This window comes from Mesorhizobium sp. P2_C5_2 (genome assembly GCF_056404535.1).
Window position 1 is genome coordinate 1 of the sequence record NZ_JBFUDV010000007.1, and the last position, 109,939, is coordinate 109,939.

Genomic DNA, 109,939 nt, shown 5'->3' on the forward strand with positions numbered 1-109,939 from the left:
ACTCTGCGATTTCCTCGTTATGGCGATCGCGTTTTGCGGAGGTTATCCATGAAATCGGTATCAACAAACATTCTGGTCCTGGGCGCCGCTGCCTTTCTGGTCGCGCCTTTCGTCGGGCTTTTGTGGCGGACGCGGGAATGGTTTGGATGGTGAGTTTCCGATGAGCAGATTTCTGCCCCTGACGATCAAATTCGTGGATTGCAGTTCGATGACGGTGTCGTCGATCGCCGACGCCAGGAAGGCGCTGGGTGGGACATGGAAGAACAAGGAAGCGGAGGCCTACAAGGCGGCCGTCAGGCTGGTGGATGACGCGTTGAACGGCACTTGCCGCCCCAACATCGCCTTTGCCGCTTTCAAGAATGCGGCCGCCCAACAGGGCTTGCTGAAGCCTTCGAAGCCAAGTGCCGCCCTTGCCATGCTCGACGAATTGGCGTCGTTGGACGGACCCGGCGGTCAGACAAAAACCGGCTGACGGATTGCACCCTTACCGGTCCACGATACTTTACCTAGGTTCGCGGTTCATGCTGAGATAGGTCGGATCGAACTCGGCGATCTCCACCAGCCGCTGCCAGTCCAAAATCGTCACCATGTAATTTGCCCAGCCGATCACACCGATCTTGCGCAGCGCGCCGATGACCCGGTTCATGTGAACGACCGAGAGCCCAAGCACATCGGCCAGTTCCACCTGCGACAGGGGAAGCCTGAAACTCATGCCGCTGGTCTGCTTGACGACCTGAAGCCGGACGAACAGCTCGCACACAAGATGCGCCAGATGCGAGGTCTTGGAGCGCCGGCCCATGGCCACGATCCATTCGCGGTGGATGGCGCCGTCGACGAGCGTATCCAGCCACAGCAACCGGGTGAGATGCGGCGCCTGTTCGGTGATGGTCCGCAGCCGGCTGTGGTCGGCGGCGATCACCCGGCATGGCGACAGCGCGATGATGCCATGGTCCATGGTCTTGAGCAGAAAGGCGTGCAGGTCGACAAAATCGCCGGGAACCTGCAGCGAGGTGAACTGCCGGCCGCCATCCTCCAGCACCTTGTAGCGCGCGGCCAGTCCCTCGATGATGAGAGTGCTGTAGCCTGGTCTCGATCCCTCAGAAACGATGTCCTGGCCGGTGGCAAAGTCCAGCTCGACGGTCATGGCGCCGGTGAGCAGCCCCTTCTCATGCTCCGAGAGGGCATCATGCTGGCCAAGGTTCAGATAGAGCGACTCTAGCATCGATGGTTTTCATCCGAATGGGTGGAGACGAAACTGATAGGCCTAGCTCAACGCCGCAGATCGGGTGCGGTTGCATCAGTCATGACCCGCCGGCATCTCGCCCAGAGGATGGCAAGAAATCTGTTTTGGAATCAGGCGGATGGAACCATGAGAGGGAAAAAGGATTTACCGTTCTCATGCAGGGATGCCGCAGATGGAACGGTTCTACTTCGACCTGTACAACACCGAAAACCAGATGGATGAAGAGGGCCAGCTGTTTCCAAACCGAGAGCGTGCGGGAGCCGAGGCGTTGCGAATATTGCACGATGTCGCCCGCGACGAGATGCCGGAGGGAGAGCACCGGCGGATCACCGTCAAGATGCTGAACGAGAACAGGGAGCAGATCTTTGAAGCGTCGTTGACGATGGCGTCGCTGTGGAGTTGAGCGTCCGCGGCTCTGTCGACCACGGCATGGAACCTCTTGCCCTTCGCTAGCGACATCCATGTAGGGCGAGCGGCACTTTCGGCCAGTATACGCCTCTCGGCCGGGCGGGGCAGCCTGCGGAGCTTGCACCGCTTTTCGTCCTGCTTGCCTCGGGCGAAATAACCTACACGGATGGAAGCGTTTTTGGCGCCAATGGCGGCACCGGCGTGATCTGAAAGCCGGAGCGCATATCAGCCACCACTAAACGATGGCGCCGACAGTTAAAATCGGGCAGTGATTGGCGAATGTTCGCGCCTGCCCGAAATTTTGTCCGCCTTACTTTCGCGTCGTTGCTGATTGGCTTCGTCGCCCTGATAGCCATCGTCGCCACCAATTTCTGGCTTGGCCAAAGAGCACAGTCTTATTTTGATGAAGCGATTGAAGCGCGTGATACGCGGGTGGCGGCGGTTGAGTTGCGCAATGCAATGCAAACCGCCGAGGCGAGCGAGCGCGGCTTTGTCATTACCGGCAACGAGATCTATCTCGGGCCCTATCAGACTGCAAAAGCACAGGCGCAACGCCATCTGCAGGCGCTGCAAACCCTGCTGACGTCGTATCCCAACTCGGACGCCACGTTGCAGAGGCTGGCGGCAATCATTGCCACCAAGTTCGAGGAGCTTGACCAGACCATAGAGCTCAAGCGCGACCAGCGCGATGCCGAGATTCAGGCGATATTCCGTACCAACAAAGGCAAGGCCCTGACCGACGAAGCCAATGTGTTCTTCTCGGGCATCATTGGGCAAGCGGATGACCGGCTGACATCAGGTGTTGCCGAGCAACGTGCCAACAGCGGCTGGCTCCGTCTGGTCTCGGCAATAGGCGGCCTTGTCATTGTCGCGGTGGTTGGCGGAGCGGCCTACGGTGCCGCTCGTTACACCAGGGAACTGCGCAAGACGCGCGACGAGGTCAACGACCTCAACAGCGAACTGGAATTGCGCGTCGCCACGCGCACCGAGGATCTGGCAAAGGCCCGCGATCGGGCCGAAGTGCTGTTGTCGGAGGTCAATCACCGGGTCGCCAACAGCCTGGCACTTGTTTCTTCTCTTGTGAACCTCCAGTCAAAGGCTGTCGGCGATCGTGCGTCCAAAGATGCCCTGGCCGAAACGCAGGACCGGATTTTTGCGATTTCACTGGTGCATCGGCGGCTATATGGCTCCTCCGATGTTCGCTCGGTTGCATTGGACGAGTATCTGACCGGGCTGCTCGATCATTTGCGTACATCGCTACGCAGCCAGGTGCACGAGGTTAGCTTGACGTATGACATTGCGCCAATCGATCTTGAGACGGACACCAGCATCAACCTCGGCGTCATTGTGACGGAACTTGTCACCAACGCCTTCAAATATGCATATCCCGATGGGGTTGGAGCAATCCGGGTGCGGCTGAGCAAGCTGCCAGGAGACCAAGCGGAACTGGTGGTCGAGGACGATGGCGTTGGGAAGGCTGACGGTGCGCCCGCTAAAGGGACCGGCGTTGGCAGCCGGATCATACATGCCATGTGCATCAGCCTTGGTGCCAAACTCGCCTACAGCAATCTCCAGCCCGGCACCGCTGCTCATTTGATATTTTCGACGAGGCCGAGACGCGCTATCGCAGCAACGTAGACCGTGCCTCTTCAGGACGGGGCTGCGGCTACGGCAGCATTCCAGCCGGTGACGTGGTATTCGTCATAGCCAAAGGCGGAGGTGGCGGGCACACATGTTTGAACGGAAGCAGTTTGCCTGTCGATGGCCGACCGCATCGGCGATTGTCCTACTCATGCTCGCCGCGACAATCGGCCCAATTGGTGCGAGCGCCCAGGAAGGCGCCGCTGGGATTACCCAGCGAACCGTTTTTCCTCCTTTCGATCGGACTGCTCCCCCATGCAATCCGCCAGCGGGCCTCTACAAGGTCCTGGCGTACATACAGGAGAACGACCGTGATTTCCTCCAGGGAGTCGATCACGGGCTGTCCATGGCGGCAAAAAATCGTGGCTTGGAATATCGAAGGGTCCTGGCGGAAAATGATGTCGGCAAGGCGATAACCGAAGTTCAATCGCTGGTCGCAGCAAAGGTAGGCGCCATGGTTGCTACATCGCCCGACCCGGCCGCTTTCAGCCCAACCCTCCAGCACGCGATCTGGTCGGGCGCGTTTGTCGGTACTATCGTGCCTCCACCGGCAACGCTGCTGCTGAACGCCCCACAATATCGCACGGGCAAGGTGCTGACGGACGCAGCGACCGACTACATCAACACCAAGCTCGGCGGAAAGGCGAAGGTCGTCCTGCTCACGCAGGATACGATGGAGTTTTTGTCGCCCCGCTTCACGGCAATGCGAGACGGACTGAATGCCTTACCCGGAGTGACGATCGTGGCTGACATCGCGCCAAGGCCGGTTACCAAGGAAGGCGGGTTCGCCACAATGCAGACCGTCCTTGTTGCCAACCCTGACGTCGACGTGGTGCTTGGCGGCGACGCAGTCGTGTTGGGGGCGCTGAAAGCACTGCGCGCTGTAGGGAAAGACCGGCCGGACCAGTTCCTCGGCGGAATTGACGGTGAGGCGGAGGCTGTCGCCGAAATCCGGAAAGCCAACAGCCCTTACAAGGCCAGCATATCTCTATCCTCGCCAGTGTTCGGCTATGCGATGGGACAGTTCGCGGCCGACTGGCTCGAAGGCAAGAGCATTCCACAGGCGATGGACATCCTTCCCATAGCCCTGACCAGCGCCAACCTGTCGCAATACGAGGCCGATCTGGTGGATCCCGCATCGGTCTACGCTGATCCCTCGCGCCGTGACGCCTACCTCAAAATGTACGGGAACATCTGCTATGACACCCGCGACCACTATGTGAATTTTCCCTGGTCGTCGGAGCAGAAATAGATCGACTGACTGTCGCATGTGCCGTGAACGTGATTCGGTCGGAAGTTCGCTCTTCAAGGCCGACGTGCTGAACGAAGTTGGATCGTGCGTCGCCGGTAGCCTGAATGCCCGACCATGCCACGGAGCCAAATTCGCGGCAGACCAAGGCTCGTGAAGTTGGGGCTGGCGAACACCCGCCATTCGATCCTCGCGCATATCTCTGCCAGACAACGGCGATGGAACAAAACCGGAGATGCCGCGTTTGATGGCTTGCGGCGCGATGTAACGTCCGACCGTGAGGGGCATTTCTGAGGATAAGATCCGTGGGGGGAGGGGCACTGTGACCGTGCAGGCGTCCAAGAAGCAATTGGACCGTCGAAATATCCTCAATGTTCTAAAAGCTTTCAGGCGCGGTGATTTTTCCGTCCGTATCGACAACGTTTATGAGGGCATCGATTCCGAGATCGCGGATACGTTCAACGAAATTGTCGATCTCAATGACCAGGTGACGCGCGAATTCGAGCGCTTGAGCCGGGTCGTCGGCAAGGAAGGTCGGATCGGTGAGCGTGGCCGGGTTCGCAACGCCACCGGCAGTTGGGAATCCAGCGTGCGGTCGGTCAACGATCTGATCGAAGACATGGTTCAGCCGACGGCTGAGGTTGCGCGCGTCATCGGCGCCGTCGCCAAGGGCGACCTGTCGCAGACCATGATGGTCGAGATCGACGACCGACCCCTGCGTGGCGAATTTCTGCGCATGTATCAGGGAGGGTTCCAGAGGTAGCTACGTCACCCAGGACACGTATCGTGCGGCAAAGCACAAGCCCGACTTTGATGCGTTGCCGTGGGAGGCCGACTATAGGGCAGCGACCAGAAGGCCTAAGTGCGATGGTGGGGCAACCGCCGGCTCTTCGACCTAAAGGCCCTAGTGGTGCAATTCTTGTTCGGTTGAAAGCGCCGCCACACACTCTTCAAGAATGGCAAGGCGAAATCGAAGCCACTTTAATTCTTGGCCTACTTGCGCCAGCTTCAACATACCGGCCGAGCTTGCCACTCTTCGCCTCTGCTCCTCTTCCAAGGACGCGATCTTCACGCGCAACTCCAAGGCTTCCGTAGCCTTCGAGTTCCTAACCAAAATCCGGGCTCGCATATCCAACCCCACACAGCAAAAACGTCGCCATCAATTGCACGGCTGCGTTAAACTCTGGCGTTCAAATCGTTGAGAAATTTAGCGATTACTAAAATAAGGATCGATGCACCGGCAGCAGCAGGACGATCACCGCGCTGATCGCCATAACAGGCAAGCGGCCATGCCCACCATGTCGCGCTGCCTGTAGCGCCAGACCGCGCTGGCGCGCATGCAGCGGTGATGGCGGCGATGTGAAGCGGTACGAGGTTCATCAACCTCGCCGCGTTGTCACTGCCTCGACCCTGCGCGCGACATCGTCAAAGTGCTTGTTAAGCGCGGCTATGTTTTTTTGCCATGCAAGATCGCTCGCGGCATCAATGTCTCGCGAGGGCGTTTGAGAAGCCAGATTGCGCACGGCCATCGCCACGAAGGACAAAGCCGACGCGGAAGCTATAGCTGAAGCGATCGGTAAGAGCGCCGGGATCGAAGAAAATCAAGCCAAAGCCGAAATGGCGCTAGGCGCCGAGGCCGGCCCCCCTAGAAAATTCACTGGCGCCAGGAACTGGTTGCTGTTGGCCGAGTTCAATTCACGATAACAGGAGTGAAACATCGTGAACACGCCAATCACCAATGACCCCATCGAATCCTCAAGCGACCTGGAATGGCTGCACCCTACCAATGCCGAGATAGCCGGCGGCAGCAAGGAAGCACTCGGCAAGTTGAAATCGAGCGCGGCCGAGACTGCAACGCACCTCAAAACCGCCGCCGCGTCGGTTTCGACTGACGCGAAAAATTATGCCGGCTCGGTGGCATCGGATGCTGCTGGGGCGTTCAAGGAAGCGGTAGAGTCAAACAAGACCGCAGGCGCCGACGCGATCGCCAACATTGCCCATTCCGTCAAGGAAGCCGCCGATGGATTTGAGAAGCAATCGCCTCAGGTTGCCGGCATGGTCCGTACAGCCGCCGAGGGCGTGGAACGGATTTCGTCGGATATCAGGGATCGCAACGTGGGCGAATTGCTGGACTCCGTCACAAAATTCGCGCAGCGCCAGCCTGCCGCCTTTTTCGGAGTCGGCATCCTAGCCGGTGTGGTTCTCACCCGCATCATGAGAAGCTCCGATCGGTCCTGAGAGGGAGAGCACTCCAAATGGATGATGGTTCCGATCGCCGACCCTTAGGGAGCGTGTTCAGCGAAGGGTTGCGCCAGTTTGCTTCGCTGATGCGCCTCGATCTTCGTCTTCTCCAGGCAGAGATGAAGGTCAAGACGTCGACGATCGTCTCGTCGGGCGCATGCGGCATCGCCGCATTGGCGCTCTTTGTCCTGGCAGCGTTCGCGATTGTCCAGTTCCTGATCCTCGCGATGATCCACGTCGGCGTAAGTCCGATGGTCGCTTGTCTGGCCGTGGGTGTTTTGCTGGGGGTGGGCGGAGTGCTGTTGCTCTACCTTGCCAAGCGAGCGCTTGTGGGATGGACCATCACACCGGTCGAGACCGTCAACCAGGTGCGCACTGACATCGCAGCATTAAAACAGGGGATGCGTTTTGGCTCAACCCAATGAGGAGATGCGCGAGATTATGCTGCAAAGTCGAACAGAGCGCCAGGCTTTGTTTGAACCTGTCAGCGAAATAAGCCGGCGGCTGCAGCCCCGAAATTTGGTCGATGCGTCGACCCGATACGCGAAGCAGAAGGTTGCGAAGGCTCTTGGCGGTGTGTCCGACGCTGTGAAGGATAACGGCGGCACCGCCGCAGCGGTCGCGTTGGGCGCAGTTGCGGTATTTGACGCGGGAAGGCGAAGTGCTCATGGGTCGGCAGGCGCCGATCATGACGCTATAGATCAGGGTGCCAGCGCCGGGCACTCGGACGCGGCGACAATTCGTTACGAAGCCCATACGCGCAAGGCAATCACCAACTTGACGCGGGCAAAAGTGCTCGCTGGATCTGCGGGAGGCCTGTTGATCGGCCACATTATTGGCAAGGCATTTGAGCCCACAGCAAAAGAGCGCGACCTGTTTGGTAAGGCTGGGGCTGAAGTTCAGGATGCAGCGGACACGTTTATCGCTGAGCATGCGCGCGGCGCGAAATTGGCCGCCGCGCAGGCCTTCGGGTTTGCCAGATACGCCGCTACGTTCCTGGCCGTATTGACCGCAGCCAGCGACTATCTTGGCCGCGCGGACGAGCACGATGAAGAGCGAAATCGCTGGCTGCGGCGAAAGCCTTCGTCACTGAACAATTGAAGGAATTCCATGCGGATTGTTGGAACCAACATTGGGATCTGCGGCGAATGGTTCGTCCGCGTGGTCGAGGAAGACTAGGAACTCACCAAATCTTTCGAGATGGAATCGTTCGCACTGGCTTTTGCGGAAGGCCAGCGGATACGGCTAGGGCTTCCCGACTTCAAGAGGCCCGGTCATACGGCGCATAGTCGCCCTTTGAAGCTGGGCGCTGGTTGCTCCACAACAAGGCCACGTTGCCCCGTGGTCATTTTGGGCCATGGGTGGAGAAGCAGGAGGGTCTATCGCCGTCCATGGCGTTGCAGTGCGTGGCGCTGGCCATAGGCGAGCGTCAGGACGCGCGAGATGCTTCATCGGCGTAGGAACCCCGGCCGCCTTGGCAGGCCTATTGCGCCCTCTGTCGCTTGGCTTGTGCGGCAATAGCGCAGAGGAAAGCTAATGCGGCAGCGTCGCATGCCGTCCGCGACGGTCCTTTGGCGAAAAGCATGGCGTCCGCAACTGGCATCGTGAGGCCGTACTTTTGGGCGAAAGAGGTGATTTCGTACGGCTGATCGTCGGATGGATGGCGGATGTCGAATTCGAAATCCATTGTCTAGTTCCTCCCCAGTTCGCGACCCTTTCACTCCTTGGCTCGATGCAAAAATTAAACTACCGACGCATCGCGCGAGTCCAGCAATTGGAAATTGTGTAAAACGATACACTTTCCAGTCGCGCCAACATTGGACGTTCGCCTACTCCGGATTGCAAGGCTGCGGGCTGTGATCGCCGGCGGGGTGTTTTTCACGGTGGTTCCCGTACCGCGAGCGGGTGCAGAACCGCTGCCTGCAGGGTTGACATATGCTGGTTCGCTCTAGCCTCCAGAGATTGCCCGCTGCCGAAAGGTGGCGGGCCTTTTTTGTTAAATTAGCGGAACAGCATATAGGGCCGTAGGTTGTATATGCGGCAGAGCTCCTGCTGGCCAAGGTCCGACTTGGCCTGGCCCGCGTCCTGCCTTGGTCGCGGGCCGACGCAAAAGCCATCTACCATCTAGTCGACGATGCAGTGATCGAGGGTATGGTCTCCAAGCGCCACGATAGCAAATATCGCAGCGGCCGCTCGACAGCCTGGTTGAAGATCAAGAGTTACGAGCTCAATGAATATGATCTGCTCGCGTAGAGCGCGAACCGGGCAAACCGGCCTTTGCTCCTGAACGCACTTCCATAGGCGATCCCGGATTGCACCCCGTGAGTTGATGGACGCAGACCCGACATATTGGCCAGTCGTGCGGTCTGCCATTAGGGCAAGCCGGGCCGGCGCCGGCAACGCAATGGGTGAGGCCAGGCCTGATCGGCCGTGTGAAGCACCTTCGCGGCGAGGAAGACCCTCGCCACGCATCGCTGCAGGATTTTTGACCCATGACCAGCAGCGTCTGGGTCGTCGGAATCGTGGTTGCAATGGTGGTGCATTGGTCGATGAGGTTGTAGCGGCTCGGACAATCCCGGCTTATAGAAGCCGCAACGGGCATTCGCCACAGTAGCAATTTCGCCGATGACGCCCGCCTCTGGCTGCCGCGACAAGGACCAGCGAATAATGGCCTTCACTGTCATCTGGTATGGAAGACAGGGTATTGTCGACAAAGAAATGTTCGATGCCGAGAAAACGGCAAAGGCTCACGCTATCGCCATGTTTCCCACCCGGAAGGGCGACGACGGAATCGTGTCCGTTGAAATTCGCAAGGACACCGGCACTGTCGTTTTTAGCCATGCGGAGAATTAGAGAGAAATTTTGGCCGCCAACCGCGCGATACGTGTGCGCTCAGGGAATGTAAGTAATGTGACCTTCAAAGGTTGTGCTGACGGCAAGCGCAGTTCCGTCGCTTCGCCTGCCGCAGGTCCCTCCCCAAAGGCTGGATCGACCCGCCGCTGCCGTGAAATGGGCGGCGGGTTTCCTGTCAAGGATTAGCGGAACCTAATTTGCTGCCGCAAATTTATCTCCCATGAACGAACGGCCGAACCGCAAAAAACTCGTCCCCAACCCTCAGCCGCGGCGGGAGGCCAGCAAAGGGGTGTTGATGGCCGCTGCGGTGCTGCTATTCGCCTTCTTGGCCTTGCTCGCTTTTTGGGTGCTTCAATGAGCAAACACGGTATCGACTTCTTCTAAAAATGGATGGCAGAGCATCTGCCGAACGCCTTCACCGATGATCCGGCGGCAATCAGCGACTTGGCAGACGAGGCAATGAAGGCGGCCGCCCAGGAAGGAATTTCCAGCGAGGAGATTGCCGACGAGGTCGGCAGTGTGTTCGAAGTGATCGCCGACGCAATTCAGCACCGCGAAGGCGGCAACGGAATTAGCTAACCATGCCGAAATCGAAACGATTCTGGATTGCAGCAGGAATTCTGGCAACTTTGGTGATCGTGGCTTTGATGATGTTCCTATCCTTTGCCGCGCTCGAACCCCACTGACGAGTCAGGATTTGCGGGCAAGAAGGCGGGCTTCCCGCACCAGCGACGACCAGTCGTAACCCAAGAAAGCGATCAACTCGCGAGCCTGGTCTTCGGTGATATCCATCTCGTTGACCAAGCGCCGAACGAGAGTTTCGCGGTTGGCTTACCGCGAGAACTCCCGGCTGGACAATCTGGTGACCAAAATTCTTTAGAGAACTTCTGCGTGGCTAGCGCCCAAGGGGCTGTCTTGAGAGCGAGACGAGTTCGTCCTCGTCTGTCACACCCGCCATGTAATTGGCTATGACCCGGGACGCGATTGCCTCACGTGCTTCCTCTGTTTGGCCTGCAAGCCGAAGCTGCTCGAACACGCGCTGCAACAAATCCAGTTCTGCTGGCTTAAGAGCGCCGGCCTCTCTCGCCCTCCGTCGGATCGGCATAGCTATTCGCCCTCCTCAAAATCCAGTAACGACGGGTCACGTAGGTCCTTGCTCAACGCGCAAGGGCTTCTTCTTCCAGTGTCCGAAGCTTTTCCCGTATCTCCTCGGGCTCGGCATGCTCCAAGCCGACAACGTCATTTCTGGTTTCCTCCAGCGAGACGATGATTTCATCAAGTTTAGCGTGGATGGCGGCTGTATCGCGGTAGCCTTGGATCAGAACCACGCCGGTGATCACGATGGCCGCGACCGACAAAGCATAGGTGACTACATTCGTCAGGCCGAAGGGCACCAGCGCCGTGCAAAGCAACATGGCTAGGACCAGCACATAAAAACCAGGGGGGCGAGATAAAAAGTCGCCGACTACAAAGAGGAAGCGGTTCATATCCTGGCCAAAGTCAGCAAGGCAACCAGCGCCGTGATGGCGACGGAAATAGGTACTGCCGCGAGCAAGCTCGCTTCCAGCAGTCGAGTCTCCCTATCGCGAAACATCGGATAACCTCCCGGAAAGTTCACATCCACCCGTCGGCACCGGCAGACAGCCGCAAAGAAACACCCGCCGCTCCAACTCGGAGCGGCGGGCTTTTGGCATTACTCGATGATCTGCACCACTTTGCGAGTATCGGGATCAACGAGAACCGCATGATCGCCGACGACAGTGTACTTGTAGCGGACGTCCGGAACGTCGATCGTGTGAAGCTCGACCGTGTCGGGAAGTGCCGTACCGACGTTGAGTTCGACGCCGAGCAGGCTGACTGACGCCAGCTTCTGCTTGTGGATGTATTCGCGAACCACGGTCTGCTGTTCGGGCTTGAGAATAACGACTTCCTCAGCAAACGAGGAGCCGATGCCGGCCGTGAGCACGAGGGCGCCGGCGGCGCTGACGAAGTATTTGTTCATGACAAATTCCTTTTTCATGGAGTTACAGGTCGGTTTCAGAACTTGGAATGCGAGTAGATCAGCCGCCACTGGCAGGGGCTGGGGCAGGTGCCGCAGGCTTCGCGGGTGCGGCGGGAGCTTCCGCCTTTGGAGCCTCCACCTTGGGCGCTTCAACCTTGACGTTGATGTCCTTGCCGCCACCACCGCCGTGGATATTGATAACGCCGGTAAATATTAGCAAGACTACTATTGCGATAAGACCAATAACAACAGCAATTGCTGTGCCGCCTCCACCACCGGAATTAACAACAGTTGGGCCGTCAGCCATGAATTCCTCTCCTATCTAGTTGTCTAGATTTGTACAACGGCCGCCATTGCATAGCGTTCCACCCCATGGGCTAGGGTCTATGCGATATAGGTCCTTTGGTCGGATACGACTTAGGACTGAAGTCACACGGCAGGAACAATCCGCCTCTATTCAAGTTCGATCCCCTGGCGAGCCGGCGTCGCGGTGCCGCCATGTTCACAGCTTTAGGAAGATTGAAGATGATGGATGACGTCGAGACTTCGCCAGCCCTTGATGCCCGCTTGGCTGATCTCAAAGCAAGAATGCTGGACGCGCGCGTAACAGAGACCGAAATGAAGATCTTTCAGAAGGTGGCAGCCATCATGGGTGACGACAGCGGCCACATTGACGGCGATGACCTCATTGCGGCTTCTTTCGTGCTCGACGACCAGCCCGACGATCCTTAGAATCTGCATTCCATACTCATGCAGCGCCAGAGGTTTGTTGATGTTCCATCCAAAACAAAAAGCCCGCCGGCGCGAGCCAGCGGGCAATTTGGTCTGGAGTAGCCGGAGTCCCGGCGCGAGGTCAACGAACGTTGAAGGTGCTGGTTGCAACCTCGCTTTCGTCGCTCCCAGGGGTCCAAAATGGCCGGCCTATTTCGCCCACGCCTCGCCAGCGCCTAGGGAATGATCCAGTCGATAATCTCAGGGTCGATTTCGTCTAGCTCCGTGAATTCGAGCGCCAGCAGCCGAGCATGTTTTCGCCTGTCGCTTTCAGCAAGGCGGTTTTCGACAACCGATCTTCTGAATGCCCCGCGAATGATCTCGCAATCGTGGGCGGACATTCTGTTTGCTGTATGGTCTTCGGCCATTCCAGGCTCCGCATAGGCGGGAGGCACCTGAGTTGGCTTCCAAGCGTCCGTATGCCGTAGAGGCGGACGACGTCAGAACTGTACGCTTCCGACAATCGGTTAGCGAGTCATTCCGCAGGGGAACCGGTAACGAGAAGTTGCGTTATGCCGACTAGGGACAACTTTAATGAGCAACGAGCAGAGCAAGCCACCGAGCGCTGCGGACGAGGTTATCCGCAGGTTGGTCAGTGAGACCGGCATCACTGAAGAGCAAGCTCGCGAGCTTATCCTATTCCTCGGCTACAACTGGTCATCGCTGATGCGGGAAGCTCGCCTTCTAGCCAGCAAGCAGTAGGACCCCGCCAGCGCGCGTTTACTCTTGCCCGCTGTTCAGCACCGTATGCGCCCATGCGTCTCCTGGCGCGTCCTGCAGGCATCGTTTCTCGACACGTTGCCGGTATAGGTCGAGGTCACGCTGTTTCTCTGCCTCGCGGGCTAGGCTGTAGTCCTCGGGCAAGGACTGCCAGTCGGCCGGCTTCTGGCGCATGCACCATTGCGGCCGGCGGTATCCCCAATGTTCGAAGGCCGACCATCTTCGATCCGTCAAACCAGATGGTCACGTTGAGCTTCGCAAAATGAAGCACTCGGGCCGCCCACCAACCTTTTCAATGTCGTGGTCGCCCGAACCCTTCGCCCACCGGGTCCATCCCTTCCCGGGCTGCTCGGTAAGCTCGGCATCGCGCATATATTAGCAACCCCTTGACGAAGTGTTCGGCCGCGCCAGAATCCTATGCATGGCGCGGGATATCAACATCGGCGACAAGGTGGCAATGCAAACGCATCGAGGAGCGCGTTGCACTCCATATCCCCACCGCCAATTTCCCCTATTCGATCATCGACCCCGAGGCCAAGCCAGGGGACAAGATCAGATTCGAGGGTGAAGTTGTGCATGTTGACGACGATCTAGGCCGGCTAACGGTACAGGCGCTCGGCCGCGTCACGGTCGACGCTGAGACGGTCCATTTGGTAAGGAAGTTCCGGCGGCCGAAAGGCCCGACCCCATTGCGTGACAAGGTGGAATGACCACGTTCCGGCTATCGATTTGGGTGATCCTTCGCCATTACCTTGAAAAGCAGAAGGCACGCCGCCAGCGACACACACGCCCCCATCAAATCGTCTCCTGTCAGGCCGGAGAGATAGACGAAATTAAACGCCAGCACGGCCATTGCTCCACCCTATGATATGGATTCGGAAGTTCCACCAAAGAGAGAACCGTTAGAGGACACTAATGTTCCGCTCTTGCGTGCGCCGCTGACAGCCCAGACTTGAGGCATGGAGATGTCAGTTGATGGATCGCCGCAACGCCGGAACCTATTCGGGGAGGCGCTTCGCAGGCTTGGCTGCGATGGCGGGGCGCTTGGTAAGCTCGCTGTCGCGCATTACGTGCCTCGGGATTCGACAATCTGCCTACAGATACCGCATTATCAGAGCCCTTGTGGGGATAAGGGGGGATTACAAAATGTCATTTCCAGACGGACATGACCGGCTTTGCGCGATCGAATGGCTGGTCCAGAGATTGGCTGTCGAGCACTGCTTGCGCACGCCCGATCCGATCGTTGCTGCCGAGCATCTCAAGGCAGCCGGGGAGGACTATGGCACGCTGGTTTTCACCAGCGCCATCAAGGCCGGCACCGCGGAAGGGATGACGGGACTGGATATCAGCACCGCACTTTCGCTTCTGGTCCAAAATATTCCAGACGATGTTCGTGCCGCGCTCGGCACCTAGATGGGCCACCAAGCCAACGCCAGCACGAGGCCGGCAGATAGGGTGAAGGCGAGGAGCGGCATCACGCTTGCCCTTCGGCTTGGCGAGCGCAAACTGCCGCTGGCCCATCTCGTCGATCGAGCCGGCTATCTGGGTCCAGAAAACATCCACCATCTGCCAGGGAAGCGCGAAACGATGGATTGAGCCGTCGGGCCGATGGAACCGGAACGCGAGAAACTTGCCATCGGCCCACGTGCCGAGCCAGTAGCTCGAGAACTCGACCTCCTCAAAGCTTCCGAATTGCTCCTTGAAGGCGAGACGGTTCCGCTCGCATTCTGCTTCCTCGTCTGGCGTTGTCGGCCGCCACCATGCCTCGGGTTTCTCGCTCATCGGCCCTGCGGCCTTCTGTCGATCGACGTCCACGCGCTCCTGATAGCAAAGTTCTGCAGGTTGCTGACGATGTGATCTTCGCCGATCAGATCGAACACATCTTGGGGACCGAGACCGAAGTCGAGCCGCACCGTCAGAATGCCGTGGTGTTGCTGTTCGGTCTGGCTCGGGCAAACCCTTGGATTGCGGCAATCACCCTCATCGGCAGCGCGATCCTGCTTTGGGCGACGCGCCTGCGGCATCGGCGCCGAGAGCCTGGAAGCCCGCGCCGGCCTGGCGTGCCTGGAACTGGGCATTGGTAATCTTGCCGGTCAGCAGGTCAAGAAAATCCGCCGACGGCTTGATCTGATCCTGTAGCTGCTTGGCATTCTCCGCCAGCTTCAGGAAGGCCACGGCCGCATCGTTCAGTTTCGGATTGGCCGCACTGATCGCGGCGACTGCCTTGAGATACACCTGCGGCACTCGCCGTGGCCACCCTTGGCAATCACCTTGATGATGTCTAGCTTGCTCGGGCGTATAGGAGAATTCAGTGACCTCTACCTTCACCGTACATGACGCATCCGGCTACGAGCAGCTCATGGGACGCTGGAGCCAAAGACTAGCGCCGCTGTTTATTGACTTTGCGAGGATTGTCGACGGCGAAAAGGTTCTTGATGTCGGATGTGGCACCGGGAGTTTGACCTTTGCTCTCCTCAAGGCGGCTGATCTGAGTGAGATAGCCGCGATTGACTATTCGCCAATCTTTGTCGAGGAGACTATCCGGCGCAATACGGATTCGAGAGTGAGCGTGCGGGAAGGGGACGCCTGCGCCATACCGTTTGACGACGGCACTTTCGATCGCGCGATGGCGCTCCTCGTCTTGCATTTCGTTCCGGACGCCAGCAAGGCGGTTGCCGAAATGCGGCGCGTCGTGCAGCCCGGCGGCGTCGTGGCAGCGGCCGTATGGGACCATCTGGGCGGTATGCCAGGGATGCGTATGATGGTCGACACCGTCGCCGCGCTCAGTGAAGCCGGCCGGCAGTTTCGCGGCCGCTATTGCTTTCAGCCAATGATGAAGCCGGGCGAAATGAAATCGACTTTTATCGACCAGGGCCTCCTCAACGTTACCGAAACGCAGCTGATGATCCGTATGGACTACAAAAGCTTCGATGATTATTGGGCGCCGATTGCTGCAGGCGAAGGGCCGTTCGGCAAATTTGTATCCTCGCTCGACGCAACGGAGCGGGCGCGGACCGATGCGGCGGTGCGCGACGCTTACCTCGCTGGTCAGTCGGACGGCCCGCGTTCCTTTGCGAATGTCGCCTGGGCCTGTCGAGGAGTGGCGCCCTGATTGAGGTGGCGAATTTTTTCACCCTGCGCTCGGTGCCTGCCAAATCGACGCCAACCTGAGCCTCGGTCACATCCGCCGCTGTAATCGATGGAGAGGCATTCATCCTGCCGTTATATGTCTGCAATGCGCCTCATATAGGTCATTGAACCAATCCGTCATCTCCGCCAAAAGCTGACATGTGGCGGACCCCAGGTGTCGAACAGGGCGGTGGCGTACAACTTGGCAAACTTTATGCAATGGCAGAAGGACGTGGCGGCATTCCTTAGGTCGTTGCGGCCGATCGTTTGAACATAATGGTAACTTTCGTGCCTTCAGCTGAACTTGAGACGACGTCAAACGAGGCCTTGGCGTTCTCAGTTAATGAACGCGCGATTAATGCGCCGAGTTTGCCCGGCTTGGGCCATGTCTCTCCATCGGGTAAACCAACCCCGTCATCCGCGATGATGATCCGACAACCGTCACCGTCGACAACACTGTGAAGTGTTATCGTTCCGCCTTCGCGTCCCTTAAAGCCATGTTTGAGTGCGTTGGTCAGCAGTTCGTTCACAACCAGCCCGGTCGGCATGGCAACGTTGATCGACACTGGATAGGTATCCACCTTCATGTCGAGACGTATGCCCTCAACGGCATGCGAGGCCATGACCGCGGAGGCTATCTGGCTTAAATAGATACCGAGATCGACCTCGTCCTTCTGCTCGTCGGCCGACAGCGTCTGGTAAAGGATTGCGAGCGCGTCGACGCGCCCGGCCAATCTCTCGAAACGCTTTTGATCAGGCTCGGCCGCATTGCGGGTCTCCAGCCGGATGAGTGCAGTGATCATCTGAAGATTGTTTTTCACGCGATGCTGCAGTTCGCGCAGCAGAGTATCCTTTTCGCGGACACGCTCGTCAATTGAGGGCGCCGCTTCGCCATGGATCGTCACGTCCACAAGGGCAACAAGCCGGAAGCAAGCCTTGCCGTTGTCGTCGACGATCACATTTGAGTAGGCATCAACCACTGCCGGTTCGTCGACGCCGCGCTGGAGGCGGAAAGTCCCCACGAAGTCGGCTTCATTTACCACGCTGTCCGCCAGCGCCTTGTCCTGCTGTTCATGGAGGCCAACCCCGGAAAGCGCTGCCCAGTTTTTGCGTGCCAGATTGGCGGCCTTCAGGCCAGAGAGTTTTTCAAATTCCGGATTGACATAAACGACCCGCTCCTTCGCGTTCAGATCAGAAACGGCAATCGCGATCGGCACCTGGTCCAGGAACTTCTTGAATTGATCGCTTTCCAGGGCGGTGGCGAGGTCAGGCGTGTCGAGCAACTGCTCGACTGCCTCGGCCTTCTCTGAATCGGATGTCATGTGTGCGCCTATGGAGTGGACCACATTAGTATCAGCGATGGGCCTCATCCGCCACCGCCGAAGCGGGCAGCGACATTACGTGCGCTGCCGTCAATAGCAGCCAGGCACCAGCCTGGTGTCACGCACGGTCAAATCCCCTCGGAACGCTTCCAATGGCTCCCTGACGGCCAGGCTCGCAAATTAGAATCATCGCGCAATTTGACAACTTCACAAAATTGATATTTGTTGTGAAGTAGTTCACAGGATGATTTCACATGATTGCTTCTCGTTTCGCGACACGGCTCAACTCTTTCGGCTCTGCCCCGCAGCTCTTCTGGCCAGATCTGAAAACCAAGCCGACCATGATGCAGATGGTTGAGCGTGCTTCCACAACCAAGGGTTTGACCGACCTGGACCTGAACTATCCCGATCACGTCAGCGATGATCCGAAAGCATTGTCGCAACGCATCCGCGACCTTGGTCTCAACATCAATGGGCTGGCGATGCGCTACTACACCAATCCCGGATTCAAGCGTGGTGCCTTCACAAATCCAGAGAAATCAGTGAGGCGAGAGGCTATTGAACTTACCAAGCGCGGCATCGATGCGGCGCGCAAGATGGATGTTCGCCTCATGACTGTGTGGCTCGGCCAGGATGGCTTCGATTACAATTTCCAGCTTGACTACAAGCAGGCTTGGGAATGGGAGGTCGAAGGTATTCGCGAAGTCGCTGATCACGACCCCGACTGCCAGATCAGCATCGAATACAAGCCTGACGAACCGCGTGCCCACAGCCTGTTACGCGATGCCGCAACCACCTTGCTTGCCATTGCCGATGCTGGCTCTCCAAACCTTGGCGTCACGATGGATTTTGCGCACTCGCTTTATGCCGGCGAACAGCCCGCATTCGCTTCGCATCTCATCCACCGCCGCAGCAAGCTGCTCGGCGTCCACCTTAACGATGCCTACGCCAAGCGCGACGATGGCCTAATGGTGGGCGCGGTGCATCTACGCGCAACACTCGAACTGCTGCGCCAGATCCGCCATGACGGCTATGACGGCGCGCTATATTTCGACACGTTTCCTGATGTCAGCGGGCTCGATCCCGTTGCGGAATGCGAAGCCAACATCGCCACCGTCAACCGGCTGATAGCAATCGTCGATCGCCTCGACGGAAGCAATGAACTGAACGAGGCCATGGCAAGCCAGGACGCGGTCGCCAGCCAAAGAATCGTCAACACGGCATTGATCGGCAGCGCCTGATCGACGTTCGCTCGCCGGCGGCGAAATGACCGGTTTAAGCAGGAGGAAGTCTGATGTCTTTACGCATGAAGTCCCTTATCGCCGGCTGCGCCTTTGCGCTTCTGGGAAGCTACGCCCACGCCCAGGATCTGGCGCCACTAAATTCCGATACCGAAAAGGATCGCATTGACTGGTCGCAGCTTGAGGCGAAGTTCGGAGCTGTTCCCCCCGCAGCAGCAGGCACCAAGATCGGCGGTGTCTCGAAGACCCTTACCAACGAATACTGGCGCAGCCTGGGCGAAGGCTATGCGGCTTATGCCAAGACAGCAGGCATCGAAGTCGTCTACCAGGCGGCCTCGAGCGAAGGCGATCAGCTGGGTCAGCTGTCGACCGCGGAAACACTGATCTCGCAAGGTTTCAACGCACTCCTGTTCTCGCCACAGACCGACAACAACCTTCAGCCGGCTATGGAAGAGGCAGAGGGCAAGGGGATCCCCGTCATCAATGTCAACGACGCCGTTATTCCGAGCGCCAAGCACTATGTCGGCAATGTCCAGCGTGACAATGGCGTGCGCGTCGCGAAGTGGTTCCTCAAGAACCGGCCCCAGGGTGGCAAGGTTGCGGTGATCGAAGGCCAGGCCGGCGTTTTTGCGGCAGGCCAGCGCACCAAGGGTTTCAGCGAAACCATCGTCGAAGGCGGCAAGTTCACCGTGGTGGCGAGCGTTCCCGGCAATTGGGATCGTCAGCTCGCTTACGACAACGCAGCCACCATTCTCCAGCAGAACCCGGATCTGGTCGGCTTCTACGCCAACAATGACGGCATGGCATTGGGCGTTGTCGAAGCGGTCAAGGCCGCGAAACTGCAAGACAAGGTCGTTGTGTTCGGCACGGACGGCATCTCGGACGCCTACGCCTCGATAAAGGCCGGCGAACTGACCGGAACCGTCGACTCATTCCCGGTCCTTACCGGCGAAGTGGGCGCGGAAGTTGCCCTGCGCCTACTCGGCAAGCAGGCGCTTCCGCGAGTGGTTTCAACGCCGCAGGCGCTGATCACCAAGGACAACGTCGATACCTATGCAGTCAAGGGTGACGAACTGCGCAAGGTGTTGCTCGCTCAGCCGGCTGAGTGAGCCCTCAGGGCCTGGCTCGGGGGGGGCCGGGCCAGCTTCCACCCAACTTGTTTCCGGGAGGAGAATTCAATGGACGATCCAGCCTATCGGCTCAAGCTGACCAACATCGGCAAGAGCTTTGGACCCGTGCGCGCGCTCGATGGCGTGGACATGGAAGTCAAGCGCGGTACGGTTCACGGGTTGCTCGGCGAAAATGGCGCCGGCAAGTCGACCCTCTTGAATATCCTCTCGGGGGTCTTCCAGCCGTCTTCGGGCCACGTCGAGGTCGATGGTGTTCGGGTTGCCGGCCACGGTCCGGTGGCCGCGCGGCGAGCCGGTATCGTCATGATCCACCAGGAACTGCAGCACGTGCCGGAGCTGACGGTCGCGCAGAACATGTTCTTGGGGCGTCCCATCAAGACTGGCGGTCTGTTCGTCGCGCGCCGTATTCAGGAACGAGCAGCCGCGGAAGCGTTGGCGCCTCTTGATCCATCCATAGATCCGTCGGTGCCAATCCGCACCCTCAAGGTGGCGCAACGGCAGATCGTCGAAATCGCCCGCGCCATGATGGAAGACGCCAAGGTGCTGGCGATGGACGAACCGACATCGAGCCTGACGCCAGCAGAGTTCGAGCGCCTGGCGGTTCTGATTGCCGATCTAGCCGCGCGCGGCGTCTCGGTCATCTACGTCTCCCACAAGATGGATGAGGTGTTTCGGGTCTGCGACGCCGCGACCATACTGCGAGACGGTCGCAAGGTAACCGACGTGGTTATGGCAGAAACCAGCGAAAGCGCCGTGATCGCCCGCATGGTTGGCCGAGAGCTTGCAGCGGCGGAACACAAGGGGTTTGCAAAAGACGAAGTCGTGCTCGAAATCGCAGGACTTTCGCGAGGCACCGCTGTTCGCGATGCCAGTTTAAAGCTTCATCGCGGGGAAGTGCTTGGCATATCGGGTCTGGTCGGGGCGGGTCGCACAGAACTCCTGCGACTGATTGCTGGTGTCGATAAGCCCGACGCGGGCGAAATCCGCCTCAAAGGCAAACCGCTGTCACTCGGCAATCCTCGCATAGCCATCGCATCGGGGCTCGGCCTTCTGCCGGAAGAGCGCAAGCGCGAAGGCATCATTGCGCGACGCTCGGTGCGCAGCAACATCGCGCTGCCGTCGATGGGTCGTTACTCGCGGTTCGGTTTCGTGCGCCGTAAGACCGTTGCGAAGGAGAGCCAGCAACTGATGGCGGATCTCAATCTGAGGCCTCTCAATATCGAGCGTCCAATTGGTCAGTTTTCCGGCGGTAACCAGCAGAAGGCGATCATCGGCCGCTGGATCGCGGCAGGCGCTCAAATCCTGCTCTTCGATGAGCCAACCCGTGGCATCGATGTGGGCGCGAAGGCGGAGATCTACGCACTGATCGAAAGGTTGGCGGCTGAAGGTCGCTCAATGATCGTCGTGTCGTCGGAGCTACCAGAGATCCTGCGTGTCGCCGATAGGGTCCTCGTCATGCGTGAAGGGCGTATCGCCGGCGTGCTGGAGCGAGACAGCCTCAGCGAAGAGGCCATCGTCGCACTGGCCGTGCCGCAATCGTCGCCTCAAGCCCCCTCCGTTTCAAGGTCTTAGATCATGTCCGTTTCGAACACCCCCGCCGTGCCCACGATCCAGAAGAAGTTTGCCCTGCCGGTCGGCATTCGCGACGCCGGCACTTTGCTTGGACTGGTCGCGATTGTCGTCGTCTTCTCGATCCTCAGCCCGAATTTTCTGACTGAACCGAATATCCTCAACATCTTGCAGCAATCGTCGATCAATGCCTGCGTGGCATTGGGCATGACCCTGGTCATCATCGCTGGTGGCATCGACCTCTCTGTTGGGCCAACAGCCGCGATCGCAGCGGTGACGGTCGCCGTTCTGATGGCGGCAGGGGTGCCGATGGTCTTGGCGATACCCACCGCTCTGATCTTCGGCATGGCTGCAGGCGCCATCAATGGGGCACTTGTCGCCTTCGGTGGCCTTCAGCCATTTATCGTCACGCTCGGAACCCTGTCTCTCTATCGGGCAATTTCACTCATTTACACCGGCGGCAATCCTATTTTCGGCATACCCCCTGCGTATCGAGCCCTGACCAACTCAACCGTTTTCGGTGTGCCTAATCCAGTGGTGATCGTGGCGGCTCTTGCAGCAACGATCTGGGTGGTGCTCAACAAGACGCCTCTTGGCGAATATTTCCTCGCCGTCGGCGGCAATCAGGAAGCGTCCCGCATTGCCGGTGTGCCTGTATCGCTCACCAAGATCGCCAGCTACGTCATTTCGGGCGGCCTGGCTTCGGTCGCCGGGCTGATCCTGGTCGGCCGCCTTGGTGCAGCTGACCCTACTCTTGGCAATCTGTGGGAGCTCGACGCCATTGCTGCGGCAGCAATTGGCGGCGCCTCGCTTATGGGCGGCAAGGGTTCGATTGTCGGCACGTTGCTCGGAGCCGTTATCCTCGGCAGCCTGCGCAATGGTTTGACCCTGTTGAATGTGCAAGCGTTCTACCAACTTCTCGCCACTGGCATTATCATCCTCGTCGCGATGCTGATTGATCGCGCAACGAGAGGCCGGGAATGAACCTTTCTATCAATGATCCGAGAACGGTGGGGCCGCGCATCAGGATGATGATGCCCCACCTGACCCCTCTAGAAGCCCGCGTGGTCGACATGATCCTCGGGCGCCGCGATTTTGATGGGGCCACGCCGTTGAAAACGATTGCCGACGACGCCGGAGTCTCGGAGGCGATGATCATCAAGATTGTCAAAAAACTAGGCTTTGCCGGGTTTCGAGACTTCCGCAGTGCCCTCGATGATTACAACAGGCTGCCCACCGCAGAAATGCATCAGGAACTCTCGCCAGAAGACACAGGCTTGGAGATCGCGCAAAAGGTCTTTCGAACGTCTATTCACGCACTTGAGGAGACCTTGTCGATTTTCGATCCTGTGGCTTTCGAGCGGGCGGCTGACCTGATCTTCAACGCCAGGCAGCGCGATCTGTATGGCATTGGCGGCTCGGCGCAGATAGCCCGCGATGTCTCCCATAAGCTTCTACGCATAGGCGTGCGCACCAGCGTATTCGACGACGTACACATGATGCTGATGTCGGCCGCCCTGCTGTCGGACGGCGATCTGGCCATCGGATTCTCGCATTCAGGCACGACAACTGCCGTGATCGAGCCGCTGGAACTCGCTCGCAAGCGTGGAGCCCGCATCATCGTCCTCACCAATTACGCAGGCTCCCCGATTGCCTCGATCGCCGACGTAGTCCTATGCTCAACCGCGCAGGGCTCGCCGCTGCTCGGTGAGAACGCGGCAGCCCGCATTGCTCAACTCGTGGTCTTTGACGCTGTATTCGCGGCCGTCGCCCAGCGCGATCTTGAGGCGGCGGAGAGAAATCTTGCCGCTACGATGGGAGCGGTCACAAACAAGCGACGACAGACATGACAAACAAGCCCATCGTCGTCGTTGTTGGCAGCCTTCACTACGACATCATGATCGACGCACCTGACCGTCCGCGCAAAGGTGAGACTGTGACCGGTTATGCCTGGCGGCCAAAGTTTGGCGGCAAAGGTGGGAATCAGGCGGTCGCCGCCGCAAAGGCAGGAGGAGAGGTTCGGTTTGCCGGCGCTGTGGGCGATGATGATTTTGGCCGGTTCCTGCTCGACGCGCTGGGCGGCGGCGGCGTTGACGCGTCAAGAGTTTCTCGCCTTGCCGACACGGCTTCAGGGATGAGCGTCGCCATTTCCGACGCCAGTGGCGATTACGGTGCAGTCATAGTTTCAGGGGCCAACCTCAAGGTCGATGCCAACGCCCTCGCAGCTTCGGAGCTCTGGCGGGATGCTCGGGTGTTGATCCTGCAAAATGAAATGCCCGAGGCCATCAACATCGCAGCCGCTCGCGCGGCGCGCGATGCGGGCACCATCGTCTGTGTCAACGCGGCGCCCTACCGCTCGATGAGCGGGGAGTTCACCGCATTGATCGACGTTCTGGTCGTCAATTCCATTGAAGCGGAAGAATTGTGCGGAGTTCCAGTTGCAAGTCTAAGAGATGCCGCTTTGGCTGCAGAGGCCTTGTCAAAATCGTTCCCATGTGTGGTCGTGACCGCGGGTGGTGATGGCGTGGTCGGCTTGAAGCGCGGCGATGCAGTGGTCAGCGTGCCTGCGCTTCCTGTTGAGTTGATTAGCACCCATGGCGCTGGGGACGTGTTTGTTGGGACGCTTGCAGCAGGATTAGCTTCAGAGTTGCCGTTCGCGAGCGCGATCGGAGCAGCGAACCAAGCCGCAGCACTTCATGTGTCCAAGGAATAGCATAATGACGCAGAGCTTTTAGGGTTTAAGAGAAAGCTCGCAGGACCGCATGTCCTCTCACGTGATCTGGAAAAACAAGCTGCCCCGTCGGCTTCCGACCCTGGTCCGTCGGCCACGCTCCCTGCGCGGCGGTCATCAACACGGCGGAAATTGCTAAGGAAAACTCCTTTGAGGGCCTGGCACCCAACGCATTGGGGGCGACTGGTTGCCGGTTGCCTCTGCATGCGAGTTCCCCTTCGGCGGTCGCAATCAAAAGCATTAGATCGTCGCTGGCGGAACCTTTGTAAGGTTAAGCCCTTCTCCTCTTGAACGGTGGAGGTACCAATGGCGAATCTGGGAAGACTGGCGATCGCGATGCTTGGCGTTCTGGCCTACCAAAATCGCGACAAAATCGGCGAAATGATCCGTGGGGCGGGAGATCGTAATCCAAACGACCCGCAAGGCGGGATTCTAGATCAGCTTTCCAAAGGCGTCTCCGGGACCGCGCTCGGAGATATCCTAGATCGATTCAGAGGTGCGGGGGCAGGATCAAAGGTCGACTCATGGGTAGGTACTGGGCCGAACCAGCCAATCGAGCCAAATGACGTGGAAGCGGCAATAGACGAAGACACGCTGACGTCACTCTCGATGCAGACCGGCCTTTCGCGCGAGGAACTCATCAGCAGGATCACCCGGGATTTGCCGGAGGCAGTCAACAAGATGACGCCAAATGGTGAACTGCCACCCGGGCCCACGCAAAGCTCCGATGAGACAACCCTACTCGACGACGTGCCCCCGAGTAAAACCGGGCAAAACGATGTCTAGAGTGACGACCATACCCCGGGGAGACCTGCTGACTCGTACGGGCTCGGCAGTTGGTGTAACTGGGCAGGGCTATCCGGGCGCCAAAGCAGCAAACGTAGTTGCCGAATTGGATTTGCTGGCTAACTTACTCGATTCCCGTTGGTGCATTCCAGGGACATCAATTCGTTTCGGATTGGATGCCCTGGTGGGTCTGGTGCCCGTTCTCGGAGATGCGGCGACAGGCATCGTTTCGGTTTATATCGTGTTGCGAGCCCGAAGCTGCGGCGCTGGAAAGACCTTGGTGGCCAGAATGTTAGGGAACGTACTGCTTGATACGGTTGTAGGAAGCGTCCCTATTCTGGGCTCAATCTTCGATGTGTATTTCAAGGCCAACAATCGCAATATCAGACTGCTTCGCCGCCACCTCCAACGGTAACGCGGAGTTGGCAGCGGCCCGGCGACGCGACCTACCTGATTGCCGCTCAATATTCACCAGCGGAACTTTATTGGCTTATGGCCCGTTTTCCCGCCGAACCAATTTCGGTTCAAGCAAGGGGGAAAATATGGAAAATCCAGGCGTCGGTTGGATAGCTGCTATCGTCATCGGCGGTATCGCCGGCTGGCTCGCCGAGATGTTCATGAAAAGCAACATGGGCGTGCTCATGAACATCATTTTGGGGATCGTCGGCGCCATCGTCGCCAACGTCCTGCTCGGGTTGCTAGGCATATCGTTGGCCGGCTGGCTTGGCTATCTTGTTGCCGGCTTCATCGGTGCATGTATTTTGATTGCCGTGGCCCGATTGATTAGACGCTAACCCCCAATAGGTGCTTGTTCGGCCCGCGTCTTCGCCAACGGCGCGGGCCAATCCTTTATGGCGGGCTATTTGACCGGCGCTATTGGAACTAAGTGAGCGGCGATCCGGTTTCAGGGGTGGGAGGAAGTCTATATGCCAACCAAAATCAAAGGCCCGCCACCACCCAAACCCGATCCCGAAAAAGGCATCTTTCCGTCGTCCCGAAAAGGAAGCATCACCAGAGCCCAAACATGTCGATCCGCCACCGCGAGATGTGCGAGAGGCACCGGTGCCAAATCCAAACGGCGACAAGAATTCCTAGCCGCCGGCACGCGCGACACACCCTATCCCGCAATGACCGGTGCGAACCCCGAGCTCATCCAAAACCCGCACCAGCCACCACCTACCGGCGGCGAGGACCAAGCGTAAGGATAGTCATAATTGCACCCACGCATGCCATCGCTGTCAGCGCGACGGCACCAGAAGCATTGACCTCTTGCTCTGCGCGAAATGGGACGATTTGTTCTGCAGGCAAAGAGCTGTGAACGAGCGCGTCCAGATCGGACCTGCTACCGTGTCGAACGGAATAGGCGCGGGTGAATTCCGCACCGAGAAGGAAAATTTCCGATGAGTAGTAAACCCAGAGCAGTATGACGAGCAGCCCACCGGCGGCCCCATACGAGGACGCGATCGCGCTGGAGCCGATGTACCAACCGATAAGCGATTTGCCGAGCGTGAACAGCGCTGCGGTCACAACAGCACCAATCCCGACATCACGCCATTCGAGGGTTCGATCAGGCAAAACTTTGTAGATGGCGGCGAACATCACTGAGATCAGGACGAACGAAACAACCGCGTTAATCACGCCGAGTGCGATTGTACCGAAGGCCATCTGCGCATTGATGATGTTGCCCAGTGCCGAGATCGCCGCGCTCGCTACCAGAGATACGAGCAACATGAAACCGAGTGCAGCAACCAAGCCCAGACTTGCTGCACGTGCGCGCACCAGACGTGAAAACGAACTGCCCTGCGGTTCGACCTTCCATATTATGTTCAACGATTGCTGCATTTCGCCAAAGACACCAGACGCAGTCACGAACAAGGTGACGATGCCGAGGACCGCCGCCCAGGTACCGGATGATTTGCCGGATGCACTCTCGAGCGCGGTCTGAAGAAGACTTGCACTTTCTGGACCCATCAGACCTGAGATCTGGGCAGACAAAGCCAATTGAGCAGCTTCATGACCGAAAGCGAGACCCGCGATTGCGACCACAATGAGCAGAATCGGCGCCAACGATGTGGTGGCGTAAAAAGCCATTGCTGCGCCATGACTAAGAGCATTGTCGTTGACAAAGCCAACTACGCTTTCTCGCACCAGTTCCCATACATTTGTGATCGCGCGTCGCATTTTAGGACCGTAAAGCAGTGAGCCGTATTGGCGTTCATTAGCAATGCGCCAGCACTTCTGATGTTCCGTGGGCGAGATTAGCAAGAGTTTCGCAGCCCTTTCAGCTGGACGGCAGGGGGCCGACAGCCCGTTGGGGTATGTTCGACTGGCCATCGGGCCTGACCGGCGTGGGGGAGCATGGCGCCAAATGCGCCTTTTTACTCCGCCGATCCAAATGGTAAGGCTCTCGGGAGGCACTGGATCGATCAACCGGAGGCGGCGGCTCACTTGCGCGCCGCTCGAGCGAAGAGTCCCTAGGCACGTCCTCTGCCTGCCGCGGAAGCAAAGGAACCTCGTCGATGCCTCAAGCGTCTTGGAATGCTGGCCGCCGCGGCGTTGAACTCATCTTCTTCAGCTTCGGGCATTCGCGTGCAATGCGGCCGGTCTCAGCCTTTACGTGCTTGAACAACTGTGGCAGGCGGGCCAGTATTTCGCATGCGATCCCTTGGTCGCGAACTGACGACGGCAGCGGCTAATCGGCAACAGGTAGGGCCTCACGCTTCGCAGCTAAAGCGCCTAGCCGCGAGACGCAGGCAACGAGACTTCTCCGGTTCGCGTAAAAGCTCGGAACCATTCGCTTCGCCCGCTCTTTCTCCCGGAGCCAGTTCGGGCGTAGGAGGATCATCATGAAAACGTTAGCCGATATTTTCGAGCATACCCTTCAGGATATGTATTACGCCGAAAACGCGATTACCAAGGCATTGCCCAAGGTGGCCAAGGCGGCGAAGGATGCCAAGCTCAAGAAAGCTGCCGAAGACCATCTTGAGGAAACCAAGGGGCAGATCAAGAAGCTGGAGCAGGTTTTCAAGTCGATAGGCAAGACGGCCTCGGGCGAGAAGTGCGACGCCATCGAGGGTCTTATTAAGGAAGCCGGCGGGCTGATGGAGGAAGCATCAGGGACGGCTCTCGAAGCAGGCTTGCTGGCAGCGTGCCAAGCAGTCGAGCACTATGAAATTTCCCGGTATGGCTCTCTGCGGGAATGGGCGAAAGACCTCGGGCATGACGAGGCGCACAAGCTGCTCAGCGAAATACTCGATCAAGAGAAGGCGACCAACAACAAGCTGACGAACCTCGCGGTTACGTCGATCAACAAGCCAAATTGACGGCTCCGCTCCGACCCAAGGAGGGTACGACCAATTCAACGTGATTTCGTTTTGGTGTTGTATTCGCGGTTCGCCGCATAATCGATCTTGAATGTTCCTTCGGCAACGCGGACGCCCTGCTTCACGTTTGAGATAGTTATCGTTGTCGTCAGTCCTCTCTCGTCGGTGACGGTCCATTTGCGCAAATCGAGGGATTTCCTGTCAAATGTCATGCCGATATCTGAGCTTCCGAAGGCTAGTCTGATAGTTACCAGGTTGCCGTCTTCCTTAATGCTTTTGAGGCGCCTGCCTGAGAAGTCGACTTTGCTGTCGAGGAGCAACTTGAGTGGCGTCTTCGCGAGCGCATAAAGCCGCGATGTCTTGAGCTTCTTGTTGTAAACGACCAACGATTTGCCATCAGTAATTACGGTGACCCCTGATTGGCCCGCATAGTTGAATCGGACTTTGCCTGGGCGTTGGAAAAAGAAACTGCCGCTGGTCTTTTCCGCCTTCGGGCCTGACTGAACAAAGTCCCCTGACATCGATTTGACCGATGAGAAGTGATCGGCAATCTCCTGCGCGTCTACAGGTGCTGCCGACGGCGCGGTCGTAAACTCCCCATTGATCGCGACCAGGATGAACCAAAAGCCAATCAGTCTTTTCGTCAAGCGCATGGAAATGTCCTGGCCATCGGGAGGGGGGTGAAGGGAGGCCCGAGATCGCTGATCACGCGCCTCCGACGATCAGTAGCCGTCCGGGCACTGAGCGATATAAACGTGGCCATTGCGATCGCGATACCGGCACTGGCCGGCCTCGCTTGCGTGGCCTATCACCGCGCCAGCGAGGGCGCCGACTGCACCGCCAACAACAGCGCCCTTGACCGGGTCGCCGGCCACTGCGGCACCAACCGCCGCGCCACCCAAGCCGCCAACTGCTGCGCCTTGCTCGGTACGGGAGCATGCGCCAAGCGGAAGCAGTAAGACCAAAAGAAGCAGTGTCTTTTTCATTCGTTCTCTCCTGGGCTTTAATTAGCCGGAGATTAAATGCGCCAACGCGTCTTTTGATCCCTCCTATAAGGATGCACACACCGATGAAGCCGGCGACCAGATAGCCGAGCCAGCCGGCCACGAGATGCCGAGCGCGCCGATAAGCACGTTGGCAATAACGGCGCCGACAATCCCCAGAATGATGTTCTTGAGCACGCCCATGTTGCTTTTCATGAACATCTCGGCGAGCCACCCCGCGAGACCGCTGGTGATGATCGCATCGATCCAACCGGCGCCAGGATTTTGCGTGGTTTCCCCTTTCGTCGAACCGTAATTGGTTGGACGAGCAAACGTTCATAAGTCGATCAGGTTCCGCGAAAAACTATCAATCTCAGCGAGTTGCCGACGTCGTAGCAGCATTCCATTCGGCTTGCGAAATCATGGAACCTCGTCTCGCACGGCTCGTTGTGAAATCGCAAACGATACCGCGTTCAGCCACCGGTGGAATGGTCAAGCCGAACGCGACGTGCATCAACACCAACGCACAAGGAAACGTATCATGATCCGCAAACTTTTGGCTACCACAGCTGTAGCGACGCTTCTCACCGCTGGGGTGTGGGCCACAGGTGCCTCGGCCGAAGACGCTGCCAAGCCTGCCAGCGCCTCGCAGACCACGGCGGCGGCGCCGGCGAAAATGGTTGACGGCAGCCTGGCCACCAAGATCATCGGCGCCGACGTTTACGATAGCGCCGCGGACAATGCAGAGAAGATCGGCGATGTGAGAGACATCGTTCTCTCCAATGACGGGAAAGCCAAATACATTGTCATCGGCGTTGGCGGATTTCTGGGTATCGGCGAAAAGAACGTCGCGTATGACTTCAGCAAGGCTGAATGGGTCGAGAGGAAGGGTGAACGCTGGCTGGTGGCAAAGACCACCAAGGAAGACCTCCAGGCGCAGCCCGATTTCGATCTGAAGGTTTACGACACTACGACGGCGTCGAACGATGGCGCCGCTCCAGCGGCCACCAATGAACCGGCTGCGGCCACCACGGCTAACAACGAACCGGCTCCAACTGCAACGGACAAGACGGAAACCGCTGCTATCGACAAGGCCACGCTGACCGAGGTGCCGATTGATAAAATCAGTGCCAAGGACTTCATCGGCACTAGGGTCTATGGTGCCGACGATGCAAGGGTCGGCGAGATCGGCGACGTGGTGCTCAGCGGCGACAAGAAGGTGGATGCCGTGGTCATCGACGTTGGCGGCTTCCTGGGCATGGGCGAAAAGGAAGTGGCCGTCGGCCTGGAGAAGTTGAAGTTCATGTCCGACAAGGATGGAAATCGCTATCTCTATACCAATTTCACCAAAGCCCAGTTGGAAGCACAGACCGCATATGACAAGGGCACCTATGCCCAGAACCGCGACAAACAGCGGATCGTCATCAGCCAGTAGCTGCTGAAATGGCCCGTGCCGAGACCGGCGCGGGCCAAATTCTTCGGCTTGGAGCGTACGGGAGCATGACAGGGTTTGGCAATGATACGGACAAGAAGGGAGTGCCGGACGGGAGCGCGACGTTCCATCTGCGACGGATGGATCGCTTGTCCGTGCCGCAGCACGAGTTGGACTTCATCAGCAAGCTCGGTCGTATCAATCATCAACAGGCTCTCGCACTGCTGCAGAAGCCTCGGGCGCGTCTAGCGCCACCTGAAGCCTTTGTTCGGCCCGCCGCGCCTCAGGGAGCAGCGGGTTTTTTGTCGGAGTCGAAACCGCATTCCCAGAAATACCGATGGCCCGCAAGCTTGATCTAAGAACTGGCCGGCCCGTCTGGTTCGCTTATCGCTCGCCTACGGTGCCGGCAACAAAATTCGCGCGCGACGTGAAGACCGACGTGCTGATTGTCGGCCTGGGCATCAGCGGTGCCATGATGGCGGAGGCATTGACGCGCGACGGCCATTCGGTGATCGTGATCGACCGGCGCGGCCCGCTGAAAGGCTCGACCCCGGCAACGACGGCGCTGGTGCAGTTCGAGATTGACCAGCCGCTGATAAAACTTTCGCGCATGATCGGCCGGGCCTTTGCCGAACAGGCCTGGCGACGCTCGCGGCTTGCCGTGCTGAAACTCCGTGGGCGGATCGCCGAACTGGGCATCGACTGCGGCTCGACCGGCATCCAGTCGCTGTATCTTGCCGGCAACGCGCTCGGACCCTCGGAATTGCACGATGAAGCGGAGGCCCGCAGGCAGGCAGGCATCGGCGCAACCTACCTGAGTCATGAACAATTGGCGGATAACTTCGGCATCGACCGGGCCGCCGCCATTCTCAGCCACGACAACCTCGCGCTCGATCCGCGCAAGCTCACCGCCGGCCTGCTACTCAAGTCGATACGCAAGGCGCGGTTTTATGCACCGGTCGAGGCCACAACCATCGAGGACAGTCGTGACGAGGTTGTTGTCGGCAGCAGCCTCGGCCCGACCATCACGGCCAGGCATGTGGTGCTGGCGACTGGCTTCGAACTGACCGACATCGTGCCGGCGGCCGCGCACCGCATCATCTCGACCTGGGCGATCGCCACTCGTCGGCAGCCGCGCAACATATGGCCTGGCGCCGCCTTCATCTGGGAAGCATCTGAACCCTACCTCTATATGCGCGCGACAGCGGACGGCCGCGTAATTTGCGGCGGCGAGGACGAGGATTTCACCGACGAGACCCGTCGCGATGCACTGACGCCGGACAAGTCCGTGCGCATCGCCGAAAAGCTCGGCCGACTGTTTCCCCATCTGGACACGAGACCCGAATTCGCCTGGGCCGGCTCGTTCGGCACCACGACCACCGGTCTGCCCTATCTCGGCGCGATCCCCCGGCATCCGCGCATTCATGCGGTGATGGGCTATGGCGGCAACGGCATCACCTTCTCGCAGATCGCCTCGGAGATAGTCTCCTCCGCGATTGGCGGCGCCGATGACACCGATGCAGAGCTGTTCGCATTCGGTCGTTAGAAGGCGAGGCGTCAAGGAACATTATCGTGCGCTAAGAGTTCGCATCGGCCGCAGATAGCGACCCTCAGCCCGAAGCGCCGCGACTATCCGCTTTCCAGCCTGAATGACACGCTCGGCTGGTACGTGCGCTGCCGCTACTGGGCGCGACGGTCGGCGGCACCAGTGGTGTCGGGGTTGGTGTCGGTGTCGGCATAGGCGGCTGGCACGCCTGGTACCCCTGGCACACCCGGCGTTCCTGGCACAACTGGACTTCCGGGTGTTGTTGCCGACATGTCAAGTAGCCAGATCGCTCGTATGAAGAAGCGCTGCGCGGATGTGCTTAGCAGTTCTGGCACCTATGATCGCGACCTTCGGGAACTCTGCCTGTTGATCTCGCGACGCTGAGCGGGACGCGCTCTTCTAGCCTTATGGCAAAGCCCGCTGCCGAAAGGTTGCGGGCTTTTTTGTTTGCGCTTGGAACTTTGAGAAGCGACGAAGCCAAGAAGGCTGCTGAGAAGCCGGGCATCACCGCCGGCGCTACTTCTTGGTGATGTTGCCGTTGTTCAGATCAAAGGCTTCGGTGCCGCGCGTCTGTGCGTAAAAATCGTCCTGCAGTGCTCCCCATTCTCCGAGGTAGCCACCGCACTTACTGCAATGGATCGGCGTGTGCTCTTCAGCACCATCCGGGATGTCCATCTGGATCGTTCCGCACGCCTTACAATCCAGTTTGTGGTCGAGCCGCTTGTTGTCCATTGGATGTGTTTATCGATCGCACGCCGGACCGTCTACACGCCTGTTGACGCGGTCCGATCTGCTTTCCTGGCGTTTACCGGAACGAAAACAGTGCTCCGCCGTTCGGACCTAGCATCAGGGGCGGTAACATGCACGACGCGTTTTTCGCAGTTCCAATCATCGTTGAAACCGAAATGGTGGGGGGTGAGTTTCGCACTTTGAGCAGCGTGTCCGAGGCCGCCATATTCATGATGGAGCGCTGGCCGCAATCGCGCGGGCCAAGTTACCAGGCGGCACTTCAGGCTTGCACCGGCCCTCTAAGTACCGCTGAGCACGTTGAGAATGCTCGGCGTGCCTTTCTGACTGCTGCCAAGGAAGCTGGCCTGAATGTGAAAGCTGTGCAGAGCGACGCTCCATTGTCTCGTTCACTGGAGCGGCCCAAGTCGTCCTACATCACCGATGAGAAACGACGCGACCGCGGGGATAAGGAGGAGCAGGAGGACTTTCTCGTCCGCTTCCTTGCGCGGGAAACCGGCATCACCGAGGCGCAGGCTCGTGACCTCGTGAATATGATCGGCACGGACCGCGCGTCGTTGTTGCGGGAGGCGAGAATATTGAAAGGGCGGCAGTAATGCGCACGTGCGCGCCTATTGTCCATCACGACGCCGGTATGGCAGACATCGAGTTCTAAGAGAGAGGAACGCCGTGCCGCCCCGAACATACCGTCTCCAGATCATGCTCAATGCCGAGGAACTCGCTGTCCTGGACGCTTGGCGGTTTGAGAGACGAATGCCTAGCCGATCTGACGCAGTTCGGGAGTTGTTAAGCCGAGGTCTCGCCGCGACCGGAGATGACGCGGAGGCAGGCGCCCGTTCGGTAGACTACGGGGTTCTCGGTCCGCCAGGCGACTAAAGCCGGAGTTGTCCTATTTCGGGAGCGAATTGTCGGCATCAATCTTGCAGCGCAAATTCGCCGGCTGACCCCGGTCCTGATCGCGTATTCTGATCAGGTTTGTAGGGCTCGCCGGGTTTGAGGTCGTGGGGGTCTTCGCCCGGCGAGTGCTAAGGAGCCAATCTCAAAGAGGCCTGCCTGCCAAAGACCGGTTCCCAAGCGGCAGGCAAAGGCAAAAGACACTAGGCAGCTACCCAACCCTAGGTGATGCTCTGAATATGATCCTGACAGGCCGGCAGCGTTGACCCCATATTGAATTCGCCACAGGACGGAATTATTATTGCCAGTCACCATTCTGTTTCCAGCCCTTGGATGGGAGGTTTCACCATGGATAAGCTGGCTGTTTCGGTATCCGCTTTCGACTGCGATGTCCTGCGCAGTGCCTTCAAAAATTCCGTCTTTGAAGATAATATTCCCGAAGATGAGTGGCGCGAATACGCGGCGCGGATGATCCGCGATCTCACCGGGATTGAGACGGTCGATCCTGACTTGGTGGAATGGATCGTGCTACGTAGCCAGAACGCTAGACTGGGCGCATACTCAGCCGATGAAGCCGCCAGTTCCCGCTGACCTCGCCAACGACAACGGCAAGCTAGAAGATCACCTGGCAGCCGCGACAATTGCGCTGCACACGGCGGCCAAAGGTCTAGACGCCCCGGCGAAGTTGATGGTGGACGTGCTGCCCGTTACACGTCATGTAGGCGCTACCCCGCTGTAGGTGGCTGCGGCCGTCGGATCAAAGGCGGGGAGGGCGGTTCTGTGCCTTGTCTCCTAGTCCAGCCCAGTCGACAATCCAGCTTCAAGCATTGTGTGCGTCGCTGGCTGCTCCGGAGTGGCCCTAGACCAACCGCTTTCGTGTGCACTATGTGTGCAATGAGAACTTAGATAGAGCCGGGTGGTCTTCCGTTACGGCGGAATAATCGTAAATTGGGCTACGCTTGGGCGGGTGTGTCAGGCGAAATTGCCCAGTCGTTCCAACCGGGTATTGGACGGACTGAGACATAAAAAAGATAATGAAATGAATATGTTACATCACAAACTTGCCGTCGCGCCCATGATGGACTGGACGGACCGGCATTGCCGGTTCTTCCATCGCCAGCTGACGCGTCGTGCGCTGCTCTATACCGAGATGGTGGTGGCGGACGCCGTCATCCATGGCGCACGCGAACGGCTGCTTGGCTTTGACGAGACCGAGCATCCGGTAGCCCTCCAGCTCGGTGGCTCCGATCCGCAAAAGCTTGCCGAGGCGGTGCGCATCGGCGAGGCCTTCGGCTATGACGAGATCAATCTCAATGTCGGCTGCCCGTCGGACCGCGTCCAGTCGGGCACGTTCGGCGCTTGCCTGATGAAGGTACCTGATGTTGTCGCCGATAGCGTGGCGGCGATGAAGGCGGCGGTGAACATCCCGGTGACGGTCAAATGCCGCATCGGCGTCGACGAGCAGGATCCCGAGCCCGCGCTCGATGCGCTGGCCGACGGTGTGTTCGCGGCCGGCGCCGACGCGCTCTGGGTGCATGCGCGCAAGGCCTGGCTGGAGGGGCTGAGCCCGAAGGAAAATCGAGATATCCCGCCGCTCGACTATGACAGGGTCTATCGTCTGAAAGCTGGAAAATCGAACAAATTCATCGGCATCAATGGCGGCATTCAATCGATCGAGGAGGCTGCTCGCCACCTCGATCATGTCGACGGCGCCATGCTGGGCCGCGCCGCCTACCACACGCCGGGCATTCTCGCCGGCGTCGACGGCGCGTTTTATGGGGCTGAACCCGGCACGTTCGACTTTGCCGCGCTGATCGACACGATGGCGGGCTACGCCGCCCGGCATATCGAGCAGGGCGGTCGGCTCGGCCATATCACCCGCCACATGGTCGGGCTGTTTCACGGCCTGCCCGGCGCGCGCCGCTTCCGGCAGATTCTGTCGACCGACGCGACGAGACCGGGTGCTGGGCCAGACGTGTTGAAGGCTGCTTTCGCGGCTGTCGACTTCGGCCGCTCAGAACAGGCCGCCTAAACGGTCAGTCGCGCAAAATCATCCGGTCGCCACGCACGTCGAAACCCGACAACGAACCGATGAAATTCATGCCGAGCAGGCTCTGGCTGAGTGCGCCCGGGGCTGCGACCATAACTTGCATGTTCTTGCGCACGATCCCGCCGATCGCCAGTTCGTCGGTCCTCACCGACGCCGCGCGCGCCATGCCGTTGGCGGTCGAGACCGGGACGGTGAAGCTCAGCGCTGCCGGGTTGAAGCCGGCCGCTTGCGCGTCTTCGGCCGTCAGCACCGTGCTGGTCGCGCCGGTATCGACCACGGTGCGGATCGGCGCGCCATTGACGGTGATGCGGGCTTCGAAATGGCCGCTGTCGGCCTTGTCCAGGGTCACGGTGGCATGGCCGTCCTCGACGCCCAGCGCCAGCGGGCTGCCGGGAACGAGGCCCGCCGTCACCCGGCTGGCGAAATCCTGCAACTCGTAGCGGTACTGGTAGCCGGCGACGAGCGCCAGCACGACCAGGGCCCAGGTGCCGAGATTGCGGGCCATGGCGCCGAGCGGCCGGCCGGATCGGACAAGGCCGGCGCTGACCAGCACGCCGATCGCTCCCAGCCAGACCAGCCGGCTGAAATCGGAGTTCTCGATGCCGAACGTGCTGCCGGCGTCATTGTTGATCATCAGCAACACCAGGCCGATGCCGATCGCCGCCATCACGATCCAGAACAATCGGTTCATAGGCTTTGCCGTTTCACGAGAGGACGTCGCGCTCGCGCGCCATGCGGCTGCGGCGTGTTTCGCGACGTGGCCGGCGCTCGACCGTTTCCAGCCGGGCCGGCAGTTCGGCCATGACACCGCGGCGAGTTTCCGGCGTCATGCCCATCCAGGCGCCAATTTCGTCGCGCGTGCGGCCGCAACCGAAACAGAAGCCGGTTTTCATGTCGATCGAACAGACCAGGATGCAGGGGGATTCGATGCCAGTCATGATGTTCTCTTGGAGATCCCTTTGCGGAATCCCTTGTCTCGCTTCCACATGGTGCAACGGCAAAGCCAATGCAAGCCCTCCGGATTTCGCCGCCGGCAGCCGCATTTGCGGCACAGCCCTGTGTTGCGGCTTGATGGTTGTGCCGGCCGGGCAAGGCGGCTATGCCGCTTGGCAATTCACGAGATGAGCACCCATGCCATGACCAGCGCACTGCCTTTCGACGATTTCCGCGATCTGCTGGCAAACCTGCCGCCGGCTGACCAGACGGCCGCGGCGCGCGTGCGCACGCTGTTTGCCAAGGCCGACAAGCCGATGGGTTCGCTCGGCCGCATCGAGGACATCGCCGCTTGGCTGGCCGCCTGGAGCGGCCGCGCGCCACCGGCGGTGAACCGGCCGCTGGTGGCGATCTTTGCCGGCAACCATGGTGTCACCCGTCACGGCATCTCGCCGCGCGCCGTGGCAGCGACCGCCAATGCGGTCGAGCTTTGCGCCGCCGGTGGTGCTGCGATCAACCAGGTCTGCATCGCCAACGATCTCGGTCTGAAAGTGTTCGACCTGGCGCTGCACATTGCGACCGCTGATATCACCGAGGACGCCGCGCTCGATGAACGCGGCTGCGCCGCCACCATGGCCTTCGGCATGGAGGCGATTGCCGGCGGCGCCGACCTGATTTGCCTCGGCGATCTCGGCGTCGGCAACTCCACCGTTGCGGCTGCCTTGTGCGCGGCCCTGTTAGGCGGCAGCGGCGCCGATTGGGTAGGCCCCGGCTCGGGAGCCGACGCGGCGATGCAGGCACGCAAGGCTGACGTGGTCGATGCAGCCCTTGCCTTCCACGGCGCTGCTCTCAAGGATCCGCTGGAGGCGCTGCGCCGGGTCGGTGGCCGCGAGTTCGCTGCCATTGCCGGCGCCATTATCGCCGCCCGGATGCAGAAGATCCCGGTGCTGCTCGACGGCTTTGCCGCGACCGCCAGCGCTGCCGTGCTGCACGCTGCCAATCCAGCTGCACTTGACCATTGCTTGCTGGCTGGCCTGTCGCCGGAGCCCGGGCAAAGGCTCGCCGCCGAAAAGCTCGGCCTCAATCCGCTGCTCGATCTCGGCGTCAGCCACGGCGAGGGGGTAGGGGCAGCCCTTGCCGCCGGCTTGGCCAAGGCCGCAGCACTTACCAGTTCGGGCATGGCGGCAGCGGTCAGAGCATAGAACAGGCCGCTAGCGCCGACGCGCCGCTGCCGCCTTGGTCGGCAGCGCCGGCAATTCCTCCATCACCCGGCTCAGCGGGAAGATGGCGATCGCCTCGGTGCCTTCGCGCAACTTGGAAAGAAGTTCGAATTCGCCGCCATGCATGGCGAGCAGGCCCTGCACGATCGGTAGCCCGAGCCCAGTACCCTGTTCGGCGCTCTTGATGGCGATCGAGCCCTGGCCGAAGGCGGACAGCACGATCGGGATTTCGTCTTCCGGTATGCCCGGCCCGTTGTCCTTGACCGAAATGTATTGGCCGCCGCCCGCCGTCCAGCCGACGCGCACACGAACTTCGCCGCCAGTGGCGGCGAACTTGATGGCGTTGGACAGAAGGTTGAGGATGATCTGCCGCACCGCGCGCTCGTCGGCGAACAGGCGCTGCAAGGTGATTTCGAAATCCTGGACGATGCGGATGTCCTTGTTGCGCGCCTTCAACTCCATCATGTGGCAGCAATCTTCAGCGATGTTGAGCAGCATCACCGGCTCCTCGTTGAGCTGGTAGCGGCCGGCCTCGATGCGCGACAGGTCGAGGATTTCGTTGATCAGGTCGAGCAGATGCTGGCCGGAATCGTGCACGTCGCGGGCGTAGTCGCGATAAGTGGGGTTGCTCATTGGCCCCAGCACCTCATTGGCCATCACCTCGGAAAAACCGAGAATGGCGTTGAGCGGCGTTCTCAGCTCATGGCTCATCGAGGCGAGGAAGCGCGACTTCGCCAGATTGGCGTCTTCGGCCCGCCGACGAGCTTCGTCCGACATCGACTTTGCCGTCTCCACCTCGGCGAGCAACGCATCCTTTTCGGAGCGGAACGACAGAAGCATCAGCGACGAGCGGTTGAGATGGCGCGCGATATAGACGAAGAACGGCAATGCGGCGACCAGCAGGCCGACCATCATCGTCTCGACCGGCATCCACAGCTTCGTTTCGGCATAGGCATAGACCGCCACCGGAATGACGAAGGTGGCGAGCAGCGAGCCGCGCAACGACGACGCTGTAATGGCGGTCGCCGCCATCGCCAGCAGCAGCACCATCGCCTTGACCACCTGGAAATGGTCGATCTGGCAGGCGGTGCAGCCGATCCAGGCGAACCACGCCCAACCGAGGCCGCACAGCGAATGGCCGATCAGAAAATCCCGGCGTGTCAGAATTGGGTCGAGTTCGGCCGCTTCGGTGCGTTCGACGCGCCGCGCCATGAAGGCAACGATCGAATAGCAGATCAGCGTGAACAGCGCCCAGATGCTGATCTGCTTGTCCATCCCCACCAGAAGCCCGGTCGCCGCGATCGCCAGCACCAAAAGCGGAATGACGGTCGCACCCCCCACCATGGCGAGGGCATGCAGTTTCAGCAGTTCGCGGTCGAAGTCGAGATTGCCAACCTGCTGCGAAAGACGGTCGCGCGTTCTGCGCACCGCGCGCGCCACATCGCTGTTGCGGTGCGGTTTCCTGCGGTCCACAATGAATTTATCCGCTGTGTTCGAGCGTAGCAGAGGCATGGAAACTTCAATTTATGCGCGCAGCGATCTCAATTCGTTAAGCTACGTTCGAATGATTAAGAGACTGTTTGCCATATGAGCCGTTCGTGGTCGCCAAGGCCGCGCCGGCGATACTATCCGCCGCAGCCGCGAAGCCTTTGGCGCAGATTGCTGGATTATGCGCTGACCGTTCTCGTGCTCGGCCTGCTGATCCTGCTCGCCGCGCAGCTCGACCGCTTCGAGACGCGCAAGGCGGAGGGGGCTGCGATCGTCAACGATGGCGATTCACTCACGCTTGGCGCCGAGCGCATCCGCATGCGCGGCATCGATGCCCCGGAATACCAGCAGATCTGCCGCAAGGACGGCGCCGACTATGCCTGCGGCAGGCTGGCGCGCCAGGCGCTGGTGCGGCTGATATCAGGCAATCCGGTGACCTGCAGCGGCTGGCAACGCGACCGCTACGGCCGCCTCCTCGGCGACTGCAAGGCCGGCGGCAAGGATCTCAACCGGTCACAGGTCGAGGCTGGCTGGGCCATTGCCTATGGCGATTACGAAACCGAGCAGGCCGTTGCCCGCGCCGGCAAGGCCGGTATCTGGGCCGGCACGTTCGACCAGCCGCAGGACTGGCGCGAAAGCCACCATGAGGGACCGGCCGAAAGACGGCACGGCACGCTGGCTTCGCTCGGTGACGCCTTGCGTGAATTTTTTCGGTTCCGGTAAGGAGCGCGCCGTGTCCTATAGTCTGTCCGTAAGATCGGGAGGATTGAGATGAAACTGTTCGACGGTGGCCGCGCTCCCAATCCACGGCGTGTGCGGGTTTTCCTCGCCGAGAAGGGCATCGAGGTGCCGCTGGTGCCGGTCGACATGGGCGCAATGGGGCACAGGCAGGAGCCGGTCAGTTCGCGCAACCCGCTGCTGCGGCTGCCGGTGCTCGAGCTCGACGACGGCACAATCATCACCGAATCCGTCGCCATCTGCCGCTATTTCGAGGAATTGCATCCCGAACCGCAGCTGTTCGGGCAAGGCGCGCTCGGCAAGGCCAAGGTCGAGATGTGGCAAAGGCGCATGGAGTTCAATCTGCTCAGCTGCGTCGCTCAGGCCTTTCGGCATATCCATCCGGCGATGAAAGAGTGGGAAATTCCGCAAGTCCCCGAATGGGGCGAAGCCAATAAGGTGAAAGCGGTCGAATTCCTGAACTTGCTCGACACCGAACTGGCAAACCGCGAATTCGCCGCCGGCGACGCCTATTCGATCGCCGACATCACCGGGATGATCGCCATCGATTTCATGAAACCGGCGCGCATCAAAGTGCCGGAAGAGTGCGCCAACGTGCTGCGCTGGTACAGCGCCGTCTCAAGCCGGCCGAGCGCTTCCGCCTGAGATGGAGGCCGAGCTCGAACGCCTGGCGGCAAAGATCCGCGCCTGCCGCATCTGCGTCGACAATCCGGTCGGCCGGCCGCTGCCGCACGAGCCGCGTCCGGTGCTGCTGCCGTCATCCAGTGCCCGCATCCTGCTCGCCGGCCAGGCGCCGGGAACCAAGGTGCATTTGTCCGGCATGCCGTTCACCGACGCGTCGGGCGACCGGCTGCGCAGCTGGCTGGGCGTCAGCACTGAGGAATTCTACGACACGGAGAAATTCGCCATCGTGCCGATGGGGTTTTGTTTTCCTGGCCAGGACGCCAAGGGCGGCGACCTGCCGCCGCGCCGCGAATGCGCACCGGCCTGGCGCGCGCCGCTGACGGCACTGATGCCGCAGATCGATCTCGTTCTGACGGTCGGCTCCTACGCGCAGTCCTGGCATATGGGTGAGGCGCGGCGGTCATCGCTGACCGAAACCGTGAGGGACTGGCGCGCCATCTGGGACGCGCCGGCCAGCCCGAAAGTGCTGCCGCTGCCGCATCCGTCATGGCGCAATTCGGGGTGGCTGAAACAAAATCCATGGTTTGAAATGGATTTGCTGCCGTTCCTGAGATCGGAAATCCGCTATCGCATTGCTTAAGCTTTAAGCAAGATATCACTCGCTTTTGTGCCATTCGGCAGAATTTCTTTCTTGTGAAAGGCCGAAATAAGAGGGACTATAGCCAATCTATTCCCAAAGCGCGCCGCGCCCGAGGGAACGCGGCCTGCACCAGGGAGCACTTCAATGGATCGCCTCGACAGAAAAATTCTCCGCCTCCTGCAGGAGGACGCGACGCTCGCGGTTGCCGATGTCGCCAAGAAAGTCGGCCTGTCGACGACGCCGTGCTGGCGCCGCATCCAGAAGCTCGAGGAAGAGGGCGTCATCAAGCGGCGCGTTGCCATCCTTGACCACGAGAAGGTCAATGTGCGCGTCACCGTCTTCGTGTCGATCCGCACCAATTCGCACAGCCATGAATGGCTGCGGCGCTTCTCCGAGGTCATCCAGGAATTTCCCGAAGTGGTCGAATTCTACCGCATGAGCGGCGACGTCGATTATCTCCTGCGCGTGGTGGTGCCCGACATCGCCGCCTATGACGCCTTCTACAAGCGGCTGATCGCCAAGATCGAAATCCGCGACGTGTCGTCGTCCTTCGCCATGGAGCAGATCAAGTACACGACCGAAATGCCCCTCGACTACATGGTGCTGGACAAGGAATCGGGCGCCAACGCGGCTTGAGGCTCAACCCGCTAGTTCTTCTTTTTGTTGAGAAAAGTCCACGGCGAATTGACCGGCAAGGTGATCGTGTCCGGCACGTTGTCGACAGCCACCACCTCGGCTTTGCGCACGGTATAGCCGGATTGGATGATGCTGACGCCGTCGAGGATGAAGAGCTGGCTTTTCTCCATGCCGGGCCGCAAGGCGCCGGTTACGGCAACCGCCTCATAGGCTTCCGACATCTTGTAGGGGTGGGCCGGCGTCACCAGCACGATCTGGTTCGGCGGCGGCGTCGGCATGTGACTGCAGGCGCCTGTCCATGGCACCAGCAGGAACTGGTAGACGAGGTCGCCGTCGCGGTCGACCGGCAATGCATAGCCGGCTAATTGTATCGTCTCATCCTGCAAATTAAGCGATAGCGTCTCGCCATGATCGGGCAGTTTTGCCGCGATCATCGGCAGGCCGGCATCCTCGGCAACCGCCTGCGTCGCCGGCCGCAGATCCTTCCAGAAGATGTGCGCGGTTTGGCCCGCGGCGTCGGCGGCAGTGGACGCCAACAACGCGGCTGCAAGCGCCAAGGTCGATTTGAGAGGACTGCTCATCGGCCGCTTCCTTTGTGCTGAAGTAAAGACGCCGTTGCCTACGGCGTCAACGCTCGAGCCGCATCACATGTCTGCGAGAGCCGGCCATGCCGATCTCATGGAACCCGCGGGCGGTGAACATCTCGCGAAACCCCATGAAACGGTAGCTCGGCGATGCCTCCTCGACCGGGTAGGCCTCGATCGTCTTCGCGCCCTTGGCAAAGGCGTGATCGACGGCAGCGTCGAGCAGGGCGACCGCCAGTCCGCCGCCGCGCAGCGCCCTCGGCACATAGAAGCAGACGATCGACCAGATGTCGGTCTCGCCATCGTCCTGTTGCGGCGACAGCTTGCGGTAGGTCTGACGCGGCGCGACCGAGCACCAGCCAACGGTCTTGCCGTCGAGCTCGGCGAGAATACCGACCGGCGTGCCGGCCTCGACAAGCGCCATCATGGCCCGCTTCAACTCGGCGTGCTGAACCTGTTCGCGGCGGCTGGGCAGAGGCCGCCAGGCCATGCACCAGCAATATTTCGGACCGCCCCGCGCTTCGAACAGGCCCTCGAAATCGGTTCGCGTCTTTCTTGTCACCGCGGTGAACCGGAGTTTGCCCAGGTTAGCCTTTTCTGGCGGCGATCCGCTCGATGATCTTGGCATTGGTCAGTTCCCGTACGGCATCCTTGCCGATCCAGCGTGCCGTCTTGTCGGTCGACTGCGCCAGCCGTTCGGCCACAGCAAGGGCAGCGCCGTGCATCTCCATCGAGCGCTTGCCGATCGAACGAAGCGCCCAGTTTACCGCCTTCTTCACGAAATTGCGGCTGTCGGTGGCATGCGCTTCAATGATCGGCAGGAAGCCGAGGAAAGTCGCTACCGGCTCTTGCTTCCGGTGCACGACGGACCAGGCCATCATGGCAAAGGCCGTACGTCGGACGAACTCCCGCTCGTCCGACGCGAACTCCTCGATCAGTTCCTTCCAGGCGTCGGTGTCGACGAAGAGATCGGAGACGCCGTCGACGATATCCCAGGAATCGAAGGACGCCGCCCATTGCCTGGCATCAGCTGCGGAAAAGCGCTTCGGGTCGGCCGTGACGGACGCGATGAACTGCGCCTCCATGATGCCGGTCTGCCAAAGCTCGAACGCACGTTCATGGTTGCGCTTGATTTTTTTGGCAATCTGCCGCTGCATGCCATGCGAAATGCCGAGCGCGCGGTCGATCTTGATACCATAGCGCAGCATGCCGCGGCGATTGTCCTCCGAGCCGATCGACCGCAAATGCGCGACAATCTCGTCGGCGCTCGATTGGGGCGAAAGCTCGGCCATTCCCAGCCTATTTCTCCAGGCGCGCCAGCAAGGAAGACGTATCCCAGCGCTTGCCGCCCATCGCCTGCACATCCTTGTAGAACTGGTCGACGAGGGCGGTCACCGGCAGTTTCGCGCCATTGCGGTCGGCTTCATCAAGGCAGATGCCGAGGTCCTTGCGCATCCAGTCGACAGCGAAGCCGAAATCATATTTGCCGGCGTTCATCGTCTTGTGGCGGTTCTCCATCTGCCAGGAACCAGCCGCGCCCTTGGAGATCACCTCGATCACCTTCTCGATGTCGAGCCCGGCCTTCTTGCCAAAATGAATGCCTTCGGCCAGCCCCTGCACCAGCCCGGCAATGGTGATCTGATTGATCATCTTGGTGAGCTGGCCGGCGCCAGACGGCCCCATCAGCCCGACCATGCGGGCAAAGGCGTCGATCACGGGCCTCGCCTTATCGAAGGCATTCTGGTCGCCGCCGACCATCACCGTCAGCACGCCGTTTTCGGCACCCGCCTGGCCGCCGGAGACCGGCGCGTCGAGGAAGGAAAAGCCGGCCTTTTGCGCGGCTTCGGCCAGTTCGCGCGCAACCTCGGCCGATGCTGTGGTGTTGTCGATGAAGACGGAGCCCTTTTTCATCGCGGCGAAGGCGCCGTTGGCCCCGGTCGTCACCGAGCGCAGATCGTCATCATTGCCGACGCAGGAGAAGACGAAATCCTTGCCCTCGGCGGCCTCGGCCGGTGTCGCGGCGAGCTTGCCGCCATGTTGAGCCACCCATTGCTCGGCTTTCGCCGCCGTGCGGTTGTAGACGGTGACGTCGTGGCCGCCTTTGTTCCTGAGGTGCCCGGCCATGGGATAGCCCATCACGCCAAGACCGAGAAATGCCACAGATGCCATAGGTTTTGCCCTTCAGATGGAAGCGAAATTGTCCGCGCAAGCTCTAGAGCATGATCCCGAAAAGTGGAAACCGGTTTTCGGAAAAGATCATGCTCAAAGCAAAAAGCTAGAGCCTCTCTGTCCCGACATCATCGGGATGGAGAGGCTCTAGGCTCTGCGCGCAATTCGTCAAGACGCGCATGAGCCGATCGACTGGTACAGCCCGGTCGACGCCAGTCAGCGCTTCAGATGGATGGTGATCCGCCGCTCGATCCATTCGACGCCATGGCGCAAGATCTCGACCATCACCAGGTAGACAAGAGCGACCCAGATATAGGACTGGATGTCGAACGAATTGGCAAAGGCAAGCTTGGCCTGGCCCATCAAATCGTAAACGGTGATGATGGCGACGATGGCCGAAGCCTTGACCATCAGGATCAACTCATTGCCATAGGGACGCAAGGCCACGATCAACGCCTGTGGCAGGATGATCTTTCGCAACGTCTGCAACTTGTGCAGCCCAAGCGAGGCGGCGCCTTCCCACTGGCCTCTTGGCACGCTTTCGATGGCGCCGCGCAGGATCTCGGCCTGATAGGCGGCAGTGTTGAGTGCGAAGGCAAACACACCGCAGTTGAAAGCGTCCTTGAAAAAATCCCAGAGGCCAACCGTTTGAAGCTCAGCCCTGAACGATCCCAGTCCGTAGTAGACCAGATAGGTCTGGACCAGCAGCGGCGTGCCGCGGAAGAAGTAGACATAGCAATAGGCGAGGCCGGACAGGATCCGGTTGCTGGACATGCGCCCATAAGCGACCGGCACCGACAGGATCGCTCCGAGCACCATCGATATGCAAACCAGCAACAGCGTGGTTTGAAGGCCCTTCAGATAGGCCGGGGCATATTTGGCGAAGAAGTCGGCATTCCAGGCAAAGATCAGATAAGCGACGATGCCGAGGCCGAACAGGATCCAGAAACCGACCATCGCATAGCCGATGACACGGCTGCGCGGCCAGCCGCGCGCCCGTGGTGGCGGTCGTTCGACCAAGGTGGCGGTGGCGCTCATCGTTGTGCCTCTCGCTTGCCGAGCGAGCGCAGGATCGCGCTGGTGGCAAAGGATGAAACAACAGCCAGACCAAGGAAGACCATGGCCGCGACGCCATAGAACAGAAAGGCGTGCTTGGTTACGCGGGCAGCAGTGTAGGCATTGCGCAGTGTCTCGGCGAGGCCGACGACCGACACGAGCGACGTATCCTTGAGCAGGCTCAGCCAGCAGTTCTCAAGTCCGGGAAACGCAATGCGAAGGAGTTGCGGCAAGATCACCTTGCGCATGGTCAGCCAGTTCGACAGGCCAATGGCATAGCCGCCCTCATACTGACCTTTCGGTATGGCGCGAAAGGCCGAAAGAAACACCTCGCTGGCATAGGATGAAAAGATCAGCGACAGCACAATCATGCCGGCGACGAAGCTGTTGACGTCGATGGTCGCGTCGGGTCGGAAATATCGCACGAGATGCTGCAGCAGGATCGGTACACCGAAGAAAAACAGGAACAGCGTCACCAGCTCCGGCAAGCCGCGGAAGACCGTGGTGTAGATGTTGGCGGCAAGCCGCAGCGAAGGCTCTTCGGATTGTTTGGCCCAGGCGACGAAAAAGCCAATCGTCAGGCCGATGGGCAGGGTCGCCAGCGCAAGCGCGATGGTGACCAGTGCGCCATAGGCAATATCGTCAATCCAGCCATCGGGTCCCCAAGTGAGAAGTATCCATATGTTCTGGCTGGGCATTGACGGGTCTTGTCTCCATTTCTGTCAGGCTAAGGCGGCAGGAGGAATTTCCCCTGCCGCCTTGTTTCAGACGATTAGGACTCGGCGCCGAAGACGTCGAACTTGAAGTATTTGTCGTTGATTTCCTTGTACTTTCCGTTGGCGCGGATGGCGTCGATGGCGCTGTTCAACTTGTTGACCAGATCCGTCTCGCCCTTGCGCACGGCGATGCCGGCGCCCGGTCCAAAGATTTCGACTGGCTGCGGCGAGGGCTGGCCGAGAATCTTGCAGCATGCGCCATCAGGCGAATCCAGGAACTGCTGCAACACGACGATATCGTCCTCGATCGCGTCGAGACGGCCATTGGCGAGATCGGCCTGCTCTTCGGGGCTGCTCGGATAGCCCTTGACCGTGCTGTCCGTATAGGTCTTCGAGGCATAGTTGAAATGCGTCGTCGTGGTTGCGACGCCGATGGTCTTGCCGGCCAGGTCTTCCTTGGTCACGCCCTTGAGGGTTGAATCTTTTGGCACCGCCAGCGCCGAGGGGGTGTTGTAGTATTTATGCGAGAAGTCGACCTTTTCCTGACGCTCCGGCGTGATCGACATCGAGGCGACGATGGCGTCGAACTTGCCGGCCTGCAGCGCCGGGATGATGCCGTCCCAATCCTGGGCGACGAAGGTGCACTTGACCTTCATCTCGTCGCAGAGCGCCTTGGCGATGTCGATGTCGAAGCCGACGAGCTGGCCGTCGGAGGTCAAATTGTTGAATGGGGGGTAGGCGCCTTCGGTGCCGATTCTCAGGGTCGTTTCCTGAGCTTGGGCGACGCCGAGCGTCAGCAGCGCAGCCGATGCGGCGAGCGCGATACGCAGTGCAATACGCATGATAGTCCTCTCTTTATGGCTCCCGGCCGTCGTTCCGAAACGGCTCTATGGGGCGGTGCTTTTGACCGCCCGCTGGCGCGATACTCCCACTGTTTTCGGGAGAAAAGCAACTGTAAAACCGTTGCTTGCGGGATTTGCGGCTCCAGCCGATGCTGACGCCGGGTTAGACAATGAAACCACTGAAGAGAGCGGCTGAACCGGGCTCGGGCAGGGGGCTCAAGGTTTGAGGCCGGTGGCGCGCTCGATGAAGTCGGCTATCCCTCCGGCATCGTCGAGATCGAACACGGGCAGGCTTTCGCCGCTGACCGCGAAGTCGGCGGCAATCGCCACGATATGCCCGTCATTTGCCGAGAGCGGCGACCGGTCCTTGGCCTCCAGCCGCCGGGTCTCGATCTTTTTGTGCGCCTCGCGCTTGTAGCCCTCGACCAGCACGATGTCGCACGGTGCCAGCCGCGACAGAATCGTCTCCAGCGTTGGCTCGTCCTCGCCTCGCAATTCGTGCATCAGCGCCCAGCGTGTGCCCGACACCACAGCGACTTCGGTGGCGCCCGCCTGGCGGTGGCGAAAGGAGTCGGCGCCCGGCTTGTCGATATCGAACTCATGATGGGCATGTTTTACCGTCGACACCGTCCAGCCGCGCCGCACCAATTCGGTGACCAGCTTCTCGGTCAGTGTGGTCTTGCCGGAATTCTTCCAGCCGGTGATGCCGAAGATGGTCATGGCCCGATGCTCTGCAACAGACGCTCGGCCACCGCAAGGTCGTCTGGGGTATTGATGTTGAAGAACGGGTCGACTTGAGCGCCGTCGGCGGCCAGCAACGAAAACTCCACCTCGACAAAATCATGGCGCTCTATGAAGGCCGACACGCGCCTGTTGTCCTCGTCGACCAGGAAATGGCGCAAGGCCTGGCGCAGCCCGAGCGGCCACAGCGCGAAGGTCGGATGCCGCCTGCCGCTGGAACTGGCAACCGCGATCGAGCCCGGCCGACTGGCTGCGGCTGCGGCCAGCCTCGCGACCAGATCGGCCGGCGGGAAGGGCGTGTCGCCGGCGGCCGTCACCAATGCCTTGCAGGCGGTGTTTGCTGCCGCCCATTCGAGGCCGGTGAGGATCCCGGCCAGCGGTCCGGCATGGCCTTCCACCGTATCGGCGAGAACTGGAAGTTCGGTCGCGGCAAAGCGTGCAGGATCGCCATTTGCGCTCAGCACCAGCGATCCGACCTGCGGTGCCAGGCGGGCAACGACATGGTCGAGAAGTGGACGCCCGCCAAGGGCGAGCAAGGTCTTGTCGCCGCCGCCCATGCGCCGTGACAGGCCTCCGGCCAGGATGATCCCTGCAATGTCTCGGCTCATGGCCTTATATGCCGTCCGGCGCCATGTCGGGTCCAGCGCTTTCGGCGGCGGGCTTTTGCCGGCCGACGACCCGTTCACGGTAGAGCGCGTAGAGGCCGGAAGCGATGATGATGGCGGAGCCGACGATCATCGGCAGGTCTGGCACGTCGCTGAAGATTGCGAGGCCAAGCAGCATCGACCACAACAGGGCGGTGTAGCGGAACGGTGCGATGAAAGAGATGTCGCCGGCGCGCATCGCCATGATGATGAATTGGTATCCGATCAGCACCAGCACCGCCGCCAAGGCCAACAATGCCGTGCCTTTGCCCGACATCGGCGTCCAGCCGCCCATCGGCGACAGCAGCACGGCGCCGACAATGGTCATGGCGATCGCGGTTGCTGTCGACACCAGCAAGGTCGGGATCGCCTGCGGTATGCGTTTGGTGGCGAGGTCGCGCACGGCACAACAGGCGACGCTGACGAGTGCGTATAGCGAATAGACGCTGAAGCCCTCAAAACCTGGCCGCACGATGATCAGCACGCCGCCGAAGCCGACGGCGATCGCCAGCCAGCGCCGCCAGCCGACACCTTCGCCAAACACGAGAGCCGCGCCCATCGTCACCGCCAGCGGCAGCGCCTGCAGCACCGCCGAGACGTTGGCGATCGGCAAATGCGCCAGCGCAACGAGGAAGGCGACCGTGGCGCCGGCCTCGCCGACCACGCGCAGCGCCACCAGCGGCTGCAGCATCGAGCCCGGTCGTGCGAGCGCACCTTGCTGCCAGGCGAGCAGGCCGACGAGCACCGACGCAAAGGCGCCGCGCACCAGCATGACCTGCGCCATGTTCATCGATTCCGACGAGTACTTGGTGATGGCGTCGTTGAGGGTGAAGCCGATCATGGCCACCATCATGCACAGCGCGCCGCGAAGGTTTGGGGAAAGAGGCAAGGGCGTTACCGGTTTTGCAAAAGCAATTCCAGGAAAAGTGTGAAACGGTTTTCCGTCCGGAATTGCGTGAAAACAAAGAATAGAGCGGTTCGACGTTTCGGTGAAACGGTGAACCGCTCAAGCCTGTAGCAGCCGCCGGCAAGACAGCAACGTCTAAGAAATAGGCCACGGATTTTCACCCGTGGCCTACAAAATCTGTCAGAGGGCCAATCCGATGACCGGTGGCCTCATTTCGGCGTCAGCACCTCGGTGCCGCTGCCGTTCTTGCCGGCGATCGTCCACAGACCGTGCAGCGAGCCGTCGTCCTCTACCTTGTAGACAACGAGGCCGATCTCCTTGCCCATGACATAGCCAGCAGAGAAGGCGTTGTCGTTGCGCATGCAGATGCCGTCCGAAGACGACCCGCCCGTCTCCCAGTGGATGGTGCAGGTGGTCTCGCTGGTCAGCGTGATGGTGGCCTCGCCGCCATATTTCGAGCCGTCGAAATTGGTGCCGGCAACGGTGTAGGTGCCGCCGATTGACTGTGCGGCCGCCGGCGCGGCGGCAAACCCAAGCATTGCAAGAGAAAGTAAGAGTGTGCGCATGTCGTATTCCCCCAAATCGAGCGACGAGCCGCTATGTCTAGGAATCTAGGCCCGAACGCGCTTGCGGTAAATCCGCCGGCCGTTTGCGCATAAGACTTTTTCTGGGATGTGTCTGAAAATGCTCAGGGGCCTTTGAGGCTGCCGGCAATGGCGCCAACCAGCGGATCATATTTCGCTTTCACGGCCGGCGGATAGTCGATCCAGACGGTGCGGATGACGCCGTCCTTGCCGAACAGGCGCCGCTCGTAAAAGATCTTGCCATCCTTCATGCCCGACAGCACCGCCCAGTTCTTGCCGGTCTTGCTGTAGCTGATTTCGTAACCCGCCTCCTTGCTGGCCTTCTCATCAGTGACAAAGCTTTTCGGGGTGTCGTCACTGACGTTGAAGATGCCGGAGCAGATCAGGCTGGCGCCGTCGGCGCTGAGCCACTGCTGACCATCGCCATTGTCCGGCTCAGGCTGGCGCAGGGTGAAGATATCGTCGGGAAAGGTGCAGACGGTACCGAAGCGCGCGTTGGTGTAGGTGAACGGCGCGGCGACCGCGCTGCCTGCCGCGATCAGCGCAACGGCCGCCAAACCAAGGAAAAGACGCTTCATCCGATGTCTCCAGCCAACAAGGGGAGACACTTCTTGCACCAAATCGCGGAGAAAATCAGCCGCCGGTGACGCTCATGTGTCTGGACACCGAGGGACGGCTGGTGCGGCGGTCGATGATGAAATCGTGCCCCTTCGGCTTGCGGCCGATCGCTTCGTCAATGGCATCAGCGACCAGTTCGTTGCCTTCGGACGCACGCAGCGGCGCGCGCAAGTCGGCGGCATCCTCCTGGCCCAGGCACATATAGAGCGTACCGGTGCAGGTCAGCCGCACGCGGTTGCAGCTTTCGCAGAAATTATGCGTCATCGGCGTGATGAAGCCGAGCCGGCCGCCGGTCTCGGCGACATGGACATAGCGGGCCGGGCCGCCGGTCTTGTAAGGGATGTCGCTCAGCGTGAACTGGCGCTCGAGCGAAGCGCGCAGCAGCGACAGCGGCAGATACTGGTCGGTGCGGTCGGCGTCGATCTCGCCCATCGGCATGGTTTCGATGACGGTGAGGTCCATGCCGCGGCCATGTGCCCAGCGCATCATTTCGGGCAGTTCGGTGTCGTTGAAGTCCTTCAGCGCCACCGCATTGAGCTTCACCTTCAGCCCCGCCGCCTGCGCAGCGTCGATGCCTTGCATGACCTTGCCGAGATGACCCCAGCGGGTGATGGCGTGGAACTTGTCGGCATCCAGCGTATCCAACGAGACATTGATGCGCTCGACGCCGCAATCGGCGAGTTCGGCGGCAAAGCGCGACAGCTGCGAGCCGTTGGTGGTCAGCGTCAGCTCTTCCAGCGCGCCGCTCTTCAGGTGCCGAGACAGCTGGCGCACCAGATGCATGATGTTCTTGCGCACCAGCGGCTCGCCGCCGGTGAGGCGCAATTTGCGCACGCCCTTTTCGATGAAGACGGTGCAGAGCCGGTCGAGTTCCTCGAGCGACAGCAGGTCCTTCTTGGGCAGGAACGCCATGTCCTCGGCCATGCAATAGGTGCAGCGGAAATCGCAGCGGTCGGTGACCGACACGCGCAAGTAGCTGATCGTGCGACCGAAAGGATCGATCATGTCCATGCGTCAAGCGTTTCCAATGGCTGCGAGTGGCGCCGTTATATACAGCTATGTGATACGATCCAACCCGCCATTCAAGATAGCCGCTCTTGATCTTTGGTAACATTCCCTGGCCGACATCCGATGTCGGTAGGGTCCAAATGGCCTTTTCCGGCTGCGCGAAGCAGCGTAGGGAAGGGCGGATTGATGCGGGATTGACGACATGACAGCGCCGAAGGAACTCAGGGTCTCGAAGGACAGAAAACTGCTGTCGGTCACCTTTCCCGATCATCGGCCGTTCGAACTGCCGGCCGAATTGCTGCGCGTCGCCTCGCCGTCGGCCGAAGTGCAGGGCCATTCACCGGACCAGCGGGTGACCGTGCCCGGCAAGCGCAACGTCGCCATCCTCAAGATCGAGCCGGTAGGCAACTACGCCGTGCGCATCACCTTCGACGATTTCCACGACACCGGTATATTCACCTGGAACTATCTGCACACGCTCGGTCACGAAAAGGACGAGCGCTGGAATGCCTATCTCGCGGAACTCAAGGAGAAGGGGCTGAGCCGCGACCGCTAGCGCGCCGGTGTCGTCAAAACGTCATCGATTGGGAGTAGCGCCGGCAAAGGTTCGGAGACGGGAAAAATGTCTGAGATCACATCGGTTGAACAACTCGAAGCGCTGTACGGTCTGCCCGGCGAAGCGTCGACGGTCAAGGAACTCGACCATGTCATTCCCGAATATGCCGCCTTCATCGAAGCTTCGCCCTTTGTCGCGCTGGCAACGAGCGGACCGGAAGGGCTCGACTGTTCGCCGCGCGGCGATCTCGCCGGCTTTGTGCGCATCCATGATCCGAAGACGCTGATGATGCCGGACCGGCGCGGCAACAACCGTGCCGATTCGCTGAAAAACATCATCAGGGATCCGCGCGTCGGGCTGCTGTTCCTGGTGCCGGGCTCGGGCACCACGCTGCGCGTCAACGGTCGCGCGCGCATAACCACTGACGCCACGCTTTGCGCCTCCTTCGCCGTCGAAGGCAAGCCGGCGCGCTCGGTCACCGTGGTCGATGTCGATTCGGTCTATTTCCAGTGCGCTCGCGCCATCGTCCGTTCGGAGCTGTGGAACCCGGCCAAGCATGTCGATCCGAAATCGCTGCCGACGCCGGGAAAGATCCTGGAAGTCACCAGCCGCAAGAACATCGACGGCGAAACCTACGACAAGGAATGGCCGGAGCGGGCGAAGAAGTCGATGTGGTGAGTTGGTCGCTTCTAGAGGCGAAGGCCGAGCTGGGCCGCTATTGTCCCAACTTGACGAACCGTACCCAGTTTGTCACCCACTTGCGCGATGCCAATTGAACCGACCTCGATCAAGGGCAATCAGCGAGTATGAACGGGACCGCCACCCCGGAGAAGGTAGCGGTCCTTGTTCTCATGGCCGCGACAATAGGGGATAGCTTTGGTCAATGGCGCCCTTCCTGCGGGCGACACGGCATAGCTGCTCATACATGATCGTCGCCGCGTTAAGCGCGGTGATCCCGGCCACGTCGTAGGGAGGGGATACCTCGACGACATCGCAGCCGACGATATCAAGGTCGCCGAGGGAGCGCAGGACGCGCAGCAGCTTGAGCGGCGTCAGGCCGCCGCCGACAGGTGTTCCCGTTCCCGGCGCATAGGCGGGATCAAGGCAGTCTATATCCACTGTCAGATAGCAGGGGCCTTCACCCACAACCTGCCGAATGGTCGCCGCAATGCCCTCGGGAGTGGCGTCGTCGCAGGACACGTTGTCGAGGATGGCAATGCCCATTGGATCATCGACCCATGTGCGGATGCCGACCTGGATCGACCTCGCAGGGTCGATGATGCCCGTCTCCACCGCTGTGCGGAACATCGTGCCATGGTCCATGGCCAACTCGCCGGGAGCCACTTTGGGGTCCTGCCAAGTGTCGGGGTGCGCATCAAACTGAATCAAGGCCAGCTTTCCATGACGCGCAGCCGTCGCCTTCAGCAACGGAAAGGAGATGAAATGGTCCCCACCAAGGCCGAACAGGGTTGCCCCGGTGGCAATCACCTCTGCCGCTGCGGCTTCGATGGTTCCGGGGATTGACCGAGAGTCGCCGTAATGGAGATAGACGTCTCCAACATCGACGGCTTTCACATATTGAAGAGGGTCGAAACCACCGGGATAGCTCGGCAGTTCGGCAAGCTGCCCGGAGGCGCTACGTACAGCGCCCGGCCCCAATCTCGCTCCCGGCCGGTTGGACGTGGCCAGATCGAACGGAACGCCAAGAATGGCAACGTCAGCGCCTTCGGCACTTCCTGCATGGGGAATTCGAAGAAATGTTCGCGCCGTCGTGAAAGTCTGCTCAGACGCAATGATCGATGATGATGTGATACCGGACAAAGGACACCTCTCGCGGGTGTCGTCCGGCCGACACCGATGATGAGTGCCAGATTGGCAGCCTCCGTTTCTCGGCGGTGGAGAAATGGTTGAGAACAGGCTGCCTGTCAACTCAGCTTTGCCTGGTCGTCAATTCTGATCGGTCAACTCGGAGGAGGGAAACCCAATGGCCGCGAAGAAGCTGGGCCCAATGTCCCAACGTCTCCTACCCACCTTTGCTTGCCTGCGCAATATCCAGCGTAATCCTATGCGGCCGCAGGGCCGCACAGAGCTACAACGATGCCAGGCACAGCCATGAAAAAATTGCGCAAAGTCGCAATCATGTCGATCGGCCCCAGACGAAACGCAAGAGCATGATCTTGCCGGGATCATGCTCTGGCTCTGCTCAGGTATCCTTCAGCACGTCGTAGATCTTGCGCATTTGTTCGCCGATCATGTCGCACTGTTCCGGTGTCGACTGGCTCATCGCCTTTTCAATCAGCGCCATATGCACCTTCAGCGCCTTCATCAAAAGGTCGGTGCCGGCCTCGGTAAGCGTCAGCCGCAGCACGCGCTTGTCCTTCTCGTCTCCCTCGCGGCGCAGCAGGCCGCGCGTCTCCAGCTGCGGCAACAGCATCGTAATGTTGGAGCGGCCGACCAGCAGTTTACGGGCGAGATCGTGCTGCGACATGCCAGGATGGCGATAGAGGTTCATCAGCACGTCGAGTTGCGCCGGCTTGAGGTCCAGCGGCGCCAGCTTCACCGCCAGCGCGCGCTCCAGCACATGACAGGCGCGCGCCACCGCGACCCAGTTGCGAAAGCGCGGGTTGTCCCAGGGCAGCTCTTGTTTAATGTTCATGTTTGAACTATTATGTTCATGCTTGAACGGAATGGATGGATCGCCACTATGGCATCATTTGGACTGAAGGTCATCCGGGGCGTGTTCGGCGCCGCTGAGCATGTGGCGCCCCGCCTGAGCGGCCGCGCCGCGTTCGAACTGTTCTGCCGCACCCCCAGCGTGAAGGCGCTCAGCGACGGCGAGCGCCGCGCGGTCGACCGTGCCGCCGGCTTCATGGCCGAGGCGCGTCACCACCGGCTGAAGACCAAAACAGGCTGCGTCATGGTGCACGAATTCCGGCCGGAGCCGGGCAGGGCATCCGCCGGCACGGTGCTGGTCATCCATGGCTGGCGTTCGCGCACCGAATATATGCGCGCGCTGATCGAAGGCTTTCGCAATGCCGGCTACCGGGTCGCCTCGCTCGACCTGCCGGGCCACGGCCAGTCGCTGGGCCGTCATCTCAACATGGTCAATGCGGTCGATGCAGCCAGGGTGGCCGCTGATTGGTTTGGACCGTTCAAGGCGATCGTCGGCCATTCCTTCGGCGGCGCTGTTGCCGCCAATGCCATTGCCGGTTCGATCAGAGGGATCCAGCCGGTGGCGGCCGAGCGGCTGGTGCTGGTCGCCGCGCCGAGTTCCCTGCCGGCAATCTTCGCCGACTTCAGTCGCATGCTCAATGTCGGCCCGCGTTCGCAGGTCTCCATGGCTGATCAGGTGAAACGGCTGTCAGGCCGGCCGCTCAACGAATTCACCGGCGACCGCCAATTGGCCGAAGCGCCGGTGCCGACGCTGGTCATCCACGCGCCCGACGACCGCGAAGTCTCGGCCGACCATGCCAGGCGCTATGCCGGCGCCGGCAGCCATGTGCGGCTGCACTGGGCCGATGGGCTCGGCCACCGTCGCATTCTCGCCGACAAGGGTGTCGTCGAACGCGCAGTGACTTTTGTCGGAAGCGAGCGCGAGCCGATACTGCACTGATCGCGATACTGGCGAACTGAGCTAGCCCTTCTTCTTGCCGCCCGGCTCGACCGGCAATCCGGCCGCCTTCCAGGCGGTATAGCCGCCGAGTATGTGCTTGACCGGCGACAGCCCCATATCTTGCGCCGTCTTGGTGGCCAGCGCCGAGCGCCAGCCGCCGGCGCAGAAGAAGACAAAGCTCTTGCCCGAGGCGAAGAACGGCTTGTGGTAGGGGCTTTCGGGATCGATCCAGAATTCCAGCATGCCGCGGGTGACATGTTTGGCGCCGGGGATCTGGCCGTCTCGCTCTACTTCGCGCGGGTCGCGCAGATCGACGAAGATTGTGCCCTCGTCGTCGAGCAGTCCGGCTGCTTCCTCCGGCGACACCACCTCGATCTCGGCATTGGCCTCGTCGAGCAACTCGCGATACCCTTTTTTCACGAACAATCCCTCCCGGCCGCGCCGTTTCGCCGCTGACCGGATTTCCAGCACAACATCGGCACTTTGTCACGCCGTTCCGGAAAGCCCCTGCCACGCCGCCATCGCCCCGGCGACGGTCGCCAGAAGTGCTGCGCGCGAGGCGCCGTCGCGGGCCTGGATCGACATGCCGTGCTGGACCGTCGCATAGAAGGTCGCTGCCGCGTCACTGTTGAAGCCAGCCGGCAATTCGCCTTCCGCCACACCGCGTTCCAGCCGTCGCAGCAAGGCTGTGTGGTTTTCGGCGCGGCGGCGGCGCAAATCATCGCAGATCGCGCCGCTGCTTGAATCCTGGTGCAACGCGCCAAGCGCGATCAGGCAGCCCTGCGGACGGTCGTTCTGCGAATAGGCTTTTGCCGTCTGGCGCAGGAAATTCTCGATCGCCTGGCATGCCGTCGGCGCTTCGTCCAAGGCGGTCCAGATCTCGGTGCCTTCGTTGCGGGTGTAATAGTCGGTCGCTTCGAGGAACAGCGCCTCCTTGCTGCCGAAGGCGGCGTAGAGGCTGGGCGAGCGGATCGCCATCGCCGCGGTCAGGTCGGCGATCGAGGTGCCTTCATAGCCCTTGGCCCAAAACAGCTCCATCGCCTGCCGCAGGGCGGCGGTTCGATCGAAGGTGCGGGGACGGCCTCTTTCCGGCATGGCTCTCTTTTCTGTGTTGATCGATACATAATTCAGTTGACCTTGCCGGGCAAGGCTGCCAGATGTTTATGTATCGATCGTTACATAAAAGGAGAACGACATGTCAGCGAACGGATTGAACGGCAAAGCAGCACTCGTCACCGGCGGCAGCCGCGGCATAGGTGCTGCGATTGCCAAGCGGCTTGCGGCCGATGGCGCAGATGTCGCCATCACCTATGTGAATGGCGAGGCGCTGGCGAAGACGGTCGTTGCCGAGATAGTGGCGGCAGGCGGCCGCGCCATCGCCATCCAGGCCGACAATCGCGACGCCACCGCCATCGAAGGCTCGGTCACCGAGGCCGTGAATGCCTTCGGCCGGCTGGACATTCTGGTCAACAGCGCCGGCATCTGGCGCACCGCGCCGATCGAGGACCTGTCGCTGGCCGACTTCGATGAAACCATGGAGGTCAATCTCAGGGCGCCGTTCGTCGCCTCGAAGGCGGCAGCGGCTCACATGGGCGAGGGCGGCCGCATCATTTCGATCGGCAGCAATCTGGCGGAGCGCGTCACCGACACCAGCCTTAGCGCCTATTCGACCAGCAAGGCGGCGCTGGTCGGGCTGACCAAGGCACTGGCGCGCGACCTCGGTTCGCGCGGCATCACCGCCAATGTCGTTCACCCCGGCTCGACCGATACCGACATGAACCCGGCCGGCGGCCCGCACGCCGAACACCAGCGACAGAAGATGGCGACGCCCCGCTTCGGCAAGGCTGACGAGATCGCCGGCATGGTTGCCTGGCTGGCCGGTCCGGAAGGGCGATTCGTCACCGGCGCGGCGCTGACCATCGACGGTGGCGCCAACGCTTGAAACAACAGCCCATTTTGACCCGGTCTGGGGTGGCGGCGACGCCGCTCCAGCCGTCACGATGTTGTGAAACCGTTCTGCAACAGGCCCGCCGAAATTTATGGAAGCTTAACGAAATCGGTATGAATCGGTATAGTAGCGCCTTACATCCGCCATGCGGTTGGCACGATCGTCTAGCGGCGCGGAACGGGAGCCGGCTTGCAGCCGGAGCGGGTGATCCATGAAATTCCTAGGAAACAAAGCCACTGTGATGCCGCTTGTGGTTGCGGCAGCGCTGGCCTTCGGTGTACCGCAGGCAAGCGCGCAGGGGCTGTTCGACATGCTGTTCGGCGGCGGCGTCAGGCACAATCAGCAGGGCGAGTTCCCACCACCGCCGAAGCGCAAGCCGAAGCCCGCCGTATCGGGCGGCGGCACCAAAATCAGCAGCCCGAGCTACTACACCTACAAGGCCGACCGGCTGGTCCGCGTCGACTTCACGACATTGGTGGCAGCATCCCCTCAGGTGGCAACTGCCGAAGACGCCGCCTTTGTGCCGTCGGCGACAAGCACCGCCTTCCGCGAAGCGGTTGCAGGCCTCAGCGACTATGAACTCTATGCCGAGCCCGATATCGCCAAGGCACTGATTGCCTATTACTCGGCCAATCCGGACTTCGTCTGGGTGAACGAAGGCAAGCCGAATGCCCGCGCCCAGGATGCGGTGCGGGTGCTTGGCGAAGCGGCAAGCTATGGCCTCGCACCTGCCGACTACTCGGTCGAGGTGCCGGCAGCCAACGCATCGGCGGTCGATGCCGACGCCCATTTGAAAGAACTCGTCCGCTTCGAGATGGCGCTGTCGGCGCGTGTACTGCGCTATGCCCATGATGCCCAGAGCGGCCGCGTCGATCCCAACCGCATCACCGGCTACTATGAATTCCCGCCGAAGCCGGTCGACATGGAAGGCGTGCTGAAGACGCTCGCCCACACCCAGCAGGTGCGCACCTATCTCGAATCGCGGCATCCGCAGAACGCCGAATATCAGGCACTGCGCGTCGAACTGGAATCATTGCAGGCCAGCGCCGAGAACGAAATCGTCGTCGATCCCAAGCTGTTGCTGAAGCCCGGCGAGACCAGTGCCGAACTGCCGAAACTGCTGACTCTGATTTCGCGCAATCTCGACGACGAGATGGGCGGCGCCTATGGCGAAATCCTGGCCCGGCTCGGTACCAGCGAAATCTATGTTCCCGAGCTGGTGCCGGTCATCAAGGCCGTGCAGGTCAAGGCCGGCATGAAGGGCGATGGCGTCATCGGCCCGCGCACCGTCGCCTCGTTAGCCGGCGCCTCCAAGGCCGACAGGCTGCAGAAAGTGCAGGTGGCACTTGAAGAGCTGCGCTGGATGCCGTCCGATCTCGGCAGCCCGCGCGTCTTCATCAACCAGCCCGCCTTCACCGCCAGCTATATCGACAATGGCGAGGAAAAGCTGAAGACCCGCGTCGTCATCGGCCGCACCACCAACCAGACCGCCTTCTTCTTCAAGGAGATCAAGCAGGTCGATTTCCATCCCTATTGGGGCGTGCCGCAGTCGATCATCGTCAACGAGATGCTGCCTAGGCTGCGCGGCGATCCGGGCTATCTCGACCGCGCCGGCTACGAGGTGACCGATTCGCGGGGCAGGCGGGTTCCCTCGTCCTCCGTCAATTGGGGCGCCTATGGCGCCAACATCCCCTACAGCGTGCGCCAGCAGCCGAGCGAAGCCAATGCGCTCGGCGAGTTGAAGATCCTGTTCCCCAACAAGCACGCCATCTACATGCACGACACACCGCAAAAGTCGTTCTTCGAGCGTGACATGCGCGCGCTGAGCCACGGCTGTATTCGCCTGCAGGATCCGCGCGGCATGGCGGCGGCTGTGCTCGGCGTCTCGGTCGATGACATCGCCGAAAGGCTGAAGCACGGCCATGCGACCGAAGACGTTACGCGCAAGATTCCCGTCTACGTCGCGTACTTCACCGCTTGGCCGGACCTGTCCGGCAACGTCGAATATTTCAACGACATCTACGACCGCGACACGCGGCTGATGCAGGCGCTGGACGCGACCGAGGCGGTGCGTTTGCCGTCGAGCTGATCCCACAACGGTTCCTCGTTCATCGAAACGAGGAATCATTCCTATCTCTTTGGTTTCTTTATATTTTAGACGGTCGCGTGTTTCGTGCGATCAGCGTTGGATGAGCGGACGCCGGAAGCCGGCGTCGCGGCCGGCGATCAGCCAATAGACCAGGCCCGCGACCAGGCCGGCGGCGGCGATGATGCCGATATCGGCCCAGCGTTGCGTGTCTTCTTCTGCGCCCGGCCAGATCAGGAAAAAGCCGGCCGCGGCGGCGGCCGCGCCGAACAGCATGTGGACGAGGAAATTGCGCAGCGCGAAGAACTCGGCGATCAGCGCGAAGATCAGCGTCTGCAGACCGGTCAGGATGATCGTCAGGAAATAGACGAGCATGCCGACCGGCGGCCATAGCAGAACCATCAGGGGCGTGTACGCCATGGCACCGAAATAGTCCGGCGCGTTGGGCAACGCGGCGAGGGCGCAGTAGATCACCACCACCGCGATCAAGCCCACCAGCACTGAAACGAAATAGCCGGCAAGCATCATCAGGATGCGCTTCAAAACGTGCTTTACCATCGCCATGCACCCCCGTGCCCTGCAATCGTTGCGCGCACTGAGCCATCAAAGGCCTATCGGCGCAAGAGTGCATCCAGCAGTGCTTTGCGGCAAATCTTCAGGCGCCGCCGCACATATGCTGCGAATCCGGCAGCGCCCATGTGCCCTTAAGGGTCAGGTCCACGCCGTAATAAACCCGGCCGCGGTCGTCGTCCTTCGGGCAGTCGCGGGGTATCGATATCAGGCACATCACCACGGGGTCGCCGACCCTGGAGCTTGCTAGGCCCGGCTCGCGGTCATAGGAGACCGCCACGCCATCATTGGTAAACCCAGCACGGCTTCCAGCCTCAGGACTTGCCGTCTCCAGCGGGTCGTCGCCAAGGCGCGTTGCCAGCTCGCTTATATGGGTAAAGGCGCATTGACCGATCGACGAGGGCAGGGGCTGGTCAGCACCGTTGGGATGGCGCGTGGCGATGTCGAGCGCCTTCTTGCCGATCAACGCGATGTTGTAGTCCTGCACCCAGGCCGGCGCATTGCCATAGGTCTGCAGGGCGTTGTTCTGAGCGCTGACGATGCACGCGGCGTCCTGCCCGCAGGCATTCCTGTCGGCAATCAGCGCACGGGCGATTTTGCGCTTGTCGCCGCCAAAGGCCGGCTCGAAGCCGACAAACGCCTTGGCGACCAGCGCATCGATTGCCGACAGTTGCGGGTCGGCGCAGATCGCCTTCTCCACCGGCAGGCTGGCCTTGCGGCAATCGAAGGAAGGTCCCTCGGCACGCGCCGCGTTACCGCAGATCATCGCGCAGGCCAAGGCAATGGCGAGCACGAGCCAGTTGGAAACCCGGCTGGAAGAAAGCATACCGCCCCCACTTTGGCGCACCAGTTTGCCCATCATTCTAGGCAGAAAGTCCGCCGTAAGGAATTGCCGAGGGGGCAGCAGCGCTATTTCGGTTCGGCAGTCACAGGATCGAAGGTGATTTCGACCTTCGCCTTGTCGGCCGTGTAATAGGTGACGGTGTAGCCGTCCTTGTCCCAGTCGACTTCCTTCACATAGCGAAAGCCGTCACGCTGCTCGACCTTGGCGATGATTGCCGAAAGTTTCTGGGCGTTCGTCGGCGGCAGCGGCCTGTCATCCGCGGCAAAGGCCGTTGAGCCGGCTAGAAGAACAGCAACACTGGTCGCCAAAACAAGATTTCGCATGATCACCCTCATTTCACGTTGGCATGAACCGCACGTGAAACTCGCTGGAAGGCCAGTTTGTTCCGCCAAGGCCTAGCGTCGGGCAGGTTCCGCAAAGCTTTAGATCGGAACGATGATGCCCGTGTATTGGCGCTAACCGCTGGCTAACCATGTGCGTTACCACGACCTGCGCCTGGTAGATCGATGGTGGTAGAGCTTTCGCCAAGACCCTGCTAAAGTTCTGGTCCTGGCGGGGTGGCATGGCGCGCCAAACCCGCCGGGATTTCTTCTCTCAGTGCGCGGCGGAATGTTTCAGGAACGGGTCGTCGCCTGTGCTGGACCAGAACCAGAAGGGACCGGGGCTCGAACATGGCTGTACGGAACTACACCCGTCAGCTGGCGACAATCATTTCTATCGATGCCGTCGGGTTTTCACGGCTGATGGGCATCGACGATGAGTCTGCTGTCGCGGCATTTGAGGAGCGGCGCGACATCATCGCCGACAGCTGTGGCACGTTTGGCGGCCGCACGTTCGGCGACGCCGGCGACAGCATCATGGCCGAATTCGGCAACCCGATCGAGGCCCTGCGCGCGGCCTTCGATTTTCAGGGCCGCATCGTCGCCCTCAACGCATCGGCTGCCGACGATATGCGCATGCCGTTTCGCGCCGGCATCAACACCGGCGACGTCATCGTGCGCGGCGGCCGCCTATACGGCGACGACGTCAACATAGCCGCCCGCATCCAGGAGTTCGCGCCGGGCGACGGTCTCGCCGTTTCGGAGACGACCTGGCACCATGTGAAGGACAAGACGGCGGCCGAATTCACCGATCTCGGCGAATTCATGCTGAAGAACATTGCTCTGCCGGTGCGCGTCCTGATCGCCGGCCGCGGCGCTAACGGATCCTCGCCGGCGGCATCGTTCGCAGCCATCCCCCCGGCCAATGCCCAGCAGAAGCTTTCGTCCAAGGGGCCGCCGGCGATCGCCGTGCTGCCCTTCCATGGCGATGGCGGCGAGCATGACATCGGCTATATGGCTGACGGCATAGCCGAGGACATTATCTACGGCCTTTCCAACACCAAGTGGCTCTCGGTCATCGCCAAAGGCTCCAGCTTCCAGTTTCGCGACGATACGCTGGGCACGCGGGTGATCGGCAACGCGCTCGGCGCGCGCTACATCGTCAGCGGCACGCTGATGCGCAATGGCAACCAGATCCGCCTCAACACCTCGCTGGCGGACGCGTCCAACGGGCGGTTGGTCTGGTCGCAGCGCTTCGATCGCGAACTGGTCGATATCTTCAACCTGCGTGATCAGATCGGCGCCGAGATCGTTTCGATCCTCGACAAGGAGGTCGACCGGGCGGAGCAGGCGCGCACCTTCCAGGTGCCCTGGGAAAGCCTGGAGACCTGGCAGCTGGTGCGGCGCGGACGCTGGCACATGAACCGGCGCACCCGCGGCGACACTGAAACCGCGCTGGAGTTCTTCCAGAAGGCCTACCGCGAGGATCCCAATTCAAGCGCTGTGCTGAACGAAATGGCGTGGTGGTATTTCTGGCGCGCATGGCTTCGTTTCGGCGACAGCGACGATCTGAACAAGGTCGAGCAATTCGCCCGCAAGGCGTTGCTGATGGACAGCCTGGATGCGCGCCCGCACGCCCATCTTGGCGCCGTCGACATCATGCGCGGCGAACCGCGATCGGCGGTCGACCATCTCGAGGAAGCGATCCACATCAATCCGAGCTTTGCCTTTGCGCGCTCGGCCATGGGCAGCGCCCAGCTGCTGCTCGGCAATGCCGCGTCAGCGATACCGTTCTTTCTCGACACCGAGCGACTGAGCCCGTTCGACCTCTACCGCTTCCACAATCTGGGGGAACTGACGGCCGCCTACAGTTTCGTCGAGGACTGGCCGGCGGCGATCGCCGCCGCCGACCGCTCGCTCAACCTGTCTCCGGGATATTTCTACGCCAGGTTCCTGAAAATCGGCGCGCTGATGCGCAGCGGCCGGCCGGAACAGGCGCGGCGCGAGATGGCGATTTTCGCCACAAGGCATCCCGATTTTTCCGAACAGCGTGTGCGCTGGATACCCTTCACCGACAAGGCCGCGAACGAATTCCTTGTCGCCAATTTCCAACTGGCCAAATGAGCATGGCGCCCAATACTGGCCGAACACCTGACAACTGTGAAAAAATTCACATACGTGCAACCGATGCAAACCTAGGCGTTGACAGGCCGGCATCGCAATAACGTGGACAGCCGGGGGGCTTGAACGCGCATGACCGAACTGAAGTATTTTGACGCCATTCGCGCGGCCCAGAAAAACCAGCGCCCGCTATCGGAAATGCCGCCCTTCGATCTCGGCCGGATCCGCAAGACGGGGCTGATTGCGCGCATCGTCGGGTCTCTGTTCGAAGATCCGCGCTGGGCGCTTTCCTTGTTGCGGCGCTTCCGCCCGACCGGCAAACTGTTCGGCGTTCTGCTGGTCACCAAGAACGCCGACGTCCGCGACATATTGGAGCGCGGCGACGAATTCCAGACCCCTTACGGCCCGGAAATGACCGAAATGGCTCGGGGTTCCAACTTCATCCTCGGCATGCAGGACGGCGCCGACTACCGGCGCATGAAATCGTCGGTGCTCAGCGCCTTCCCGCCGGCCGAGGTCGAGGCCGCCGTCAGGCCGATCGCGGCGCGTCACTCGCAAGAGATAATGATGCACGCCAGCCCCGGCTTCGATGCGATCTCCAGATTGATGAAGATCGTCCCGGTGCACATCTGCCGTGACTATTTCGGCGTCGAGATCGACGATGAATCCGAATTCGCCGACTGGGCGATCGCGTTGAGTGCGCTGTTCTTTTCCGACCCGGGGGCGAGCCCCGTCATGCGTGAGCTCGCGGTGGTGGCGGGCGACCGTATCCTCAAAGTCATCGACCGCTCCATTCAGTCGGTCAGGGACCAGGGCTTGAAGACCGAGCAACCGCTGGCGAGGCTGGTTGCCCAGATGGATCAGGGCCGCCTGTCTCGGGACGACCTCAACTCGATCATGCTCGGCATGATCGCCGGCTTTGTCCCGACCAATGTGTTGGCCGGCGGCAATTGCCTCGATGTGATTCTGTCGCGGCCCGATGCACGGCAGGCCGTCGACGCAGCACTTGCAGAAAACGACACCGGCAAGCTCGACCGGGCCGTCCTCGAAGCCATGCGCTTCAAGCCTATCTGGGTCGGCCCCTGGCGCTACACCGCCCGCGACGCGATCATCGGCAAGGGCACGCGGCGCGAGCGCCTGGTGAAGGCAGGCACCGTGGTCATGCCGGCCACCTTGTCGGCGATGTTCGACGCGGACGCCGTGCAGAACCCGGACCAGTTCGATACATCGCGCCCGCATCGCGATTACATGGTCTTCGGCCATGGTATCCATCAGTGCATCGGCGCCGAGATCGCCAGGATCCAGATCGGCGAAAGCCTGCGCGCTCTGTTCCAGAAGCAGGGCCTGCGCCGCCTGCCCGGCAAGGCCGGGCGGATGACGCGCATCGGCGCCTATCCGGAAACCCTCAAGGTCGATTTCGAGCCGGCAGCACTCGGCCGCACCGTCACGCAGTCGATGGTGACAGTGGTCTGCCCGGTCACCCGGTCCGGATCGCTGGACTCTGTCCGCGACAAGGTTGCGAGCCTTGGCAACCCGGCCAGCGAGGAGGTCCGCACCGCGCTCGACATCGTCGGCACCATCCATTTCACCAGCCTGGCCGTTGTCGGCACTGGCGAGATCGACGCTGATTCCGGTCAGGAAAAAGGAGCTCTGGTTCTCGAGATTTCCGGCGACGGCAGTATCGATGACGTCATCAATGCCGTGACGCACGCCATCGGGCACCGGCTGCGGCCGATCTTCAAGGACGTCTGCGACCTGCGCGACGGTGGCGCCTTGAACGACTTCCTGCGCAAGCACAATGTCGACATATCGCCCTCATTCGGCAGCAATGCCGGGCTGGTGTTTTCCGGAACTCCGGGGCACTCGGTCCAGCGTATCAAGGCCGAGCAGCAGCTTTTCGAAGCCGTGCGCGACATCGTGGAGCGGCCACGCAAGGGGACCGGCAACGCTCCCGCCGTGCTCGCTGAAGTTCGCCAGCATCTTCAGTCATTGGGGACGTTTGCCTGGGCGTTCGAGCCGGCCGAAAGCCTGCTGGAAAAGCCGCCGGGCCATTGGGGCCGTGCCCTGATGACGACCTTGCTGGTACCGCCGGTCTTCGTCACAGTGGCGATCATCTGGGCTGCTTGCTGGTACATGACCTACAGTGTGGTGTTCGGTAGATCTATCGACATCAGTTCCCAGGAAATCTCCTTCACCGCCATAGCCGTAGCAATCACTTCGCTTTTGTTGTCGGGGCTTGGAGTGTTGGTGGCAGCGGCTCTGCTGGTGTTTTTGTGCTTGCTGGCGCTGCGGCGCCGCGAGGACAAGGATTTACCGGAAAGTACGTCGATCGGCATATCTGAATTGAACGCGATACTCGTCAAGGAGGACCACGCGGCGCAGAACCATCTGACCGCGATTTCGACGATGAAGGCTGGCATCTTGCGGCGGCTGGCACTCAGGTTTTCCTTCTACCTGATCTCGATAGCTGCCCAGAAGGTGTTCAAGCCAGGCTTCCTCAACACCATCAACACCATCCACTTTGCCCGCTGGATACTGCTGCCCGGCTCCAACCGATTGATGTTCTTCTCCAACTACGGTGGCAGCTGGGAAAGCTATCTTGAGGACTTCATCGCCAAGGCATCCGCTGGCCTGACTGGAGTGTGGAGCAACACCGTGGGCTATCCACGTACACGATGGCTGTTCCTTGACGGCGCGCGCGACGGCGATCGCTTCAAGCGCTGGGCGCGGCGCCAGCAGGTGCCGACACTGTTCTGGTACTCCGCCTATCCCCAAATCAACACAACGCGCATCCGGATCAATTCCCGGGTCAGGCGCGGCATTGCTTCCGCCGTCGGCAACGAGGCGCGCGACTGGCTGAGCTTGTTCGGTTCGCTACGGCGCCCGGCGAGCGAAACAACCACCGTTCAAAAGACCACCTCGATGCTGGCCAATATCAGCTCTGCCTTTCCGGCACCTCTCGAGCAGCAGCTAGAATCCGGCGAGATCCAGTCCATCTTCTTCGGCCCGCTCGGCCCGCTCGGTTATTCGCATATGCTTGCGATCCGCGTGCCGGACAAGTTGCCGGCGCCCAAGCGCAGAGCCTGGCTCGATTTTGTTGTCGAGCAGACGAGTTTCGGCGAAGGCAGGCCCGCCGGGCGAGCCATGATAGTAGCCTTTGGTCCCGGTGGCCTGCGGCAGCTTGGGCTCGACGAGAGCGTAGGGGACGAGCCACTGGAAACATTTCCGATCGCCTTTCGCCATGGCATGGGCAATCCCGAGCGTGGGCGTATTCTGGACGACCGAGGCCGCGACGGCCCGGACGAATGGGAGTGGGGGTCGTTGGAGAACCCTGTGGACCTGGTCATCGTCTGCTATGCTGAAGACCCGGGAAGGTTGAAGACCGAGATTGCCACCGTCAAACGAAAGACGACCGGTGCAGGCATGAAGGTCGTCGCCGAACTGCCGCTCGCCGTAAATCGGGGTCCGACCGACACGAATACGAAATCGTCCGACGGGGCAAAGCGTGACGATAGGTCGGAACGTGGGCCAGCCTACGAGCATTTCGGTTTCGCGGACGGGATTTCGCAGCCGATTGTCCGGGGTACGACCCGCGCCAGCAGAGGCGCCGCGCCCATGCATCTGGTCGCGCCCGGCGAGTTCCTGTTCGGTTATCGTGACGAGCATGGGTTCTATCCAGCCTCGCCCTCGGTAAGCGCCTCACGCGATCGGACCGGAATCCTTTCGCAGGTGCGCCGCAGCCGGCTGATTCCGGGCCTGCCGCCACCGCCGCGCGATTTCGGCCGCAATGGTTCATTCCTCGTTATTCGCCAGTTCGAGCAGCATGTCGACGTCTTCAACGACTACTGCAAAAAGGCTGCAGCCTCGGTCGCGAGCCAACTCGGCAACCAAGCCATCACGCAAGATTGGATTGCCGCCAAGATGCTCGGCCGCTGGCAGAACGGTAGCTCGCTGGTGCGCAACCCCGATCATCCTGGACGCATCATCGACAACAACTTCGCCACTGGCGCCGAGGATCCGCAAGGCCATCGCTGCCCGCTTGGTGCCCACATACGCCGTTCCAACCCGCGCGATTCGCTGGGCGAGGACCGCGACACGCAGATCAATATCGGCAAGCGCCATCGTATCCTGCGGGTAGGCCGCACCTATGAGAAGCCGGACGGCAAGAATGGCAAGGTCGAAAAGGGACTGCTCTTCATGTGCCTTAACGCCGACATCGAGCGCCAGTACGAATTCATCCAGCAGACCTGGGTTTCATCGGCCACGTTCCAGGGCCTCGTCGCTGAAAAGGACCCGACGATTGGTTCGCGCGACGGCGATGGCAGGTTCACCATTCCGTCATGGGAAAAGGTCACGACGCTCCGTGACATGCCGCAATTCGTCACCACCAAGGGGGGTGGGTATTTCTTCATGCCCAGCCGCTCGGCGTTGCGCTATCTGATTTCGCGGCTCTGATTCGGCGTCAGTCGTCGTCTTGCGACTCGGCGATATGACGCAATGCGCCAGCGTCGGTGATGCGCAGGCCGCCGCGCTTGATGGCGATGAACGAGCGGGCGCGCCAGTCGTTGAGCGTCTTGTTGACGGACTCGCGCGTGGCGCCGAGGAATTCTCCGAGCTCCGATTGCGAGATCGGGATCCAGCCGGCGGCGTCGGCCATCACCTCGGCCAGGAAGACCAGGCGCTTGGCGAGCCTGGCCTCGATGCCAAAGAAGGCCTGGTCACCGAGCTCGCCGCTCACCCAGCGCAGCCTGGCGCACAGAAGTTCGATCATCGCGCGCGCCAGTGGCGGATTTTTTTCAATGCGATCAAAGAGTTGTGTCCTGCTGACCGACACCAGCTCGCAAGCGGTGAGGCAGATGGCGGTGGCGGTGCGGGGCCGCCCGTCAAGCGCGCCGATCTCTCCGACCAGGCTGCGCGACAGCTCGATATTGGCCACCAGCTTCTGACCGCCAGGCGAATAGATCGAGATTTCCACCGTGCCGGTCATCACCCCGTAAATGCGGTCGGCGGCATCTTCCTGGACGAACAGATGTTGGCCGGCAGTGCAGCGCTCGACCTTGCAGCCGCTGAACAGAATATCGAACAGCTTTGGATCGATGCGCGCCAGGCGCGGCAGATCGTTTCTGTCGTTCGCGCCACCAAAAGCCATGTTGAACTTCCCAATTGCCGCAACCAGCAAAGTTTACGGCAAGAGTGCACCGCATCAAAGCCCGGTGTTCATCCCTTTGCCATTACGCCTTCTAAAGGCGTGGAGCAGTGGTTGCGCCCAGTGCTGGCTTGCGCCAAGCGGAAAGCCGTCTGCACGCGCGGCGGGAGGAGCCGGGCGTGCAGACGGCAACTGATAAAAATGGTTAGGTGATCAAAATTTCCGCCGAGCGGATACGCAATACTCATCTCCGCCCGCTGCAATAGGTCGGCGCAAACGGCATCACCGTCTGTGATCGAGATCACATACGGCAGCGCTAAAATAATGCGATTGTCATACGTCGCGCGAGCGACTGCGGGCGAAGAGACATGCCAACGTCACGCCCTGGTCATATTCGACGCGCGTTGATTTGTTTCCTTGCGTGACAGCCAGAATTCCGCCAGTCTAAAATGGGGCAATACAGTTCTTTACTTTGACAGAACCTTTGGGGGAGGGCGGCCATGCCGGTCAGCAGAGAACAGCGAATCCGTCAATATCTTGATCTCGTCACTGGCGGCGAGGGGACTGAAGCGGTCCTTGCAAACATGGGGACGATGGCCGGTGACGCCCTGGAATCCCTTGCGCCCACGGATGGCGGCAAGACGGAAGCGGCGTTTGAATCGGCGCGCGCCGGTGCGGAAAATCTGGCGCGAGGGGCTGAAGTCACGCCAGAGCAGCTTTCCGATCTGGAAGCCATTATCATCCCGGAGTTGCGGCCGGTCTACGACATCAAGGACGGAAGCTTCACTACATTGACCTTCGATGGTCGGCCCACGCCCGGCCATTCGTTGTGGACCAAGCTCACCAGTGACGTCGCGTTGAAGCAGCGGATCGAGTCGGCCCTACCGGCGATCGGGCGCATCGAACTGCTGTGGAACACCAACATCCCTTATGGCGGTACCGGTTTCGTTGTCGGCCGCAACCTGTTGATGACCAACCGCCATGTCGCGCAGATCTTTGCTGACGGTCTCGGCGACCGCAATGTGCAGTTCATCAACGGCCGTGCCGCCGGCATCGACTTCAAGCGCGATGCGGCAGCCGGACATGTCTTCAACATCCTCAAGGTCCGGATGATCCATCCCTATTGGGACATGGCGATCCTCGAGGTCGAGGGCCTGCCGGGCAGTATCACGCCACTGCCGCTCGCCGTCGCCGACGCGCGCGAATTGCGGCAGCAGGAGGTCGTCGCCATAGGCTATCCGGCATTCGACAATCGTAATCCGGACGATGTCCAGACCGACCTTTTGCGCAACCGCTTCCAGGTCAAGCGCCTGCAGCCGGGCATGCTGCAGGGCGGCTCCGAGACCGAGAGTTTCGGCAAGATCGTCAGTGCGGCGACACATGATTGCTCGACGCTGGGCGGCAACTCCGGCACGGCTCTACTCAATCTCGCCACCGGCGAGGTTGTCGGGCTGCATTTCGCCGGCCGCTATCTCGAGCGCAACTATGCCGTACCCACCGGCGTGCTGGCCAGGGACCAGCGGGTCGTCGACCTTGGCCTCAATTTCGTTGGAGCCACTGGCGGCACCAACGATTGGGGCGCCTGGTGGAACAAGGCCGACAGCGCGTCGCCGGCCGAAGGCGTGAACCTGGTCGAAGTCGGCGGCGTCAAGAAAATTCCGGGCGTCATCACCCAGGCACCGCCACCCACCGGCGGAGGCGTCGTCGTTTCGCCCGGCGGCAGCGTCACCTTCGAAGTGCCGTTGCGCATCACCGTTTCGCTCGGCGCCGTTCCTGGCCACGAGGCAACAGCTGAAGCGGTGGAGCTCGAGGCCGCCAAACCTTCAGCACCCGGCAACGCGTTCGTTCCCAAAACCACCGCCGACTATGACGGCTTTGAGGGCTATGACGAGAAGTTCCTGTCCGGCGGCACCAAGCTGGCGCCAGTGGTCGTGCCGATGCCGGACGCGAAAGACCAGTCCGTGCTGGCGCCGCTCAAGGCCGGCGGCACGCAGCTCGACTACCAGAATTTTTCGCTGAAGATGCACGCCAAGCGACGGCTGGCGCTGTTCACGGCCTCCAACGTCACCGAAGAGAGCCAGCTGCGCGAGCCGGAAAAGGGTCGTAACTATTCGCGCGCCAGCCTGTTCAACGAGCGCTGGTTCCCGGACCTGCGGCTCGACGACAAGTACCAGATTCCCGATATCTTCTACACCCAGGACCAGGGCGCCTTCGACAAGGGCCATATCGTCCGGCGCGATGACGTTGCATGGGGCAAAACCTTCGAGCTCCTGCTCAAGGGCAATGTCTGCTCCTTCCATGTCACCAACTGCTCGCCCCAGGTGGAAGGCTACAACCGCTCGGGGAGCGGTGAGAAGAACTGGGGCGATCTCGAAAACCACGTGCTGTCGGAGGCGGCAAGCGAACGGCTTTGTGTCTTCGCTGGCCCGGTCCTCGCCGATGACGACAGAACCTTTGCCGGCAAAGGCCCCAAGGGAACAAGTCTTCGCGCGCCGGTGCCGCGCCGTTTCTGGAAGGTGGTCGTGGCGCGCGTCGCTGACGGCCTTGCCAGCTATGGCTTCGTCCTCGAACAGGACCTCACTGACACGGAACTGGAGTTCACGGTCTCCGAAGAATTCATCGGCGCCATGTACCCGCTGACCGAAATCTCCGAAATGACCGGCGTCAGCTTCGACCAATCGCTGATCGACGCCGACCAGTACGACACCGTTCGCGGCACCGAGATCGCCATGCGGGCCGGGTCGCGGAAACGAAAGAAGAAGAGCTAGGGGGCGTCCAATGACCGAATGGACGCAGACCGAGCTGACCAGCCTCAACCGGATACTCGCCAATCTCTATCCGATGATCGGCGACGGCGTGCGTGTCGCCAAGGGCGTCGGGCTGTCGACGGCACAGATCGCCTTTGACAACAAGGCGATCAACAACTGGTTTGCGATCACTCAACGTGCAAAACAGGAGACCAGGACAGACGATCTCATCGCCTTTGCGCTCGATGAGAATCCTGGCGACCAGGCATTGCTGCAGGCCAAGCAGCACGCTCCGCCGCCGCCGGTCGAAGGGCCTGCCACCGCCAATTGGAGTGGCGCGACGGCGCCGGCCCAGCTCGAAAAAATCCTCAGCGACAAAAGCACGTTGGTGCCGATCAGCTATCTCGAGCTCGGCCTCATCAGGGCCAAAGCGGTGGTGCGCATCAAGCGCGCCGACGGCAGTTCCGGCACCGGGTTCATGACCCCCGGCGGCATCCTGATCACCAACAACCACGTGCTGCCCGACGACGCTTCGCTGGTGGGCACGGTGGTCCAGTTCAACTATCAGCGCACTGTCGCCGGGCTCGACGCGCCACTCGAGGAATTTGGCATCGACACCGCCGTGCCCCTTCGCACCTCCAAGGACAATGACTGGTCGGCGGTCCACATCAAGGGCGACGCCTCCAAATGGGGCGAGCTGGAGATGAAGCCCACGGCCGTGAAGGTCGGCGACCACGTCAACATCATCCAGCATCCCGGCGGCGCGCAGAAGCAGATTTCGTTCGTCGCCAATGTCGTGGCCTTCGTCGGCGGCGGCCGCGTCCAGTATCTGACCGACACGCTGCCGGGCTCGTCCGGTTCGCCCGTCTTCGACACTGACTGGAACCTGATTGCGCTGCATCACAGCGGCGGCTGGCTGACCGAGCCTAACGCGGCTACCAAAAGCACGTACTATCGCAACGAGGGCATCGCGATCGACAGCATCATTCAGGACCTCGCGGCCAAGCCTGTTTAGTGGTGCATGTAGACCGTCGACGCATCTCGGGCTTGTATCGAGACGCACATTGGTTTGCGACAATGACATGCCAGGGGAGTTTCAACGATCCGCGCTTATTTCGACCTCAGGCTTCAACTGGCTGATCTCTACCCATTGCCTCCCGATTGGTTGCAGGTAACCAAGCAGGCTGGGATCGTCGCTGGCGCGATCAACCTGCAGGGGGCCGCACTTGCCGTCTGGTTCAACATCCTCGACTATGCCTTGGCCAAGAAGCTGTCGCAGTCGTTGATGAACACGGTCGTTCAGCAAAATCCGCAGTGCGCGGCCATCTGCAAAGCCTATCTGGATGAACTCGCCACCGGCGAGAAGCCGACACCTGACCTGCCTGGCCTGACGACCGACGATCGCGTCAACACCGCGCTGGCGGGTTTCAACGCAGTCAACCAGCAGTCCAAGGACATCCAGGCCACGCTCGCCGCCGACAACGGCCTCACCAATGTCACCAGCCAGATCGACGTCCTCAAGACCTACAAGGATCTGCATGACCATCTGCAGAGCTTTCAATACGGTATCGGCAGCTTCCAGAACCTGCTGGTCGCCGCCCGTGACATGGGCGCTGACCTTGAGCAGGTCCGCGTCCTGCGCAATTTCCTCAAAATATTGAAGCTCTTCTGTGTCTCGATCGGCGAGTCGGTCATGGAACTGCCCGCGGGGCCGGCGCTTCACGATATCGAACAGGCATGGCTCGACGATCTGAAGGCGGCAGCGATCAAATTGCAGGCTGCAATCGACGACAAGTCTCCCGACGCTTACGACGCATTGTTCGATGTGCGCACCGTGCTACGCGTCGTGCCCTCGCGGCTCAACCAGCAGATTTTCGTTACCGCCAAGAACCTGCCCTTCGGACTTCTGGCCAGCGGTCTCGATACGATAGCCGGCAAACTTCCCGCCGAAGAGCCTTCGGTGCCTTTGATTAAGGCCGCGCATGACGCGATCATGGTGCTGTCGTCGACCATCTATGCGCGCGTCGTCGAGCACAAGCTCTGGCAGGACATCGACAACAAGCTGGCCAGTCTCACCGATATGATCGAACCGATAGAAGGTGGGGCGGCGGCGGACAAGTCGCTGCCTTTCCAGTTTTCGCCGCTGTGGCGAAATCTGGAGACGAAGGTCCAGGTTCTTGCCGATCTCGACCCTGCTGCAGCGTGGCGGGCGACGCTCGTCGACTACTCCACCGATGTCAACGACCAGCTGTCGCGCGAGACGGTCGACACCAACTTCATCCTTGCCTTCGAAGCCTATCGGGACGAGGCCCAGCAACGCTTCGTCCAGGTCGATCTGGCGCTGAAAACGGAATGCGCCTCGATCGTCCGCGTCAGCACACCTTTGCACAAGATCATTGAGGACCTGGGGCCATGAGCGATGAACCAGCGACAGGCGCCGAGACCGCAACCTCGGCCGATTTTGTCACGCTGAGCGACATCCGGATTGCACATCTCGAACTGATGCGGATCGCCAGCAGCAACCAAGCCGTCGATCCCCAGATGAGCCGCAGCGATCAGGCCGGCGCTGGGACGACGGACGCCAATGCCGACAACACGGTTCCCGATGCGCAAACCATCCGTGAATTCCTTGCCAAGGCGCGGCGCGCAGGCAGCACCATTGCGGGCGTATCCGACCGGCGCGCGGCGCAGCGCATCCTTGATTATTGGTCCGCCGAACTGGTCACACGTCCCGGCATAACCTCCGCCGATGTCAGCCCGGCGCGTCTCGCGCCCTTCGCAGGCGGCAGCAGCCTCGAAACCGCCGAGCCGGTCGGTGCCGTGGCCGAGGATGCCTCGACGTCAGGCGCCACCGACATTCTTTCCGGGTCCGACACCAAGGCTATTGTCGGCCCGATCGCCGCAACCAAAGACAATGCCCAGTCCGACGAGAAATATGCCTCCGACGACGAACTCAGTTCGGACGATCTGACCGAGCGCTTTCGCATCCGCGTGGCCGCCCAGGCCCGGCAGTGGAAGAACACCGGCTATCCTGGCTATCTCCTGCGCGGCGAGGCGCTGAAGGAGGCGGCAGAGCTGCCGCAAGGGCCGGACATTGCCGAGTTCGTCGAGGCGAGCGCCAAAGCGGAGACGGACAGCCAGGAGCTGCGCGATCGCAGCAAGAACCGGCTGATCATGATTTTTGCCATTCTGGCCGCGATCCTTGCCGCAACGACCTATTTCGCCATTGATGCACGGTCCCGTACTGAAGCACTCAACAACGAGCTTGCCGAAGCCCTTAAGGCCGCAACGCGCGCGCGCGAACAGGCCGTGGCAACCGCGGGCCAGATCGCGGCGCTCAACCAGGATCTTACCATCGCCGTTCAAAGGGAGAAAAACGCGCGCGCGCAGATCGAGGATGCGCTTAACGTCGCCTTGAAGAAGGCGGACGACACCGGCAAGGCGCTCGCCGACCAGCAAGTCACGCAGACCACCTTGCGATCGGCGATCGTGTTTTTGGCCGATCAGCTCAAAGGCAGCGGCATGTCCCTAGGCGAATTGACATCCGATTTGCGGCCGGCGGTGCTTCTCGAACTGGCCGACCGGGTCAAGAGCGGCGAGGTCAAGCCCAATGAGTTGCCGGAAGCGCTGCGGAGCGCACTTCAGCCCTTGCTCGGCAAGGACACAGACAAGCAGCCCAACAGTTCTACGGGCTACAAGGTCGATTTTATCCAGGCGACGATCAGCTTGCCCAGATTAACCGGCGATCTGGCAAGCGACGCCACGGCGACACCGCTGGACTACATCAACTACTCGCTGGTCATGGGCCGAAGCCACCGCATGGCCATCTATTCAGCGGTCAACCTGGACCGGTCGCAAAGGATGACCCTGCAGGTCACCGGCGGCGGATTGAGATATGATATCCGCCTGCCGGACGACGCACAGCCGGACCGCAGCTGGTACCATAGCCGAGACTGGCTGCCGGCGCGATTGGCAAACGCCAGCGACATCGCCTGGGGCCCTGAATTCGCCGGCGATCCGGCAACCGCGGCGCTCAAACTGGCGCAGTATGCCTATGTCCTGCCCAACACGATGCCGCAGCCACGTGACTTCTACATCACGATGTGGGCGCCGCTCGAAAACTGGGTGCGCTCGCAGCATAACCCGCTGGCCAACAAGGTGACCATCTTCAGCGGTCCCGTCTTCCGGCCCGCCGACCAGCCGGTCAACGGCGTGCCGGCCCCCTATGCCTATTGGAAGCTCGCCGTCTCTTCGGTATCCGCTGCTGAGAAGGGGGAGGTGAAGGAGCCCGACTTCGTCGTCGATGCGTTCCTCATTCCGCGCGACGCTATGGGCGCGTTTGACGCCGAGCAATACCGGCTCCCGGTTGCCGAGCTTGAAAAACGCACGAACCTCAATTTCGGCACACTCATCGAATGGACGGATTCGGCGAAGAATCCCGGCCCGAACGGGACCATGGCCGACGAGCTGGCAGGGCGCGTCAAGCTGCTCGACAGCGCAAATGATGCGCTGCTCGGTGAGCTGACCGCCGCCCTCGGCAATCCGGACCTCCCGGTGCCCGAACGGCGCAAGATCGTGGCGGCTCTTGTCAAGATGGCTGGTCTCCGGAGCATGACCGGGCTTACACCTGCGGGGCGTCTCAACGTGCTTGGGGCTTTGCTCGGGGTTCCGTCTGACTTGTGGAACCACCGGGACCCGGACTCGCTGCTTGTGTTCGCCGATGCACGCCGGGCGGTCGCCGACCTCGCCATGTCGGCAGCCGATGGTCAGTCTATCATCGGCGAGCAGGATCGCGATGCGCTCAACAAATTGAAGGAGCGGCTCGGCATCCAGCCCAGCGCGCAAACGGTTTATGTCCAGTTCGCCGGCATGACGCGCGAGGACGCCCAGGCGCTTTCCGCCAAAATGCGCGCTTTGGGCTGGGGCATCCCGAAGGCCGGTGAAGAACGGGTCAGCGCCGCCGCCGGCAAGAACGAGGTGCGCTATAATCCGGACGTCGAAGCCGACCGCCGCGCCGCCGAACTGCTGGCCGCCGACCTCACCGCCGCCGGCCAGACGGTGAATGCCCGGGCCGTGCCCATTATCGGCGCCAACACTTTGGAGATCTGGATCAGTATATAGCTGCGCGCTGGGCCGCCGGAAAAAGGCCATTCGTCAAAAAGCCGTGATGCACCGCTTCAAAACAGCGGCGACAATACGAGCTGGTTTCATACTGGGGGTTTTCCATGCGCACGCGTCACGCCGTCATCCTTGCACTTTTCGTGCTTTCCATTCCTGCCGTCTCCATGCCGCTTGAGAAGGCACGCGCACTGGAGCCTGAGAAATACACGGTCTATTGCGCCAACGACCGCATCGAGGTCTCGTTCTGGGATCTCGAGCAGATGAAGGTGCGCAACGGCTCCGATGTCTGCCAGTTCCAGAGCTACACGAGCTATTCAAGCGCCCTGAACTTCGCCCAGAAGAATTTTGGGGGTGAGGGGGCGAGCTGTAGCTGCTAGCTGTGCTGGAGTGCGAAGTTCAGGGGAAAAAATGGTGGGCGATGCAGGGATTGAACCTGCGACCCCACCCGTGTGAAGGGTGTGCTCTCCCGCTGAGCTAATCGCCCGCTCGTTGCCCGAAGGCCAAGCGAGCCGCGATATAAGGGAGGCAGGCCGTTGAAGTCAAGGCGATGCGCCTGCCTTCTGTGCCTGAAATAGGCGAGGGCAGGCGCTCCTGCGCAATCGCCCGTTTCGTTCAGCCGGCCGCCGCCGCAATCAGCCGTTCCGCCAGGTCGAGCTTCAGCGCGTCGAAATGCGAAATGACTGCCGACGGCTCGAATTCACGCACGTGGCGGTCCGTATAGCCGAAATCGACGGCGACCACCGGAATGCCGGCGGCCTTGGCCGTGTCGATGTCGGTCTGCGAATCGCCGACCATCAGTGCGCGGTGCGGGTCGCCGCCGGCCAGCTTGATGGTTTCGGTCAGATGGCGGGGGTCGGGCTTGCGGAAGGCGAACGTGTCCTGGCCGGAGATCGCGGCGAAATGCTTTGTCAGGCCGAGCGCCTCGATCAGCGCTTTCGAATTGGCCTCATATTTGTTGGTGCAGATGGCAAGCAGATAGCCGGCCTTCTCGAAGCGGGCGAGCGCCTCGATCACGCCGGGGTAGGGGCGCGACTTGCCGGGAATGTTGAGCGTGTAGTGGTCGAGAAACAGTTTTAGCAGCCGGTCGTGCTCCTCGACGCCAAGCGATTTCTGCTGCGCGGTGTGCGCGCGTTCGATCATCACCCGCCCGCCCTGGCCGACAAAGCGCCGGAAGCCGGCCTCGTCGACAGCGGTGAGTTCGCTGGCGGCAAGGCTGTGGTTGAGGCTGTCGAGCAGGTCCGGCGCCGTGTCGATCAGCGTCCCGTCGAGGTCGAACACGATGATCGATCTGGTCATGGCCTGTCCTGTGGCTGGTGCATTGCAGGCAGGCGATAGCGGCTGCGCTTCTTTCAGGCAAGCGGGTGCCCGAGCCAAAGTCTTTGACCCGGCGGACAAAAGTGCTACGAGCGCGCAACCAACCGAAATCCCCGGGGCACACATGGATGCGAGGCAGTTGAAAGTCGAGGCCGCGCGGGCAGCACTTGCCCATGTCAGCGACGGCATGCGGCTCGGCATCGGCACCGGCACCACGGCGGAAGAATTCGTGCGGCTGCTGGCCGAGAAGGTCGCGACGGGTATGACCATCATAGGCGTGCCGACGTCCGAGCGCACCGCCGCCCTCTGCCGCGAACTCGGCGTGCCGCTGTCGACGCTGGAGGAGACGCCCGAACTCGATCTCACCGTCGACGGCGCCGACGAGGTCGATCCGGCGCTGACGCTGATCAAAGGCGGTGGCGGCGCGCTGCTGCGCGAGAAGATCGTCGCGGCGGCCTCGGAGCGCATGATCGTCATCGCCGACCGGTCGAAGATGGTCGAGACGCTTGGCCAGTTTCCGTTGCCAATCGAAGTCAACCGATTTGGCCTGCGCGCCACCGAGATCGCAGTCGCGGCAGCGGCCAAAAGCCTCGGTCTTTCCGGCCCGGTTACATTGAGGATGACGGGGAGCCAGCCTTTTGTTACAGACGGCGGCCATTTTATCCTCGATGCATCTTTTGGCCGCATTCCGGATACAAGAGCGCTTTCGAATGCTCTCCATGCCATTCCCGGTGTGGTCGAGCATGGTCTTTTCATCGGGCTGGCGTCAGCGGCCATCATCGCCGGCGGCGACGGCATCCAAACCGTCCATGCCGCCCGAAAACCAGGGAGTTCTACCGATCATGATGTTGCATAACCGGGTTCGCCAATTCTCCGCCATCGTGGCGGCTTCGGCTGTCTTGGCGTTTTCCGCGCCGGCGTTTGCGCAGGATGTCACCGATTCGCATCTGAAGGCGGCGCGTGCCGCGGTCGCCGCCATCCACGCGACCGACCCGTTCGACAACATCCTGCCGCAGGCGGCTGCCGCGCTCGAGCAGCAGCTTATCCAGAAGAACCCCGACATGCAGGAGCTGATCGGCAAGACCATCAGCGAGAAGGCTCTGGCGCTGGCCGCGCGCCGTGCAGACCTGGAGAAGGAAGCGGCACTTGCCTATGCCAAGGTGTTCTCCGAAAAGGACCTCAACGACATCGCTGCCTTCTACAATTCCGAGGCCGGCAAGAAGCTGCTCGACAGCGGCCCAACGGTGACGCGCGATTTGGTCAAGGCAGCCGACATCTGGCAGAACGGCCTGGCCCGCGATCTCGCCCAGCAGGTCGGCGAAACGCTGGCCGCGGCCGCGAAGGCCGCTGCACCCGCGCCCGCTCCGGCACCAGATAACGCAACTGCCCCCGCCGATGGCGCTGCCCCTGCCGACGGCGATGCGCCGGCAGACGGCGACCAGCCGGAAGCACCCAAGAACTAACTCGTCTGATTTTACCAACGGCACCCTTGCCGCTGGACTAGAAAGCCCGGTGCAAACCGGGCTTTTCTTTTGGCCTCATGCAGCCTACCTGTCTCAAGCATTTCTGAGGCAAGGAGCGGCGGCATGGCCGGTTACGACTACGATCTTTTCGTCATCGGCGGCGGCTCCGGTGGAGTGAGAGCGGCGCGCGTGGCGGCGGCACTCGGCAAGCGCGTCGGCATCGCCGAGGAATACCGCTATGGCGGCACCTGCGTTATCAGAGGCTGCGTGCCGAAAAAACTCTATGTCTATGCCTCGCAATTTCCCGAGCATTTTGCCGATGCCGCCGGCTATGGCTGGACGGTGCCGGCGGCGAGCTTCGACTGGCCGACGCTGGTCGCCAACAAGGATCGCGAGATCGCCCGGCTGGAAGCTATTTACGAAAAGAACGTCAAAGGCGCCGGCGGCGAGACGTTCCACTCGCGCGCCATGCTGGTCGACCCGCATGTCGTGCATCTCTTAGGCGACGATCGCACCGTCACCGCCGACCAGATCCTGATCGCCACCGGCGGACGGCCGGCGCCGCATCCCGCGCTCCCCGGCCATGAGCATTGCATCTTTTCCAACGAGGTCTTCGACCTCAAGCGGCTGCCGAAGGCGATCATGATCGAGGGCGGCGGCTATATCGCCGTCGAATTCGCCAACATCTTCCATGGCTTGGGCGTCGACACCACGCTGGTCTATCGCGGCAAGGAAATACTGTCGCGCTTCGACATGGACCTACGGCACATGCTGCACGAAACGATGGAAAAGAAGGGGATCAAGATCCTTTGCCATGCCGTGTCGGAATGGGTCCGCAAGCGGCCGGACGGCAGGCTGGACGCGCTGGTCACCGGCGGCAAGGTGCTGACGGTCGACCAGGTCATGCTCGCCATCGGCCGCATCCCCAACACCGAGAATATGGGCCTGGAAGGCGCCGGTATCGAGCTCGGCAAGACCGGCGCCATCGTTGTCGACCAGTATTCCCGCACCAACATCGACAACATCTGGGCGATCGGCGACGTCACCAACCGCGTGCAGTTGACGCCGGTGGCGATCCACGAAGCGATGTGCTTCATCGAGACCGCCTTCAAGGGAAATCCGACCGCGCCCGACCACGACACCATCCCGACCGCCGTCTTCTCACAGCCGGAGATCGGCACCGTCGGCCTGTCCGAAGACGATGCCATCAAGCGCTATTCCGATATCGAGATCTACTGTGCCACCTTCCGGCCGATGCGGCACACGCTGTCCGGCCGCGACGAAAAGATGCTGACCAAGCTGGTGGTCGACGGCGCCACGCGAAAAGTGCTCGGCGCGCACATCCTCGGACCTGACGCCGGCGAGATGGCGCAGCTTCTCGGCATTCCGCTGAAGGCCGGCGTCACCAAGGACGATTTCGACCGCACCATGGCCGTCCACCCGACGGCGGCGGAAGAACTGGTCACCATGTACAAGCCGACCTACCGCGTGAAGGACGGCGTGCGGGTCGATTGATTGAAAGCGCTGAGGGTGTGTTGAGATTCAGGTCAGGCCGAGCCGAGAATGGTGGCTTTCGAGAACCGGAGCGGAGCGTACTGAAGTACGTGAGCACCGGAAGCGCAGAAAACCGCCATTCGCAGGCCGGCATCACCTGAATACCAGCACACCCTACAGCAGCGTGCCGCGCAGGATGACCAGCGCCACCGAGAAATAGATCACCAGGCCGGTGACATCGACCAGCGTGGCGACGAACGGTGCTGAGGCACTCGCCGGATCGAAGCCGATCCGTTTCAGCGCGAAGGGCAGCATCGATCCCGACAGCGAGCCGAAGGTGACGATGCCGACGAGCGCTGCCCCCACCGTCGTGGCGATCAGCGGCCAGTGCGGCCCATAGTCGTAGAAGCCCATATATTGCCAGAGCGCGATGCGGCAGATGCCGACCACGCCAAGCATGGCGCCGAGCACAAGGCCGGTGGGCAATTCGCGCAACGCCACCCGCCACCAGTCGCGAAGGCCGATCTCGCGCAGCGCCAGCGCGCGAATGACGAGCGAGGTCGCCTGCGAGCCGGAATTGCCGCCCGAGCTCATGATCAGCGGGATGAACAGGGTGAGCACGATCGCCTTTTCCAGTTCACCCTCATAGCTTTGCATGGCGTTGGCCGTCAGCATCTCGCTGATGAACAGCGCGCACAGCCAGCCGCCCCGCTTCTTGATCATGGCGAGAAAACTCATCTTCATATAGGGCTCGTCCAGCGCCTCCATGCCGCCGAAACGGTGCACGTCCTCGGTCGTCTCCTCGATCATGGTGTCGATGATGTCGTCGATGGTGACGATGCCGAGGATCTTGCCGTGGTCGACGACGGGAACCGCGAGCAGATCGTATTTGGAGATCGTCTGCGCCAGGGTCTCGCGATCGGTGAGCGGCGTCACCGTCACCGGCGCGCGGTCCGGCGCCACCGACAGGATCGGATCGTCCGGCTCGCCGGTAATCAGCCGGCGCAGGCCGGTCGCGCGCACCAGCACATGCGTCTCGGGATCGACGATGTAGATGGCGTAGACGGTCTCGCGCGTCCGCTCGACTTTGCGGATGTAGTCCAGCGTGCGGCCGACGGTCCAGTCCGAAGGCACGCTGACGAACTCGGTCGTCATGATCGAGGCGGCACTGCCTTCAGGATAGCCGAGAATGGAAAGCAGCGTTGCCCGCAGCGGCGGCGCCAGACCGCCGAGCAGCTCGGAACGCGCCGGCTCGTCCAGCTCGCGCAAGATATCGGCGGCGCGGTCGACCGACATGGCGGTCAGCAGCTTGCACGCCTTGGCGCGCGGCAGCGCCTCGGCCAGTTCGGACGCGCCGTCGAGTTCGGGCTGGTCGAAGATCTCGACCAGCCGCTCGAACGGCACTTCGCAAAGCAGTTCTATCGCGGTTTCGCGAGGCTCCCGGTTCAGGGCCTCGACGACATCGGCGACGTGATCATTGGCAAGGATACGGGCGATTGCGACGGCATCGTCGCCCGCTACGACGGGGGAAACTTCGTTCATGGCTCACTCCTTGCCGTCCGGCAGGACGTGAACCGTTCAGGTCACGTCTAGGCGGACGGCGGTTGCGTTCGACTACTGTCGCCAGGCATGGCGCGGTGACCTTTCTGCTCGCGGGTTAGCGCATGACCCCGAAAATCGGTTTCGATTTTCGGAAAGGATCATGCGCAATTCAAAATTCTACAGCGTCCTTTGCGCGTCGGAAGTGACGCGCGGCGCTGTAGGTTGGAATTCTGCGAGCGGGCGCAACATAGGAGCGCATTTTGGCGAGTCAATCGCAGAGTGCGCGGAAAATGCGCGCGGGGAGGTCGGATCGCGAGACTGTGATCGACCGCCGCCGTTGCCGCACTGTTGCGGCTCGGCATGAGTTTGGTGTGATTGCTATTTTTGCTTCAGCCGGCGCGAAAAACGCATCCATTTGTCTTCGACCGGCCGCGGCTGCGTAAGGATCGTGGTGAGCTCGCGCGGCAGGTTCGGAACAAGCGGCTTCTTGGTGGCGACACCGTCGGCGATCGCGACCACGCTGTGGTAGAATTCGGCTCCCGAGAGCGAGCGCGGCGCCACCGCCTCATGCATGACGCTGATCACCGTGACATCGGGACAATTGTCCTTGATCGCTTGATGGAAAGCGATCTTACCTTCCGGATCGAGCGCGCCGGTCGCCTCGTCGAGGAACAGCAGCCCCGGCTGCTGCAGCACGATGCGGGCGACCACCAGCTTCTGTTTTTGCCCGCCAGACAAAACCTGATCCCAGACCTTTCCCTCGCGGCTTTCATCGGCCATGTGTTCGATGAAATCGCCAAGGCCGGCCTTGTGCAGCGCCGACGCCACCTGGGTATCGCCATAGTCCTGCTCCGAGCCGGGCAGGCACACCAACTGCTTCAGCGACACCTGCTGCAGCTTGACCTCCTGGGCGGCATAGAAGCTCCTGATCCCCTCGGGAAAGACGATGGTGCCGCGGCCATAGGGCCACAGGCCGTTGATCGCCTTGATCAGCGAAGTCTTGCCGGAGCCGGACTCGCCTTTGAGGAATGTCCACTCGCCGCGCCGGAAACGCAGATTGGCCGCGCTCAGGAACGGCGTCGCGTCCTCGCCCTGATGCGCCAGTTCGAGCTTCTGGATGGTCAGGCCGAAGACCGGGTTCTGGCTGGCGTAGTGGAAGTCGGACTGGCCGGTCTGGCTGTAGAATTCCTGCGGCTGCTGGACGTTCTCGATCGCCTGCGCCAATTCGATGACGCGCTGGCTGTTGGCTCGCAACGTGGCGAGACTCGGCATAACATGGATGAACCACGAACACTTGCTGATCAACGCGTTGACTTGCTCGGAACCGGTTATGTAACCCTTGAGGTCGACGCCGTTGTGGATGAATGGCACCAGACCAGGTCCATAGGCGACAACTTTAGCACCGACAAAATTATAGACCGATTCGAATCCCGCATAGATGGTGTTGACGACATTGAACTTCGACCAGGTGCTATCGATGTCGAGATAGAGCCGGCCATGTATCGTCTTCTGCACGTCCTCGCCCTGCGACGCCGCCACATGGAAGCTGCGGCGCAATAATGTGATCAGTTCACTGCGATAGCTGCCTTCGGCCTTCTGCATCCTGATGTTGAGCCACTCCAGCATACCGCCGAGTTTGATCGCGATCCAAGTGTTGAACGGCACGTAAATGGCGACTGCCACGAGGGCAAGGGCGGCGCTGCCATAGCCTCCCAGGAACTCGAGACCCGTCACCTCCACCGAGTTTTTCAGCAATGCGCCGCCAACAAAGTAGAACGAGGTGAAGACACCGAATACGCCCATGGCAAGCCCGATTGCGCCGCCTGTCATATCCTTGATCGATTCCTGCACGCGCTGGTCAATGTTGTCGGGCGCTGCCGTGCCGGACGAGCCGTGCTGAGCGTGGTAGTGTGAATGGTTGGGGTCGAGCAGCGCCTCGTTGAAGCTGCTGTTTAGCCAGGCGCGCCATTTGCGATGCAATGTCGCCGATACAAACTTGCAGATGCCTGTGATGCCCATATCCTTGAGCACGACCAACAGCACAAGCAAGCCGGCATTGGTCAGCACTGATTCAAGCGGTGTGGTATTCGCGGCATCGTGGAAAAAAGCGATTGAGGCTGCCAGTTCGCCCGCCGCCACGGTAAACCAGACGTCGGCCTGGCTGGAGAGCGCTGTAAACAAGGCTATCACCAGCGTCAGGGTCCAGGCTTCCTTCCACCGGTCCGAGAACCAGTAGGCCCGCATCAGTCCCCAGAAGGTCCGCATCGACGATACTGGCGTCAGGGGCGACGGGCCAGCGGCGGCGTCGCGGTTCCAAAGTGCCGATATTGAACGTCGCGGTCTGTCGACCCGAATCACAATCCCGCCCAAACCTTTTTTAGTTTTGTTACGGATAGTAACACCAATTGATCATTTTCTATTAATTTTATCGCGGCGAATGTGAGGCAGCCCACCTGCCGTTGCCATGAGGCAACAGGTGGTGCGTGGAGATCGCCGTCTCCAGGCCAAATATCCCGTTTTGTTTCAATGTTTTGTGAGAATGTTGAGATGTGCGAAAAGCTTCCCTTGGGGAAGCCGGAGTCACGGTTTCGTGAACCGATCGACCTTGCCGATCAGCCGGTTTTCCTACTGAGGGCTGACGGGAACACCGGAAAATCTGCCGTCCGTGATCACTTCGGGTTTGCCTGAACCATCCTTTCCCGAAGCAGAGAAGTGCACGGAAATGGTCTTGGCGGCGGCGTCATAGCTGTCGATCAACACTTCGCCGCTAATGAAGCGGACATGCTCGACCAGGCGCGCTTTTTAGCTGCCGCTCAACAGGATTTGACAATTCATACGCCGCCGGTTGAACCTTGCACGACACTGCCGGCACCCATGCATATCCGGTCCTCCAACAAGGAAGCTCCCCAATGCTTGCACGTGCAGCCGCCCCTGCAGTCCTGTCGCTCTTTGCCTTTCTGCCTCTGGCGCATGCTGGCAATCAGACTATTCCCGCGAGCGCCGAGGGCCAAATCGAGTTCAACGCTCCCTCCGGCAATATCGGCTGCATCTACACACCAAAGGGCGGTACCAGCACTTACGAGCCGCAGGATGGCGGCCCTGAGCTGAGCTGTTCGCGCGTCGAGCCCAGCTACGTTACTGTAATCCTCGGGCCGACCGGGCCGGCGACATTAATCAAGAATCCAGGCGAGCAGGGCTGCTGCAGCGATGTCGCCAAACTGGCCTACGGCAACAGCTGGAGCAAAGGGCCGTTTACCTGCCAGTCGTCAACCAAGGGACTGACCTGCACGGGCAGCAATGGCCATGGCTTCTTCGTCAGCAAGGCCAAGGTGACGATTAAGTAATCAACCAGTCTTTTCCAGCTCGCCCTTGGCCTTGGCGGCGGCGACCTGGCGGATGGCGTCGGCCAGCGTGTCGGCGTCCTGCGCGCCCATGACGGCATATTTGCCTTCGAGCAGGAAGCACGGCACGCCGGTGATCCCCATCCGCGATGCCGTAGCGATTTCTGTCCGCACCGCTTCGACGTCGGCGTCGGTCGGCAACAGCGTCTCGACCACGGCGGCGTCCATGCCGGCTTCGCGGGCGGCTTCGATCAGCACCGCGTGATCGCCGATATTGGCGCCTTCCTCGAAATACAATTGGAACAGCCGGCGCACCAAGCGGTTCTGCACGGCTTCGCCGGCTGCCCCGGCCCAGCGGATGAGGCGATGCGCGTCCAGCGTGTTGGCGGCGACCTTGATCGCATTGAAGGCGAAATCGATGCCTTCGGCTTCACCGAGCGGCTCGATACGGGCATGCATCTGGCGGATACGCTCCTCGCTGCCGAACTTGGCCATCATGTATTCACGCCGGTCTTTGCCCCCGGGTGGAATGGTCGGATCAAGCTGGAATGGCCGCCAGCGCACATGCACCTCGACGTCGCCGGCAGCGGCGATCGCCTTGTCGAGCCGCTTCTGACCGATGAAGCACCAGGGGCAAACGGCGTCTGAAACCACATCAACGGTGATGGAATTGTCTTCGCTCATCTCGATCTCCTGCCGCGAACACTTCTTTGAGCATGATCTCTAGACAAAACGGTTTTCCGTTTGTCCGAGAAAACCGGCAACCACTTTTCGGGATCATGCTTAGTTCGCTTTGCGCCACCAGGTCGGCCATTGATAACCGAATATGGGCGTCTTTTTCGGATGGTCCAGATAATTCCAGTAAGCGAGCCATTGCTGCGCGTTGTACTGCATCGGCACCATGTAGTTGCCGGAGATGAGCAATCGGTCGAGGACGCGCACCGCGGCGACGTAATCCTCCTTGGTCCGCGCTCTCAGCATTGCATCGATCGCAGCGTCCACCGCCGGATCGGCGACGCCGGCCAGGTTGAAGGAGCCTTCCCTCTTGGCTTCTGAAGAACCCCAGCGAAAACTCTGCTCGATGCCGGGCGACAGCGAATTGCTGAAACCGCTCGACCCGATCAGCACCTCGAAATCGAAACGCTGCTTGCGTGACTGAATCTGGTCGGCTTCGAGGCTGCGGATGCTCACCGTGATGCCGATTTTCTCCAGCGTGCGCTGGTAGATCGCGGCAAAGCGCTCCTCCTCCTGCGAAGCGGTCAGGATCTCGAAACCGAAGGGGCTTCCCTTGGGGTCCAGCAGGACGCCGTCCTTGACGGCATAGCCCTGGCTCTTCAGCAGGTCGAAAGCCACCTTCAGCACCTTGCGGTCTTGGCCCGTGCCGTCATTCACCGGCGGTCGCCAGGTGCCGTCCATAACGTCGGCCGGCACGCGTCCGGGGTAGGGCGCCAGCAGCGCTTTCTCCCTGTCGTCGGCGGGATGGCCGAGCGCGGACAGTTCGGAATTCTGCCAATAACTCATGGTGCGTGTGTATTTGCCGCCGAACAGGTTCTTGTTCGCCCATTCGAAGTCGTAGAGCATGGCGAGAGCGCGCCGCACCACCGGATTGGAGAACTTCTCCAGCCTCGTGTTGAACAGGAACCCGGTCACCACAGGTGGGATTCCGGTGTCGAAGGTTTCTGCGATCACTTCGCCCCGGTGGTAGGCGGGAAAATCGATGTCGCGCTCGCGCTTGACCGGATCGCCCTCATCGTAAATAGCGCAGATGCCTTTCTTGAACGCTTCCGTTTTGGCATTGGCGTTGAGGAAATATTCGATGGTGATCTGGTCGTAATTGTCAAAGCCGCGCTTGGAAGGGATGTCCTTGCCCCAGTAATTCGGGTTGCGCTTGAACACGATGCGCTGTCCCGGCTGCACTTTGTCGACGATGTAGGGACCACTGCCGATCACCGGCTTCAGCGTCGTCTTGTCGAAGGTCTCCTTGTCGAAGGCATGCTTCGGGATGATCGGCGTCAGCGCGATGATCAGAGGCGTCTCGCGATTGGCCTTGTCGTTGAAGGTAAAGCGCACGCTGTGATCGCCGGTCTTTTCGAGCTTGGCGATCAGGCTCATGCGATCCCTGTAGGGCGGGCGGCCCTTGTCGGTGAAGACATCGTAGGTAAACAGCACATCCTCCGGCGTCACCGGCTCGCCATCGGACCACTTTGCATTTGGGTTGAGATGGAATTCGATCGACTTGCGCTCGGGATCCATGTCTGCGCTGTCGGCAAGCAGGCCATAGAGGCTGAAGGCCTCGTCGTAGTTGCGCGTCATCAGCGGCTCGAAGACGAGGTTGCCGTAGTTGAGATCCATCATGCCGCGCGCCGTGGTGCGCAGGCTCTTCAGAATGAACGGGTTCAGATTGTCGAAACTGCCGACGACGCAATAGGTGATGTTGCCGCCCTTTGGCGCGTCGGGATTGACGTAGTCGAAATGGGTGTAGTCGGCCGGCAGTGCCGGATCGCCCTGCATGGCGATGGCATGTTTCGGCTCCGACATCGCGGGCTGAAGCGAAAAGGCGAGAAACGAGATCGCGGCGATCAGCCAAACAAGAACGCGGCCCATGACCGTCTCCTTACTGGGCGGCTTGATGATTCGGAGTGCACCCTAGCATGGCGACGCCGCGCCCCGGCCAGATACGTCGGCCCAAATCGCACGACCCAAATTGCACGGCCAAGAATCGCAGGCACCGGGCTGGATTCGGCTGCGCATGCGGTGTAACACGCGCTCCGAAGTCATCCTGTTGCCTCATTTCGGCAACAGGTAGCTGGACCACACGGCGCGAAGAAGCCGGTCCCGGGATCAATTGAGAGGAAGTGCACGACATGACGAGCCTGAACAGCAACGCATACCGCCTTTCGGTCATGGCCGCGGGCGTGGTCGGCTTTCTGGGCGCCGGACTTCCCACCGCTTCGGCACAGCAGCAACAGATTCCGCAGGGCTGGTTCAAGGCCTGCACCAAGCAGGAAGATGTCGACATCTGCAATGTCCAGAACATCGTCACCGCCGGCAACGGCCAGCTCGTCACCGGCGTCAGCCTGATCGAGCTGAAGGGCAAAGTGAACCGCAAGGTTTTCCAGGTCACGGTCCCCACCGGACGTCTGGTGCCTCCCGGCATCGGCCTGCAGATCGATGCCGGCAAGGCGCAGAAGCTCGACTATGTCATCTGCTTTCCCGACCGGTGCGTGGCTGAAGTGCCGCTGACCGACGCGCTTGTTGCTTCCTTCAAGAAGGGCCAGGCGATCACGCTGACCTCGATCAATTTCCAGAACCAGGCAAACCCGATCAAGGTTGCCCTGACCGGCTTCAGCGGCGCCTATGACGGCCCGGCGCTGCAGCAGTCCGACATCGAGGACCGGCAGAAGAAGCTTCAGGACTTCGTTGCCAAGAACAACCAGGATTTTGCCAAGAAGCTCAAGGACGAGCAGGACAAGGCCAAGGCGGCCAACTGACATCTGGGCGGCGTCCACGCCGGTCACTCGGTAAGTAGTTCACCGTTTCCGTTAGACGGTGAACCGCTCCAGCCTGGAAATCCGCGTGATCGGCAGGCTCAGTATGCGACTGTCTGTCGGCGATTGCTGACGTTTACCCACCCACCCTAGGATTGCGGGACTGTCTCTGTCCCGCGCCACCTTCAGGACGAAAGTCCCGTCCGCGACATTGGCGGCTTCGATGGGCAAGATTTGCCCGTTCAGATAAAAAAGCAGCTCAATGCGCGGCGTCAATATGTGCGCCAGCGTCTGGACCTGCACCAGATGTTCGCCCGCAGGCAATTCCAGTTCGACCGACGCGACATTGCTAGACCATCGAAAGGCCACGTCGCCAAAGACTTCTGCCGCGTGGATCCCGGCAGCGCGTCCTGCATAGGCTTCGTCGGGCGTCCAGAGCGAGCCATCCTCAGCAACCTCTTGAACTTCAGGTGAGGTGCGCAGCCGTCTCTCATGAACCAGTGCGGCTATCGTTTGCCGAAACACTTTGTCGAGTTGCGAGTCCGAACCGAATGCCCGTGCCAGCATCAGCGTGACGTGCCGCCACAGAAGCGTCGCGCGCGCGCTGCCAGTGGCCAGACGATCCCCCAGGAAGGCCGCTCCCCAATGATGCCGCAGCACCTGCATCATGCCTCCACCGCGCAACCGTGGACGCAATTTTCGTCTCTTCTGGTGCCAGGCGATTTGGAGAATATGCCGCGTCAAATCTTTCCGGCGTTCGCCTCGACAGCTCCATTCGAATGGAACGTCGATTATCGGCTCTTGCCGCGGTCCGCCGCGCGCCAGCCACAGTGCTTCGCCGTCGACGAAGTCTTCCGTGAACTCACGCAGTTCCGGCCACTGCCCGATGTAGTAATGCACGAGTTCGATTTCTGGCACGTAGCCGATGGAAAAGCCCAACTTGTAGTAGCGAGCAGCCAACAGCCATTCCGAAAAATGCCCGCAGTCAACGTCAAATCCCGCCGCTTCTTCGTAGGCCTTTCGGCGTGTCGCAAAGCACTGGTCGAGGATCTTGCGCCATGAACTCTCCGTCATGCCGTGCTGGATATCGGCCTCGTACATCCGCGCTTCCGAACGCGCCAGTTTGTTGGGTGCGCTGGCATGAGTTCGACACGAGAATCCCGCCCATTCGGGGTGCTTTGAGAAGACATCGAGGCATTGCTCGAGGACGGTGGGCGTCGGCCAGACGTGACTTTCGGTGAAGAACAGCAGGTCCGCCCGGGCATGCCGCGCTGCTTCTGCAACTTGGGCGATATCATGTTTGGCTGACGTCTGGATGAGGCGGTCCTGCGGAGCAAGCAGATGGCGAATCTCATCCATGTCCGCAGCATTGGCGTCATGGGAGGCAACGAGGATGAGTTCGAACGCCGACCCCTGCAGGGTCTGGTCCTGCCGCCATTTACGGATCGCGATGGTTGCCTGGTCGCGATGGAACTCAAGCGGCATCAGAACGGAAATCAGCACATTCGAATCGGGTGGATTCTGTTGCGAACTTTTCCGTGGCAAAGAGCGGTGCATGAGATGCTTTTGTTTTCTGGAGTCTACTCGCTCAAAAGGGCGCAACCCCTTTTGGACGCATCGGGGGCCTCCGCACCTTCACGCCCAAATCTCGAGTTTGCAACACCACCGTCGTCCGCGGCGAAGAGAACTTGTAGCAGACCAATTGCAGAACTGGGCGCTATTGAAACGGACCACGTGTTGTGTGACGTGTGGCAGCGCAAGTGTTGGGGAACCAAGTGATGGACGGTGGGCAGGAAGTCACAATCGATAGCCTTGTGAAAGAGATTTCGTCGCTCAAGCGGCGAATCCAGATTCTCGAGAGTGACTATTACCTGCGGCGGCGGCGCAGCTGGCGATATAAGTTTCAGCCGAAGGTTTTCGATTTTCATCAGTACCAGCCACGGAAATTGGATACCCCATCAAACTACAACGTTCCCACACCCAACACGGGCGCGCTTCGGATTGCCATTGTCACGCCGTCCTATCGGCATGCGCATTTTCTGCCAGCTACGATCGACAGCGTCCTCTCCCAAAACTATCCCAACCTCGAATACATCGTTCAGGATGGCGGCTCGCAAGACGGGACGCGCGAGATACTGGAGTCCTACGGACAACGGATTGCCTGGAACAGCGCCGCGGACGGCGGGCAGACAGACGCCATCAACAAGGGCTTTGCGGCGGTCTCCGGCGACATCATGGCCTATCTCAACAGCGACGACGTCCTGTTGCCCGGAACACTGCATTATGTGGCACGCGCCTTCGAGAAATATCCCAAGGTCGATTTCGTCTATGGCAATCGAATAGTGATCGACGAAAAGGGCAGGGAAACCGCTCGCGTGGTCCTGCCGCCGCACGACAGCGAGGTCATCAAATGGGCGGACTATATCCCCCAGGAGACCATGTTCTGGCGCCGCAGCGTTTGGGAAAAACTCGGCGGATTCGACACAAATTTTCACTATGCGATGGACTGGGATTTCATTCTGCGGGCGCAGGCGGCAGGTTTTCGCTTCAAGCGGCTTCCTCGCTTCCTGGCCTGCTTTCGCGTTTACTCCACTCAAAAGACGTTTGCCCTGCACGACGTCGGACAAGAAGAGCAGGACCGCCTGCGGCTACGCAGTCACGGCTCCTTGCCCAAGGGGAGGGATATCAATGCCGCGATAGCCGGCTATATGAGGAAACAGGTTCTCTTTCATCGCCTCTACAAATTGGGCATCATGCGAATATAGGTCGACAAGTAGCTGCGCTGTCGGATTTGCCGCGAACCTTCGGCAATGAAAGCCCGGCACGACAGACCCAGACCATGCTCGCAAATCAATCAGACGCCGCCATGATTTAGCTGCTGATCGCGGGGGCTTGAGGTCAATGTCTCGACTGGCGCTTTGGCTCGTAGCGCCCGTCCGGCCGCTTATCGAACATCTCACCGATCTGCGGATGCCGGACCGGCTCGCCCGACTGGTCCTCAAGCAGGTTCTGCTCGGAGACGTAAGCAATGTATTCGGTTTCTGAATTCTCGGCGAGCAGATGATAGAACGGCTGGTCCTTGCGCGGCCGCACATCGGCCGGGATCGCCTCGTACCATTCGTCGGTGTTGGCAAATTGCGGATCGACATCGAAAATGATGCCGCGAAATGGAAACAGCCGGTGGCGAACCACCTGTCCGATCGAGAATTTGGCTGTTTTCATCATACTCACCACGAAGCTCTGAAGCGCCCAGCGTCCCTTGGAATGCACGGCACGCGCTCTAAGGCTTTGAATTTACACACGCCGTCACCAAAAATCGAGCCCGACTTTAGGGCTGGTATCACGCTTTATCTGGCGCAGACGGTGTGTCAGTTCAATGCCGAAGCGCTTGACGCCCGAGGAAGCTACGGGCTAGCCCGGTCTAGAGCATGATGCTGAAAAGTGTGAAGCGGTTTCGGCCGACGCCCCGGTCAGCGTGCTGATCTGCTTGTCTGTGATCACGGTAACGGGGCTGCTCTACATGATCCGCACGGCATATTACCGCCGGATCTGTTTCCCTAGACCAGTAAGTGCCGCAAAGCCGCTGCCCGGCCTCAAGCCCTCACGCATGAAGAAGGCGCGCAATGGCGCGAAACTGCCAAGCACGTTGAGCCCGGCGCTGCGCGCCATCTGTGCCGGCAGCATGTCCGACAGCAGCGACATGTTGAGCAGGTTGACCGCGCCACTGCGCGCCAGAATGTCGGGCCGGCGTCTGAAATCATAGGCGGCGAGCGCCTTGGCCGCACCCGGGTCATCGCGATTTTCACCAGCGATTCCAATCAGATCGTCGATATCCCTGATGCCGAGATTGAGACCCTGGGCGCCGATCGGCGGAAACACATGCGCGGCCTCGCCGACCAGCGCCACACGGTTTTGCGCGAAGCGCCCCGGTGATGCCGCCGACAGCGGGTAGATCTGCCGGCCGGGCTCGACCGACACCCGGCCCAGCATCGACTGCATTTGCTGTTCGACACGCTCGGAAAGTGTCACGTCGTCGAGCGCGGCAAGGTCTTTTGCCGTTTCCGGTTTCACCACCCAGACAAGGCTGGAGTGGTTGCCGGGCAGCGGAACCTGGGTGAACGGCCCGGTTTCGGTGTGGAATTCTGTCGAGGTGTAGCCGTGTTCGCTGCGATGGCCGAAGTTCAGCACAAGTGCTGCCTGCGGATAGGATCGCACTGAGGCCGCTATGCCTGCCGCTTCACGCGCCGGCGACAGGCGCCCATCGGCGGCAACCGCAAGCGAAGCGGACACTTCGCGGCCATCCGCCAGAACGGCACGCGCCTCGTCGGCGTTCAGGCGCCAGCTCTCGACCATCACCTTCAGCCATTCGATATCGGGATGCGCGGCGACGGCCTTGGCCAGCGCCGGGTTGAGTGCGCTGTTGGGCAGGTTGAGCCCGAACTGCTCTTCGCCGATCTCCGTGGCGCGAAAAGTGACGACCGGGCTACGGATCAGCCGGCTGGTGGCGTCGACAATGCGCATGACCTTCAGCGGTGCAGCCTTCGGCGCGAGTTCAGCCAGCACGCCCAGCCGATCGAGAATCCTGAGGGCTGGGTTCATCAGCGCCGTGGTCCGGCCATCGGGGCCGCCGGCCTCGGGTCCGATAAGGGTCACGGGAAATCCCGCCCCGGCAAAACCGAGCGCCGCGATCAGCCCGGCAGGGCCGCTGCCGGCAACCAGTATCCGTGCTGTCTCGCGATGATCCAAATTGGACTTCCAGTTTGCGATGCAGGTCCATCCTGTCTATCCATGGATATAGGTCAGACCATGCGGCTTGATCAACGCGGCGATTAGGCTCATTCGATTGCCATGACCGGCCAGCAGGACGATTTCAGCCATCTCGACCGCGCCGGCCGCGCCATGGCAAGCCTGGCCCGCAATCCTCGCCTAATGGTCAACATTGCCATTGGCGGCAGCATTCTGCTCGCCTGGTTCATTCTCGGCGCCATGGCAATCCGCGGCGCTGAAAGCCGGCTTCCCGGCGCCGGCGCACCAGGCGATGTGGTGCTGCGCTATCTGCCGCAGCTGCCGCTGCCGGATTTTCTCGACCGCTTCTTCGGCCTGTGCCTGACACCCGCACCGCTCGACGCCGGTAGTGGCGCACAATTTCTGGCGCTGATCGCGATGTGGTTCCTTATGGCCGTGGCGACGATGCTGCCGTCTGCAGCGCCAATGATCCGAACCTATTGCGAAATCGCTGACACGGCCCGCATCAAGGGCGAGCCGGTGGCTCACCCGCCGATTCTGGTTTCGGGTTACCTCTGCACATGGCTTGTCGCCTCGGCTGGTTTCGCAACGCTGACGCTGGCCGTCCACGCATTTGCCTCGTCGGGGCGATTGCTCGATCCGGTGACCGGCTTTGCCGCGGCTGCCGCTTTGCTGGTGGCCGGCCTCTACCAGTTCAGCAGCCTCAAGCAGGCCTGCCTGACAAAATGCCGGAATCCCTTCGCTACCCTGTTTTCCAACTGGAGCGCCGAGCCCAGTCGCATTTTCCGGCTCGGGCTGGAGCAGGGCCTGTGGTGTCTCGGCTGTTGCTGGGCACTGATGCTGGTGATGTTTGCCGTCGGCACGATGAACGTGTTCTGGATGGCGCTGATCGGCCTGTTCACCCTCATCGAAAAACAGACCACCGGCAGGCTTCCTACCCGGGTGGCCGGTGCGATACTGCTTGTCTGGGCAGTCGCCCTGCTAGTAGTCTCGGCATGACGGGGGAGAATTCAATGGCAGAGCAAGGCTGGGCAATGAAAGGAGAGCTCGTACTCTCCTGCAATTGCACGGTTTTTTGCCCTTGCGTGCTATCGCTTGGCAGCCATCCGCCGACAGAGGGTTATTGCCAGACTTGGGCGGGTTTTCGCATCGATGCCGGCCATTTCGGCGAGGTCGACCTTTCTGGTCTCAATCTCGGACTGGTCATGGAAATCCCAGGCTATATGAGCCGTGGCAACTGGACCGCCGGCCTGTTCATCGACAAGCGCGCCTCGGTCTACGCGGTGAAGGCGTTGACCAGGATCTTCACCGGCAAGGCCGGTGGAACCACATCGTTGCTCTCCATCCTTGTCGGTAAGTTCCTTGGCGTCGAGCAGGTGCCGATCACCTACGAGACGCGTGACAAGACCCGCATTTTCCAGATACCGAAGATCATCGACGGGGCGGTGACACCGATTCCCGGCAAGGATCGCGAGAAGGATACCGTGATCAACAACTCGGAATACTGGATCGCGCCGGAGATCATCGTGGCCAGGTCCGACAAGAGCAAGATGCGGGCTTTCGGCCGCAACTGGAATTTCGCCGGCCGCTCGGCCGAAATCTGCAAGCTGGATTGGCGGGGCCCGTGAGCAAGAACACAAGGGCCAGGCAAATCGCCGAGAAGATCACCGATCGGATTCCGCGCCCGAAGAAGAAGGTCACCTGGCCGCAGGCGCGCGCATTCTCGGTGCATCTGTTGACCGCGTCGGGTTCATTCCTGGCCTTCCTGTCGCTGGTGGCGGCAAGCGAGGAACGCTGGACGGCAATGTTCTGGTGGCTGGGACTGGCTCTGTTCGTCGACGGCATCGACGGGCCGATCGCGCGCAAACTCGAGGTCAAGGAGATCCTGCCGACCTGGTCGGGCGAACTCCTCGACAACATCATCGACTATGTCACCTATGTGCTGATCCCGGCCTTCGCGCTCTACCAGCGCGGCTTCATGGGGGAGCGGCTGTCGTTCCTGTCGGCCGCCATCATCGTTGTCTCCAGCGCCATCTATTACGCCGACACCGGCATGAAGACGAAGGAGAACTTCTTCAAAGGGTTTCCGGTGGTCTGGAACATGGTGGTGTTCACGCTGTTCGTCATTGAGCCGGGTCAGTGGGTGTCCTTTGGCGTCGTCGTCGCGGCAGGCATCCTCACCTTCGTGCCGATCAACTTCATCCACCCCGTGCGGGTGGTGCGGCTGCGGCCAATCAATCTCGGCATGACGCTGCTCTGGTGCGCTTTCGGCGCGCTGGCGCTGGCGCAGGCGGCGCTTGCCGCCTTCTACGACCAGATCGGCGTTCTCGGCGAACAGGTCAGCATCTTCACCAAGGTCGGCATCACCGTCACCGGGCTTTACCTCGCCTGCATCGGCGGTATCATGCAGTTCTTCCCAAAGCTCGGCGCCAAGCCGCCGACTGACAGCAAGAAAGCCTGACTGCAGGAAAGTCCAGAAATGTCCAAAGCGATCCGTATCCACGCCCATGGCGGTCCGGAAGTCCTGACCTATGAGGATGCCGATCCGGGGCAACCCGGCGCGGGGCAGATCCTGGTCAGGCACACGGCGATCGGCCTCAATTTCATCGATGTCTATCATCGCACCGGCCTCTATCCGCCGCCCGGCGGTTTCCCGCTGATCCCGGGCGGCGAAGCGGCCGGCGTCGTGCTGGCGGTCGGCACGGGCGTCGACTGGCTGAAGCCGGGTGACCGCATCGCCTATGCCGTCAATGTCGGCGCCTATGCCGAACAGCGCGTCGTCGCCGCCGACCGCGTGGTCAAGGTGCCGGACGGCATCAGCGACGAGCAGGCCGCCGGTATGATGCTGAAAGGCATGACGGCGGAGTATCTGCTGCGCCGCACCTTCAAGGTGAAGCCAGGCGACACCATCCTGTTCCACGCCGCCGCCGGTGGCGTCGGGCTGATCCTGGGACAATGGGCGAAACATCTCGGCGCGACCGTCATCGGCACGGCCAGCTCAACCGACAAGATCGAACTCGCCAAGGCGCATGGCTTCGACCATGTCATCAACTACAGGGAGCAGGATTTCGTCGCCGGCGTCGCCGCCATCACCGGCGGCAAAAAATGCGACGTCGTCTACGATTCGGTCGGCAACGACACATTCCCGGCCTCGCTCGACTGCCTGAAGCCGCTCGGCATGTTCGTCTCCTTCGGTCAATCCTCGGGGCCGATCCCGCCATTCCCGATGTCGCTCCTGGCGCAGAAGGGCTCGCTGTTCGTCACAAGGCCGACGCTGTTCGTCTACAACGCAAAACGCGAAGATCTCGAAATCGCCGCTGCGGCCTTGTTCGACGTAGTGCTGAGCGGCGCGGTCGAGATCAAGATCAACCAGCGCTATGCGCTGAAGGACGCCGGCAAGGCGCAAGCCGATCTCGAAGGGCGCAAGACGACGGGCACGACGATACTGGTTCCCTGACTTGCCTTGCTTTTCAGCGCTTTGCCGTGGCGGCAAGCACAGTCTGCATGAAAAATCGGCCGGCTACTTTCTTGTGCGAAACAGAGCTATCTTTAGCCCTTGAGTTTCCGCTGAAATTCTTGAAGCTCTTTCAAGGTGGGTGCTGCTTTCGCACGAGAGCAGCCAGCGCATACCATGCTGGCGGGAACACAGAACATATCCGGAAACCGGATGGGAGGCACTGTGAGTGCAGATCATGATGGAGCGAACCTGCTTGAGGTTCGTGGCCTGACCAAGATATTCGGCACGTTGACGGCGTGCGATCATATCGACCTCAACATCGCCAAAGGCGAGATCCACGCCCTGCTCGGCGAAAACGGCGCCGGCAAGTCGACGCTGGTCAAGATGCTGTTCGGCTCGCTGGAGCCCAATTCCGGCGAGATTTTCTGGAACGGCGAGGCGGTGCGGATCACCAGTCCTGGGATGGCGAAGAAACTCGGCATCGGCATGGTGTTCCAGCACTTTTCGCTGTTCGAGGCGCTGACCGCGGCAGAGAACATCGCGCTGTCGCTGGATGACGGTTCGCCGATCAGCTCCATCGCCGCCAAGGCGAGGGCGCTCTCCTTCAGCTACGGCCTGCCGCTCGATCCGGACTCGCTGGTCGGCGATCTCTCGGTCGGCGAACGCCAGCGCATCGAGATCATCCGCTGCCTCTTGCAGACGCCGCAGCTCATCATCCTCGACGAGCCGACCTCGGTGCTGACGCCGCAGGAAGCCGACAAGCTGTTCGAGACGCTGGAGCGCCTGCGTTCGGAGGGCAAATCCATCCTCTACATTTCGCACCGGCTGGAAGAGGTCAAACGCATCTGCGACCGCGCCACCGTGCTGCGTCACGGCAAGGTCGTCGGCCATTGCAACCCGCGCGAGGAGACCGCTTCGTCGCTGGCCCGCATGATGGTCGGTAACGAGGTGAAAGCCGTGGTGCGCGCACCGGCCGAAGGCATCGAGACCGCCGCGCCGCTGCTTGAGATCCGCGCGCTCAGCCGCAAGCCGGCAACACCGTTCTCGATCCCGCTGAAGAACATCAACCTCAATGTGCGCGCCGGCGAAGTGATCGGCATTGCCGGTGTCGCCGGCAACGGTCAGGGCGAGTTCTTCGAATCCGTCTCCGGCGAGGTGCTGCAGCAGGACGCTGCGTCCGTGCGCATCCGCGGCAAGGATGTCGGCGCGCTCTCAATCACCGGCCGGCGGCTGATGGGTGCTGCCTTCGTGCCGGAAGAACGTCTCGGCCACGGTGCGGCGCCACGCATGAAGTTGTCGGAAAATCTGCTCCTGTCGCGCCACGCCACTGACGGCAAGGTTTTTGTCGGCACCGGCGGCGCAGTCAAAAGCGCTGCGGTCTATGCCGCCGCCCAACGCATCATCGTGGCGATGGATGTGCGCAAGAGCGCGCCCGATCCGGAAGCCGCAGCTCTTTCCGGCGGCAATCTGCAGAAATTCATCGTCGGTCGCGAACTCGACCGCAGCCCTGCCGTCATGGTCGTCAACCAGCCGACATGGGGCGTCGACGCCGGCGCTGCCGCCCATATCCGCCAAGCGCTGATCGAACTGGCGCGCAGCGGCTCCGCTGTCCTGGTCATCAGCCAGGACCTCGACGAACTGTTCGAAATCTCGGACGCGATCGCGGTCATGCACAATGGCGAATTGTCAAAGCCGCTGCCGATTGCCGACGCCACGTTCGAAAAGATTGGCCTGTTGATGGGCGGCGCCGAGCCCGGCCACGCCGAACATGTTCTGGAGACGGCATGATGCGCCTCGAACTCGTCAAACGCCCGCAGCGCTCGATGTTGTTTTCAGCGCTGTCGCCCTTCATCGCCTTCGCCCTGACGATCATCGCCGGCGCCATCATGTTCGCGTTGCTCGGCGTCAACCCGTTGAATGCATTTCAGATCTACTTCATCGAACCGATCAGCCAGGTCTGGCAGCTGCATGAGCTGGCGATCAAGGCGGCACCGCTGATCCTGATCGCGGTCGGCCTGTCGGTCTGCTACAAGGCCAACATCTGGAACATCGGCGCCGAAGGCCAGTTCATCCTCGGCGGCATTTTCGGCTCGGCCATCCCGGTGCTGTTCCCCGGGTTCGAAGGCCCGCTTGTGCTGCCGCTGATGCTTTTGTTCGGCATGGTCGGCGGCGCCGCCTATGCGGCGATCCCGGCTCTCTTAAAGACACGCTTCGGCACCAACGAAATCCTGACCAGCCTGATGCTGGTCTATGTCGCCCAGCTCTTCCTCGACTGGCTGGTGCGTGGTCCATGGCGCGATCCGCAGGGCCATGGCTTTCCGCAGACCATCCAGTTCAACGACTCGGCCGTCCTGCCGGAACTGATGCCGGATGCCGGCCGCGCCAATTGGGGTTTTGTCTTCGCGCTTGTCGCAGCCGTGCTGATCTGGGTGCTGATGAGCCGCTTGCTCAAGGGTTTTGAAGTCCGCGTGCTCGGCTCCAGCCCCCGGGCAGGGCGCTTTGCCGGCTTCGGCCTCAATCGCATGGTCTTCTTCGCCTTCCTGCTGTCGGGAGCGCTGGCAGGTCTTGCCGGCATCTCGGAAGTCTCCGGCGCCATCGGCCAGCTGCAACCGGTGATTTCGCCCGGCTACGGCTTTACCGCCATCATCGTGGCGTTCCTCGGCCGGCTCAATCCGCTCGGCATCGTTGCCGCCGGCCTGGTGCTGGCGCTGACCTATCTCGGCGGCGAGGCGGTGCAGAGTGCGCTCGGCATCTCCGACAAGGTGGCGCGTGTGTTCCAGGGCATGCTGCTGTTCTTCGTGCTCGGCTGCGACACGCTCATCCACTACCGCATTCGCCTGGTCGGCGTTGCGCTGGCAAACGGCGCGGCGAAACTCAACGCTGCACCAAAGCTGAAGGAAGCCCGCTGATGGACATCACCGTCAACATCCTTTTGACCATCGCCACGGCGGCAACACCGCTGCTGATCGCGGCCATCGGCGAACTTGTGGTCGAACGCTCCGGCGTGCTGAACCTCGGCGTCGAAGGCATGATGATCATGGGCGCCGTCGGCGGCTTCGGCGCCGGCTATATCACCGGATCGCCATGGATCGGCCTGCTCGCGGCAATCGCCATGGGCGCGGTGTTCTCACTGCTGTTTGCGGTCATGACGCTGTCGCTCGCCACCAACCAGGTGGCGACCGGCCTGTCACTGACGCTGCTTGGCCTCGGCCTGTCCGGCATGATGGGGACGAGCTTCGTTGGCCAGCCAGGCGAAAGGCTGCCAAACCTCTACATTCCGGTGCTGACCGACATTCCCGTGGTGGGCAGGCTGCTGTTCGGCCAGGATCCCATCTTCTACATCTCGATCGCGCTCACCGCCGCCGTCATGTGGTTCCTGTTCAAGACCCGCACCGGCCTCACGCTGCGCTCGATCGGCGACAGCCACACATCGGCGCACGCGCTCGGCATCAAGGTCATCCGCTACCGTTATCTCTCGGTCATTTTCGGCGGCGCCTGCGCCGGCCTAGCCGGTGGCCATCTTTCGCTGGTCTATACCCCGCAATGGGTGGAGAACATGAGCGCCGGGCGCGGCTGGATCGCGCTGGCGCTGGTGGTCTTTGCCTCCTGGCGGCCGTGGCGGGTGCTGGCCGGCGCCTACATCTTCGGCGCGGTGTGGATCGGCCAGCTTCATGCACAGGCTTTTGGCATTCCGGTGCCTTCGCAACTGCTTTCTTCTCTGCCCTATCTGGCAACCGTCGTGGTTCTCGTTCTAATCTCGCGCAACAAGCGTCTGACGATGATGAACACGCCGGCTTCCTTGGGGCAGCCATTCGTTCCGGATCGTTGACAACAAAAACAAACGGGAAGCTCCAAGGCTAAACTCAGAGAGGTAACACAATGAAAAGACTGCTTATTGCTCTTATGACCACAACCGCCGCCATGTCATTGGCGGCGTCGGCGCAGGCCGCCGACAAGCTGAAGGCGTGCTGGGTCTACACCGGCCCGATCGGCGATTTCGGCTATTCCTACCAGCACGACCAGGGCCGTCTCGAGGTGGAGAAGGCGCTCGGCGACAAGGTCGAGACCGCTTATCTCGAAAACGTCTCGGAAGGCCCCGATGCCGACCGCGCTTTCGAGCGTCTGGCGCGCGAGGGCTGCAAGATCATCTTCGGCACCTCCTTCGGCTTCATGGATCCGGAAGTGAAGGTCGCCAAGAAATTCCCAAAGGTCATGTTCGAGCACGCCACCGGCTACAAGACCGGTGACAATCTCGGCATCTACAATGCGCGCTTCTATGAAGGCCGCTACGTGCTCGGCCAGATCGCCGCCAAGGAATCGAAGGCAGGGGTCGCCGGCTACATCGTTTCCTTCCCAATCCCCGAAGTGGTGATGGGCATCAACTCCTTCATGCTCGGCGCGCAGTCGGTCAACCCGAACTTCAAGGCCAAGATCGTTTGGGTGAACTCGTGGTTCGATCCCGGCAAGGAAGCCGATGCCGCCAAGGCGCTGTTCGACCAGGGCGCCGACATCGTCGTCCAGCACACGGATTCCACCGCAGCGCTGCAGGTGGCGGAAGAGCGCAAGCTGCACGGCTTCGGCCAGTCCTCGGACATGATCAAGTTCGCGCCGAACGCGCAGTTGACCTCGCTCACCGACGAATGGGGTCCATACTACATCAGCCGCGTCCAGGCGGCGCTGGACGGCACCTGGAAGCCGGACAATGTCTGGCTGGGCATCAAGGACGGCGCCGTCAAGCTCGCGCCCTTCACCAACATGCCCGACGATGTGAAGGCTATGGCCGAGGCGACCACCAAGAAGATTTCCGACGGCTGGAACCCCTTCACCGGACCGATCGCCAAGCAGGACGGCACGCCGTGGCTGAAGGACGGCGAGATCGCCGACGACGGCACGCTGCTCGGCATGAATTTTTATGTGAAGGGCGTCGACGACAAGTTGCCGCAATAAGCAACGGAAAACGCGAAACAAAAAGGGCGCCTCATGGCGCCCTTTTCATTCTGCGACTTGCGCCCCGGAGGTACCACGAAACCGCGCGAGTGCGGCAATCGCGCGGCCGATCCATGCCTTGGCCCAGCGCTGGGTTGGCCGTTCGAAATACCGCCAGATCGCCCAGGAAATCAGAACCATGAGCGCGACACAGCCCAGGGCTGCAACCCATTTACCGGCCAACGGTGCGGCGGCATTGATGGCGATGTAGCCGATTTTCTGGTGCAGGAGATAAAGCGGGTAGGTCAACCCGCCCAGCGCCATCGTCAGTGCGGACGGCACGACATAGCTGCGCAGCAGGACCGCACCGATCAGCAGGGAATGCATGACGAAATTGGCGATCACCAGGTGCGGCTGCGAAACGGCAATGCCGTATTCATTCAACATCCACTGCCGGGTCACGGACAGCGTGCTGCAGGATAGAAGGAAAGCTGCACCAAGCAGCAGCAGGGCTGCCAGGGAGCGGCCATGCGCATGGATGTGGTGGACGAGCACGCCGGCGGCGAAGAACGGACCGAACTCAGTGATGAACAGCAGCCTCGCCGCGCGGCTTTCGATGAAGAACTCGTTCGACGCCGAGATCACCAGCCAGATGAAGATCAGCCCAAGCTTCCATTTCTGGAAAACGCCGCCGATGAGAGCCAGCGTCACCCATCCGTAGAAGACCAGTTCGAGCAGGATCGACCAATAGACGCCGTCCATGAACGGTTGGCCGAGCGCCGGCGCAAACATCGACAGATTGGCGGCGTACTGGCCGAGAGAAGCTGAAAACAGCGGTGCGCCGAAAGCCGCGATAATGACGAAGGTGATTGTCATGCACAGGAGGTAGCCGGGGCAGAGCCGCACGAAACGCGCAATGGCAAACTCTTGCCAGAAGCGGCCTTCCGCCGACCAGGCGATGACGAAACCGCTGATCAGGAAGAACAGATTGACGCCGAGATAGCCGTAGAGCGCAACCGGCGCCACGCTCGGATAGCCCTGGGCGAGAGCGCCCTCGGAAGCTGCGCCGCGAAAGAAGTAATGGAAGAACACGACAGCCAGCGCCGCCGCCAGCCTCAACAGGTCCAGCGTCGCGATATAGTCCTGCCGGGCAGGTCTGGCGTCCATGCGAAGTCTCAGCGTTTACGGCTGGGAAACCATAACGCGGACCGCGACCAAACAGGGTAAACGGGCAAAACTATCGCCAAATGTGGTAAATCGCTGCCTGAACGCGGTAGAGCCTGATTTCAGACCGCCGGGCGGCAGAGCTCACAAACGTTGCGCCGTCGATCTTGAAGGATCGCTCGACCATTTTTCGCCAAGTGTTCAGACCCGCCTGGAGCCGGCTCATTTGTGCGTTCCATGTATTCGTGCGTCAGGAACAATATCTGTGACACGGCTCCGTGGCCGCCTTCACATACACCAACGGCTTTTACTTCCATGCTGATCTTGCGGCCTGACGAAGTCGGCCGGCGTGACAAACGTCATGAGGAGAAGTCTTATGCAATTGAACAAAAAACTTTTAGCGATCATCGGTAAGCGTATTCCAGCTTTTTACGACGTCATCCCGCGCGGACCACAGGGGCGGCTCGCGCAAATCGCACTCAATCCTCAACCGCTCCCGCCTCACGAGCTGGGCGCTGCGATCGCCGACGAATTCATTCGCGGCGTGTGGTTCGCCGAGCGAGGCGGGCTCGACATGAAAGCGGTGCTGAGCGACCTCGACGATTGGTGCCCGACGCGGCCGAAGCTACCGAAGCTTCCGCCGTGGTGGCCGCCGATTCCGGAGCCCGAGCCGCATCCCGAATGGTTCGTAGACTTTCATCTGGGATTTGCCGCACGGCTGTCCGTGGTGGAGGCTGGCTCGGCGGGCACGCGGCTGGACAAGACCCTCAATCAGGCGATCGATCGGTCGCTGGCTGCAATGGAATCGGTCAAGCTCTGACGAAGGGCAACACCGCCTGACGAGGATGTGCCAAAAGCCGAGGGCGCCGGGGAGGCGCCCTTTCGGCGGTTTCTAGACCGCTGAACCGTAAAGATCGTAGGCGTCGGCGCGGTCGATCTTGACGGTGACAATGTCGCCTTGGCGCAGCGGGCGGCGCGACTGGATATGCACCGAACCGTCGATCTCGGGCGCATCGTATTTGGTGCGGCCCTTGGCCGAGGTGCCATGCGCCTCGTCGATCAGCACGGGCAGGCGTTTGCCGACCTTCTTGGCCAGCTGCGTCGCCGAAATCTTCTGTTGGCGCTGCATGAAGCGATGCCAGCGCGCTTCCTTGATCTCCTGCGGCACCTGTTCGAGGCCGAGATCGTTGGAACGGGCGCCCCTGACCGGCTCGTATTTGAAGCAGCCGGCGCGGTCGATCTTGGCCTCGTCCAGCCAATCGAGCAGCATCTCGAAATCCTCGTCCGTTTCGCCGGGAAAGCCGACGATGAAGGTCGAGCGTATCGCGAGATCCGGGCACACCTCGCGCCAGCCACGGATGCGCTCCAGCGTCTTTTCGCCATGCGCGGGACGGCGCATGTTCTTCAGCACCTGCGGCGAGGCGTGCTGGAAGGGGATGTCCAGATAGGGGAGGATCTTGCCCTCGGCCATCAGCGGGATGACGTCGGCGACATGCGGGTAGGGGTAGACATAGTGCATGCGCACCCAGATGCCGAGCTTGCCAAGTTCCTCCGACAGGTCGAGGAATTTCGCCCGCACTTCGCGGTCGCCGAACATGGACGTCTGGTACTTGATGTCGATGCCGTAGGCGCTGGTGTCCTGCGAAATGACCAACAATTCTTTGACGCCGGCCTTGGCCAGCTTCTCGGCCTCGCGCAACACATCGGCCGCCGGTCGCGAAACCAGGTCGCCGCGCAGTGCGGGAATGATGCAGAAGGTGCAGCGGTTGTTGCAGCCCTCCGAAATCTTCAGATAGGCGTAGTGGCGCGGCGTCAGCTTCACGCCTTGCGGCGGCAGGAGATCGATATAGGGATCGTGGCTCGGGGGTGCGGCCTCATGCACCGCCGCCATCACGCTCTCATAGGCCTGCGGGCCGGTGATGGCGAGCACGTTGGGGTGCTTCTCGCGGATGACGTCGGGCTCGGCGCCGAGACATCCGGTGACGATGACCCTGCCGTTTTCCGAAAGCGCCGAACCGATGGCGTTAAGCGACTCATCACGGGCTGAATCGAGGAAGCCGCAAGTGTTGACGACGACGAGGTCGGCGCCGTCGTGCTTGCGCGCGATCTCATAGCCTTCGGCGCGCAGGCGCGTGATAATGCGCTCGGAATCCACAAGGGCCTTCGGGCATCCAAGGCTGACGAAACTGACGCGAGGGGCAGACATATAAACGTTCCGGGTTTTTCGGGATTGGCGGCCCAGTACCACACTTATTGCGGCATTGGTATGGGCAGCGGCTGCGGCGAACGCGACCGCAGCTTCAGGCAGGCAGCCCTGATGGTACGCGAGCCAGGTAACCGGCAGCGTCAGCTCACCGCATTGCTGACATGCGGCAAGACCTCGACGACGCCGCGATAGACCATGTCGAGCGCGACATAGAGGATGATCAGCAGGCCTACATAGGCGATCCAGCGGTAGCGATGCAAAAGCCTGGCGATGAAGCTCGCGGCGAGGCCCATCAGGGCAATCGACAGCACGAGGCCGATGACCAGCACCGGGAAATGATCGCGCGCCGCACCGGCGACCGCCAGCACATTGTCGAGCGACATCGAAACGTCGGCAACGACGATCTGCAGCGCTGCCTGGCCGAGCGTCTTGCGCGCCTTGCCGGTCGCAACCGTCTTGTCGCCGTCGAGATCGGCATTGGCCAGCGCCTCGGTCGCCTCCTGCTCGTCGGCATGCGACGTGCGCAACTCGCGCCACATCTTCCAGCACACCCACAACAGCAGGATGCCGCCGGCCAGTAGCAGGCCGACAATAGCAAGCAGCTTGACGGTGACGGCGGCAAACAGAATGCGCAGCACAGTTGCCGCCAAGACGCCGATGAGGATCGCTTTCTTGCGCTGCTCGACCGGAAGACCGGCTGCGGCAAGGCCGATGACGATGGCGTTATCGCCGGCAAGCACCAGATCGATGGCGATGACCTGGAGGAGGGCCGTCATGCTTGCGGCGCTGAAAATGTCCATCGACTGGAGGCCCTTGCTGCTCGCTAAGTGTTCGTCGTCGGATATGCCGACGCCCTAACGTGTATGGTTCCCGCGCGTCAAGAGAACGCTAAGGCCAGAACCGAAAAACCACAGGAATAGGGGAAGGGCCGTTCTGCCTGAGAGAACTCGAACCGCAGCGGACTTAGTCGTAGAGGTTGTATTTCGCCCAGTCGGCTTCGGGGATTTCGTCGCCGATGCGGTAGCGGAACTGCAGGACCTCCATGTGGTCCGGCGCCGTCTCGCATTTGAACTTCAGCCGGTACCATTGGCCCTTGCTGCGGAAGGCGGCGCCTGGGCTGCGGATGGCATCGGCCTTCATTTCCGGCGTCGCAAATGCATAGGCGACGACGCGGTCGGCCTTGTACTTGTGGTCGTCGTGGCTGATGCGGTCCAGAACCTCGGCGTCGCATCTCTGTTCCAGACGGGTCTGCGGATCAAGTTTCAGCAGGCCGGCGCGCAAGGCGGCGTCCATTGCGTAGACAGGCCAGGCCAGCGTCACCGACGCCAGGGCCGCAAGGAATAGTTTTTTCATGGGCGGGAGAACCAGCATATTTCGGGTCGAAAATCAACCGGAGTGCCATTTTGGGGCAATGGGATATGCCCGGAAATCGCCGTTAGGCGAACAAGGTTGGCTGCCCTCGTCACGCTCGTTCTCGTCGTCGTGACAGGCTGGGCCGCGATTTAGGGATTGCGCCGGAACACACTGAACTGGAAGGCCTGCGTCGATCCCCACGGTGTGGTGTGCACATGCCGGCATTGATCCACAAGCTCGAAGGTTGACCCAATGACGCGCGCAAGCATGGCCGGATCGTATCTCGCCATTTCCAGTCCGCTACACCGCTCTGGTCCGTCGGGAGCAAAGGTTGCAATCACGGCGATACCGCGTGGTTTGACCGCAGCGCCAAGACGCTCGACATAGGCCGCCCGTTCATCGGCTTGCACCAGAAAATGGAATGCTGCGCGATCGTGCCAGAAGTCGTAGGTCCGCGACGGCTGCCACCGCGTGATATCTGCGGCTACCCAGCTTACAGTGGCTGCCGCTGCGCCTAGCCGAGCCTTTGCCGTATCAAGAGCCGTTGTCGATAGATCGAGCACGGTGATGTCCTGGATACCGCCTTGCAGCAACGCGTCAACCAGTCGCGAGGCACCCCCACCGATGTCGATAAGGCTGTGCCCGGCGATGATGCCCCATTTCTGAAAGAGATCGAGCGAAACCGCAGGCGCCCCCTCGAACCAGCTGACACCTGATTCACCCTTGGTTGTGTAGGCATTGTTCCAGTGAGCCTGTCGGTCGAGCGAAGTTTCGGTCATCGACTATTTCTGCGCCTTCCAACGTCCGTTGAAAAGTTATTCTAACCGGGCAACTCGGGCTTCCAAACGGGTAAGCAAGTCTCGACGCTCCAAAAAAATCTGTAATAAATACTAAAATCAACGGCTTACGTCAATTTGATCGCAGAGTTTGATGGCGGAGGGAGTGACATCTAAACCAGCGTCCGTTACGGTTCGCTCTCATCCTAAAAAACCGTTGAACCCCTTGGATTTACGGCATTCTTTGTTTGCTGTTGTTCGCAACACCAGTTTCCCGCGCAAAGTGGCTGAAGCTGCGCTCGCGCATAAGACAGGCGACGCAGTGGAAACGCTTTACCTCACACAACGCCTGATGAGCGCGCGCAAGGTGAAGATGCCGATGGACCGGCGGTCGCCGCTTTTCCCGGAAAAACGCCGTCGCTCCCAGTGTCAGCAGATGTGGTAAGGTTGATTGTCGGCGAGTAGCAGAGAGGTCCAGCAACAATGACTTTGAGACGAACCAGAGCTTACGGCGCATCCGGCCTGGTTCTAGCGGTTTGCACTGTGTTTGCTTGGCAGAACGCCACTGCCGCTCAAAATTGCGACGCAGCCGCGACGCCTGGCGTCGATTGGCAGGAGTGTGACAAAAAGCTTCTCATCCTAGAAGGACAGGACCTGAGCGGGGCGAACCTGGTCGGGGTTGATTTCACTTCGACCGACCTCAGGAACAGCAATCTCCTTGCGGCAAATTTTGAGAAGGCAACGCTTGTGCGTGCTTCCCTGGCCGGCTCGACCGCCAAAGGCGCCCGGTTCGACAAAATCGAGGCCTACAGGACCGACTTCAGCCGTATGGACGCGCAGGGCGCTGTGTTTGCGGGCGCGGAAGTGCAGCGCTCGAATTTCCAGGACGCCAATCTGACCAATGTTGATTTCACAAAGGCGGAATTGGGGCGTGCGCAGTTCCATGACGCCGATATCAGCGGCAGCCGCTTTTCGTTTGCCAATCTCGCGCGGGCGGACTTCCGAGGAGCGACGTTCACCGCGCCGATAGACTTTGACCGCGCTTTTTTCTTTCTGACCCGTATCGAGGGCCTCGATCTTTCCAATTCGGCGGGTCTGTCCCAATGGCAGCTCAACATGGCTTGCGGAGACGCCCGGACCGAGTTGCCTTCTGGCTTGACGAGGCCTGAAGATTGGCCCTGTCAATTCCAGCAGGAATAGTTGTCGGCAAGCGAACTGCGGCAATGCTTCACCCGACAGGATTTCCTGCGGCGGGTCTGGGCGGAGCGTCACCGCTGCTTGAGGCGCCTCCTGCCTATGATGGCAAGGACGCCGACGAAGATGAGGACAGTGAGCCGGAGCCCAGGCACTTCATCATCGGGAGACGTTAGGCACAGGCTTCATCGTTTTACGAAATTAGGAAGTGACTTAGGAAAAGTTTGGCCTGTTTTCAAAAGTC

114 protein-coding genes, 1 tRNA gene and 1 pseudogene are annotated in these 109,939 nt (G+C 60.9%); 63 read left to right on the forward strand and 53 right to left on the reverse strand.

From position 1 onward, the window contains the following. Window positions 1-160 precede the first annotated feature (160 nt). A complete protein-coding gene (locus AC1D1B_RS25230) occupies window positions 161-472 on the forward strand; it encodes a DUF982 domain-containing protein (RefSeq protein WP_477335430.1) in 312 nt (103 codons plus the stop codon). 30 nt (window positions 473-502) lie between these two features. Here AC1D1B_RS25230 and AC1D1B_RS25235 read toward each other — a convergent pair whose 3' ends face one another. Continuing rightward, a complete protein-coding gene (locus AC1D1B_RS25235; RefSeq protein WP_477335432.1) occupies window positions 503-1,222 on the reverse strand; it encodes a Crp/Fnr family transcriptional regulator in 720 nt (239 codons plus the stop codon). A 193-nt stretch (window positions 1,223-1,415) separates the two neighbouring features. Here AC1D1B_RS25235 and AC1D1B_RS25240 point away from each other — a divergent pair, with 193 nt between their 5' ends. From AC1D1B_RS25240 to AC1D1B_RS25275, 8 genes are all read left to right on the forward strand, one after another. Continuing rightward, window positions 1,416-1,646 (forward strand): DUF6894 family protein, encoded by a 231-nt coding sequence (locus tag AC1D1B_RS25240; RefSeq protein WP_477335434.1) that lies wholly within the window; start codon window positions 1,416-1,418, stop codon window positions 1,644-1,646. A gap of 284 nt (window positions 1,647-1,930) precedes the next feature. Then, window positions 1,931-3,289 (forward strand): sensor histidine kinase, encoded by a 1,359-nt coding sequence (locus tag AC1D1B_RS25245; protein WP_477335436.1) that lies wholly within the window; start codon window positions 1,931-1,933, stop codon window positions 3,287-3,289. A 94-nt stretch (window positions 3,290-3,383) separates the two neighbouring features. Then, window positions 3,384-4,544 carry a sugar ABC transporter substrate-binding protein gene (locus AC1D1B_RS25250; protein ID WP_477335438.1) on the forward strand — a complete coding sequence of 387 codons (1,161 nt, stop codon included), beginning with the start codon at window positions 3,384-3,386 and terminating at the stop codon, window positions 4,542-4,544. Window positions 4,545-4,863: 319 nt separating this feature from the next. Next, a complete protein-coding gene (locus AC1D1B_RS25255; RefSeq protein ID WP_477335440.1) occupies window positions 4,864-5,304 on the forward strand; it encodes a hypothetical protein in 441 nt (146 codons plus the stop codon). 752 nt (window positions 5,305-6,056) lie between these two features. Beyond that, window positions 6,057-6,245, forward strand: coding sequence for a hypothetical protein (locus tag AC1D1B_RS25260; protein WP_477335442.1), 189 nt, complete (start codon window positions 6,057-6,059; stop codon window positions 6,243-6,245). A 15-nt stretch (window positions 6,246-6,260) separates the two neighbouring features. Continuing rightward, window positions 6,261-6,779 (forward strand): hypothetical protein, encoded by a 519-nt coding sequence (locus AC1D1B_RS25265; RefSeq protein ID WP_477335444.1) that lies wholly within the window; start codon window positions 6,261-6,263, stop codon window positions 6,777-6,779. Window positions 6,780-6,796: 17 nt separating this feature from the next. Next, the gene (locus tag AC1D1B_RS25270; protein WP_477335445.1) at window positions 6,797-7,207 is read left to right on the forward strand and encodes a phage holin family protein; all 411 of its coding nucleotides are present in this window, start codon (window positions 6,797-6,799) and stop codon (window positions 7,205-7,207) included. After that, on the forward strand, window positions 7,191-7,883 hold the full coding sequence (locus AC1D1B_RS25275; RefSeq protein WP_477335447.1) for a hypothetical protein: 693 nt from the start codon (window positions 7,191-7,193) through the stop codon (window positions 7,881-7,883). Before AC1D1B_RS25270 ends, AC1D1B_RS25275 begins: the two co-directional genes overlap by 17 nt. A 382-nt stretch (window positions 7,884-8,265) precedes the next feature. Here the strand turns inward: AC1D1B_RS25275 and AC1D1B_RS25280 are convergent, their stop codons facing one another. After that, complete coding sequence (locus AC1D1B_RS25280; protein ID WP_477335449.1) at window positions 8,266-8,469, reverse strand: hypothetical protein; 204 nt, start codon at window positions 8,467-8,469, stop codon at window positions 8,266-8,268. 980 nt (window positions 8,470-9,449) lie between these two features. Here AC1D1B_RS25280 and AC1D1B_RS25285 point away from each other — a divergent pair. Together AC1D1B_RS25285 and AC1D1B_RS25290 are read left to right on the forward strand one after the other, a co-directional pair. Next, window positions 9,450-9,635 (forward strand): hypothetical protein, encoded by a 186-nt coding sequence (locus AC1D1B_RS25285; RefSeq protein WP_477335451.1) that lies wholly within the window; start codon window positions 9,450-9,452, stop codon window positions 9,633-9,635. A 390-nt stretch (window positions 9,636-10,025) separates the two neighbouring features. Continuing rightward, the gene (locus tag AC1D1B_RS25290) at window positions 10,026-10,214 is read left to right on the forward strand and encodes a hypothetical protein (RefSeq protein ID WP_477335453.1); all 189 of its coding nucleotides are present in this window, start codon (window positions 10,026-10,028) and stop codon (window positions 10,212-10,214) included. A 578-nt stretch (window positions 10,215-10,792) separates the two neighbouring features. On the opposite strand, the gene AC1D1B_RS25295 is transcribed toward AC1D1B_RS25290, so the two are convergent. The 3 genes from AC1D1B_RS25295 to AC1D1B_RS25305 all read right to left on the reverse strand — a co-directional run bounded on the left by AC1D1B_RS25295 (window position 10,793) and on the right by AC1D1B_RS25305 (window position 11,944). Then, a complete protein-coding gene (locus tag AC1D1B_RS25295) occupies window positions 10,793-11,122 on the reverse strand; it encodes a low affinity iron permease family protein (RefSeq protein ID WP_477335455.1) in 330 nt (109 codons plus the stop codon). Between the two features lie 206 nt (window positions 11,123-11,328). Next, window positions 11,329-11,637, reverse strand: a complete 309-nt coding sequence (locus AC1D1B_RS25300; protein WP_477335457.1) for a DUF1236 domain-containing protein — start codon at window positions 11,635-11,637, stop codon at window positions 11,329-11,331. Between the two features lie 58 nt (window positions 11,638-11,695). Further along, complete coding sequence (locus AC1D1B_RS25305) at window positions 11,696-11,944, reverse strand: hypothetical protein (protein WP_477335459.1); 249 nt, start codon at window positions 11,942-11,944, stop codon at window positions 11,696-11,698. 218 nt (window positions 11,945-12,162) lie between these two features. On the opposite strand from AC1D1B_RS25305, the gene AC1D1B_RS25310 reads away from it, so the two are divergent. Next, window positions 12,163-12,369 (forward strand): hypothetical protein, encoded by a 207-nt coding sequence (locus tag AC1D1B_RS25310; RefSeq protein WP_477335461.1) that lies wholly within the window; start codon window positions 12,163-12,165, stop codon window positions 12,367-12,369. Window positions 12,370-12,584: 215 nt separating this feature from the next. Here AC1D1B_RS25310 and AC1D1B_RS25315 read toward each other — a convergent pair whose 3' ends face one another. Beyond that, entirely contained in the window at window positions 12,585-12,776 is a 192-nt protein-coding gene (locus AC1D1B_RS25315; RefSeq protein WP_477335463.1) for a hypothetical protein, read from the reverse strand. Window positions 12,777-12,942: 166 nt separating this feature from the next. Between AC1D1B_RS25315 and AC1D1B_RS25320 the strand changes: the two genes are divergently transcribed. After that, a complete protein-coding gene (locus AC1D1B_RS25320) occupies window positions 12,943-13,110 on the forward strand; it encodes a hypothetical protein (protein WP_477335465.1) in 168 nt (55 codons plus the stop codon). Window positions 13,111-14,277: 1,167 nt separating this feature from the next. Here the strand turns inward: AC1D1B_RS25320 and AC1D1B_RS25325 are convergent. From AC1D1B_RS25325 to AC1D1B_RS25335, 3 genes are read right to left on the reverse strand one after another with little or no spacing between them, the layout of a single operon-like run. Beyond that, on the reverse strand, window positions 14,278-14,910 hold the full coding sequence (locus AC1D1B_RS25325) for a hypothetical protein (protein ID WP_477335467.1): 633 nt from the start codon (window positions 14,908-14,910) through the stop codon (window positions 14,278-14,280). Then, the gene (locus AC1D1B_RS25330; RefSeq protein ID WP_477335469.1) at window positions 14,907-15,152 is read right to left on the reverse strand and encodes a hypothetical protein; all 246 of its coding nucleotides are present in this window, start codon (window positions 15,150-15,152) and stop codon (window positions 14,907-14,909) included. Before AC1D1B_RS25330 ends, AC1D1B_RS25325 begins: the two co-directional genes overlap by 4 nt. Then, on the reverse strand, window positions 15,109-15,372 hold the full coding sequence (locus tag AC1D1B_RS25335; protein ID WP_477335471.1) for a hypothetical protein: 264 nt from the start codon (window positions 15,370-15,372) through the stop codon (window positions 15,109-15,111). Before AC1D1B_RS25335 ends, AC1D1B_RS25330 begins: the two co-directional genes overlap by 44 nt. A 67-nt stretch (window positions 15,373-15,439) precedes the next feature. Here AC1D1B_RS25335 and AC1D1B_RS25340 point away from each other — a divergent pair, with 67 nt between their 5' ends. After that, window positions 15,440-16,240: a class I SAM-dependent methyltransferase gene (locus tag AC1D1B_RS25340; RefSeq protein WP_477335475.1), complete on the forward strand. Its 801-nt coding sequence runs from the start codon at window positions 15,440-15,442 to the stop codon at window positions 16,238-16,240. Between the two features lie 262 nt (window positions 16,241-16,502). Here AC1D1B_RS25340 and AC1D1B_RS25345 read toward each other — a convergent pair whose 3' ends face one another. Beyond that, entirely contained in the window at window positions 16,503-17,579 is a 1,077-nt protein-coding gene (locus tag AC1D1B_RS25345; RefSeq protein WP_477335477.1) for a sensor histidine kinase, read from the reverse strand. A gap of 254 nt (window positions 17,580-17,833) precedes the next feature. On the opposite strand from AC1D1B_RS25345, the gene AC1D1B_RS25350 reads away from it, so the two are divergent. The 9 genes from AC1D1B_RS25350 to AC1D1B_RS25390 all read left to right on the forward strand — a co-directional run bounded on the left by AC1D1B_RS25350 (window position 17,834) and on the right by AC1D1B_RS25390 (window position 25,830). Further along, entirely contained in the window at window positions 17,834-18,820 is a 987-nt protein-coding gene (locus AC1D1B_RS25350) for a sugar phosphate isomerase/epimerase family protein (protein WP_477335479.1), read from the forward strand. Window positions 18,821-18,873: 53 nt separating this feature from the next. Then, entirely contained in the window at window positions 18,874-19,929 is a 1,056-nt protein-coding gene (locus AC1D1B_RS25355) for a sugar ABC transporter substrate-binding protein (protein ID WP_477335481.1), read from the forward strand. 69 nt (window positions 19,930-19,998) lie between these two features. After that, entirely contained in the window at window positions 19,999-21,522 is a 1,524-nt protein-coding gene (locus AC1D1B_RS25360; RefSeq protein ID WP_477335482.1) for a sugar ABC transporter ATP-binding protein, read from the forward strand. 3 nt (window positions 21,523-21,525) lie between these two features. Then, a complete protein-coding gene (locus AC1D1B_RS25365) occupies window positions 21,526-22,503 on the forward strand; it encodes an ABC transporter permease (protein WP_477335483.1) in 978 nt (325 codons plus the stop codon). Then, on the forward strand, window positions 22,500-23,369 hold the full coding sequence (locus AC1D1B_RS25370) for a MurR/RpiR family transcriptional regulator (RefSeq protein ID WP_477335484.1): 870 nt from the start codon (window positions 22,500-22,502) through the stop codon (window positions 23,367-23,369). The genes AC1D1B_RS25365 and AC1D1B_RS25370 overlap by 4 nt, the downstream gene beginning before the upstream one ends. Then, window positions 23,366-24,232 carry a ribokinase gene (locus tag AC1D1B_RS25375; protein WP_477335486.1) on the forward strand — a complete coding sequence of 289 codons (867 nt, stop codon included), beginning with the start codon at window positions 23,366-23,368 and terminating at the stop codon, window positions 24,230-24,232. Before AC1D1B_RS25370 ends, AC1D1B_RS25375 begins: the two co-directional genes overlap by 4 nt. 324 nt (window positions 24,233-24,556) lie before the next feature. Next, entirely contained in the window at window positions 24,557-25,036 is a 480-nt protein-coding gene (locus tag AC1D1B_RS25380; protein WP_477335488.1) for a YidB family protein, read from the forward strand. Between the two features lies 1 nt (window position 25,037). Continuing rightward, a complete protein-coding gene (locus tag AC1D1B_RS25385; RefSeq protein WP_477335490.1) occupies window positions 25,038-25,451 on the forward strand; it encodes a DUF4112 domain-containing protein in 414 nt (137 codons plus the stop codon). A 127-nt stretch (window positions 25,452-25,578) separates the two neighbouring features. Then, entirely contained in the window at window positions 25,579-25,830 is a 252-nt protein-coding gene (locus tag AC1D1B_RS25390; protein ID WP_477335492.1) for a GlsB/YeaQ/YmgE family stress response membrane protein, read from the forward strand. A gap of 382 nt (window positions 25,831-26,212) precedes the next feature. Here AC1D1B_RS25390 and AC1D1B_RS25395 read toward each other — a convergent pair whose 3' ends face one another. Continuing rightward, window positions 26,213-27,217, reverse strand: coding sequence for a YihY/virulence factor BrkB family protein (locus AC1D1B_RS25395; protein WP_477335494.1), 1,005 nt, complete (start codon window positions 27,215-27,217; stop codon window positions 26,213-26,215). 665 nt (window positions 27,218-27,882) lie between these two features. Between AC1D1B_RS25395 and AC1D1B_RS25400 the strand changes: the two genes are divergently transcribed. Further along, window positions 27,883-28,359 (forward strand): YciE/YciF ferroxidase family protein, encoded by a 477-nt coding sequence (locus tag AC1D1B_RS25400; RefSeq protein WP_477335496.1) that lies wholly within the window; start codon window positions 27,883-27,885, stop codon window positions 28,357-28,359. 35 nt (window positions 28,360-28,394) lie between these two features. Here the strand turns inward: AC1D1B_RS25400 and AC1D1B_RS25405 are convergent, their stop codons facing one another. The 3 genes and pseudogenes from AC1D1B_RS25405 to AC1D1B_RS25415 form a co-directional block, all read right to left on the reverse strand. Further along, window positions 28,395-29,012 (reverse strand): LolA family protein, encoded by a 618-nt coding sequence (locus AC1D1B_RS25405; protein ID WP_477335498.1) that lies wholly within the window; start codon window positions 29,010-29,012, stop codon window positions 28,395-28,397. A 69-nt stretch (window positions 29,013-29,081) separates the two neighbouring features. Then, the gene (locus AC1D1B_RS25410; protein ID WP_477335500.1) at window positions 29,082-29,345 is read right to left on the reverse strand and encodes a YMGG-like glycine zipper-containing protein; all 264 of its coding nucleotides are present in this window, start codon (window positions 29,343-29,345) and stop codon (window positions 29,082-29,084) included. Between the two features lie 64 nt (window positions 29,346-29,409). Further along, window positions 29,410-29,609 (reverse strand): annotated as a pseudogene (locus tag AC1D1B_RS25415) (GlsB/YeaQ/YmgE family stress response membrane protein); the annotation flags it as partial. Window positions 29,610-29,883: 274 nt separating this feature from the next. On the opposite strand from AC1D1B_RS25415, the gene AC1D1B_RS25420 reads away from it, so the two are divergent. Both AC1D1B_RS25420 and AC1D1B_RS25425 read left to right on the forward strand, forming a co-directional pair. Continuing rightward, window positions 29,884-30,777, forward strand: a complete 894-nt coding sequence (locus AC1D1B_RS25420) for a PRC-barrel domain-containing protein (protein WP_477335502.1) — start codon at window positions 29,884-29,886, stop codon at window positions 30,775-30,777. Window positions 30,778-31,111: 334 nt separating this feature from the next. Continuing rightward, window positions 31,112-32,320: an NAD(P)/FAD-dependent oxidoreductase gene (locus AC1D1B_RS25425; protein WP_477335504.1), complete on the forward strand. Its 1,209-nt coding sequence runs from the start codon at window positions 31,112-31,114 to the stop codon at window positions 32,318-32,320. Window positions 32,321-32,836: 516 nt separating this feature from the next. Here the strand turns inward: AC1D1B_RS25425 and AC1D1B_RS25430 are convergent. After that, window positions 32,837-33,052: a hypothetical protein gene (locus AC1D1B_RS25430; protein WP_477335506.1), complete on the reverse strand. Its 216-nt coding sequence runs from the start codon at window positions 33,050-33,052 to the stop codon at window positions 32,837-32,839. 128 nt (window positions 33,053-33,180) lie between these two features. Between AC1D1B_RS25430 and AC1D1B_RS25435 the strand changes: the two genes are divergently transcribed. From AC1D1B_RS25435 to dusA, 3 genes are all read left to right on the forward strand, one after another. Beyond that, entirely contained in the window at window positions 33,181-33,663 is a 483-nt protein-coding gene (locus AC1D1B_RS25435; protein WP_477335508.1) for a DUF982 domain-containing protein, read from the forward strand. A 646-nt stretch (window positions 33,664-34,309) separates the two neighbouring features. After that, the gene (locus AC1D1B_RS25440) at window positions 34,310-34,552 is read left to right on the forward strand and encodes a hypothetical protein (protein ID WP_477335510.1); all 243 of its coding nucleotides are present in this window, start codon (window positions 34,310-34,312) and stop codon (window positions 34,550-34,552) included. A gap of 448 nt (window positions 34,553-35,000) precedes the next feature. Next, entirely contained in the window at window positions 35,001-35,993 is a 993-nt protein-coding gene (gene dusA, locus AC1D1B_RS25445; protein ID WP_477335512.1) for a tRNA dihydrouridine(20/20a) synthase DusA, read from the forward strand. Window positions 35,994-35,997: 4 nt separating this feature from the next. Here dusA and AC1D1B_RS25450 read toward each other — a convergent pair whose 3' ends face one another. Both AC1D1B_RS25450 and AC1D1B_RS25455 read right to left on the reverse strand, forming a co-directional pair. Then, window positions 35,998-36,702, reverse strand: a complete 705-nt coding sequence (locus tag AC1D1B_RS25450; RefSeq protein ID WP_477335514.1) for a TIGR02281 family clan AA aspartic protease — start codon at window positions 36,700-36,702, stop codon at window positions 35,998-36,000. A 13-nt stretch (window positions 36,703-36,715) separates the two neighbouring features. Then, a complete protein-coding gene (locus AC1D1B_RS25455; RefSeq protein ID WP_477335516.1) occupies window positions 36,716-36,949 on the reverse strand; it encodes a DUF1289 domain-containing protein in 234 nt (77 codons plus the stop codon). Between the two features lie 198 nt (window positions 36,950-37,147). Between AC1D1B_RS25455 and AC1D1B_RS25460 the strand changes: the two genes are divergently transcribed. Next, on the forward strand, window positions 37,148-38,146 hold the full coding sequence (locus AC1D1B_RS25460) for a nicotinate-nucleotide--dimethylbenzimidazole phosphoribosyltransferase (protein WP_477335789.1): 999 nt from the start codon (window positions 37,148-37,150) through the stop codon (window positions 38,144-38,146). A 9-nt stretch (window positions 38,147-38,155) separates the two neighbouring features. Here the strand turns inward: AC1D1B_RS25460 and AC1D1B_RS25465 are convergent, their stop codons facing one another. Beyond that, window positions 38,156-39,676 (reverse strand): sensor histidine kinase, encoded by a 1,521-nt coding sequence (locus tag AC1D1B_RS25465; protein WP_477335518.1) that lies wholly within the window; start codon window positions 39,674-39,676, stop codon window positions 38,156-38,158. 75 nt (window positions 39,677-39,751) lie between these two features. Between AC1D1B_RS25465 and AC1D1B_RS25470 the strand changes: the two genes are divergently transcribed. The 4 genes from AC1D1B_RS25470 (at window position 39,752) to AC1D1B_RS25485 (ending at window position 42,290) form a co-directional block, all read left to right on the forward strand. Beyond that, window positions 39,752-40,375 carry a thermonuclease family protein gene (locus tag AC1D1B_RS25470; RefSeq protein ID WP_477335520.1) on the forward strand — a complete coding sequence of 208 codons (624 nt, stop codon included), beginning with the start codon at window positions 39,752-39,754 and terminating at the stop codon, window positions 40,373-40,375. A 48-nt stretch (window positions 40,376-40,423) separates the two neighbouring features. Beyond that, on the forward strand, window positions 40,424-41,035 hold the full coding sequence (locus AC1D1B_RS25475) for a glutathione S-transferase (protein WP_477335522.1): 612 nt from the start codon (window positions 40,424-40,426) through the stop codon (window positions 41,033-41,035). Window position 41,036: 1 nt separating this feature from the next. Beyond that, window positions 41,037-41,654 (forward strand): uracil-DNA glycosylase family protein, encoded by a 618-nt coding sequence (locus AC1D1B_RS25480; protein ID WP_477335524.1) that lies wholly within the window; start codon window positions 41,037-41,039, stop codon window positions 41,652-41,654. Window positions 41,655-41,798: 144 nt separating this feature from the next. Further along, on the forward strand, window positions 41,799-42,290 hold the full coding sequence (locus tag AC1D1B_RS25485) for an Lrp/AsnC family transcriptional regulator (protein WP_006333679.1): 492 nt from the start codon (window positions 41,799-41,801) through the stop codon (window positions 42,288-42,290). An 11-nt stretch (window positions 42,291-42,301) separates the two neighbouring features. Here the strand turns inward: AC1D1B_RS25485 and AC1D1B_RS25490 are convergent, their stop codons facing one another. The 13 genes from AC1D1B_RS25490 to moaA all read right to left on the reverse strand — a co-directional run bounded on the left by AC1D1B_RS25490 (window position 42,302) and on the right by moaA (window position 52,162). Then, window positions 42,302-42,871 carry a DUF3299 domain-containing protein gene (locus tag AC1D1B_RS25490; protein WP_477335526.1) on the reverse strand — a complete coding sequence of 190 codons (570 nt, stop codon included), beginning with the start codon at window positions 42,869-42,871 and terminating at the stop codon, window positions 42,302-42,304. A gap of 46 nt (window positions 42,872-42,917) precedes the next feature. Further along, a complete protein-coding gene (locus AC1D1B_RS25495) occupies window positions 42,918-43,436 on the reverse strand; it encodes an N-acetyltransferase family protein (protein WP_477335528.1) in 519 nt (172 codons plus the stop codon). Between the two features lie 25 nt (window positions 43,437-43,461). After that, a complete protein-coding gene (locus AC1D1B_RS25500; RefSeq protein WP_477335530.1) occupies window positions 43,462-44,166 on the reverse strand; it encodes a DNA alkylation repair protein in 705 nt (234 codons plus the stop codon). 7 nt (window positions 44,167-44,173) lie between these two features. Then, window positions 44,174-45,043 carry an NAD(P)-dependent oxidoreductase gene (locus AC1D1B_RS25505; protein ID WP_477335531.1) on the reverse strand — a complete coding sequence of 290 codons (870 nt, stop codon included), beginning with the start codon at window positions 45,041-45,043 and terminating at the stop codon, window positions 44,174-44,176. 216 nt (window positions 45,044-45,259) lie between these two features. Beyond that, on the reverse strand, window positions 45,260-46,081 hold the full coding sequence (locus AC1D1B_RS25510) for an ABC transporter permease (protein WP_477335533.1): 822 nt from the start codon (window positions 46,079-46,081) through the stop codon (window positions 45,260-45,262). Then, window positions 46,078-46,797 carry an ABC transporter permease gene (locus AC1D1B_RS25515; RefSeq protein WP_477335535.1) on the reverse strand — a complete coding sequence of 240 codons (720 nt, stop codon included), beginning with the start codon at window positions 46,795-46,797 and terminating at the stop codon, window positions 46,078-46,080. The genes AC1D1B_RS25510 and AC1D1B_RS25515 overlap by 4 nt, the downstream gene beginning before the upstream one ends. Window positions 46,798-46,871: 74 nt before the next feature. Next, entirely contained in the window at window positions 46,872-47,657 is a 786-nt protein-coding gene (locus AC1D1B_RS25520; RefSeq protein WP_181057000.1) for an ABC transporter substrate-binding protein, read from the reverse strand. 216 nt (window positions 47,658-47,873) lie between these two features. Next, the gene (mobB, locus tag AC1D1B_RS25525; protein ID WP_477335537.1) at window positions 47,874-48,377 is read right to left on the reverse strand and encodes a molybdopterin-guanine dinucleotide biosynthesis protein B; all 504 of its coding nucleotides are present in this window, start codon (window positions 48,375-48,377) and stop codon (window positions 47,874-47,876) included. Further along, window positions 48,374-49,006: a molybdenum cofactor guanylyltransferase MobA gene (gene mobA / locus AC1D1B_RS25530; RefSeq protein ID WP_477335539.1), complete on the reverse strand. Its 633-nt coding sequence runs from the start codon at window positions 49,004-49,006 to the stop codon at window positions 48,374-48,376. The genes mobB and mobA overlap by 4 nt, the downstream gene beginning before the upstream one ends. 4 nt (window positions 49,007-49,010) lie before the next feature. Next, window positions 49,011-49,931 (reverse strand): DMT family transporter, encoded by a 921-nt coding sequence (locus AC1D1B_RS25535; protein ID WP_477335541.1) that lies wholly within the window; start codon window positions 49,929-49,931, stop codon window positions 49,011-49,013. Between the two features lie 227 nt (window positions 49,932-50,158). Beyond that, window positions 50,159-50,515, reverse strand: coding sequence for a hypothetical protein (locus tag AC1D1B_RS25540; protein WP_352791333.1), 357 nt, complete (start codon window positions 50,513-50,515; stop codon window positions 50,159-50,161). Window positions 50,516-50,637: 122 nt separating this feature from the next. Beyond that, the gene (locus tag AC1D1B_RS25545; RefSeq protein ID WP_477335543.1) at window positions 50,638-51,111 is read right to left on the reverse strand and encodes a hypothetical protein; all 474 of its coding nucleotides are present in this window, start codon (window positions 51,109-51,111) and stop codon (window positions 50,638-50,640) included. Between the two features lie 55 nt (window positions 51,112-51,166). After that, window positions 51,167-52,162, reverse strand: a complete 996-nt coding sequence (moaA, locus tag AC1D1B_RS25550) for a GTP 3',8-cyclase MoaA (RefSeq protein ID WP_477335545.1) — start codon at window positions 52,160-52,162, stop codon at window positions 51,167-51,169. 199 nt (window positions 52,163-52,361) lie between these two features. Between moaA and AC1D1B_RS25555 the strand changes: the two genes are divergently transcribed. Both AC1D1B_RS25555 and AC1D1B_RS25560 read left to right on the forward strand, forming a co-directional pair. Next, window positions 52,362-52,715, forward strand: coding sequence for a gamma-butyrobetaine hydroxylase family protein (locus AC1D1B_RS25555; protein WP_477335547.1), 354 nt, complete (start codon window positions 52,362-52,364; stop codon window positions 52,713-52,715). A 66-nt stretch (window positions 52,716-52,781) separates the two neighbouring features. Continuing rightward, window positions 52,782-53,393 (forward strand): pyridoxamine 5'-phosphate oxidase family protein, encoded by a 612-nt coding sequence (locus AC1D1B_RS25560; RefSeq protein ID WP_477335548.1) that lies wholly within the window; start codon window positions 52,782-52,784, stop codon window positions 53,391-53,393. A 171-nt stretch (window positions 53,394-53,564) separates the two neighbouring features. Here AC1D1B_RS25560 and speB read toward each other — a convergent pair whose 3' ends face one another. Together speB and AC1D1B_RS25570 are read right to left on the reverse strand one after the other, a co-directional pair. After that, on the reverse strand, window positions 53,565-54,536 hold the full coding sequence (gene speB / locus AC1D1B_RS25565; protein WP_477335550.1) for an agmatinase: 972 nt from the start codon (window positions 54,534-54,536) through the stop codon (window positions 53,565-53,567). A gap of 382 nt (window positions 54,537-54,918) precedes the next feature. Continuing rightward, complete coding sequence (locus tag AC1D1B_RS25570) at window positions 54,919-55,371, reverse strand: MarR family winged helix-turn-helix transcriptional regulator (RefSeq protein WP_477335552.1); 453 nt, start codon at window positions 55,369-55,371, stop codon at window positions 54,919-54,921. 48 nt (window positions 55,372-55,419) lie between these two features. On the opposite strand from AC1D1B_RS25570, the gene AC1D1B_RS25575 reads away from it, so the two are divergent. Continuing rightward, a complete protein-coding gene (locus AC1D1B_RS25575; RefSeq protein ID WP_477335554.1) occupies window positions 55,420-56,328 on the forward strand; it encodes an alpha/beta hydrolase in 909 nt (302 codons plus the stop codon). Between the two features lie 21 nt (window positions 56,329-56,349). On the opposite strand, the gene AC1D1B_RS25580 is transcribed toward AC1D1B_RS25575, so the two are convergent. After that, window positions 56,350-56,748: a rhodanese-like domain-containing protein gene (locus AC1D1B_RS25580; RefSeq protein ID WP_112618244.1), complete on the reverse strand. Its 399-nt coding sequence runs from the start codon at window positions 56,746-56,748 to the stop codon at window positions 56,350-56,352. A 66-nt stretch (window positions 56,749-56,814) separates the two neighbouring features. Then, window positions 56,815-57,423, reverse strand: coding sequence for a TetR/AcrR family transcriptional regulator (locus AC1D1B_RS25585; protein WP_477335556.1), 609 nt, complete (start codon window positions 57,421-57,423; stop codon window positions 56,815-56,817). 100 nt (window positions 57,424-57,523) lie between these two features. Between AC1D1B_RS25585 and AC1D1B_RS25590 the strand changes: the two genes are divergently transcribed. Both AC1D1B_RS25590 and AC1D1B_RS25595 read left to right on the forward strand, forming a co-directional pair. Continuing rightward, complete coding sequence (locus AC1D1B_RS25590; protein WP_477335558.1) at window positions 57,524-58,270, forward strand: 3-oxoacyl-ACP reductase family protein; 747 nt, start codon at window positions 57,524-57,526, stop codon at window positions 58,268-58,270. Window positions 58,271-58,487: 217 nt separating this feature from the next. Beyond that, on the forward strand, window positions 58,488-60,365 hold the full coding sequence (locus AC1D1B_RS25595) for a L,D-transpeptidase family protein (protein WP_477335560.1): 1,878 nt from the start codon (window positions 58,488-58,490) through the stop codon (window positions 60,363-60,365). Between the two features lie 90 nt (window positions 60,366-60,455). Here the strand turns inward: AC1D1B_RS25595 and AC1D1B_RS25600 are convergent, their stop codons facing one another. The 3 genes from AC1D1B_RS25600 to AC1D1B_RS25610 all read right to left on the reverse strand — a co-directional run bounded on the left by AC1D1B_RS25600 (window position 60,456) and on the right by AC1D1B_RS25610 (window position 62,099). Next, window positions 60,456-60,926: a hypothetical protein gene (locus AC1D1B_RS25600; RefSeq protein ID WP_477335562.1), complete on the reverse strand. Its 471-nt coding sequence runs from the start codon at window positions 60,924-60,926 to the stop codon at window positions 60,456-60,458. A 91-nt stretch (window positions 60,927-61,017) separates the two neighbouring features. After that, window positions 61,018-61,758: a lysozyme inhibitor LprI family protein gene (locus tag AC1D1B_RS25605; protein WP_477335564.1), complete on the reverse strand. Its 741-nt coding sequence runs from the start codon at window positions 61,756-61,758 to the stop codon at window positions 61,018-61,020. Window positions 61,759-61,841: 83 nt separating this feature from the next. Next, complete coding sequence (locus AC1D1B_RS25610; RefSeq protein WP_477335566.1) at window positions 61,842-62,099, reverse strand: PepSY domain-containing protein; 258 nt, start codon at window positions 62,097-62,099, stop codon at window positions 61,842-61,844. Window positions 62,100-62,447: 348 nt separating this feature from the next. Here AC1D1B_RS25610 and AC1D1B_RS25615 point away from each other — a divergent pair, with 348 nt between their 5' ends. Both AC1D1B_RS25615 and AC1D1B_RS25620 read left to right on the forward strand, forming a co-directional pair. Beyond that, window positions 62,448-64,220, forward strand: a complete 1,773-nt coding sequence (locus AC1D1B_RS25615; protein WP_477335568.1) for an adenylate/guanylate cyclase domain-containing protein — start codon at window positions 62,448-62,450, stop codon at window positions 64,218-64,220. A gap of 129 nt (window positions 64,221-64,349) precedes the next feature. Continuing rightward, window positions 64,350-68,672, forward strand: a complete 4,323-nt coding sequence (locus AC1D1B_RS25620) for a cytochrome P450 (protein ID WP_477335570.1) — start codon at window positions 64,350-64,352, stop codon at window positions 68,670-68,672. 7 nt (window positions 68,673-68,679) lie between these two features. Here AC1D1B_RS25620 and AC1D1B_RS25625 read toward each other — a convergent pair whose 3' ends face one another. Further along, window positions 68,680-69,366 (reverse strand): Crp/Fnr family transcriptional regulator, encoded by a 687-nt coding sequence (locus AC1D1B_RS25625; protein WP_477335572.1) that lies wholly within the window; start codon window positions 69,364-69,366, stop codon window positions 68,680-68,682. Window positions 69,367-69,863: 497 nt separating this feature from the next. Here AC1D1B_RS25625 and AC1D1B_RS25630 point away from each other — a divergent pair, with 497 nt between their 5' ends. From AC1D1B_RS25630 to AC1D1B_RS25650, 5 genes are all read left to right on the forward strand, one after another. Continuing rightward, on the forward strand, window positions 69,864-72,131 hold the full coding sequence (locus tag AC1D1B_RS25630) for a DNA/RNA non-specific endonuclease (RefSeq protein WP_477335574.1): 2,268 nt from the start codon (window positions 69,864-69,866) through the stop codon (window positions 72,129-72,131). A 10-nt stretch (window positions 72,132-72,141) separates the two neighbouring features. Next, window positions 72,142-73,125 carry a trypsin-like peptidase domain-containing protein gene (locus AC1D1B_RS25635; RefSeq protein ID WP_477335576.1) on the forward strand — a complete coding sequence of 328 codons (984 nt, stop codon included), beginning with the start codon at window positions 72,142-72,144 and terminating at the stop codon, window positions 73,123-73,125. Window positions 73,126-73,275: 150 nt separating this feature from the next. Continuing rightward, entirely contained in the window at window positions 73,276-74,526 is a 1,251-nt protein-coding gene (locus AC1D1B_RS25640; protein ID WP_477335578.1) for a hypothetical protein, read from the forward strand. Further along, on the forward strand, window positions 74,523-77,231 hold the full coding sequence (locus AC1D1B_RS25645; RefSeq protein ID WP_477335580.1) for a DNA/RNA non-specific endonuclease: 2,709 nt from the start codon (window positions 74,523-74,525) through the stop codon (window positions 77,229-77,231). Before AC1D1B_RS25640 ends, AC1D1B_RS25645 begins: the two co-directional genes overlap by 4 nt. A gap of 104 nt (window positions 77,232-77,335) precedes the next feature. Beyond that, a complete protein-coding gene (locus AC1D1B_RS25650) occupies window positions 77,336-77,608 on the forward strand; it encodes a hypothetical protein (protein ID WP_477335582.1) in 273 nt (90 codons plus the stop codon). A 32-nt stretch (window positions 77,609-77,640) separates the two neighbouring features. Here AC1D1B_RS25650 and AC1D1B_RS25655 read toward each other — a convergent pair. Beyond that, window positions 77,641-77,715, reverse strand: a tRNA-Val gene (locus AC1D1B_RS25655). A 128-nt stretch (window positions 77,716-77,843) separates the two neighbouring features. Beyond that, entirely contained in the window at window positions 77,844-78,527 is a 684-nt protein-coding gene (locus AC1D1B_RS25660) for a phosphoglycolate phosphatase (RefSeq protein WP_477335583.1), read from the reverse strand. A gap of 142 nt (window positions 78,528-78,669) precedes the next feature. Here AC1D1B_RS25660 and rpiA point away from each other — a divergent pair, with 142 nt between their 5' ends. The 3 genes from rpiA to gor all read left to right on the forward strand — a co-directional run bounded on the left by rpiA (window position 78,670) and on the right by gor (window position 81,523). Next, a complete protein-coding gene (gene rpiA / locus AC1D1B_RS25665) occupies window positions 78,670-79,401 on the forward strand; it encodes a ribose-5-phosphate isomerase RpiA (RefSeq protein WP_477335585.1) in 732 nt (243 codons plus the stop codon). Beyond that, complete coding sequence (locus AC1D1B_RS25670) at window positions 79,388-80,008, forward strand: DUF2059 domain-containing protein (RefSeq protein ID WP_477335587.1); 621 nt, start codon at window positions 79,388-79,390, stop codon at window positions 80,006-80,008. The genes rpiA and AC1D1B_RS25670 overlap by 14 nt, the downstream gene beginning before the upstream one ends. Before the next feature lie 123 nt (window positions 80,009-80,131). After that, window positions 80,132-81,523 (forward strand): glutathione-disulfide reductase, encoded by a 1,392-nt coding sequence (gene gor, locus AC1D1B_RS25675; RefSeq protein WP_477335589.1) that lies wholly within the window; start codon window positions 80,132-80,134, stop codon window positions 81,521-81,523. Between the two features lie 153 nt (window positions 81,524-81,676). Here the strand turns inward: gor and mgtE are convergent, their stop codons facing one another. Continuing rightward, entirely contained in the window at window positions 81,677-83,044 is a 1,368-nt protein-coding gene (gene mgtE, locus AC1D1B_RS25680) for a magnesium transporter (RefSeq protein WP_477335591.1), read from the reverse strand. A 378-nt stretch (window positions 83,045-83,422) separates the two neighbouring features. Continuing rightward, window positions 83,423-85,309: an ABC transporter ATP-binding protein/permease gene (locus tag AC1D1B_RS25685; protein ID WP_477335593.1), complete on the reverse strand. Its 1,887-nt coding sequence runs from the start codon at window positions 85,307-85,309 to the stop codon at window positions 83,423-83,425. A 644-nt stretch (window positions 85,310-85,953) separates the two neighbouring features. Between AC1D1B_RS25685 and AC1D1B_RS25690 the strand changes: the two genes are divergently transcribed. Then, on the forward strand, window positions 85,954-86,388 hold the full coding sequence (locus AC1D1B_RS25690; RefSeq protein WP_477335594.1) for a hypothetical protein: 435 nt from the start codon (window positions 85,954-85,956) through the stop codon (window positions 86,386-86,388). Here AC1D1B_RS25690 and AC1D1B_RS25695 read toward each other — a convergent pair whose 3' ends face one another. Together AC1D1B_RS25695 and AC1D1B_RS25700 are read right to left on the reverse strand one after the other, a co-directional pair. Then, entirely contained in the window at window positions 86,389-87,069 is a 681-nt protein-coding gene (locus AC1D1B_RS25695) for a DsbA family oxidoreductase (protein WP_477335596.1), read from the reverse strand. A gap of 99 nt (window positions 87,070-87,168) precedes the next feature. Then, the gene (locus AC1D1B_RS25700) at window positions 87,169-88,989 is read right to left on the reverse strand and encodes an extracellular solute-binding protein (protein WP_477335598.1); all 1,821 of its coding nucleotides are present in this window, start codon (window positions 88,987-88,989) and stop codon (window positions 87,169-87,171) included. A gap of 260 nt (window positions 88,990-89,249) precedes the next feature. Here AC1D1B_RS25700 and AC1D1B_RS25705 point away from each other — a divergent pair, with 260 nt between their 5' ends. Continuing rightward, window positions 89,250-89,876: an invasion associated locus B family protein gene (locus AC1D1B_RS25705; protein WP_181056961.1), complete on the forward strand. Its 627-nt coding sequence runs from the start codon at window positions 89,250-89,252 to the stop codon at window positions 89,874-89,876. Window positions 89,877-89,927: 51 nt separating this feature from the next. On the opposite strand, the gene AC1D1B_RS25710 is transcribed toward AC1D1B_RS25705, so the two are convergent. Next, window positions 89,928-91,376: a glycosyltransferase family 2 protein gene (locus AC1D1B_RS25710; protein ID WP_477335600.1), complete on the reverse strand. Its 1,449-nt coding sequence runs from the start codon at window positions 91,374-91,376 to the stop codon at window positions 89,928-89,930. 275 nt (window positions 91,377-91,651) lie between these two features. Here AC1D1B_RS25710 and AC1D1B_RS25715 point away from each other — a divergent pair, with 275 nt between their 5' ends. Continuing rightward, window positions 91,652-92,638: a glycosyltransferase family 2 protein gene (locus tag AC1D1B_RS25715; protein WP_477335602.1), complete on the forward strand. Its 987-nt coding sequence runs from the start codon at window positions 91,652-91,654 to the stop codon at window positions 92,636-92,638. A 133-nt stretch (window positions 92,639-92,771) separates the two neighbouring features. Here the strand turns inward: AC1D1B_RS25715 and hspQ are convergent, their stop codons facing one another. Continuing rightward, on the reverse strand, window positions 92,772-93,095 hold the full coding sequence (gene hspQ / locus AC1D1B_RS25720) for a heat shock protein HspQ (protein ID WP_023668971.1): 324 nt from the start codon (window positions 93,093-93,095) through the stop codon (window positions 92,772-92,774). 315 nt (window positions 93,096-93,410) lie between these two features. Then, window positions 93,411-94,619, reverse strand: a complete 1,209-nt coding sequence (locus AC1D1B_RS25725; RefSeq protein WP_477335604.1) for a UbiH/UbiF family hydroxylase — start codon at window positions 94,617-94,619, stop codon at window positions 93,411-93,413. A 102-nt stretch (window positions 94,620-94,721) separates the two neighbouring features. On the opposite strand from AC1D1B_RS25725, the gene AC1D1B_RS25730 reads away from it, so the two are divergent. From AC1D1B_RS25730 to AC1D1B_RS25765, 8 genes are all read left to right on the forward strand, one after another. Beyond that, window positions 94,722-95,618, forward strand: coding sequence for a DUF2182 domain-containing protein (locus tag AC1D1B_RS25730; protein ID WP_477335606.1), 897 nt, complete (start codon window positions 94,722-94,724; stop codon window positions 95,616-95,618). Between the two features lie 14 nt (window positions 95,619-95,632). Beyond that, window positions 95,633-96,247: a DUF1326 domain-containing protein gene (locus AC1D1B_RS25735; protein WP_477335608.1), complete on the forward strand. Its 615-nt coding sequence runs from the start codon at window positions 95,633-95,635 to the stop codon at window positions 96,245-96,247. Continuing rightward, window positions 96,244-97,080 carry a phosphatidylcholine synthase gene (gene pcsA / locus AC1D1B_RS25740; RefSeq protein ID WP_181056957.1) on the forward strand — a complete coding sequence of 279 codons (837 nt, stop codon included), beginning with the start codon at window positions 96,244-96,246 and terminating at the stop codon, window positions 97,078-97,080. The genes AC1D1B_RS25735 and pcsA overlap by 4 nt, the downstream gene beginning before the upstream one ends. An 18-nt stretch (window positions 97,081-97,098) precedes the next feature. Then, window positions 97,099-98,076 carry a quinone oxidoreductase family protein gene (locus AC1D1B_RS25745; protein WP_477335610.1) on the forward strand — a complete coding sequence of 326 codons (978 nt, stop codon included), beginning with the start codon at window positions 97,099-97,101 and terminating at the stop codon, window positions 98,074-98,076. Window positions 98,077-98,286: 210 nt separating this feature from the next. Further along, window positions 98,287-99,864, forward strand: coding sequence for an ABC transporter ATP-binding protein (locus tag AC1D1B_RS25750; RefSeq protein WP_477335612.1), 1,578 nt, complete (start codon window positions 98,287-98,289; stop codon window positions 99,862-99,864). Then, entirely contained in the window at window positions 99,861-100,985 is a 1,125-nt protein-coding gene (locus tag AC1D1B_RS25755) for an ABC transporter permease (protein ID WP_477335614.1), read from the forward strand. The genes AC1D1B_RS25750 and AC1D1B_RS25755 overlap by 4 nt, the downstream gene beginning before the upstream one ends. After that, window positions 100,985-101,905, forward strand: a complete 921-nt coding sequence (locus AC1D1B_RS25760) for an ABC transporter permease (protein WP_477335616.1) — start codon at window positions 100,985-100,987, stop codon at window positions 101,903-101,905. The genes AC1D1B_RS25755 and AC1D1B_RS25760 overlap by 1 nt, the downstream gene beginning before the upstream one ends. A gap of 50 nt (window positions 101,906-101,955) precedes the next feature. Then, a complete protein-coding gene (locus AC1D1B_RS25765; protein ID WP_477335618.1) occupies window positions 101,956-103,023 on the forward strand; it encodes a BMP family ABC transporter substrate-binding protein in 1,068 nt (355 codons plus the stop codon). Between the two features lie 45 nt (window positions 103,024-103,068). Here AC1D1B_RS25765 and AC1D1B_RS25770 read toward each other — a convergent pair whose 3' ends face one another. Then, on the reverse strand, window positions 103,069-104,169 hold the full coding sequence (locus tag AC1D1B_RS25770) for an acyltransferase family protein (RefSeq protein WP_477335620.1): 1,101 nt from the start codon (window positions 104,167-104,169) through the stop codon (window positions 103,069-103,071). Window positions 104,170-104,542: 373 nt separating this feature from the next. Between AC1D1B_RS25770 and AC1D1B_RS25775 the strand changes: the two genes are divergently transcribed. Next, window positions 104,543-104,986: a hypothetical protein gene (locus AC1D1B_RS25775; RefSeq protein ID WP_477335622.1), complete on the forward strand. Its 444-nt coding sequence runs from the start codon at window positions 104,543-104,545 to the stop codon at window positions 104,984-104,986. A gap of 72 nt (window positions 104,987-105,058) precedes the next feature. Here the strand turns inward: AC1D1B_RS25775 and rimO are convergent, their stop codons facing one another. From rimO to AC1D1B_RS25795, 4 genes are all read right to left on the reverse strand, one after another. Next, window positions 105,059-106,372 carry a 30S ribosomal protein S12 methylthiotransferase RimO gene (gene rimO / locus AC1D1B_RS25780; protein WP_477335624.1) on the reverse strand — a complete coding sequence of 438 codons (1,314 nt, stop codon included), beginning with the start codon at window positions 106,370-106,372 and terminating at the stop codon, window positions 105,059-105,061. Window positions 106,373-106,512: 140 nt separating this feature from the next. Further along, complete coding sequence (locus AC1D1B_RS25785; protein WP_477335626.1) at window positions 106,513-107,172, reverse strand: TerC family protein; 660 nt, start codon at window positions 107,170-107,172, stop codon at window positions 106,513-106,515. A 163-nt stretch (window positions 107,173-107,335) separates the two neighbouring features. Then, window positions 107,336-107,743, reverse strand: a complete 408-nt coding sequence (locus AC1D1B_RS25790) for a DUF930 domain-containing protein (protein WP_477335628.1) — start codon at window positions 107,741-107,743, stop codon at window positions 107,336-107,338. A gap of 131 nt (window positions 107,744-107,874) precedes the next feature. After that, window positions 107,875-108,504, reverse strand: coding sequence for a class I SAM-dependent methyltransferase (locus AC1D1B_RS25795; RefSeq protein ID WP_477335630.1), 630 nt, complete (start codon window positions 108,502-108,504; stop codon window positions 107,875-107,877). A gap of 151 nt (window positions 108,505-108,655) precedes the next feature. On the opposite strand from AC1D1B_RS25795, the gene AC1D1B_RS25800 reads away from it, so the two are divergent. Both AC1D1B_RS25800 and AC1D1B_RS25805 read left to right on the forward strand, forming a co-directional pair. After that, window positions 108,656-108,946 (forward strand): hypothetical protein, encoded by a 291-nt coding sequence (locus AC1D1B_RS25800; RefSeq protein WP_477335632.1) that lies wholly within the window; start codon window positions 108,656-108,658, stop codon window positions 108,944-108,946. Window positions 108,947-108,984: 38 nt separating this feature from the next. Beyond that, window positions 108,985-109,701, forward strand: a complete 717-nt coding sequence (locus tag AC1D1B_RS25805; protein WP_477335634.1) for a pentapeptide repeat-containing protein — start codon at window positions 108,985-108,987, stop codon at window positions 109,699-109,701. Window positions 109,702-109,939: the final 238 nt, after the last annotated feature.

Bases quoted from the DNA above. Each gene is read 5' to 3' on its own strand.
- AC1D1B_RS25795 (WP_477335630.1), bottom strand. From the start codon at position 108,504: ATGACCGAAACTTCGCTCGACCGACAGGCTCACTGGAACAATGCCTAC.
- AC1D1B_RS25750 (WP_477335612.1), top strand. From the start codon at position 98,287: ATGGGAGGCACTGTGAGTGCAGATCATGATGGAGCGAACCTGCTTGAG.
- AC1D1B_RS25350 (WP_477335479.1), top strand. From the start codon at position 17,834: ATGATTGCTTCTCGTTTCGCGACACGGCTCAACTCTTTCGGCTCTGCC.
- mobA (WP_477335539.1), bottom strand. From the start codon at position 49,006: ATGAGCCGAGACATTGCAGGGATCATCCTGGCCGGAGGCCTGTCACGG.
- AC1D1B_RS25240 (WP_477335434.1), top strand. From the start codon at position 1,416: ATGGAACGGTTCTACTTCGACCTGTACAACACCGAAAACCAGATGGAT.
- AC1D1B_RS25345 (WP_477335477.1), bottom strand. From the start codon at position 17,579: ATGACATCCGATTCAGAGAAGGCCGAGGCAGTCGAGCAGTTGCTCGAC.
- AC1D1B_RS25570 (WP_477335552.1), bottom strand. From the start codon at position 55,371: ATGAACATTAAACAAGAGCTGCCCTGGGACAACCCGCGCTTTCGCAAC.
- AC1D1B_RS25430 (WP_477335506.1), bottom strand. From the start codon at position 33,052: ATGGACAACAAGCGGCTCGACCACAAACTGGATTGTAAGGCGTGCGGA.
- AC1D1B_RS25470 (WP_477335520.1), top strand. From the start codon at position 39,752: ATGAGCCGTTCGTGGTCGCCAAGGCCGCGCCGGCGATACTATCCGCCG.
- AC1D1B_RS25520 (WP_181057000.1), bottom strand. From the start codon at position 47,657: ATGCGTATTGCACTGCGTATCGCGCTCGCCGCATCGGCTGCGCTGCTG.
- AC1D1B_RS25290 (WP_477335453.1), top strand. From the start codon at position 10,026: ATGGCAGAGCATCTGCCGAACGCCTTCACCGATGATCCGGCGGCAATC.
- AC1D1B_RS25695 (WP_477335596.1), bottom strand. From the start codon at position 87,069: ATGAGCGAAGACAATTCCATCACCGTTGATGTGGTTTCAGACGCCGTT.
- rpiA (WP_477335585.1), top strand. From the start codon at position 78,670: ATGGATGCGAGGCAGTTGAAAGTCGAGGCCGCGCGGGCAGCACTTGCC.
- AC1D1B_RS25375 (WP_477335486.1), top strand. From the start codon at position 23,366: ATGACAAACAAGCCCATCGTCGTCGTTGTTGGCAGCCTTCACTACGAC.
- hspQ (WP_023668971.1), bottom strand. From the start codon at position 93,095: ATGAAAACAGCCAAATTCTCGATCGGACAGGTGGTTCGCCACCGGCTG.
- AC1D1B_RS25485 (WP_006333679.1), top strand. From the start codon at position 41,799: ATGGATCGCCTCGACAGAAAAATTCTCCGCCTCCTGCAGGAGGACGCG.
- AC1D1B_RS25685 (WP_477335593.1), bottom strand. From the start codon at position 85,309: ATGCGGACCTTCTGGGGACTGATGCGGGCCTACTGGTTCTCGGACCGG.
- AC1D1B_RS25500 (WP_477335530.1), bottom strand. From the start codon at position 44,166: ATGGCCGAGCTTTCGCCCCAATCGAGCGCCGACGAGATTGTCGCGCAT.
- gor (WP_477335589.1), top strand. From the start codon at position 80,132: ATGGCCGGTTACGACTACGATCTTTTCGTCATCGGCGGCGGCTCCGGT.
- AC1D1B_RS25460 (WP_477335789.1), top strand. From the start codon at position 37,148: ATGACCAGCGCACTGCCTTTCGACGATTTCCGCGATCTGCTGGCAAAC.
- AC1D1B_RS25360 (WP_477335482.1), top strand. From the start codon at position 19,999: ATGGACGATCCAGCCTATCGGCTCAAGCTGACCAACATCGGCAAGAGC.
- AC1D1B_RS25475 (WP_477335522.1), top strand. From the start codon at position 40,424: ATGAAACTGTTCGACGGTGGCCGCGCTCCCAATCCACGGCGTGTGCGG.
- AC1D1B_RS25585 (WP_477335556.1), bottom strand. From the start codon at position 57,423: ATGCCGGAAAGAGGCCGTCCCCGCACCTTCGATCGAACCGCCGCCCTG.
- AC1D1B_RS25620 (WP_477335570.1), top strand. From the start codon at position 64,350: ATGACCGAACTGAAGTATTTTGACGCCATTCGCGCGGCCCAGAAAAAC.
- AC1D1B_RS25270 (WP_477335445.1), top strand. From the start codon at position 6,797: ATGGATGATGGTTCCGATCGCCGACCCTTAGGGAGCGTGTTCAGCGAA.
- AC1D1B_RS25245 (WP_477335436.1), top strand. From the start codon at position 1,931: ATGTTCGCGCCTGCCCGAAATTTTGTCCGCCTTACTTTCGCGTCGTTG.
- AC1D1B_RS25435 (WP_477335508.1), top strand. From the start codon at position 33,181: ATGCACGACGCGTTTTTCGCAGTTCCAATCATCGTTGAAACCGAAATG.
- AC1D1B_RS25285 (WP_477335451.1), top strand. From the start codon at position 9,450: ATGGCCTTCACTGTCATCTGGTATGGAAGACAGGGTATTGTCGACAAA.
- AC1D1B_RS25400 (WP_477335496.1), top strand. From the start codon at position 27,883: ATGAAAACGTTAGCCGATATTTTCGAGCATACCCTTCAGGATATGTAT.
- AC1D1B_RS25305 (WP_477335459.1), bottom strand. From the start codon at position 11,944: ATGGCTGACGGCCCAACTGTTGTTAATTCCGGTGGTGGAGGCGGCACA.
- AC1D1B_RS25745 (WP_477335610.1), top strand. From the start codon at position 97,099: ATGTCCAAAGCGATCCGTATCCACGCCCATGGCGGTCCGGAAGTCCTG.
- AC1D1B_RS25545 (WP_477335543.1), bottom strand. From the start codon at position 51,111: ATGAAGCGTCTTTTCCTTGGTTTGGCGGCCGTTGCGCTGATCGCGGCA.
- rimO (WP_477335624.1), bottom strand. From the start codon at position 106,372: ATGTCTGCCCCTCGCGTCAGTTTCGTCAGCCTTGGATGCCCGAAGGCC.
- AC1D1B_RS25560 (WP_477335548.1), top strand. From the start codon at position 52,782: ATGTCTGAGATCACATCGGTTGAACAACTCGAAGCGCTGTACGGTCTG.
- AC1D1B_RS25765 (WP_477335618.1), top strand. From the start codon at position 101,956: ATGAAAAGACTGCTTATTGCTCTTATGACCACAACCGCCGCCATGTCA.
- AC1D1B_RS25395 (WP_477335494.1), bottom strand. From the start codon at position 27,217: ATGCGACGCGCGATCACAAATGTATGGGAACTGGTGCGAGAAAGCGTA.
- AC1D1B_RS25705 (WP_181056961.1), top strand. From the start codon at position 89,250: ATGACGAGCCTGAACAGCAACGCATACCGCCTTTCGGTCATGGCCGCG.
- AC1D1B_RS25490 (WP_477335526.1), bottom strand. From the start codon at position 42,871: ATGAGCAGTCCTCTCAAATCGACCTTGGCGCTTGCAGCCGCGTTGTTG.
- AC1D1B_RS25755 (WP_477335614.1), top strand. From the start codon at position 99,861: ATGATGCGCCTCGAACTCGTCAAACGCCCGCAGCGCTCGATGTTGTTT.
- AC1D1B_RS25760 (WP_477335616.1), top strand. From the start codon at position 100,985: ATGGACATCACCGTCAACATCCTTTTGACCATCGCCACGGCGGCAACA.
- AC1D1B_RS25615 (WP_477335568.1), top strand. From the start codon at position 62,448: ATGGCTGTACGGAACTACACCCGTCAGCTGGCGACAATCATTTCTATC.
- AC1D1B_RS25230 (WP_477335430.1), top strand. From the start codon at position 161: ATGAGCAGATTTCTGCCCCTGACGATCAAATTCGTGGATTGCAGTTCG.
- AC1D1B_RS25700 (WP_477335598.1), bottom strand. From the start codon at position 88,989: ATGGGCCGCGTTCTTGTTTGGCTGATCGCCGCGATCTCGTTTCTCGCC.
- AC1D1B_RS25510 (WP_477335533.1), bottom strand. From the start codon at position 46,081: ATGAGCGCCACCGCCACCTTGGTCGAACGACCGCCACCACGGGCGCGC.
- AC1D1B_RS25425 (WP_477335504.1), top strand. From the start codon at position 31,112: ATGGCCCGCAAGCTTGATCTAAGAACTGGCCGGCCCGTCTGGTTCGCT.
- AC1D1B_RS25420 (WP_477335502.1), top strand. From the start codon at position 29,884: ATGATCCGCAAACTTTTGGCTACCACAGCTGTAGCGACGCTTCTCACC.
- AC1D1B_RS25310 (WP_477335461.1), top strand. From the start codon at position 12,163: ATGATGGATGACGTCGAGACTTCGCCAGCCCTTGATGCCCGCTTGGCT.
- AC1D1B_RS25370 (WP_477335484.1), top strand. From the start codon at position 22,500: ATGAACCTTTCTATCAATGATCCGAGAACGGTGGGGCCGCGCATCAGG.
- AC1D1B_RS25380 (WP_477335488.1), top strand. From the start codon at position 24,557: ATGGCGAATCTGGGAAGACTGGCGATCGCGATGCTTGGCGTTCTGGCC.
- AC1D1B_RS25440 (WP_477335510.1), top strand. From the start codon at position 34,310: ATGGATAAGCTGGCTGTTTCGGTATCCGCTTTCGACTGCGATGTCCTG.
- AC1D1B_RS25515 (WP_477335535.1), bottom strand. From the start codon at position 46,797: ATGCCCAGCCAGAACATATGGATACTTCTCACTTGGGGACCCGATGGC.
- AC1D1B_RS25595 (WP_477335560.1), top strand. From the start codon at position 58,488: ATGAAATTCCTAGGAAACAAAGCCACTGTGATGCCGCTTGTGGTTGCG.
- AC1D1B_RS25575 (WP_477335554.1), top strand. From the start codon at position 55,420: ATGGCATCATTTGGACTGAAGGTCATCCGGGGCGTGTTCGGCGCCGCT.
- moaA (WP_477335545.1), bottom strand. From the start codon at position 52,162: ATGGACATGATCGATCCTTTCGGTCGCACGATCAGCTACTTGCGCGTG.
- AC1D1B_RS25405 (WP_477335498.1), bottom strand. From the start codon at position 29,012: ATGCGCTTGACGAAAAGACTGATTGGCTTTTGGTTCATCCTGGTCGCG.
- AC1D1B_RS25295 (WP_477335455.1), bottom strand. From the start codon at position 11,122: ATGAACCGCTTCCTCTTTGTAGTCGGCGACTTTTTATCTCGCCCCCCT.
- AC1D1B_RS25365 (WP_477335483.1), top strand. From the start codon at position 21,526: ATGTCCGTTTCGAACACCCCCGCCGTGCCCACGATCCAGAAGAAGTTT.
- mobB (WP_477335537.1), bottom strand. From the start codon at position 48,377: ATGACCATCTTCGGCATCACCGGCTGGAAGAATTCCGGCAAGACCACA.
- AC1D1B_RS25800 (WP_477335632.1), top strand. From the start codon at position 108,656: ATGGCGGAGGGAGTGACATCTAAACCAGCGTCCGTTACGGTTCGCTCT.
- AC1D1B_RS25735 (WP_477335608.1), top strand. From the start codon at position 95,633: ATGGCAGAGCAAGGCTGGGCAATGAAAGGAGAGCTCGTACTCTCCTGC.
- AC1D1B_RS25775 (WP_477335622.1), top strand. From the start codon at position 104,543: ATGCAATTGAACAAAAAACTTTTAGCGATCATCGGTAAGCGTATTCCA.
- AC1D1B_RS25355 (WP_477335481.1), top strand. From the start codon at position 18,874: ATGTCTTTACGCATGAAGTCCCTTATCGCCGGCTGCGCCTTTGCGCTT.
- AC1D1B_RS25320 (WP_477335465.1), top strand. From the start codon at position 12,943: ATGAGCAACGAGCAGAGCAAGCCACCGAGCGCTGCGGACGAGGTTATC.
- AC1D1B_RS25805 (WP_477335634.1), top strand. From the start codon at position 108,985: ATGACTTTGAGACGAACCAGAGCTTACGGCGCATCCGGCCTGGTTCTA.
- mgtE (WP_477335591.1), bottom strand. From the start codon at position 83,044: ATGAACGAAGTTTCCCCCGTCGTAGCGGGCGACGATGCCGTCGCAATC.
- AC1D1B_RS25715 (WP_477335602.1), top strand. From the start codon at position 91,652: ATGGACGGTGGGCAGGAAGTCACAATCGATAGCCTTGTGAAAGAGATT.
- AC1D1B_RS25610 (WP_477335566.1), bottom strand. From the start codon at position 62,099: ATGCGAAATCTTGTTTTGGCGACCAGTGTTGCTGTTCTTCTAGCCGGC.
- AC1D1B_RS25600 (WP_477335562.1), bottom strand. From the start codon at position 60,926: ATGGCGATGGTAAAGCACGTTTTGAAGCGCATCCTGATGATGCTTGCC.
- AC1D1B_RS25455 (WP_477335516.1), bottom strand. From the start codon at position 36,949: ATGACTGGCATCGAATCCCCCTGCATCCTGGTCTGTTCGATCGACATG.
- AC1D1B_RS25630 (WP_477335574.1), top strand. From the start codon at position 69,864: ATGCCGGTCAGCAGAGAACAGCGAATCCGTCAATATCTTGATCTCGTC.
- dusA (WP_477335512.1), top strand. From the start codon at position 35,001: ATGAATATGTTACATCACAAACTTGCCGTCGCGCCCATGATGGACTGG.
- AC1D1B_RS25625 (WP_477335572.1), bottom strand. From the start codon at position 69,366: ATGGCTTTTGGTGGCGCGAACGACAGAAACGATCTGCCGCGCCTGGCG.
- AC1D1B_RS25605 (WP_477335564.1), bottom strand. From the start codon at position 61,758: ATGCTTTCTTCCAGCCGGGTTTCCAACTGGCTCGTGCTCGCCATTGCC.
- AC1D1B_RS25480 (WP_477335524.1), top strand. From the start codon at position 41,037: ATGGAGGCCGAGCTCGAACGCCTGGCGGCAAAGATCCGCGCCTGCCGC.
- AC1D1B_RS25450 (WP_477335514.1), bottom strand. From the start codon at position 36,702: ATGAACCGATTGTTCTGGATCGTGATGGCGGCGATCGGCATCGGCCTG.
- AC1D1B_RS25300 (WP_477335457.1), bottom strand. From the start codon at position 11,637: ATGAACAAATACTTCGTCAGCGCCGCCGGCGCCCTCGTGCTCACGGCC.
- AC1D1B_RS25730 (WP_477335606.1), top strand. From the start codon at position 94,722: ATGACCGGCCAGCAGGACGATTTCAGCCATCTCGACCGCGCCGGCCGC.
- AC1D1B_RS25465 (WP_477335518.1), bottom strand. From the start codon at position 39,676: ATGCCTCTGCTACGCTCGAACACAGCGGATAAATTCATTGTGGACCGC.
- AC1D1B_RS25590 (WP_477335558.1), top strand. From the start codon at position 57,524: ATGTCAGCGAACGGATTGAACGGCAAAGCAGCACTCGTCACCGGCGGC.
- AC1D1B_RS25635 (WP_477335576.1), top strand. From the start codon at position 72,142: ATGACCGAATGGACGCAGACCGAGCTGACCAGCCTCAACCGGATACTC.
- AC1D1B_RS25645 (WP_477335580.1), top strand. From the start codon at position 74,523: ATGAGCGATGAACCAGCGACAGGCGCCGAGACCGCAACCTCGGCCGAT.
- AC1D1B_RS25250 (WP_477335438.1), top strand. From the start codon at position 3,384: ATGTTTGAACGGAAGCAGTTTGCCTGTCGATGGCCGACCGCATCGGCG.
- AC1D1B_RS25315 (WP_477335463.1), bottom strand. From the start codon at position 12,776: ATGGCCGAAGACCATACAGCAAACAGAATGTCCGCCCACGATTGCGAG.
- AC1D1B_RS25325 (WP_477335467.1), bottom strand. From the start codon at position 14,910: ATGAGCGAGAAACCCGAGGCATGGTGGCGGCCGACAACGCCAGACGAG.
- AC1D1B_RS25390 (WP_477335492.1), top strand. From the start codon at position 25,579: ATGGAAAATCCAGGCGTCGGTTGGATAGCTGCTATCGTCATCGGCGGT.
- AC1D1B_RS25540 (WP_352791333.1), bottom strand. From the start codon at position 50,515: ATGCGCACACTCTTACTTTCTCTTGCAATGCTTGGGTTTGCCGCCGCG.
- AC1D1B_RS25770 (WP_477335620.1), bottom strand. From the start codon at position 104,169: ATGGACGCCAGACCTGCCCGGCAGGACTATATCGCGACGCTGGACCTG.
- AC1D1B_RS25690 (WP_477335594.1), top strand. From the start codon at position 85,954: ATGCTTGCACGTGCAGCCGCCCCTGCAGTCCTGTCGCTCTTTGCCTTT.
- AC1D1B_RS25660 (WP_477335583.1), bottom strand. From the start codon at position 78,527: ATGACCAGATCGATCATCGTGTTCGACCTCGACGGGACGCTGATCGAC.
- AC1D1B_RS25650 (WP_477335582.1), top strand. From the start codon at position 77,336: ATGCGCACGCGTCACGCCGTCATCCTTGCACTTTTCGTGCTTTCCATT.
- AC1D1B_RS25785 (WP_477335626.1), bottom strand. From the start codon at position 107,172: ATGGACATTTTCAGCGCCGCAAGCATGACGGCCCTCCTCCAGGTCATC.
- AC1D1B_RS25280 (WP_477335449.1), bottom strand. From the start codon at position 8,469: ATGGATTTCGAATTCGACATCCGCCATCCATCCGACGATCAGCCGTAC.
- AC1D1B_RS25410 (WP_477335500.1), bottom strand. From the start codon at position 29,345: ATGAAAAAGACACTGCTTCTTTTGGTCTTACTGCTTCCGCTTGGCGCA.
- AC1D1B_RS25790 (WP_477335628.1), bottom strand. From the start codon at position 107,743: ATGCTGGTTCTCCCGCCCATGAAAAAACTATTCCTTGCGGCCCTGGCG.
- AC1D1B_RS25505 (WP_477335531.1), bottom strand. From the start codon at position 45,043: ATGGCATCTGTGGCATTTCTCGGTCTTGGCGTGATGGGCTATCCCATG.
- AC1D1B_RS25670 (WP_477335587.1), top strand. From the start codon at position 79,388: ATGATGTTGCATAACCGGGTTCGCCAATTCTCCGCCATCGTGGCGGCT.
- AC1D1B_RS25555 (WP_477335547.1), top strand. From the start codon at position 52,362: ATGACAGCGCCGAAGGAACTCAGGGTCTCGAAGGACAGAAAACTGCTG.
- AC1D1B_RS25330 (WP_477335469.1), bottom strand. From the start codon at position 15,152: ATGCCGCAGGCGCGTCGCCCAAAGCAGGATCGCGCTGCCGATGAGGGT.
- AC1D1B_RS25235 (WP_477335432.1), bottom strand. From the start codon at position 1,222: ATGCTAGAGTCGCTCTATCTGAACCTTGGCCAGCATGATGCCCTCTCG.